The following is a 111,325-nucleotide window of genomic DNA, read 5'->3' as shown; positions in this document are numbered from 1 at the left end:
CGATGCCCAGCGCGGCCACGAGGTGGTTCTTGTGCGGGTGATCCTCGGCCTGCTCCGGCGTCAGCAGCCCGGCCTCGATCAGCATCTGCACCACGCTGTCGTCCTGCGTGATCGTGTCGATCTGGCCGTCGCGGAGGCGGTACAGGCGGGAGTCGCCCACGTGCGTCCAGAGCGCGAAGTTGCGCTGCGCATCCACGCACAGCGCCACCACCGTCGTGTGCATGCGGTCGCGGCCGGTGCCCTCGACGCCGCGACGCACGTCGTCGTGCGCGGCCAGCACCGCGCCGGTCAGCAGCTCCGGCCGCCAGGGCAGCGTGGCGTCGCCCAGGCTGGTCTGCATCCGGTGGACGGCGCGACGCGCGGCCTCCGCGCCATTGCGGTGGCCGCCGGCGCCGTCGGCCAGCACGGCATACCAGCCGGGGCCGTTCTCGTGCGCCACGATGGCGTCTTCATTGTTGGCGCGCGCGCCTTGTTCGCTGCAGGCGGCGACCCGGATCTTGAGCATGGTGTGAACGACGTGTAGGACGATCGGCGGGGCTCAGGCCCCGCTCTGCTGTGGTTGTGCGTGCGGCGCGACCGGCGCCGGGCCCTGGCCGTGCTGGCTCAGGCGCTCGAGCTGGTCTTCGTAGGCCTCCAGGAAGGCCTTGCCGAACAGGGTGTGGAAGTCCTCCTGCGCCTCGTCGCGGATGGATTCGAAATGCTGCAGGTAGAGCTCCCAGAGCTTGGCCTTGCGGTTCATCGCCAGCACGCTGTCCAGCACCGAGCGGCTGGTCAGCTTGGCCTCCAGCGCCGAGGGCTGGAAGCGCGTCAGCACGCCCTCCAGCGCGGCGCGGGTGCCGGCCATCGTGCCGATGGTGTGGCCGACCAGGTCGCGCATCGCGTCCTGCATCGCCGCCGGGCCGGGCAGGAAGCCGCGCACCGGCGGCTGCAGCAGCTGCTCGAGCGCCGACTGCGCGTCGGGCGAGAACTTCAGCGGGTTGTTGTCGCGCGAGCGGATCACCGTGACCTGCGCGCGCAGCTCGTGCTTCGTGGCCGCGCGCACCGCCATCATGCGCAGCGCGCCGTCGACCGAGGCATTCAGCAACTGGCCGATGACGCGCATCAGGTCGGCGTTCAGGCCTTGCGGCGGCGCGGCCATGCGCACGCCGGCGCCTTCGCAGAAGGCCTGCCAGAGCGCGGCGGTGTCGGCCGCTGGACCGGGCGCGGCGGTCGCCGACGCCGCCGGCTGCGGCCGGGCGAAGGTCGGCGGCGGCGCCACGGCCGGCGGCGGAGGCGGCTGCGTCACCGGGGGCGGCATCACTGGAGGCGGCATGACCGCGGCGGGCGGCATGACCGGCGGCGGCATCACGGCCACCGGTGGAACTGGCGGAGGCAGCGGCGCCGGCGCCGGCCCGCGGACCTCCGGCGGACGGAAGGACGAGTGCAGCGCCGGCGTGTGGTCCGGCAGCGCGGGCGTCTGCGGCTCGGTGTTGGCGGCCGGCGCCGCGGCGCCGAAGAGCGCCAGCGGATCCGACGGCAGGCCGTCGCGCGCGCCGGTGTCGGCACGCGGCGCCGCGCCAGCCATGAAGCCGGCCAGCGGATCCGCGCCCGGGGCCTGCAAGCCGAACAGGTCGTCCAGCGAGCGGTTGTTGTCGCCCGGGACCAGGTCGGCGAAGGCACCGCCGAAGCCCAGGTCGTTCGAGGCCGCCGGCGGCACGACGGGCGTGGGCGGCGGCGCCAGGTCCAGACCGCCGAAGGGGTCGAAGGCGGCCGGTCCGGCGGCGCTGGTGGCGCTCGTGGCGGACGCCTGGCGCGACGGCGGTGGCGCGGCGAAGGGATCGAAGTCGTCCGGCAGCAGCATCGGTCCGGCCGGCGCGGGCGTCGGCGCGGCTGGCGGGGCCGCGAACGGCGAGAGATGCGGCGCCGGGGCCGGCGTCGCGGCGAACAGGTCGGCCGGGGTCGGCGCGCCGCCGAACAGGTCGGCGAACGGGTTGGAACTGGACAGCGCGGCGGGCGCCGAGGTCGCGCCGCCCAGCGGGGTCGGCGGTGCCGGGATCGGCATGGGCTTCGGCATCGGCGCCGGCGTGACCGGGCGCGCCAGGTCCGGCGCCCGGCGGATCACGGTGGCGCCGTTGTCGTCGCCGGCCTCGTTTTGCACTTCCAGCAGGTAGCCGCCGATGCGGACCTGGTCCAGATGGCGCAATGGCACGGCCTGACCCTGGGCGACCGGCTGCCCGGCGACGGTGATCGGATTGGCGCTGCCGACGTTGCGGATCACGAAACCGCCGGCGTCGGCGCTGATCTCGGCCTGCTGGCGGGAGATGTGGCGCTCCGGGTCGGGCAGCGCCATGGTGTTGTGGTCGGCGCGACCGATGGTTCCCCCGGTGGCGTCGAAGCGCGCGGTGATGGGCTGCGTCAGGGGCAGGTCGTTGAGCGACACCGCGCGCAGGGTGAGGGTCATGATGCTGCCTTTGGGACCTCGAGAGACTGGCATCGGATGTTTGCGTGACAAAGGTCCTGCTTCAATGAACGAAAGTCACCTGCGGGGGGCTTGTCGCTGTTTCATACTCCACCCCGCTCGAATCCCGACGTGATGCCGATGTCGACCACTTTCCGTCCCGACGCCCCGACCGCCTCCCCCTCGATTGCCGCCGCGCTGCGAGGTGGTGCGCCATCCGCCCTGTCGGCCGTCTCGGTGCTGCTGCTGAGCCTGGCCCTGGCGGCCTGCCAGACGCCCGCGCCCGCGCCGCCGCCGCCCGAACCGGTGGTGACGGCGCCGCCTCCGCCGCCCCCGCCGCCGGAGCCGGTCCCGCCGACGCCCGCCGAGCAGGCCCTGGCGCAGAAGACCGCGATGCAGTCGATCGAATTGCTGGAAGCCGGCCAGGAAGACCAGGCCCGCGCCGAGTTGCATCGCGCGCTGCAGCTGGATCCCGGCAACAAGCTGGCCAACAGCCTCATGAAGCAGATCACCGCCGACCCGGTGGCGCTGCTGGGCCGCGAGTCCTTCGCGTACACGGTGCAGTCCAGCGACACCCTGTCGCGGATCGCCGGCCGCTTCATGGGCGACATCTACGCCTTCTACATCCTGGCCCGCTACAACGACATCCGCGTGCCGCGCCAGGTCGCCGGCGGCCAGGTGCTGCGCATCCCCGGCAAGCCGCCGGCGGGTCCGCTGTATCCGCGCCCCTCGGCGCGCCCCGATCCGAAGGCCGCCGCGCCGGCCGCGCCGCCCGCGACCGTGGCCGCCGCTCCGGCGCCCGCCGCCCCGCCCGCGCCGCCGCCCGTGGCCGAGCTGTCGCCCGGCGAGAAGGCCATGCGTGCCGGTGATGCGCACGAGCGCGCCGGCCGCATGGACAAGGCGCTGGAGGAGTTCCGCCGCGCCGAGGCCGCCGATCATCCCGGCGCCGCCGCCCGCATCGAGGCGCTGCGCAAGAAGCAGATCGCCCGGGCCACGCTGAACGCGCGCACCGCCTTCGCCAAGCAGGACCTGGCCGGCGCGATCCGCGGCTGGGACACGGTGCTGCAGCTCGACCCGGACAACGAGCTGGCCAAGCTGGAACGCCAGAAGGCCGTCACGCTGAAGGCCAAGGCCGACCAGCTGAAGTGACACCGCGCCGCTGCGACGGCGTCGGACACCCCAAGGAAGAGGCGCCGCGTGCGCCTCTTTTGCATGGGCGCTCGCCGGCGGAATCCCCTCGCAGGCGGCCGGTGAGGCGAGAGCTGGATGACTCAATTACTGTATATTCATACAGTTGTTTGTCATTCCCGCGCGCCCCATGGACCTCGACCGCAAGCTCGCCATCCTGGCCGACGCCGCCAAGTACGACGCCTCCTGCGCATCCAGCGGCACCGACCGGCGCGATTCCGTCGGCGGCGCCGGCATCGGCTCGACGGAAGGCATGGGCATCTGCCACAGCTACGCGCCCGACGGCCGCTGCATCTCGCTGCTCAAGATCCTGCTGACCAACCATTGCCAGTACGACTGCCTGTACTGCGTCAACCGGTCGTCGAGCAACGTGGCGCGGGCGCGCTTCAGCGTCGAGGAGGTCGTGCGGCTGACGCTGGACTTCTACCGCCGCAACACCATCGAGGGCCTGTTCCTCAGCAGCGGGATCATCAAGAGCCCCGACCACACCATGGAACAGGTGGTGCGGGTGGCGCAGACGCTGCGCGAGGTGCATGACTTCCGCGGCTACATCCACCTCAAGACCATCCCGGATGCCAGCGACGAGCTGCTGCGCCGGGCCGGCCGGTATGCCGACCGGCTCAGCATCAACGTCGAGATGCCCACCGAGGCTGGCCTGAAGCAGCTCGCGCCCGAGAAGGACACGAGCGCGATCCACCGCTCGATGGGCCGGCTGAGGCTGCACATCGACGAGGCCCGCGAGGCGCGGGCGTCAGCGGGGGGATCAACCGGCGGATCGACCGGTGGGTTGTCGGTCGGGTCAACCGTCGGGTCCACTGGCGCGACAACCGGCACGACAGCCGGCGAGGCGCCGATCCGCGTGATCCCGGGCGCCGCGCCGCGCCCCGCGCGGCCGCCCCGATTCGCCCCGGCGGGCCAGAGCACGCAGATGATCGTCGGCGCCGACGACAGCGACGACTGCAGCATTCTGCGCAGCAGCGCCGCGCTCTACGGGCGCTTTCGCATGCGGCGCGTCTATTACTCGGCGTTCAGCCCCATCCCCGATGCCGCGCGGGCCCTGCCGCTGAAGGCGCCGCCGCTGGTGCGCGAGCACCGCCTCTACCAGGCCGACTGGCTGATGCGCTTCTACGGCTTCGACCACGAGGAGATCGTCGACGACGGCACCGGGCTGCTGCGGCTGGACGTCGATCCCAAGCACGCCTGGGCGCTCGCGCATCCGGAGCGCTTCCCGGTCGACCTCAACCAGGCGCCGCGGGAACTGCTGCTGCGGGTGCCCGGCCTGGGCGTCGGATCGGTCGACCGGCTGATCGCCGCCCGTCGGCTGCGCCGGGTGCGGGCCGAGGACCTGCGTCACATGAAGCTGCCGGTGCGCCGCGTGTTGCCGTTCGTCATCGTCGACGGTCATCGTCCCGGCGCGGCGCTGCCGGCCGCCACACGCGCCAGTGGCGCAGCGCACGTCGACGCGGGCACGGGCGTGGTCGGGGGCGTTGTCGCGGCCGCTCCGGCACAGCTGGGGCTGTTCGGATGATCCGCGTGCGGCTCGATGGACCCGTCGACTTCGACGGCTTCCGACTCGCCGCCCGGCGCCTGGTGCTGGACGGCGTGGCGCCGGAGACCGTCGAGTGGACCACCGGCGAGGACGGCGGCGACCTCTGGTCGACCGCGGAGGACGGCGATGCGGATACTGCTGGCGCCGCCGGCGCCGCCAGCGCCGCCGAGTCCATCGACGACCGGTCGCGAAGGACCACGTCGGAGGCGCGCGCCGCGAGCGCCGCATTCACGGTGCCGGCCTCGTTCCTGTCGCTGTGCCATTCCGCCCTGCTGCATCGCGAGCCGCGCCGCTTCGAACTCCTGCATCGCCTGCTGTCGCGCCTGAGGACCGATCCCGCGCGCTGGCACGACCGTTTCGACGAGGACCGCCGCCACGCGGAGCGGCTCGCGCGCGAGGTGCGGCACGAGATCCACAAGACCCATGCCTTCGTGCGCTTCGTCCCGGTCGAGGACACCGACGGCGAACGCCTGGTCGCCTGGTTCGAGCCCGAGCACCACGTGCTCGAGGCCGCCTCGCCCTTCTTCGCGCGGCGCTTCGCCAACCTGCGCTGGACCATCCTGTCGCCGCGCGTCTCGATGCACTGGGACGGCGTCCGGCTGTGCGCCGGCCCGGGGGCGCGGCGGGAGACGGCGCCGCCGCCGGACGCCGGCGCGGCGCTGTGGCTGACCTACTACCGCAGCATCTTCAATCCGGCGCGGCTGAAGCTGGCCATGATGACCCGCGAGATGCCGCGCCGTTACTGGGCCAACCTGCCGGAGGCCGCGCTGATCGAGCCGCTGGTCGCGCAGGCCGACGGGCGGGTGCGCGACATGCTGGACGCCGGACCGACCACACCGCGCCGCATTCGTCCGATCGTGCTACCACCCCGCGGCTCGACGACGTAACGCCCGTCACTCCCATGAGCGGCCGCGCCGACGCCAGGCGCCGCTAACATCCGCGCCGCCATCCTTCTCGGCGGCCTGGTGCCGCTGCTCCGCATGACCGACACCACGCCGCGCAACTTCGCCATCGACTGCCTGCGTGGCGTGGCCATCCTGCTGGTGGTGGTCCACCACCTGGCCCTGCCCTTCCGCCTGCCGCTGGCGCCCAGCCTGGCCGGAGCCTGGCTGCCCAAGCGCCTGATCGACGCGATCAGCTTCAACGGCTACGAGGCGGTGTTCATCTTCTTCGTGATCTCGGGCTTCCTGATCACGACCCGCCTGCTGGCGCGCGATGGCGACCTGCGCCGGGTCGACCTGCGCGCCTTCTACCGCGCCCGCGCCACGCGCATCCTGCCGCTGCTGCTGGTGATGCTGGCGTTGCTGTCGACCCTGGCCCTGCTGGGCGTGCCGGGTTTCGCGCCGGGCGAGCGGCAGTCGCTGGCCGGCCTGCTGGGCTCGGCGCTGAGCTTCACCTTCAACTGGTATGAAGGCCGCACCGGCTGGGCGCCGGCGGCCTGGGACGTGCTGTGGTCGCTGTCGATCGAGGAGGTCTTCTACGTCGGCTTCCCGCTGCTGTGCCTGGCGCTGCCCCGGCCGCTGCTGGTGGCGGCGCTGGTGGCGCTGGCGCTCGCCCTGGTGCCGCTGAGGTCGCTGGTCCCGACGAGCGACGAGGTCTGGTGGGAGAAGGCCTACCTGCCCGGCATGTCGGCGATCGCCTGGGGCGTGCTGGCGGCGCTGCTCGCGCGGCACTGGCGGCCGGGCGCGCGCGAGGCTCGCCTGCTCGCGGTGCTGGGCGGCGTCGGCCTGCTGCTGGTGATCGGCTGGGGCGAGCTCGTCCACCGCCATCTCTTCAAGGGCGGCATGTACGTCCTGTGCGTCGGCACCGCCGCGCTGCTGATCGCCGCGGTCGCGCATCCACCGGAGCCCCGCCGTGGCGGGCGATGGCTCGCCCGCATGGGCGCGCTCAGCTATGAGCTCTACCTGAGCCACATGCTGGTCGTGCTCGGCACGGTGGCGCTGTATCGCGCCGTGATGGGCGCGTCGCAGGCCTGGACCTTCGTGGTCTACGCGCCGGCGGTGGCGGCCTGCGTGCTGCTGGCGGGGGTGCTGGAGAAGACCGTGTCCGGTCCCCTGCTCCGCCGCTGGCGCAGCAGCAGGAGCAGGCCGCCGAGCGTCAGCATCGCCCGGGTCGCGGGCTCCGGCGCCGGAACCGCCGACGGCGTGGCGGACCGGGCGTGATCTGAGCCGGACGCCGAGGTCCCTGGCAGGCGCATCGTCCTTGTCCCGCACTCCTGGGGCGCGGCCGGCCCTCGGCGCGAAAACGAATGGCACCGGTGCGTCGCGGGGATAAGAACGCGGTTTGCCCCGACCGGCTTGATGCCGACCCACTTCAAGGAGCCTCCATGGAAGTCCAGCAACTGCACCGCGGACGCCTGATCGACCACCTGCAGCTCGTCGTGCGCGACCTGGCCGCGAGCCGCCGCTTCTACGAGGCGGTCCTGCCGCCGCTGGGCGTGCCGATCGGCGGATCGGGCGACGACTATTTCTGGGCCGACGAGCTGTTCGTGTCGACCGCGAGCAGCGATGCGGCGCAGGGCCAGTTGACCGGGCGGCATCATCTGGCCTTCCAGGCCCGCGACCGCGCGGCGGTCGACGCCTTCCACAAGACCGCGCTGGCCAACGGCGGCACCGACAACGGCGCGCCCGGCGAGCGGCCCTATCACCCGGGCTACTACGCCGCCTTCGTGCTGGACCCGGACGGCAACAACATCGAGGCCGTTTTCCATGGCGAGGCGCAGCGCAGCGCGCCCTCGGTCACGGTGACGTTCTAGGCGTCGGGGCGCGGGCGACCATCTGCGGCGGCCTTCGGCGGCGGCCGTCGGCCAACGCCGATGCCCGCGACTAGCGCTTGTCGACCTTGTTCTTCGCCGCCGCGGCAGGTCCCGCCGCGGCGGGGGCCTTGGCGGCCGACTCGTCGATGAGCTGGCGCATCAGCGCGGTCGCGCGCGCATTCTTCGGATCCACGCGCAGGCACTTCTGCAGCAGCATCACCGCGCCGGACTTGTCGATCGTCGAGATCTTCTCGGCCTTGCGCACGTAGAGGTCGGCCAGCAGCCGCTTGGCCGAGGGATCGTTGCGGTCCTGCGGCGCGCGGCGCTCGAGCAGCCGGATCGGCTCGTCGAGCTCGCCCTGCGCGGCCAGCATCGCGATGTGCTCCAGTTCGTTGCGGTCCGGCCCGGCCGACGCCGCGGCCGGGGCCGCATCCTTGCCCGACGCGCCCGCCGCCTGCGCCTTGGCGGCCGGCTTGGCCGCCACCGGCGGGCTCGCCTTGCGCAGCGTCAGCCGCGTCGGCTTGCCCAGGTAGCTCTTCTGGTTGCGTTCCTTCTCCAGGCCGCGCAACGCGTCGGCGGCGGCCTCGTTGTCCGGCTGCAGCGCCAGCACGCCCAGGTAGGACGTGCTCGCGCCGTCCAGGTCGCCGCGCTTTTGCGCCGCCCTGGCTTTCTCGAGCCGCTCGCTCACGCCGCTGTCGATCAGTTGCCGCGTCGCGGCCAGGCTGTCGCGGTAGCTGGCGTTGTCGGGCCGCAGGACGGTCAGCGCTTCCCAGGTCCAGGCGGCCTCGGCCAGCTGGCCGTCCTTCACCTGCTCCTGCGCGCGCGACACCTGCGCCTGCTCGAAGGCCGTGGGGGGCGAGCCGGCCACGCCTTCTCCGCCGCGCAGCGCGCCGCTCGGGCCGCTGCTGCAGGCCGCCAGCGCGGCGGCGGCCAGGAGGACTGCGAGCGCGGCCCTCATGGCGTCTGTCCAATGCGGCGGCTGGTCTGCAGCCGGGCCTTGAAGGCCTCGAGGTCGTGGTCGCCGAAGATCATCGTGCGGCGCAGCATCAGCGGCTGCGCGTAGAAGGCGTTGCCGCCCGGGTTGACGGTCACCGCCAGCGTGTACTTCTGACGCGTCAGCGTCTCCAGCACCAGTTCGTTGGCGTCGCCGTAGGGGTAGGCGTAATGGCGCACCTGGTCCTTGGTGTTGAGCTTCTGCTCGATCAGGTCGCGCGGGCCGGCGGTCTCGCTGTCGAGGTTGCGCTTGTAGCGCTCGTCGTTCTCGCCGGCGGTGCGCTCGATCAGGTTGCGGTGCGACTTCGAATGGGCCTGGATGTCCATCAGCCCCGAGGCCTGCATCTCCGCCAGCTGCGGCCAGCTGACCGCGTCGCCGCCGGCGCCGACGAAATCGGTGTAGACGAACATCGTCGCGGGCAGGCCCAGCTTGCGCAGCACCGGGTAGGCGAACTTGTAGACCGACTCGTAGCCGTCGTCGAAGGTGACGACCACCGCCTTGGGCGGCAGCGGCTCCTTGCCCTCGAGGTAGCCGGTCAGCTGCGAGAGCTTGACGACGCGGTAGTCGTTCTTCGCCAGCCATTCCATCTGGGCGGCGAAGCTGGCCGGGGACACGGCCATCTTGCCGCCGGTCGTGCCCAGGCGGTGGTAGCAGAGGATGGGGACGGTCTGGAAGCTGCCGGCGCGCACGCCCACCGGGTTCATCGGCTTGAGCGGCACGATCAGCGGCTGGCCGGGATCGGCCTTGGTGGCGCCGGCGTTGGCCTCGCTGATCTGCCAGTCGCGGTCCTCGCTGCCCAGCAGCCGGGCGGCGATGCCGCGCAGGGATTCGCCGGCGACGGGGACGTAGATCAGCAGCCGGTCGTTGCGGGCGATGACCTCGCCGTGGGCCGCAGCCGCGGCGGGGGGCGGGGTCGGCGCCGGCTCGTTCAGCGGCGGCGTGCCGGTGGGAGTGGTGACGCAGGCGGTCAGGGCCAGCGCGGCGAGGACCGCGGCGATGGCGGACTGCATCGGCCGCCGGCCCTCACCCCTGCCCTCTCCCGCAAGCGGGAGAGGGGGAAAGAGAGGGGTCGAGCGACGCATCGGCGATGCGGCTTTCTCACTCGCTGGCGAGGGAGCGGCGATGGCGGACTGCATCGGCCGCTGGCCCTCACCCCTGCCCTCTCCCGCAAGCGGGAGAGGGGGAAAGAGAGGGGGAAAGAGGGAGGCCAAGCGAAACGCGGACGGTCCGGCCCCCTCTCCCGCTGGCGGGAGAGGGTTGGGGTGAGGGCCATTCATCGGGGGGAATCCTTTCACGCTCATCGGGCGACGCTCAGGGCTGCTTCGGCGCATCGGCAGCGTCCGGCCCGGCCGGCACCGGCGGCGCGGGCTGGGTCTGTTCGTCGGACGGCGCGGCGGCCTGGCCGGTCACGGGCGCGGCGGCCTGCACGGCCGCTGCCGCGGCGGGCGTCTCGGCCGCCGGCGCGATCGCGGCACCACGCAGCCCGGAACGCCGGCCGATCGTCGTCGGCGCCTCCGCCTTGGCGGCCGACGCCGCCAGCGCCTGCTTGTCCTGCAGCGCCTGCGCCATGCGGTCGAAGGCGGCGTAGAGCAGCCCGAACTCGTCCTTGCGCTGCTCGCGGATGCGGAAGTCGACGCGGCCGCGGCCGATCTCGTCCAGCGCCTCCACGACCAGCTTGATCGGCCGCGAGAACCAGTTGGCGACGAAGAACATCGCGATCGCCACCGCCAGCACCGTCGTCACCGCCAGCACCGCCATCAGCGTGCGCGACAGCCGCGCCACGCTCTCCAGCGGGCGCTCCGGCAGGCCCAGGGCGACGCGGCCCACGGTCTTGTCCTGGAAGGTGATCGGCGAGTCGAAGCCCAGCACCGCCGCGCCGCCCGCGGCGTGATACCGCGTGCGCTTGACGCCGCCCTGCTCGCCCAGCAGCTCGCCGGGCGGCGCCTGGTAGGGCTTGCCGACCGCGTCGGGCTGGCTGGACGCGGCCACCACGCCGGCGCGATCGATCACGGTGACGCTCTCGAAGTCGCGCGTCTTCATGATCTCCTGCAGCGACACGTCCACCGACACCCAGTCCTCGCCCAGCGCGGCGGTGGCGTTCTGCGCGGCGATGAAGCGCGACAGCGCGGTGCCGTAGTCGGCCACCTGCTGCATCAGCGCCGCGTTCTGGCGCTGGCTGATGATGGAGCCGCTGACCGCCATCACGATGGCGACGATGCCGGCCATCATCGCGGCCCACTTCACCCGCAGCGGGATCAGCTTGGAGCGGTTCTTGTTGCGCGCTTCCTCGTCGATCTCGTTGAGCACCTTGACCAGCGCGTCAGCGAGTTCGGCGCCGGTCTGGAAGCGGTTGTCGGGCGCCTTGGCCAGGCAGCGGTCGACGACCCGGCGCAGCGACGCGGGAATCTCCGGCCGCAGCTTGTTCAGCGGGGTCGGGTCGTCCTTGGCGATCTTGAGCGCCAGGTTGACCACGCTGTCGCCGGTGAACGGGCGCACGCCGGTGAGCATCTGGTACAGCACGATGCCGACCGAGAACAGGTCCGAGCGGCCGTCGATCTTCTCGCCGTTCATCTGCTCGGGCGCCATGTACTGCGGCGTGCCCAGCACGTCGCCGACGCGGGTGCGCTGCTCCCCTTTCGTCGACTCCATGTGGGCGATGCCGAAGTCCATCACCTTGATGTCCAGCGTGCCGCGCACCCGGGCGATGTTGCCCGGCTTGATGTCGCGGTGGACGATGCCGCGCTTGTGCGCGTAGTCCAGCGCGCGCGCCAGCTGGATGGCCATCACCACGGTGTCGCGGATGGCCAGCGGCTGGCCAGGCTCGAGCAGGTCGGCCAGCGGCTCGCCGTCGAGCAGCTCCATCGCCATGTAAGGGCGGCCGTCGACCTCGCCCACGTCGTGCACGGTGACGATGTTGGGATGCGACAGGCCGCCAGAGGCGCGCGCCTCGCGCAGGAAGCGGGCGCGGTACTCGTCGTCCTCGCACAGCGAGGCATGCAGGAACTTGATGGCCACGTCGCGGCCGATGCCCGGGTCGTGGGCCTTGAACACGCTGGCCATGCCGCCTCGGCCGATGCGGTCCAGCACCTGGAAGCGGCCGACCTGGCGCACCGGCGCGTCGGCGCTGGCCTTGGCGGCGGCCAGCGCGCCGCCGGGCAGCGTGCCGGTGGACGGACGCCCCACCGGCGTGGGTTCGGGCGGCAGCGCGCGCATGGCGGCCACCGCCGCGACGGCGTCCGGATCGAGCACGGTCTCGGCGAACTCGGATGCGTGGAACTCGGAATCGCCCGCCTCCTGTGCGGGCGGAACGGCGGGCGCGGCGGGCGTGGCCACCGGCGGCGCGGTGGGCGCCTTGGCGGCCGGGGCTCCGACGGCCGCCAGGCTGGCCGCCGGCGCGATCACCGTCTCGTTGCCGGTCGCGGCGATGGCTTCGACGGGCTTGGGCGCTGGGGTGGGCGCCGGCTTGGCCACGGGAGGCAGCGCCCCGGCGGGCACGATGACGGTTTCGTTGTCGTTCACGGAAATGGTGGCGGCTGGGGTGGCCGGGGCGGCGGGAGGATCGATCGGAGCGGCGGCGGGCGCGCTGGCAAGGGGCGCCGCGGGGGCGGTCGCCACGGGGGACGGGCTGGGCGCCACGGTGGGCGATGGATTGGGCGCCGACGTGGACGCGGAGGCGGCGGGCTCGGCCGACTCGCGCGGCATCAGCAGCGCCGCGGGCGCGATCACGGTGTGGTCGGTGTCGACGGGGATGTCCGCGGGCTTGCGGCCGGCGCGCATCGAGAAGGTGTCGGGGAAGGTCGGGTCGATGAAGCTGACGTCGCGCTCGTGCTGGACGGTCTCGGGACCGTCGTCATGGTGGGGCGGCTCGGCGGTGGGCGCGACGCGGTTGGCGGCAGTGTCCGGCGGCATGCGCTCCAGCGGCGCGGCACCGGCCGGCAGCGGCGCCGGCACGATGCGGGTCGCGTCAGGATCGAGCGTGGGATCGTCGGCGGGAGCCGCCGGCGCGCTGCCCGGCTTGGCCGAGCGGGGATTACCTTCTGATCGTGACATCGAACGCCTCGCCGCGGCGAGGATCGCCGCCCACCCCGCATCCTCCGTGTCACGGGGATCGGGGGCAATGAACGAAAGTCACGAGGACGCTGTGGCAGAGCCGCGCAGCCGCTGCAGGCCCTCTATCCGTCGACGTCCACGCGGAGCCAGGCCTGGGGCTCGATGAAACGCTGTAACCAGGCGTTCATGACGTCCTCGTCGGCCAACTGGCCGTACATCGGCGAGCAGTTGGCCAGTAGCGCCGGTTTCAGCGCCTGCGCCACGGTCACCAGCGGCGCCAGGGATTCGTCGGCATGGATGTCGCCGCGCAGCGGTGCCGCGCCAGCCGCCAGCATGGTGGCATCGCGTCCGCGATGGACGAACACCTCGGCACCGGCCAACCCGGCCAGGGCCGCCGGATCGATGCCATGCGCCGCCGCGAAGCCATCGCCGACCAGCGTCAGCCAGTTGACGCCGGGCAGCCCGCGCAGCGCATCCCACTGCAGGATCGCGGGCTCCAGGATCTGGATCGCCCAGCACCGGCGCGCCAGCGCCACGACGTGGCGCGCCGCCATGTAGGCCGAGCCCTCCACGACGTCGAAGCACCAGCCCGCCGTGCCCCACAGCACCGGCAGGTGCGACAGGCTCCAGCGTGCCACCTCGGCGATCTGCCGGTTGGACGCGTCGTCCGGGAATTCGAAGATCAGGTGACTGGCCCGCTCCATCCCCATCGCCGGCCCGAGGTCGGCGATCTGCAGGGACATCGCGGTCCGGCCATGCTTGCCGTCGCCCGCGAAGGCGACGCAAGCCGCCGGATCGACGCCCGCTCGGCGCGCCCAGATGCGGCCGGAGCCGCCGGCCGGAGGCAGCCGCCACTGCGTCTCACCGCCCCGCCGGAAACGGTTCAGGTGCGCGGCGAAGGGCTGCTCGCGCAGCAATTCCCACAGGGTGTCGGGATCCATGTCCTGCCGGCTCAGGGATCCACGCACGAACACCGCCAGCTTCAGCCGGACGTCGACCCGGGCCTGGGCCCGGGCCACTTCCATCAAGGTCTGCAGGGCGGCCAACATCGCTCAGAACTTGCTGCGGGTCCAGGGCGTCGCGGCATTGGCCGGGTCATGGACGATGAACTGCATGCGCGGCGCGGCCGGCTCGGTGAAGAACACCCGCCCGCGCCCCTCGAAGGCACCGGCGGTCTTGAAGTTGTCCTTCACGACCTGCACGTCGCGCCCGACCAGCTCGGCCACGCCGTTCCAGATCGCGAACAGCAGCCGGTCGCCCAGCACCGCCACGTCGTTGAGCGGCAGCGGGTAACGACCGAATTCGGTGAAACCCGCCGCGCTGCCATGCAGCAGGCGGCCGCCCTCGCCGGACGCGCAGAGCATGACGGCGCGCTCGGGCAGCAGCGCGATGCCGCCCAGCGTCTCGCCGGGGCCCGGCGTGCCGGGGATGGGCAGATTGCGCCATTGCTGGCCGTCGAAATGCAGCAGGGTGTCCACGGCGCCGACGGCGTACACATCGTCACCGGCGTGGCCGCGGATCGTGCGGATGGTCTGGTCGGCGGAGCCGTCGCCCGCCCGGGTCTGCGTCCACGCCTTCCCGTTCCAGTGATACAGGTGCCCGCCGCGCGTCCCCACGTGGACGTCCGAATCGCCGCTGCCCCAGATCGCGGTGATGTTGGGCACCAGCCCCTTCACGCTGTCGCGGGGCAGCGTCGAGACCGTCCAGGCGGGGCCGCCGTTCATCACCTCGTAGTCCAGGTCGCCGCCCGGCGCGGCCCAGCCGGTGGCGGCGGTGGTGGCCACATGGCCGTCGGCGCTGCCGACCCACAGCTGGCCCGCGGGCGAGGCCCACAGCACCCGCAGCGCGTCATTGGTGTTGAGGATGGGCACGGCCGGATCGCCGGCCTTGCTGCCCGGCGCCAGCCGGTACAGGCTGCCCACGGCCGCGCCGATGTCCTCCGGCGGATACGACAGGCCCATGAACACGAGGCCGTCGGCCGTGTCCACGACCTGGTTGATTTCTTTCTGCAAGAGGGACTCCTTCGAAAACGTCTAGTGTCGCCGTGCCATCCGAGGCGGTGTTACATGATGTCGACGTCCATGTTCACCGCCTCCGCCTCGGCCTTCTGGGCCTTGGTCGCGGCCCAGGGATTGCGCAGGGGGGTCTCCGGCTTGACCGGCGGATCGAGCTTGGCGAACGACTCCGCGGCGGCCAGCGCGATGCACTCCGCCGCGGCCGCGATCAGGTTGTCGCGGTCGAGGTCGGGCCGATTGATCGTGCGCGTCGGCTTGCCCCGGGACAACGCATCCTTGGCGCCCTGCTTGTACTGCTCCATCCACTCGCTCATCGGCGCGTTGCGATTGGCCAGGTCGTTCTGCTGGGAGAACTGGCGCATCTGGTCCGTCAGGATCTTGTGCTCCATGCCTTCGCTCTGGCCGTCGCCGGCCATGAAGGTCAACGCGCCGCCGGTGCTGTAGCCCTCGCAGCCGGGGAACTTCGCGCCGCCTCGACCCAGGTCGTGCATCGCCGAGGTCGGCAGGATATGTTCCGCCTGGTAGCCGTCCTTGGTCCCGACCATCTGCGAGTGGCTGCCGAATTCGATCGGCGGATCGAAGCACGCCAGGATCTCCGAGCACTTCATGTCCGCGATGGCGCCGGCACCACCGGCCTTCATCACCTTCAACTGAACCATCGCGGCGCTGGTACCCATGGCCTCACATCTGGTTGCCCATGCCGGAGCTGCCGGTGTAGACCACCGCCTTGCCCTCGAACTGGACGTTGGGACTGCCGTCGATGACGAAGGCGGTGGAGCCGATCTTCAGGCTGACCACTTCCTTCTGCGTGCCCGGCTGGTTGCCGATGCAGTCGTGCACGACCGCGTCGACGTGGAAGGTCGGCTTGCCGCCGATCTTGACGCCGCGCGTGTCGCCATCGAGCTTGCCCGAGCCCACCGGCGTGGTGATCGGATACGGGATCGGCACCGGGCTCGGCGCCGCGGGCGTGAGGCACACGCTCGGATTCATGTAGACGATCACGTGGTTCGTCGACTCGCCGGCCACCTCGCGGAAATTCGCGTTGACGCTCATGCGGTCACCTCCCGCGGCTCGGCCGCCCGCGGCCGTGCGCCGGCCGCCGCCGGATCGCCCGCCGCCAGCAGCAGCGCGCCGCGCGCGCCGTCGTCGGCGCCGGCGGCCAGCACCGCGAACTCGTCGCGCGCCACGCCGTGGGCCCAGTCCTGCAGCACCAGCGCCGCCATCAGCGGCAGCGCCGCCGCGCCGACGTCGCCCAGCTCCTTGAGCGGCAGGCGCAGGTCGGTGCCCGGATCGAGCACGTCGCCAAACCGAGCGATGACGTTCTGCACCTCGCGCGTCGCATGGCGTTCATGCGAGGCGTCCAGCGCCCACAGCGCGCAGCGCCGGCCCGTCGCCCGCAGCGGCGCCACCGCCGCCTCCAGCGCCTGCGCGAAACCGTCCGAGCGGCACGGCCCGTCGCTGCCCACCGGATGCGCCTCGCGCCCCAGCCCGAGCCCGGCGACCCAGCCGTCCTCGCGGCCTTCGTGCGTCACCATCGCGAAGGCCGCCGCCTCGCCCGGACGCACGCCGTCCACGTTCTCCATCGTGAGCAGCCGTTCCCGCTGCTGCAGCGCTTCCAGCGTCGGCCAGTGCAGCAGGCTGTCGACGCCGCCCCAGATCACCTCGCGCCGCGACTCGGCCAGCTGCAGCGCACGCGCCATCGCGATCGCGCCGGCGGCGCGTCCGAACGGGAAGGCCTCGATGTCCGCGCCGGCGAAGGGCGGCGGCAGCGCGGCCGAGAGCCGCTGCACGAAGTCGCGGCCGGCGACATTGAGCTCGTAGCTCTGCGGCTCCAGCGCGAAACGCGCCGGCAATCCGAGCAGCAGGATCGGCGGCCGGTCGGGCCGCGGGTGCGCCTGGGCCGCGCGGCGCCGGCTCACGCCGATGAGCGCATGCACCGCCAGCGCCAGCAGCCGCTCGCGGGCCGGCAGGTCCGGCGGCAGCGCCGGCGACGCGCAGCCCATCACCCGGCGCCCCTGACCGTCGACGAAGTCGGTCAGCCCGACCCCGGACACCCCGGCGCGCAGCAGCAGCGCGGTTTCTGACAGCGTCTCGCCCAGGCAGCTCACCGCCTCCGCATGGGCCAGGCCGGCGCGCCAGCCGGACGTTTTCTGGGAGGCGCTCATTCGATGTACTCCTTGGCTTGCACCGTGATCGAGGTGAAGTGGCCCCGCATCTTGGCCGGGCAACGGAACACCGCCCGCCAGACCATCTCCAGCATCAGCGCGTCGCTGTCGACCACCACCGTGTCCAGGTGCGGTCGTCGCGTGTCGGGCTGGCCGTCGACGATCGCGTCGATGCGCAGCAGCTGCCGGGGCAGCGCGAAATCGAGCAGCGCCTGGGCGTGCACGCCGGCGATGCGCACCGCCTCGCCGCCGCGCAGCGGCTCCTCGAAGACCAGGCCGGGTGCGGCGCAGTGTTCATGCTCGGGCCGGTAGTCCGACGGCCGGGCCGGATAACCGCCCGACAGCCAGGCCGCGTCATGGGTGCCGGCGTGCGCGCGGCGCGGCGCGAAGTGGCGGCCCAGCGGCGCGCAACCCGCGGGGGTGTGGCGGCCGCCGGCGCTCGTCACCGGCTCGCCCGAGGTCTCGATCTGCGGCGCGGGCCGTCCCACCAGCGCCTCCGGATGGCGGCTGATGCCACTGCCCACGGGGTTGCGGGCCTCTTCCACCGGTTTGGCCGGGTCGCTGAAATCGGCGCCGCCGTAGGCCCTCGACCAGGCCAGCGGCGTGCGCTCGAGCGGGCCGCTCTCACCCGGTCCGATGCCGCCGAACTGCCGCACCCAGACCCGCGGGCCGTGCACGCGCAGCAGCTTGACGCGGTCGCGCACCCGGATGCCGACGTCCATGGCCGTGGCGGCCTCGCCGCCCAGCGGCGGCACCGCATGGCCGCTGAGCACGAAGTCGGTCCCGGGCTTGGGCAGGCCGTAGTCGCCCGGCAGGCGCAGGTCGGCGATCGCCGGATCGCCCCAGGGCTCGTCGCCCAGGCGGATCTCGCGCGGCGCCTCCGCGGCGCGCAGCCCGCCGCCCGGCACGATGTCGTAGCTGGCCTTCACGAGCACGAGACGCGCCTCGGCGCCGTCGCGGTCGAGGATGGGCAGCACCTGGGCGTGGTGGCCGCTGTGGTTGTAGAAGGCGGGTTCGTCCATGGGCGCTCGACGACGATCAATGCGGCCCGTCGGCGCGTGCATCCCGCGGCACCATCGCGTCGGCGATGCGCTGCAGCGAGGCCTCCTGGGCCGCGACGAAATCGAAGGGGCTGAAACGCGGCGCCTGGCCGCGCGAGGCCGCGACCAGCTCCAGATACTGGTCCTGGCGCCCGGCGCGCGACCAGCCCGGTCCGCGCAGCCGGGCCAGCAGCACGCCGGCACCGAGCGGCCGGCCGCCGCGCACGCGCAGGTCCGCCGGCGCCTGCGCGATCCGCCGCCACCAGCCGGCGCTGTCGCCGTCCGGCGCCGGACCGGCGATCGTCGCCAGCGCCTGGGCCGCCAACTGGCGCTCCTCGTCGTTGCGCAGCGGGTCGTCGTGCAGCGCCAGCAGCTCGGGGATCAGCGCCGGCAGGCCCAGCACGCCGGCGGCGCGCGCGGCCTGCCAGCGGTCGGCATTGCGCAGCATCGCGCGCAGCAGCACGGCATCGCCGGGATGGCCGTGCATCGCCATGGCCGTCAGCGCGTCGGCCCAGCCGGGGTCGCGCGTGGCCATGCGCGTGGCCTGGCCGTGCAGCGCGGGCAGGCGCAAGGCCGCGCCCAGACGCAGCGCGGCCCGCGCGACCGGCTCGGCGGGCGAGTGCGCCGCCGCCAGCAGCAGCGGCTCGCAGCGACCGGGATCGAACTGATGCGCCGGCGCGCCGAGCGCGGCGGCGACCACCGCCGGCGCCGCGTCCCGCATCGCCGTCTCCCAGGCGCGCTCCGGCAGTTCCCAGCGGAAGGCCAGCACGCGCGCGGCCGCGGCGCGCAGCGCCGGCGATTCATGGCCCAGCCAGGGGCTCAGCAGCTCCGGCAGGTCGGTCCTCGGCGACAGCGACAGGGCCTCGACCGCATGGGCGCCCTCCTCCGGATGGCGGCTCACGGCGGTCTCGAAGATCCGCTGCATCGCCGGCCACCAGCGGTCGCCCGCCACGCAGCCCAGCACCAGCAGCGCCGCGAAGACCCGGCCGGGGTCCGGCAGGTCCGGGTCGATGGCCAGGTCCGCGACCTGGTCGAGCGCCTCGGCGCCCAGCCCGATGATCGCGTTGACCTGCGCCAGCAGCCGGCGCTCCGAGTCGATCGGCGTGCGCCAGTGTTCGTCCGGCTGCGGCACCCGGTAGGCGCGCAGCACCGCGACCAGGTCCAGGCATTCCTCCGCCGCGCGGCGCCGGAATGCCGCGGTGCCGCCGGCCTCGAAAGGCGACGACGGCGCCTCGCCACCGGACGGCCAGGCGCCGCGCCAGCCGGGCTGGGCCGGCACGCGCAGCGAGGGCGCCGGCGCGCCGACGGCGGCGAGGTCCAGCAGCCGGGGCTGGTCGATCATCAGGCGCCGGGACGCCGCGCCGGCGCCGACACGGGAGGCACCGGTCGGCGCGGCCGGTCCGGCCGCCGGCATCACGAGGGCGGAGTTCACGATCGCCGCGCTCAGTTCATCTTGATCATCGGCGCCAGCAGCCGCAGCAGCCGGCGGCTGCGCGTGGCGAAGCTGGCGCAGACGATCTCCACGTCGCCGTCGGCGCCCAGGCGCAGGCGGGACTGGCCGTTGCGCAGCACGATGTCGCCGCGCGCCTCGAGCACCAGCGTCTCGGGCCGATCGGCGAAGGCCTTGGGATCGGCCACCGGGCGCGATTCGGCCAGCTGGCGTCCGATGCGCCCGAGCACGATGCCGCCGCCGGCGCCGTCCTGCCAGACGAGCACCGCGTCGCCGCCGCTGCAGGCGGCTCCGGGCGCATCCGGCTGGAGCAGCTCGCAGCGCAGCAGTTCGCCGCCGGGCAGCCGCACGCGCAGGTGGCCCTCGTCGTCCACCTCGGCCACTTCGCCGCGACACAGCGCCTGCGGTTGGCCGATGAGCGGCGCAAGATCGAAGGGGTTGGACATCGCGCCTCCTTCAGCTGTTCTGGTTGATGTTGGGCGAGCCCTTCAAGTCGAGGTTGCCCCCGGCCTTGATGCCGATCTTGCCGCTGCCCTGGATGGTGATGCTGGTGCCCTTGAGCGTGATGTCGCCGCTGCTCTTGAGGATCAGCTGGGCGGAGCCGCACTTGAGCACCAGCTCGGACGCCGCCTCGACGCCGGCCTTGGCCTTGCTGTTGACGCTGTAGTCGCCGCCCGACTGGAAGCTCATCGTCGAGCCCGACTGCGCCGAATAGCTGGCGCCCGCCTTGTGGCTCATCTTCGCGCCGGCCTCGTGGTTCATGTGGGTGCCGGCGGACACGGCCTTGCTCAGGCCGACCTGCTCCGAGCTCAAGCCCCCCACGGCCACCACCTTCGCGGCGCCGACTTCCTGCATCAGCGCCGCGCCGATGGCCTGGTTCATCGCCGCGCCGACGGTGAGCGCGTAGGCCGCGCCGATGGTCTCCGCCTTGAGCAGCGCCACGGTGACGGTCTGCGTGCTGCCGAAGCTCTGCGTGTCCGCCGCGCCCACGGTCAGCGTGCGTGTGGCGCCGATGCTCTCGACCTGGTTGGCGCCGACCGTCAGCGTCTCGTCCACGCCCACGGTCTTGCTGCGGTTGCTGCCCACCGTCATCGTCTGGTTGGACCCGATCGAGATCGTCTGGTCCACCCCGACCGTCTGCGTCTGGTTGTTGCCCACCGTCTCCGCGTCGTCGACGTCGACGGTGTCGGTGCGGTTGTTGTGGATGGTCGAGCTCTGGTCGTGCTCGATCGTCGTGGCCATGTCGTACTGGCCGTGGATGGTGATCATCTCCTTGCCGGCGGTGTCGTCCATCGACAGCTCGTTGTAGCCGGCACCCTTGTGGGTCTTGGACTTGATGCCGCTGATGACGGCGGCGGCCGGCAGGCCGTAGGGCGGCATCTGCTCGGCGTTGTAGACGCGGCCGGTGATGAGCGGCTGGTCCGGGTCGCCCTCGACGAAGTCGACCACCACCTCCTGCCCGATGCGCGGGATGGACACGCCGCCCCAGCCCTTGCCGGCCCAGGGCTGCGAAACGCGGATCCAGCACGAGCTGCTCTCGTTGCGCTTGCCGCGGCGGTCCCAGTGGAATTGCACCTTCACCCGGCCGTACTTGTCGGTGAAGATCTCCTCGCCCGACGGGCCCGTGACGATCGCGGTCTGCGGGCCGGGCGCCATCGGCTTGGGCGTGCGGCGCTCGGGACGGAACTGCTGGTCGGCGGGAATGGCGCTGAAGCGGCAGCGCAGGTCCGACTCGCCGGAGGCCGATTCGTTGGCGGCCTGCCGCATCTGGAGGGTCGTGCCGGTGACCAGGTACTTGGCGTTCTGGTCGTCGCGCGGATGGCGCTCCAGCGACAGCAGGTGGCCGGTGCGCACGCCCTGCGCATTGGTGTCGCCGTCGAAGCGCGCGAAGGCGGTCTGGATCTCGTCGAGGCGGTCCTCCGCGTACTGCGCGCCGTCGCCGGCCTGCAGGTAGCCGCCGGGATAGTCGAAGACCTCGCCGTCGGAGAGGTCGTAGTCGCGGGTGCGGTCCTGCTGCTTCTCCAGCGAGCTGGAGGGCCGCTCGAAATCGAAGTCGGTGATGACGACCTTGCCGGGCTTCAGGCTCTCCTGCGTGATCCAGGCGTCGACGTACTCCAGCTCCGGCGGCACGTTGGCGGAGCTGCCGTAGAACGGCAGCGACTCGCAGCCGGGGGCGCAGTCGTGGGCGGAGGCGGCGTCGGTCAGCACCAGCGTGTGGCCGGCCTCGTCATGGGTGAAGTACCAGTAGATGCCCTCGTTCTCGAGCAGGCGGGCGACGAAGTTGAAGTCGGTCTCGCGGTACTGGACGCAGTAGGTCCAGGGGCGGTAGGCCCGCATCAGCTTGAACTCGTGGCGCGCGACGGGGTGGTCGTCGAAGACCGCCCGGACGATGTCGGGGACGGTCATCTCCTGGAAGATGCGGCAGTCCGCGGTGCGCGTGAGCAGCCACAGCCAGGGCCGCAGCGTCATCTGGTAGACGGTGTGCCGGCCCTCGAAGCCGGTCTGCGCGAAGCGCGTGACGTAGCCGGCCAGCTGGCGCGGCGCGTCGTCGCGCAGCGCCATCGTCAAGGTGGCGGCCTTGCCGAGCAGCTCGGAGGCGCGGATGTCCTTGCGCTCGCTCAGCAGCGTGAGCGTGGTCTCGCCGAGGTCGCTCAGCGCCTCGCGCGACGCGCAGGCGTGGACACGCAGGACGTCGTCGCCGAGCGCGGTCTTGAGGCGGAATGGACTGGCCATGGGCGGACCGGAGGGGACCCGGGGAGTGGTGCTTCACGGTAGGCCGGTGCGAGGAGCGCCGGAAGCGACCAAAGTCATTCGCGCGACGCGCCCTTGTAAAGGGGTGAATCAGCCGGCGACGGCGTGTCACCAGTGTGGGTGACGCCACAGACGCCGCCGGCGGCGCGCGCTACGGTGCCGGCCGGGCGACGCCGCCGCGCCCTCCCCGCCCGCTCGGTGGGTTCACCGGCAGACGTTGGTGTCCACGGCGGAGCCGTCCCACAGGCGCTTCAGGTTGTTGTACTTGTCGAGCGAGACGGACTGCCAGTCGTCCTGCAGGATGCCGCCGGTGTCGCCGGAATTCGGATTCCACGACCAGTAGAAGAAGTTGCGCACGCCCTTGCACTTCAGCCAGTCGACGAACTTGACCTGCCACTGGCGGTCCTTGTCGGTGAAGCGTCCGCCGAACTCGCCCAGCACCACGGCGTTCTTGCCCATGAAGCGGCCGAGCTGGTTCTGCCAGATGGCCGGCATGTTGTTGGGGAAACCGGTGCCGTCGCCGAAATAGGGCTGGCCGCTCACCGACGGGCCGTAGATGTGGGGCGACAGGACCAGGCGGTTGCGCGGGATCTTCGTCTCGTCGATCGGATAGCAGGCGGCCGGCTCGATGTTGCCGCCCCACCAGTGGGCATCGGGGTTCTCGCAGCGCCCGCCGTTGTCGGACACGCCTTCGACGAAGACCAGCAGCTTGGCATTGGTGGCGAGCACTGCGCTGCCGGCGCGCTCGGCGGCGAGCTTCCAGTCGTTGTTGATGTCGCCGGTGCCCCAGAAGGCGCCGCTGCCGCCCGTGCTGTGCGGCTCGTTCTTCAGGTCGACGGCGAAGACGTTGGGCACGTTGCGGTAACGATCGGCGACGAACTGCAGGTCGGCGACCCACTGGTCCAGCGTGTAGCCGGGAATCTGGGGCGTCGTGGAGATCGCGTTGCAGTCGGGCCGGTGATGGTCGAGCAGGACATAGAAGCCGCGCGTCGCGAACTCCGCGACGATGCGGTCCAGCACCTGCAGCGGCGTCTTGTTGGCCAGGTCGGGGTTGACGCTGGTGTTCAGCGCGCCGCTGGGGCGGCCGGTGGAGCGCAGCGTCGCCGGGCAGAACGGCAGCCGGACCGCGTTGAAGCCCAGGTCCTTCATCTGGCCGATCATGTCCTTGTAATTGCGCTGCCACAGGCCGTGGGCGACGAGGTCCGGCGTCTCGAAGCCAAACCAGTTGACGCCGCGGATCGACACCGCGACGCCCTGGCTGTCGAGGATGCGGCCATCGGTGGCGACGCTGAACGGCAGCTTGAACTGGCCCGTCGCGGGGATGGAGAGGTCGCTGGACGGCGCTGGCGCTGGCGCTGGTGCCGGAGCGGGAGCAGGCGCCGGGGCGGGAGCAGGCGCCGGAGCGGGAGCGGGAGCGGGAGCAGGCGCCGGAGCGGGTGCTGGTGCCGGTGCCGGCGCACCGGCCTCCGAGATGCGGAAGGACGCGCTATTCGGCGCGGTGCCGGTGCCGCAGAAGCCGACCTCGAAGCTCTGGCCCGGCGCGACCGGCGAGTTCCAGCTGGTGCCGGTGACGGCGAAGGTCGCGCCCGACTCGAGCTTGAAGGTGCCGTTCCAGGAGCCGTTCATCTGGCCGCTGGGCAGCTCGAAGCGCAGCGTCCAGGCGCCGCTGGGGGTGGCGCCGGGATTGCGGACGGTCGCCCGCGAGCAGAAGCCGCCCGACCAGACATCCTGGGCCACGTTCAGGCTCAGGGCCGCATAGGCGGGCGCGACGGCCCCGAAGGCCATCGCCACGAGGCTGGCACGCTGAACGAAGCGACGAGGAACTGGATGCATGACGTTGGCCCATGAAGTGGAGGGACAGGGAACGCCGGCAGTGTCGAAGCCTCGCCCGCAAGGGCTGGTGAGAATGGGTAACGCCGTATGACTACGTTGTCATCTTCGCCACAGCGGCGCGTTCCGGCGGCGAGTCCGGGCGGCGCGCGCGGCGGGTCAGAGCGACAGCGGCAACGCGACGGTGAGGGTCAGCACGGCGCCGTCGTCGGCGTAGTCGGCGGTCAGCTCGCGGTCCTCGAGCTGCCACTGCTCCCACTCGACGATGCCCTCCTCCTCTTCGCCATCGGACGGCGTGCCGTAGGCGGCGAGCGCCTGCTCGCGGGTCTCGACCGGTGCCGATGCGAAAGGCGCGTCGCCGGCATAGGGCTCGACTTCCTCGCTGCCCTCGGGGTAGTAGAAGAGCGCGCTGAGCACGTGGGTGCCGGGCCCCAGCGGCTCGCCGAAGTCCACGGCGTGGGTTTCACGCGGGGTGAAGGACATCACGACGCCGAGTTCCTTGAGCAGGACGAAGCCGGCACGGATCTCCTTCTTGCGCTTCTGTGAGAGCTCGGTCGGCGCTGGTGCGCCGGCGGGCGTGGTGTGCGCGAGGATCGCGGCGATCAGCGGCGCGTCGACCTCGGTGAGGCCGAGCAGGCGGGGGAGCTCGGGGAGCGACAGGGGGGCGGTGGCGTGGGTGTCGGTCATGGAGGCGAACGATAACGCGTCGCGGCGCTCACCAGGCGGGTCCGGCGATGAGGAGGGTGCTCCCCATGACAATCATCTCTCCTGTGGACTCAGCTTTCACACGGTCCAGCGTTGCGATTCAGCTCAGGGCCGAGAGTACATGTCCGAATCTCGGCTTCAGCATTCGTCGTGCACACTGCGCCAGGTGCCAGGCGACATCAGCTTGATCCGGATAAGCCGGTTGTCGACGTTGCTGTAGAGCACGTGCAGGGTGCAAGCAGATAGGTGCCAGACCGCGTGCCCTGTCAGTTCCGACGATTCCTGTTGTTCTGGTGGAACTCCAACCTTCGAGAAAAGCATGTCCGGACTGTCCTCGAACGATAGTCCGAAGGGCAACTCGCCTTGCCATCCCGTCGATTCCTGATCTCGATTCCTGTGAAGGGAAACGGAACGGATGATTCCACCCGACTGAGTTGCTGCAAGTCCGATGGACACTCCGGCATCTTGCAAGAGATCAATGGTCCCCGTTTCCTCGCCATCGGTGATGCGATCCTGACTGAGAAGCAAATCCCACTTGGCACGAAGCCCGGGATCAGCCAAGGGCTCCCCTAGCGATTCCACGACGGTCCTCAGTGAAATCTCATGTGGAGTCGCCGGGACGGGCAATGGCTGGGGAAGAACGCGGCACACCACGCGCGCCAGGCGCTTGCCATCGTCCGCGTAGACCGCAGTTAACCGATATCCGGGGACATCCCATGCGTCCGTGCCGCCCGAATGCCGACTCGAGTCGAAGTCAAACAACTTCTTTCGGACCTGCTGCCGGTCGTCACTCCACGCCAGACCAAACGGCAAGCGACCCGTGTACGCCTCGATGTCCTGAAGTCGCGAGTAGAAGTAGGCCTGCGTGAAGAGCAACTCTCCGTGCCCCCATCCGCGAGAAGACCCAACGCCCGATTGATACGCTGCTTCTGTGAATCCGAGTTCGATTCCCTTTCGGCGCACCAACACCCAGTCGTGGTAGGGCGATCCTCCGTCATCAGAGTCAGACAGCGAGGGTCGATTGAAGGTGTTCAATTTCTCGAACACCCCGGCATCCTGCAGTTCGTCGACAGTTCGTCCGAACCAATGAATCAATTCATCTGAGTTCAAGCGATCCTCAATCGATGCATCTTCGAGGTCGTGGCGCAGAGGCTGCCAAACTATTCAAACAGTTGAGACACGGAGACTTGTCGAATCCGCTGCTCGTCCGAAGTGAAGCTCAGAAGCATGCGTTTGTCTCCAAACACCCATCGATCGTTCTTCAAGCTGCCGCGACTGGTCCATTCCGGCTCCCCGAACTTCGCGCGGGCCTGTTCCCTCGTCATGGTCATGTCGAGATCGAAGGGAGTTCCGCCCACGGCACGTCCAGGCTCTGCAGGGTGAATGAAGAAAGTGCGAAGCACCAGTTCCCCTTCAGCGTACTTCTTTCCCTCAGGCAGTTCGCTACCCAACGTGAAGACGAGTTCGATTTGCTGACCGGCGATCTCCACGTTGGTTTCCTTCTCGCCGCGCGGAGGACGCTTCAGCGGCGTTGCAACACCCAGCGCCTTCAGGTACTCCACTACAGCAGGGTCGGCTTCCGACTTGCCCAGCAATGCCAACGCGCTTTTATAGATATCCATGCAACAACTCCAGTTCGAGGGGGTAATCAATCGCCGCTGATGAGCTTTTCCAGCCAGTCGTCGTAGTCCTTGTTGGACTTCTTCAGGATCGCATCAGAGGCCTTCTTGTACGCATCCTTGCAGCCACCGTCGGCATCATACTCATCGATCTTGTCAAGCATGGCCGCGACGTCTCTAGCAGCAGAACCCGCCAGGTCCTTTGCATCCTTCGCAGCTTCCGCTATGGACTGTCCGTGTGTAGGACTGTGGTCAATGTGCGCTTGTCGAGGAATGGCGATTGCGTCGGCACCATTGTCGATGGCCCGTTTTTCCGCAGCGCTGAGCGGCTCGCCTTTCAACTCGGCGGCCCGCTCCTTCAAAGCTGCTTTGGATGGAATATGGTCACGATCGAACTTGCCATCTCCGGTTTTCTTCTTCAAGTCGCCATAACTGCCGGACTCTCCGCATTTCATCTTCTTCTTGGGCTTGGATTTTGCGCCCTCGCCTTTTTCTCCCGTTGGCTTGGGCGCGGCTTCGGCCTCCTCCGCCTTCCGCGTCTTGCCCGCCAACTCATCAATCTTCTTTTCCGCCGCCTCTATTGCTTCCTTGATCGGCTTCTGCATGCTCTCCGGGAGATGCGGCACAACTTCGTCAGCGACCTTGCGCACGCCGGCGAGATAGCGTTCGGAGTTCTTGGCAATCTTCGCGGCGGTGGCTGCCTCGCCGGCAATCGGCACCACGCCGACCAGGGACAAGCCTGCGCCCCACCAGTCGCCCCGCATGGCGCTCACCAGGCCATTCAACAGGTCTGCCGGAGCGCCAAAGCCGGGCACGAGCCCGATGACGTCGAGCAGCATCTGCAGCGCGTCAAGCTTGGAGATTTCGCTCGGGTCGATCTTGACCCCGGCGTTCGCGTCTTCCGCCTTCCCTGCGCTGGCCGCCGGCTTCTGCAGGACGCCTGTCGTGTTGTAGCTTCCCATGCGATCAGCCGCCGTTCATCCAGAACTTGTCGCCGTGGCGCACCATCCACTTCTTCCCGGCGCGCACCGTCGAGCTCTTGTCCAACGGCTCGCACTTCTTGCCCACGGTGCCGCTCTTGATGCCGGTGCCGCTGCCCGGTGTATCCCCCGCGCTGCTGGGCGTCTTGCTCTGGTCGAAGACCACGACCGGATTGCCATTGATCTTCACGCTCTTCACCACACCCGTCGCATCGCTCAACTGCGACGTGATCGGATAAGGCACCGGCACCATCGAGCTGCCCATCGGCGTCTTGCAGACATCGGGCGGCATGCTGTAGACGACCCAGCCGCTTTCCTTGCGCGCCCCCAGGTTGCTAGCCATGAGCAGCCTCCTCCATCTTAAACAAGGGGGCCGAGAGTTCGGTCTCGAAGCGCAACTCGGCCGTCTTCACGCCCATCTCGGCCGACACGCTCGCGCGCCAGACGATCGCCAGCTCCATCGCATCGGTGTCGACATGCAAGGTGTCGATGGCGCACACGCCGCCGAGCATCAGGCCGCTGGCCAGATGGAACAGAACGGACACCCGGTGACCCGGCAAGGCGATGACGGCGTGACCGCTCGGGCACAGTTTGGGATCGATCAGATTGCCAAGCTCGATGTAGCAATCCGGCCGGGGAAAGGTGATCTGCTGGTCCTCCGGCGCGGCGTTCCAGTACGCCATGTCGAAGTCCTTCGGCAGATTCGGCCAACGCTCCTCCAGCCATCGATCGTCATAGGACCCCGCGCGTTGAATGCGCGGCGTCCAGGCGCGGCCCACCGGTCCGAATCCGGCGGGCCGGTGCGCATAGGCCTTGGCTTGCTCCAGCATCTGTGGCGGCTGCTGGCCGGCCGGCTGGGCGGTGATGTCCGGTCGATCGACCGACTGATCCGGCCACTCGATCTGCGGCGCGGGCCAACCTGACGGCATCGGAATCCGCGCCTCCCGGGATGCGCGTTCCAGATCGGCATGCATCCATCCCCGACCCAGCGGATTCAGGAAGCAGACCTCGTTGAGCAGCAGTTCCGGCGCGTCCTCCCGTTGCCCGAATTCGGGATTCGGCACCCGGCTGCCGCCGCCGTAGGCGAGTTCGTACAGGAGCGGCACGCTGGCTGCGAGGGTCGACCTCCGACGCGTCCAGGCACCCGTCGCGTCGCGCGAGAACTCGGATGGCGCGCGCAGATGAATCGCCTTGTCGAGCAACATCTCACGACTGCGATCACCGTTTGGGCCAGGAGCTCGCAACCAGGCATCGATGCCGACGCGCCGTCGTTCCTGCCACGCCAGGCGATCGCTGAAGCTGGCATCCGGGTCGGTCAAGGGAGGCACATAGCCCGCTGCCGGATCCGCCTGCGGATGCCGCGAGGGCTGGCTGACACGCAGCCTCGCGAGCCAACCCTCGCTGGCCCGCCCGCCCGGCGCGTGGCTGGTGCCGGTCACCAGCACATCGCATTTCGGCTTGAACGGCGCGAGGTCGCTTTCGGCGCGCACGCTGCTCCGGCCGATCTCACCGACGTATTGATCCTCGGTGACCAAGGGGGGCGCTCCCTCGTCGACCACCTGCGGCACGAGGCGCATCGGACCGGCGACAGGCGGCGATGCGCCCTCCAGTTGCCACGCCGGCACCAGCTTGTAGACCGTGCGCAGCACCACGACGTCGTGCTCGCGGTCCTGCGTGTCGATGCCGCGATAGCCCGCCGCGCCAAACGGCGTGAGGTTGACCAGTTCCATACGGCGCTCCGACCTCAGTTGAGGTCGATGTCCTTGCCGTTGATCTGCACCGGTCCGGACGCATCGAACAGGAACTCCGACCCGACGATGGTGACCTTGCCGTCCTTGGTCATGGTCAGGCTGGCCTTGCCAACGACGAAGCGGATCGCGTCACCTGCGACCAGCTCATAGGTCTTGCCCACGCGCGTGGTCTTGCTCAGCCCCACCTGCTCCGACTGCTGCAGGCCGACCGTCGTGTTCATCAGGCCGCCAACGGTGGTCTGATAAGCCGCGCCGATGGTCAGCGCCTTGCCCAGCCCGATCGTCTCCGCCTTGGCCAGCGCAACCGTCTCCGTCTTCATTCCCCCGATCGTCACCGACCGGTTGTCCCCGATCGAAATCGTCTCGTTGAGGTCCACCCGCTCCGTCCGGTTCTGATGCACCGTGATCGTCTCGTCCAGGTCGACCGTCTCCGTGCGGTTCCCCTTCACGAACACCGTCTCATGCCGGTCGATCGTCTTGGTGCGGTCCCGTCCGACCCAGTGCGTCTCGTCGTTCTCGACCTCGATGTCCTGGTTCTTCTCCGCGTGGATCCACAGCTGCTCGGCGCCCTGCTTGTCTTCGAAGCGGATCGCGTTGGCATTGCCGTAGCTGCCGCCCTTGGTCGAACGCGTCAGGAAGCCGCTCTGCGTCGCATTGGCCGGCAGGTCCCACGGCGGCAGGTTCTCGCCGTTGTAGGTGCGGCCGATGATGATCGGCGCGTCCGGATCGCCCTCGATGAAGCCGACGATCACCTCCTGCCCGATGCGCGGGATGTGGATGCCGCCGAAGTTGGACCCCGCCCACGGATGCGCCACGCTCACCCAGCACGAGCTGCGCTCGTCGCGCTTGCCCCGCCGGTCCCAGTGGAACTGCACCTTCACCCGCCCGAACTTGTCGGTGTGGATCTCCTCGCCCGCCGGCCCCGTCACGATGGCCGTCTGCGGCCCCGACACCAGTGGCTTGGGCGTGCGACGCCCCGGCCGGAACTGCTGCTGCGCCGGGATGCAGCTGAAGCTGCAGCGCAGCGAGGTCTCGCCCGAGCCCGATTCATTGGCCGCCTGGTGCAGCGCCAGCTGCGTGCCAGTCACCAGGTACTGCGCGTTCTCGCTGTCGCGCGGATGCCGCGTCAGCGCCAGCAGGTGGCCCGTCTGCACGCCCTGCGCATTGGTCGTGCCCTCATAGGTCTCATGACTGCTCTGCAGCTCGTCGAGCCGGTCCTCCACGTACTGCGAGCCGTCCCCGGTCTGGATGTAGCCGCCCGGGTAATCGAAGATCTCGCCGTCCGACAGGTCGTAGTCGCGCTTGACCATCTGGCTGGTCTCCAGCGCGCTGGACGGCTTCTGGAAGTCGTAGTCGGTGATGACCACCTTGCCGGGCCGCACGCACTGCGCGCCGCTCCAGCCCTGCACGTACTCCAGCTGCGGCGCGCCCTGCGATTCCGAGCCATAAAACGGCAGCGACTCACACCCCGGCTTGGCGTCATGCCCGCTGGCCGAGTCGCACAGCACCACCTTGTGGCCGCTCTCGTCGTGCTCCACGTACCAGTAGATGCCTTCGTGCTCCAGCAGCCGCGCCACGAAGTTGAAGTCGGTCTCGCGGTACTGCACGCAGTAGTTCCAGGTCCGGTACGGGCGCAGCAGCTTGAACTCGTACCGCGCCACCGGATGGTCCTCGAACACCTGCTTGACGATGTCCGGCACCGACATCTCCTGGAAGATGCGGCAGTCCGAGGTGCGCGACAGCAGCCACAGCCACGGCTTGAGCTGCATCTCGTAGACGCAGTGCTTGCCCTCGAAGCCCCGCTGCGCGAAGCGCGTCACATAGCCGCTGAGGTGGCGCGGCGCGTCCTCGCGCAGCGCGATCGTCAAGGTCGCCAGCTTGCCCAGCAGCTCGGAGGCCAGGATGTCCTTGCGCTCGCTCAGCAGCGTCAGCGTGGTGTCTCCTGCCTCGCTCAGGCCCTCGCGCGAACTGCAGGAATGCACGCGCAGGACGTCGTCGGGCAAGGCGGTTTTGAGGCGGAACGGTGAGGCCATAGGTCTTCCAGGATCTCCCTGGCCGACACGGTAGGGGGCGCCTATCGCGCGCAAAAGAGGCGAAAGTCACTTTGGCCGCCGCCCTGCGCCCGTTACCGTCCATCCTCCCCATCCGCATCAGGGGCAGGACTTGCGCTGCCCGCGGCCTCCGGGGTCGTATCCAGGAGATTTCCCATGCCTGCCTGCCGCATTCCCGGGCCGCTTGGCGCCGGCGCCAATTGCTTCGACATCGACGACGGCACCCTGGTGCGCGCCGCATCGCCGCTGCCGGCCCCGGTCGGCACCGCGCCGCGAGACAAGCCGCCGGCCATCGATGACGACACCCGCGCGCTGGCCGCCGTCGCTTATGGCGAGGGCTCGACCGGCAACGTCTACGAGGAGATGGCCGCCATCGCCAACGTGCTGGTGCGCCAGCAGAAGGCCCGCGGCTACAAGACGATCAGCGCCTTCATCAAGGCCGACAAGACTTTCGCCTTCGCCGCGCATGACGGCAACCAGCGCCACGGCAAGCTGATCAAGGCCAGCGCCGAGGAGATCGCCAAGGACGCCGGCATGAACGACGCCGTGCGCGGCGCGCGCAACGCGCTCGATCCCAGCGGCACGGACTACTCGAACGGCGCCTACTTCTGGGACGGCGCCGACATCAAGTCCAACTACGACAAGCATCCCAAGGTCAAGGCCGGCATCCACATCACCGACCCGAAGCACAACATCTACGACATCAAGGACAAGGACGTCCCCGGCGAGGAGTGGTGGCGCAACGCGCAGGGGCAGAAGACGAAGCTGCGCGGCAAATGGGATTACAAATACGAGTCCACCGCCGCGTATGGCGGCACGATCTTCTGGAAGTACAACGCGGACTTCGTGAAGGCCACCAACAACAAGGAATACGACTGATGCGCCCCCAGCGTCCCGTTGCCCTCGCCGCGATCGCCCTCGCCTGCTCGGCCTTCGCCGCCTGCGCCGCCCAGGCCGACGCCCTGGCGAAGAACGCCACCGAGCTGCGCGACCTGCTCCGCGGTCCAGCCACGGCGGCGACGCTGACCCCGATCAAGACCGAAGGCTGGTGCGGCCCCCAGGGCTGCTTCGTCGATGCCGGCGAGTTGCGCATCGACCGCGACAAGGGCGGGTTCGCGCGCGCCGAGGGCGGCCAGCGGCTGCAGGTCGTCGAGCACAAGGCGCCGGGCGGCGACGCCCTGCCCGACCTGGACTGGACGCCGACCGACGCGTACCGCGTGATGGCGGGCGGTCAGCGCTGGGGCAGTTGCCTGGAGTTCTCGCACGCGGGCGTGGGCAAGAGCGGCACCTTCCAGCGCTGGACCAGCGTCGTGCTGGTGCCCTTCAACGGCGCGGCGCCGGGCGCGATCGCGCATCGCTTCGTCGGGTACTGGACGGGCTGCGACTCGCTGGTGTCGGGCGCTACCGCGGGCACGCTCACGCTGCGCGTGGTCGAGCGCCCGGAGCCGAAGGCCGGCAAGCCGCTGCGGCTGGTCGCCTACCAATGCAGCGCGCGCGGCTGCGAGGGCCAGGTCGATCGCCGCACGGTCAGCGGGGAGCCGGGCAACGCCCAGGATGGGACCTTGACGATCGGCCAGCCCTGAGCGTCACGGCGCGGATCAGGCCGCCGGCCGGCGCCCCAGGATGATGATCGCCATTCCCACCAGGCTGACGGCCACGCCAATCCAGTCGGTGGGCGTGGGCTTGACCTTGTCGACGAGCATCAGCCAGACCATCGCCACGCCGATGTACACACCGCCATAGGCCGCGTAGACGCGGCCCGCGGCGGTCGGATGCAAGGTCAGCAACCAGGCGAAGAGCGCCAGGCTGCCGGCCGCGGGCACGAGCAGCCACGCGGACTTGTCCTGCTTGAGCCAGAGATACGGCAGATAGCACCCGACGATCTCGGCGACGGCGGTGACGACGAACAGCAGGAAGGTCTTGGCCAGTTCCATGGCTCAGCGCTCGCCGATCACTTCGTGGAAGTGGATGACGAGCCGCTGCGAGCTTGCGCCGCAGCGACTTCGGGTACTCGCCTCGCGGTCGCTGCCGAAAGTTTCGAAGATGTCTTCATACGAGCTCGATACCGCCGGTGCTCACGCGAGCAAGTTTCCGGCTTCAATCGAACCCGTACTCGAAGTCCCCGTCCTTCACGTTCAGCGCGACCTTGGTGATCGTCTGCCCGTTGGTCAGGCGCGTGAGGTACTCGCGGCTGATGCGCGGCAGCACCGTGTTCGTCAGGATCGCGTCCACCACCCGGCCGCCGCTCTCGACCTCGTTGCAGCGGCTGATGATCAGCTTCACCACGTCGTCGCCGAAGCTCAGCGGCACGCCCAGGTTCTCGCCCACGCGCTTCTGGATGCGGCCCAGCTGCAGACGCACGATCTGGCCCAGCATCTCCTCGCTCAGCGGGTAGTACGGGATCGTCACCAGCCGGCCCAGCAGCGCCGCCGGGAACACCTTCAGCAGCGGCTCGCGCAGCGCCTTGGCGATGCCCTCCGGCTCCGGCATCAGCTCCGGATCCGCGCACAGCTTCATGATCAGGTCGCTGCCCGCGTTGCTCGTCAGCAGGATGATCGTGTTCTTGAAGTCGATGTAGCGGCCCTCGCCATCCTCCATCCAGCCCTTGTCGAAGACCTGGAAGAACAGCTCGTGCACGTCCGGGTGGGCCTTCTCGACTTCATCGAGCAGCACCACGCTGTACGGCCGGCGGCGCACCGCCTCGGTCAGCACGCCGCCTTCGCCGTAGCCGACATACCCCGGCGGCGAGCCCTTGAGCGTCGAGACCGTGTGCGCCTCCTGGAACTCGCTCATGTTGATGGTGATGACGTTCTGCTCGCCACCGTAGAGCGCCTCGGCCAGCGCCAGCGCCGTCTCGGTCTTGCCCACGCCCGAGGTGCCCGCCAGCAGGAACACGCCGATCGGCTTGCTCGGGTTGTCCAGCCCGGCGCGCGAGACCTCGATGCGCTTGGCGATCATCTCCAGCGCATGCCGCTGGCCCACCACGCGCTGATTCAGCGTGTCGGCCAGTTGCAGCACCGCCTGCAGCTCGTTGCGCACCATGCGGCCGACCGGAATGCCGGTCCAGTCCTGCACCACCGCGGCCACCGCCTGCTCATCCACCTGCGGCAGGATCAGCGGCGCATCGCCCTGCAGCGTCGCCAGTTCGGCGCGCAGGCCGTGCAGCTCGCTCAGCAGCGGACCGCGCTCCTCTTCCGAAGGCGCGCCCTCGCCGTCCTTGCGCAGCAGCGCATGCAGCGCCAGCACGCGGTCGACCATGCCCTTCTCTTTCAGGTGGCGCGCCTCCAGCTCCGCCTTGCGCGTCTGCGATTCGTCCAGCGCCGCCGCCACGCGCTGCTGGCGCTCCGCAACGTCCATGCCGATCGCGCCCTCGCGCGCGATGATCTCGCGCTCGATCTCCAGCGCCTGGATGCGGCGCAGGCAGTCCTCCAGCTCCGCCGGCGTCGCGTGCTGGCTCACCGCCACGCGCGCGCAGGCCGTGTCCAGCAGGCTCACCGCCTTGTCGGGCAGCTGCCGCGCCGGGATGTAGCGGTGGCTCAGCCGCACCGCGGCCTCGATGCCCTCGTCCAGCAGCGCCACGCGGTGATGCTTCTCCAGGATGGAGGCCACGCCGCGCAGCATCAGCACCGCCTTGTGCTCATCGGGCTCGGGCACCTGCACGACCTGGAAACGCCGCGTCAGCGCCGGATCCTTCTCGATGTGCTTCTTGTACTCGGCCCAGGTCGTCGCCGCGATCGTGCGCAGCTTGCCCCGTGCCAGCGCCGGCTTGAGCAGGTTGGCCGCGTCACCCGTACCCGCCGCGCCGCCCGCGCCGATCAACGTGTGCGCCTCGTCGATGAACAGGATGATGGGCTTGGGCGAGGCCTGCACCTCGTCGATGACCTGGCGCAGCCGGTTCTCGAATTCGCCCTTCATGCTGGCGCCCGCCTGCAGCAGGCCGATGTCCAGCATGTACAGCGACACATCCTTCAACTGCGGCGGCACGTCGCCCTGCGCCAGGCGCAGCGCGAAGCCCTCCACCACCGCCGTCTTGCCCACGCCCGCCTCGCCCGTCAGGATCGGGTTGTTCTGGCGCCGGCGCATGAGGATGTCGACGATCTGGCGGATCTCCTCATCGCGGCCGGCGATCGGATCGATCTCGCCATTGCGCGCGCGCTCGGTCAGGTCCACCGCGAAGCGCTTGAGCGCCTCCTGCTTGCCCATCGCCGCCGGCGCGATCGCGCCGCTCGCGTCACCGGGTGCCGCGCCCGGCTCGGCCGCGCGCATCGCGCGCTCCGGCGAGCCCTCCAGGATCTGGTTGAAATGCTCGCTCAGGTCGTCGACCGGGATCTTCTCGAACTGCTTGGACACCGACAGCAGCACGTTGCGCATCGACGCCGTCTTCAGCAGCCCCAGCACCAGATGGCCGGTGCGCACCTGCTGGTCGCCGAACATCAGCGAGCCATAGACCCAGCCGCGCTCGACCGCGTTCTCGACCCAGCTCGACAGATCGGTGACCGAGGTCGCGCCGCGCGGCAGCCGGTCCAGCGAGGCCATCAGGTCCGCCGACAGCTGCGCCGCGTCCAGCCCGTAATGCTTGACGATGCGATGCAGGTCGGAGTCCGGCGTGTTGAGGATCTGGTACAGCCAGTGCTGCAGCTCCACGTACGGATTGCCGCGCAGCTTGCAGAACACGGTGGCGCCTTCGATCGCCTTGTAGGCCAGCGGATTGAGCTTGCCGAAGAGGCTGGTACGGGCGATTTCTGTCATGACGATGCTCCCTGTGATGCCGGTGGCGTGGCCCGTCCCTTCACCCGCTGTCGCGGATGCAAGTGCAGGTCGCCCCGGTCGTGACGATGCGGACGGCCGCCCGAGCGGCCGGTCCAGGATGTGAAGCCCAGGCGCGCGCGGCCGCTCAGCGCCGCGGCGGGCACCTCGTCGCGGCGCAGCACCGGCTGCAGCTCCCATTGCAGGTTGTGGCCGACGTACTGCCGGATCCAGTCGTTGAGCGGCTGCCACGCGTCGCCGTCGGGCAGGAAGCCCTCGTACTGGCGCAGCGTCAGCGGGCCCAGCACGACGCGGAAGCGGTACTGCCGGTCCCAGGCCTTGTTGCCGCAGGCGGTGTCGACGCCCAGCCGCGGCAGCTCGCGGCCGATGCGCTCCGGCCGCTGGCGCGCGAAGCCCAGCCGCGTGCGCTCGCCGTCCTCGACGGGCAGCCAGTGCGGCACGTGCTGCTCGATGCGCACCGGCACCCCGAAGTGCAGCGACAGGATCTTGGCCAGCCCCTCGGCATGCTGCGCCCGCCCGCCGTGCAGCCCGGCCTGGAACAGGCGCGCGGTCTGCGGCAGCGAGTCCGCCGGCCGCTGCGCGCCGTCCAGTCCGGTGGCGGCGCCCAGCCACGCGGCATAACGGTCCGTGGCCGGCCGGTCATGCTGCACCGCGGGCTGGGACTGGGCCCAGGCGCGGTAGAAGTGCAGCAGCAGCCGGTGATGGAAGACGTCGAGGAAGCGGCTCAGCGTCGGGTCGCCGCGCTGATGCAGCCGCTCGCGGGTGTACTCGGTCAGATGCAGCGGCATCGGCCCCTGCGGACCGAGCAGCCCGAAGAAGCGCACGCCCAGCCGCGGCGCGGGGTTCTGCCCGCGGGTCAGGCTGGCCAGCGCCGCCGGCGCGAAGTCCAGCTCGGGCTCCTGCCCCAGCCGGATCGCCTCCTGCGACGGCCGCAGGCCGCGCCCCAGCCGCGGCACATCGGGCGTCAGGCCCTCGATGCGGCGCAGCAGCGCGAAGAAGTCATGGGCCCAGGGCGTCGCCTCCACGCTCTCGAAGAGCGCGCGCAGCGCCGCGTCGTGCTCGCCGCGCCGCGCGGGACGACGCGCCAGCAGCGCGGCGGGCGATGGCTCCGCGCCCGCGTCCTCGGCGTCGCTGACCGCGGCGCTCGCGGCCGCCGCAGCGCCCGGCACCGCGCCTCCCGCGGCGGACGGCGCCTGGACGTCGTCCGACCCGCCGGCGTCGCGCACGTTCATGGACGGCTCCCCGGGGAGACGCGTCCGTCGCGTTCCGTGCGCTGCGCGCGGCCCTCGGCATCGCCGCCGATGCGTGGCGCCCAGCGCTTGACCTGGCCGCGCTGCGGCGTGCGCAGGCTCAGCTGCGTGAAGCTGTTGATCGCCGCGTGGCGGGTGAAGTAGCGCTCCAGCACGCTCGCGAACAGATAGGCGCTGTGGCCCTGGAAGGCCAGCTCGTCGAGTTCCAGCGTGATCTCGGTGCCCGCGCCGAAGCTCAGCGGCCCGGTGAACGGCAGGCGCCGCACGACCGGCTGGGCATCGACGCCCCGGACGCCCTCCACCTGGCGCAGCCAGGCCGGATCGCTCGGCGGGCCGTACAGCGCCAGCAGGCGGCGCAGCGTCGCCGCGGCCTGCGCGGGCGGCTCGTCGGCCCAGGGCAGTTGTTGCTGCGTCAGCAGGCCCACCAGGCTCCAGCCCGCCTCGCCCACCGGCTGGCGGTTGACCGGCCGCGTCGGGCCATGCACCGCCTCGACCTTGAGCACCGGCCCCGCCGCGTCCAGCCGCCAGGCGCCGGCGCCGTTGTGCGGCAGCAGCATCGGCAGGTCGCGGTTGGTCACCAGCGCCGAGACCGACAGCTGGCGGATGTCCTCGCGATAAGGCGCGTGGCGCGGGTCGACCAGCGACAGGAAGACCTCGTCGCCGATGTAGCCGGTGCGCGGCCCCTGCTCCTTCTGGCGCGTCGACAGCAGGCGCGGCTCGCGCCGCACCGTGTAGAAGCCGGGCGCATCGGGCGGTGCCTGGTGGTAGGTCGCGTACAGCGGCTCAAAGCCCTGCTGGCCCAGCGCCCCAGCCCCGTAGCCGGTCACCGACTGCAGGCTGTGGATCTCGTAGTCCATCGGTCGCGTGCGGTCCGGGACGACGTGGTATTCCCAGCTGCCGGTGCCCAGCTGGATGCGGTCCAGCCGCTTCGGGAACAGGTTGATCGCCGGCGTGCAGTGCAGCGAGACGCTGTCCACGTCGACCATCGCCTCCAGCGCCCCGTCGCCGCGGCTGAAGAACAGCACGATCTCGAAGCTCGTGCCCTCCACCCGCGCCAGGCGCTCGGCGAGCTGGTCGATCTCGAGGAACAGGAAGCGCCGCGGCATCGCGGCCAGCTCCTGCATCAGCCGGCAGCCGGAGAAGTTGCGATGCGTCTCCGGCAGCAGCGCCTCGTCCGGCGCGAAGCCCAGCGGGCGGATGCTGGCCGCGGACCGCCACTGCGCCGGCACCGCGGGGGCGTCGATCCCCTCGCCGGTGACGAAGCTGCCCAGCGGCGCGCCCAGCGCCAGCTCGTGCAGGCGATAGGCGACCTCGTCGGGCGCGCTCAGGTAGAGCGCGAGCCGGTCCAGCCCCAGCTGGCGCACCGGAATGCCGCCGCCGGTCTTGAGCCGCAGCCGCAGCCCGCCGCGGCTGCCGGCGGCATCGGGCAGGCGCGACATCGGCAGGTCGGGCGCGTGGCTGAAGTACTGGACGTCGTCCAGCGTCAGCGGCCACAGCGTCACGTCATGCGCGGTGCGGAACTCGCAGCGGGTGTCCTGGCCGCGCGGCACGCCGGACTGCAGCACGCTGCCCCGCGGCACCGGGTGGCCCTTGGAGAGGTTGGGGTCGGTCGGATCGACGCCGAAGCGCGCGATCATCATCGACGGCACCGGCGCCAGGAAGTTGGGGTAGATCGACTCCAGCAGGTGGGCGATCAGGCGCGGATGCTCGGCGTCGAGCTTGAGCTGCACCCGCGCCGACAGGAAGGCGAAGCCCTCCAGCAGCCGCTCGACATAGGGGTCGGCGACCTCCGCATCCTCCAGGCCCAGGCGCGCGGCGATCTTGGGGAAGTCGCGGGCGAACTCGGCGCCGACCTCGCGCAGATGGGCGAGCTCGTCGTTGTACAGGCGCAGCAGCCGGGGATCCATCGCGCGTCCTCAGCCCTCGCGCACCTCGACCTGCCCCGCCTCGAGGTCCATCTGCGTGCGCAGCAGGATCTCCAGCGGCACCGGCTGCGACCAGAGGTGGCCGCGGATGTCGAACTCGATCACGTTGTGGGTGTCCATGACGCTCTGCGTCTCGATCGCGCGGACCTCGAGCGTGTCGGGCAGGATGCGCGGCTCGAAGCGCAGGATGGCCTGGCGGATCTGCTTCTCCAGCAGATGCACGTCGATGCGCGAGGCCAGTTGCCCCGACAGCGCCGGCAGGCCGAAGTTCAGCACGCTGTCGCCGACCCGCGCGTAGGCCTCTGTCGCCTTGCCCAGCGGCTGGATGGCGTTGAACAGCCAGCCCAGGTCGCGCAGCACCGCCTGGCGCAGCTGCGACTTGGTCATGACGCGGCGCTCCTCCGCCTCGACGCGGTGGAAGGGATCGTCGTCGGTGAGGCGGTCCAGCAGGGCCGGCTGCAGGCGATCGCGGGTGATCTGGGTCATGGCTCGCGCGGCGCGGATCCGCTCACTTCGCGGCGCCGGTGTCCAGGCGCCAGAAGACGACCTCAGCGAACTTGCCGTCGTTGGCCCAGGGGTCCCAGATCGTCTTGTCGCCCTTGCTCTTGGCGCCGGCCCAGCCGCCCAGCGAGGTCGACATCGCCAGCGGATACATGCCGCGGGCGCGCATGGTCTGGGACTTGCCGCCCGAGGTGTAGGCATACCCGCCGGCCGGCTTGGCCGCGCCGGGATAGACGACGATCACATGGCCGTTGGGCTGCGTCACCAGGCCGCCGACGATCAGCTCGCCGCGACTGGCGCGCTCGGCCAGCTCGGACACCGGCGTCTCCTTCCAGCGCTTGTCGGCCTTCAGGAAGGCGACCAGCGAATTGGCGGTGCGGTACTCCTGGTCCGGGATGTAGCGCTTGATGACGTGCCACACGGCGTGGCTGCAGGAGCCGGGGTACTTCTCGTAGGCCTCGTCGGCGACCTGCTTGAGCTGGGCGGCGGTGACGGGTTCGGCGGCGGAGGGATTCAGGATGTCGGGCATGGGAAGTCCGCGGACGCCTTGGCGCCCGCTGCGCGGTAACGGTGTTCGGCCGCGTCCCAACGCAGCGCCGGCAGCGCGTAATCGCCGCCGACGGCCGGGTTGCTGACCTGGACGCGGATTTCCTGCGGCACGCCGTCACGCCACAGGCCGTGGCGCAGCGTCAATGTCCGCGGTTGATCGAAGGGGAACAGCTCGGGCAGCCCGCCGACGCAGCGGAACTCGCGGTCGACCAGCATCGGTTTGGGGAAGTCCTCCCACGGCGCGTCAGCGGCGCGGGTGGCGTAATAGGTCTCGGCGAAGACCGAGATCAGCGCCACGCGCGGCGTGCCGCCCGGCGCCGCCAGCTCGCAGCGGCGCGCCGCGTCGAGGTACTTGGCCCAACTGGCGGGCAGCTTGGCGCGGTCGGCGTCAGCCAGCGGCGTGCAGGCCTCGGGCGACAGCGCGCGCCAGGCCGCCTTCGCGGACGGCGCGGCCTTGGCCGCCGCGGTCTTCGCCGCCGGCGGCATCGATCCCGCGTCAGCCTGGACGGACGACGCGACGATCGCCCCGGCCACGGCCAGGACCGCCTTCATCGCGATCGAACGGAGCGGGAAAGCCGCGGCCGGCAACGTGGCCGGCACGCCAGCGGACAGGACGGACGGCGCCCGGGTGGCGCGGGACAGGAACGGACGGGACGGACGGCAGGGCATTCACTTCCTCAATTCGATGAGACGGACATCCAGCAATCCTGCCTCGCCTTGGTCGCTCATCAGCACGCGCTGGCCGATGCCGGCGTACTGGTCGTCCTCCGATCCCGGCAGCGGCTGCCATTCGGTGCGGCGCGACAGCCAGACGCGTTCGTCGTCGAAGGCCACGCTGCGCGGGTAGCGCGTCGGGATCAGCGCCACCGAGGCGCCGCCGTTGGGGAACTCCAGGTGCGCCGCGGCCCAGACCAGGTCGCGCAGGTCGGTCGGCGGCTCGATGTGGATTTCCTTGAGCGCGGAGAACGGCACCCAGCAGTAGCGGCCGTTGATCACCGCCTCCAGCACCGGGCCCAGGCGCGAGTCGCCGTCGCACAGCCACTCGAATGCCTGGCCGTCGATCGTGCCGGCGGTGGCCGGCGCGGCCTCCAGCGCCTGCGCGCGCAGCTGCCGCGCGCCGGCCACGTCGCCGTCGTGGTCGAGCTTGAGCGCATGCACCAGGTTCGCGACCCACTCGGCGGGTTCGCCCATCACCATGGGCGTGGTGCGGCCCTCGAAGACGGCCTCGCGCACCAGCTCGCACTTGAGCGCCTCGCGGTAGGTGTTGACCATCGCCAGCGTGCCGGCGTCCAGCTCGCCGCAGACCTCCAGCTGCGCCGCCGCCCGCGCCCACTGGCCGGTCACCGCCAGCAGCTGGAACAGCATCGTGCGCAGCTTGGCGTCCTGCGGATGCTGCCGGACCTCCGCCTGCGCCGCGGCCAGCGCCTCGGTCGGGCGGCCCGCCGCCAGCAGTTCCTGCACTGCGCTCATCGCATGCTCCGTGACATCTCGTCGTTGTTGGGGTGCAGACCCGCCCTCGCCCGCCGCGCGGGAACGGGCCGGTCAGGTCAGGTCGTCGTCGAAGGTGTGGGTGCCGCCCATCGCGCCCTTGGCGTTCTGGGTCCGGTACTCGATGGAGACCTTCTGGAAGCTCATCGCGATGCGCTCGACCGGCGCGCCGTCGGCATCGCAGTCGATGTCGTAGGAGGCGATGCGGGCCTTCTCCAGCGTCAGGCAGAAGTAGTCCTCCTGCGCGCCGCCCGCCTTGCGCAGGTAGAGCTTGGCGGACTTGACCTCGTCGTTGGTCGCCACCGCGCTCATCAGCGCGGTGCTGGCGCTGTCCAGGTCCTTGGTGATCGTGAGCTGGCGATAGCTGCGGCGGCCGGTCTGCTGGCCCGCCACCGCATCGCCGGCGGCGCCCACGCCCCAGCTGAAGCCGCGCACGACGACGTCGCCGGCGTGGCCCGCCGAGGTGGATTCGCCCTTGACCTTGCCCGCCCGCTTGAGCGACAGGTCCAGGTACATGTCGGCGCTGGTCGCGCCGCCGCTGGTCATCGGATTCATCTTTCGCTCCGGCATGGACAACGGATGACGGCGCGCGCGCCAGGCGACGCACCGTCATGCGTTGTCCGAGCGCGGCGNTCGCGCCGCGGGATCCGCGAACAGAAGGCGCCGGCTCGCACCGGCGCCCCGCCGATCAACGGGTTTCGGTCGTGGCCACGTTCCAGCCGAACTTGACCGCGCCGCCCAGGCCGCCCTTGGCGTCTTGGGCCTTGTACTCGAACTCGATGTCCGCGTACGACAGGGCCACGCTCTCGCTGATCTCGCCACCGGCGGAGGCCGACGGGGCGACGTTGGTCACCAGCACCTGCTTCAGCGTGACCTTCAGGAAGTCCTGCTGGCCTTCGCCGGCCTTGCGGCAGGTCAGGACGGCCTGGTCGAAGTGCTTGCCCGAGGCGCAGGCCTTGGCCAGCACCGGGGACGCCTTGTCGTAGTAGTGCGCGAACACGAACTGGCCAGGAATGCCCTTGCCCTTGCCGGAGCCGGTGCCGGCGGCGGCGGTGCTTTCCTGACGCACATCCCACGACCAGGCGAGCAGATCAATCTCGCCCTTGTGGTCCTTGTGGGTGGATTCGCCTTCGACTCCGGCGAACTTCAGATTGGCGTCGATCGTCATGGTCGGTTTCTCCTAGATGGACTCTTTGAAAACAGTCTCCGCATCAACGCTCACCGCATGCGGAAACCGGGATTTCGGGCCCGAGGGCCCGGTTGGCTCATCGCCTCGAAAATTTCAGAACGGCGCCTTCGACAGCGCTCCCTTGGACGCGTCGCGCGTCGTTGCGCGCGATTTCTTTGTTTCCTTCGCGCGGGCCGCCGGGGCGACCCGCCGCCTCACTTGCCCTTCTGCGACGGCAGCGTCGAGACCAGCCGCAGCGAGACCGTCAGGCCCTCGAGCTGGTAATGCGGACGCAGGAAGAATTTCGACGAGTAGTAGCCGGGATTGCCCGGGATCTCCTCGACCACCACCTCGGCCGAGGCCAGCGGCTTCTGCGACTTCGTCGTCTCCGAGGAGTTGGCGGGGTCGCCGTCGACGTAGTTCATGATCCACTTGTTCAGCCACTTCTCCATGTCGGCGCGTTCCTTGAACGAGCCCACCTTGTCGCGCACGATGCACTTCAGGTAATGGGCGAAGCGGTTGCAGGCGAACAGATACGGCAGCCGCGCGGCCAGGTTGGCATTGGCGGTGGCGTCCGGATCGTCGTACTCGGCGGGCTTCTGCAGCGACTGCGCACCGATGAAGGCGGCGAAGTCGGAGTTCTTGCGGTGCACCAGCGGCATGAAGCCGTTCTTGGCCAGCTCGGCCTCGCGGCGGTCGCTGATGGCGATCTCGGTGGGGCACTTCATGGCCACGCCGCCCTCGTCGGTCGGGAAGGTGTGGGCCGGCAGGCCCTCGACCGCGCCGCCCGCCTCGACGCCGCGGATGCGGGTGCACCAGCCGTAGGTCTTGAACGAGCGGTTGATGTTGGTCGCCATCGCGTAGGCCGAGTTGGCCCAGGTGTACCTGGCGTGCTCGCCACCACCGGTCTCTTCCTCGAAGTTGAACTCCTCGACCGGATTGGTCTTCGCGCCGTAGGGCAGGCGCGCCAGGAAGCGCGGCATGGCCAGGCCGATGTAGCGCGCGTCGTCGGACTCGCGCAGCGACTTCCAGGCGGCGTACTCGGGCGTGCTGAAGATCTTGGTCAGGTCGCGCGGGTTGGCGAGCTCCTGCCACGAGCCCATCTGCATCAGCGAGGGGTTCGCCGCGGCGATGAAGGGCGAGTGGGCGGCGGCCGAGACCTTGGCGATCTCGCCCAGCAGTTCGACGTCGGGCGGGCTGTGGTCGAAGTAGTAGTCGCCGACGATGCAGCCGAAGGGCTCGCCGCCGAACTGGCCGAATTCCTCTTCATAGACGCGCTTGAAGATCGGGCTCTGGTCCCAGGCCGTGCCCTTGTAGCGCTTGAGCGTCTTGCCCAGGTCGTTCTTCGAGATGCTCATCACGCGGATCTTGAGCTGCTCGTCGGTCTCGGTGTTGTTGACCAGGTAGTGCAGACCGCGCCAGGCCGATTCCAGCTGCTGGAACTCGGCGTGGTGCAGGATCGCGTTGACCTGCTCCGACAGCTTCTTGTCGATCTCCGCGATCATCGACTCGATCGAGACGATGACGTCGCTGCCGATCAGCTTGGTCTGCGACAGCGCCTGCTGCGCCAGCGTCAGCACCGCCTGCTCGACGGCGGACTTGGCCTCGTCGGTCTTGGGCTTGAATTCCTTGTTCAGCAGCGAGGCGAACTCGCCGCCTTCATATTCGATGCCCTGCAGCGAGGGCGAGGCTTGCGAGAGGATCTCTTCGGCCATGGTGCGTGCTCCGTGGGGTCCGGCTAGGGGTCTGAGGGCGCGCGGCGCTTATTGCGCGGCGGCGTCGTCGGCGGGTTTCTGGGCCGAGGCCAGGGACTTCAGCAGCGCCTCGTCCTTGACCACCTTGGCGATCAGCTGCTCGGCGCCGGCCTTGCCATCCATGTAGGTGATCAGGTTGGCCAGTTGCTGGCGCGCCTCGAGCAGCTGCTTGAGGCCGTCCACCTTGCGCGCGACCGCGGCCGGCGAGAAGTCGTCCATCGACTCGAAGGTCAGGTCGACCATCAGGTTGCCTTCGCCGGTCAGCGTGTTGGGCACGGCGAAGGAGACGCGCGGCTTCATCGCCTTCATGCGGGCATCGAAGTTGTCGACGTCGAAGTCCAGGAACTTGCGGTCCGACACCGGCGGCAGCGGCTCGGTGGGCTTGCCCGACAGGTCCGACAGCACGCCCATCACGAAGGGCAGCTGGACCTTCTTCTCGGCGCCGTAGAGCTCGACGTCGTACTCGATCTGCACGCGCGGGGCGCGATTCCTGGCGATGAACTTCTGGCTGCTGGTGGCCATGGGGTGCTCCTTGAAGCGTGGATCGGGTGAAGGGTGGAAACCGTGGAGGGAAGGAAGGCGATGCGGATCACTCGCTCGGCGTGCCGGCGAGCTTCTCGATCTCATGCACGCCGTCCGGATTCAGGTCGCGCATGATTTCCAGGAAGGACTTGCTCATCAGCCGCTGCGCGCGGCGGATCAGCAGCGGTGCGGGATTGCTGGGCTCGTGACGCTCGATCCATTCGCACACGCGCTGCAGCGCGCGGACCGCGTCGTCGCGGCTGGCGATGGTGCCGGGCGCGGCGACCGCGCCGGCCACCACGGCGCCGACCGCTAGGCCGGCCGGCGCGCTGGCGCCGTCCACGGGCGCCGCGACCGCCTCGCCGCCCTGCCCCTGCAGCTGTCCGGCGGCGGCGGCCAGCGGCTTGAACAGGCGCAGCAGCGGTGCGAAATCGGGGCCTTGGCCGGCGCCGAGCTGGGTTTCGATCGCCGCGACGATGCCTTGCGCGATCGGGAGCGATTCATGCAGCCGGGCGGCCAGCGCCGGATCGTTCGCGGCCTGCGCCGCCAGTCCGGCCATCAGGCCTTCGGGCGAGGGCACGGATTCATCGGCGATCGGATCGGCATTGCCGAGCGCCAGTTCCACGTCCCGCACCCGGGGGCCGCCGCGCTGGCCGGTCAGGCTGGCGGCGCGGAAATCGGCGATCGCCGCGGTGCCGCTGACCAGCGGCTGCAGCGCGTTCAGGCGCATCGTGGGGTCGTCGTTGTCCGAGGCGTCCAGCTGCGGATGGACGTGCGCCCAATGGCGCTCCAGCAGGCCGCGGATCAGCGACAGGCCGTCGAGCGCCGCGCCGAAGCCGTGCAGCCGGGCGCCGGCGCGGGCCAGCCACACGGCCACGCGCAGGTCGCGGGTGCGCCGGGCCAGGGCCAGGGCCTGTTCGTGCACGGCGGGCCAATCCGGCTCCTCGGCCGGGATGACGGTGTCGCCGTACTGCTGCTCCGGCTTGCCGGCGCCCGCCGCTTCCAGGGCGAGGAAGGCAGGGTCGTACTCCAGGTCGGCGCCACACGGGGCGTCGTCCTGCAGCGGGGCAAGCAGCGCGTCGAGATCGAAATCAGCCATCGCGTCGGAGGCAGCGGAACAGTTGCATGCCATGGACTCTATTGACAGCTGTAACCGCGCACAGTGGTCGAAAGTCACTTTGCCCCCCAGGGAGAGGCTCAGCCTAGGGATTGCACCGCCGCCCGCCCGCGGCGCGGCCGCCACGGAACGGGCAGCCGGCGACCCTTGCCTCTTTGGAGGTAGCGCTGTTAATGCAAACGCAAGGAAACCTTAACGAAGTGTGTCGGTGCGGGACAAGAACGCGGACGCCCCGCCATACTCCGCCCCCGCAAGACCTGTCCCTTCTGTCAGGGACAGGTCGATCCGGCGGCTCCGCCGGTCCGCGGGCGCACGAGGCCCGCGCGACGCGTTCTCCTCGGGAGGGAGAGCGGCGGGCCGCCTCCATCCAAGAAGAGGCCCGCCCCATGAAGCCAACCCCGATGCCTGCCGCCGCGAACGCGGTCGATCCCCTGAACGCGCTCGTCGCCCCGCCGCCGCCCGACGCCCAGCGCCGTCGCCTGCTCACGATGGCCGGCGCCGGCGTCCTCGGCGCCACGCTGACCGCGTGCGGCGGCGGCGGTGGTGGTGGTGGCGAACCGGCCGCACCTGCCGCGCCCACCCCACCCGCCGCGCCCACCCCGCCTCCGGCGCCGACCCCGCCCGCGCCACCGCCGGCGACCTCGACGGTCAAGCGCGGCCTGGCGTACGACCTGAAGGACGCCGCCGATTTCAGCGCGCTGTCCGGCGGCACCGTGGGCTGGTGGGTGAACTGGGCGCTCAAGCCCAATGCGGCGGTGCTCGCCCAGCCCGCCATCGCCGGCGCGATGGAACACGTGCCGATGCTGTGGAACTTCGACTTCGACACGGCCGAGGTGGTCGCCTACCTGAAGTCGCGTCCGGCCGTGAAGTCCCTGCTGGTGCTCAACGAGCCCAACCTGACCGACCAGGCCAACAAGACACCGGCGGAAGCCGCCGCCCAGTGGCCGCGGTACGAGGAAGTCGCGCGCCAGACCGGCGTCAAGCTCGTCGGTCCGGCGATCACCTGGGGCACGATGGCCGGCTACGCCGACCCGGCGGTCTGGATGGATGCCTTCATCGCCGCCTACCGCAATGCCAATGGCGGGCGCGATCCGCAGATCGACGCGCTCGCCTTCCACTGGTACGACTACGGGCTGGCCGACCAGCTCAAGCGGCTGGAGAAGTACGGCAAGCCGTTCTGGATCACCGAGATGGCCAACTGGCATGTCGGCGACGGAAGCGCGCAGATCGATTCCGCGGCCAAGCAGAAGGCGCAGATGGCGGACATGGTCAAGACCTGCGAGACCCGCGCCGACGTGCTCCGTTATGCGTGGTTCACCGGCCGCTGGTCGCCGGATCCGCATTTCACCAGCCTGTTCGGCGCCGCCGGCACGCTGACGGAGGTGGGTCAGCAGTACAAGGCGCTGCCGACGTCCTGACGCGCGATCGAGGCCGCCCGGCGGACGGCGGCGCGGGAACCGGGATTGCTGTCTCCCGGACATCACCACTTCATGGAGTGATCCCCATGACCGTCATCGCCTCCTCCCGCCCGCGCGCCCTGCCCGCGATCGCAGCGATCGCCCTCGCCCTGGGCGGCGCCCTGGCCGCCGGCACCGTCGCCGCCCAGACCGCCACGACGGCGGCCGCACCGGCCTCCGCGGCGCGTTCGCACGCGGACAGCAGCTTCATGAAGAACGCCGCCGAGTCCAACTTCGCCGAGATCGCGGCCGCCGACCTCGCTCTCAAGAAGGGCACCAGCGCCGACGTCAAGGCCTTCGCCCAGAAGATGATGGACGACCACAAGAAGGCGGATTCAGAACTGCAGACGCTGGCCGCGTCCAAGGGCGTGAAGCTCCCGACCGATGCCACGATGGTCCAGAAGGGCAAGGCCAAGATCCTGGAGCAGCGCGACGGGACCAGCTTCGACCACCATTACGCCGAAAACCAGGTCGGCGCCCACAAGGACGCCGTCAAGCTGTTCGAGAAGGCCTCCAAGGATGCCAAGGACGCCGACGTGAAGGCCTGGGCCGCCAAGATGCTGCCGGCCTTGCAGCATCATTTGCAGGAGGCGCAGGCCCTGGAGCAGGCCACCAAGGCGGCCGACAAGAAGAAGTAAGCGCGCTTCAGCGCAGCGCGGCCAGCAGCGCCGCCTGCGCGATCCACGGGCGCCGAGCGGCGCCCGTGCCGCGTCCGGACGCGGGCGCCAGCACCGCCCGCGCATCCAGCACCGGCACCGCCGCGGCCATCGCCAGGCCGCGCATGACGGCAGCGGGCACGCCCTCGCACGCCACCGCCGCGTAGAGATGCCCCAGCAGCCGGGCGATCTCGTCGAGCGCGGCGCCCTCCTCCAGCGCCCGCGCCGGGTCCAGCATCGTGACCTGCGCGCCCAGCGCCTGCGCGGCCTCGCGCAGGCAGCGGACCGTCTCGGACCGTTCGTCGCCGCAGAACAGCCCCAGTCGCATGCCGACCAGCGGCCGATGCGGCGCGCCGCGCTGCGTGGCCTGCGCGAGCTCATCCGCGGACCGGTCCAGCGCGGTCGCGGACAAGGGCAGGACGGAGGTCGGCATCGCAGACAGCGGCGGGGCGTGATGCGGCATGGTCGACAGGCGCGGAACGCAGGCTTGGGAAGGAGGACGCGTGAGGGGCGCGAGGGGCTGGAGGGGGCCCGGCCGACACGCGTCGGCGGCGAGGTTGGGGAGCGTAGTCAGCCCGCGCCGGGAAGCGTTGATGGATGTCAAACGACGGTGGTTGGCGCGCCTCGATGCGCAGGAACACTGCGACGTCTTGAGGGTCCGTTACTGAACCGTCACCGAGGGTTCACCAACTGTTGCCGAGCGATGTCAAGGATTGGCGCAGCCGTTGCGCGCGCTTCCTAGCATCCCTTCAACGCCACCAACCACGAGACCATCATGCACAGCGCCATCGCCACCCCCTCGAGCGACCTCTCCCGCGACCGTCTGCGCGATGCCCCGGCAGGTCGCCCGCGCATCCCCCTCGTCCCCGCCGCTTCCCGCCTCGCCGCCCTCGCGCTGCCCCCGGCCGCGACCGCCGTCTCCGAACTCCGTCCGCTGACGCGCCCCTTCGCGGTGGCCACCAGCGACACCCGCCCCTCCCCGCGCGATCCCCACCAGCGCATGCTCGAGGCGATGCGCATCATCCGCGACCTCGTCCAGCCCAGCGCCAAGGTCGTGCGCGCCGGCGACATGATCTTCCGCGCCGCGCAGCCCTTCAACACCGTGTACCTGATCAACGCCGGCGCCTTCAAGCTGGTGAGCCGCAGCCTGGATGGCCGCGAGCAGATCGTCAGCCTGAAGTTCCGGGGCGACTGGCTGGGCTTCAGCGGCATCGCGCAGGGCCGCCATCCGTGCGACGCCGTCGCGATGGACACCGGCAACATCTCCATCATTCCCTACGACACCCTCACCGAAGCCTGCGCGCGCCATCCGGAGATGATGGCCATCGTCCACGAGGGCATGAGCACCGAGATCACCCACGAGCGGCAGTCGCTGATGTCGGTCTGCACGCTGGCCTCGCTGGCGCGGGTGGCGGAATTCCTCTGCGCCTGGGCGCGCAGCATGCACCAGCGCGGCCTGCGCGCCGACGAACTGACGCTGCGCATGACCCGCGCCGACCTCGGCAACTACCTGGGCATGACGCTGGAGACCGTCAGCCGCTGCCTGTCCCGGCTCAGCCGCGAAGGCCTCATCCGCTTCGGCGAACGCGGCCGCCGGCAGATTTCGATCCCCAACCTGGAACGGCTGGAGCAGTTCGTCATCGGCGGCCTGCCGGACGCCGGCCCGGCCGCTGTCCAGTGACGGCAGCGGACACGCCGCCTCCTCAGCGGCTGAGCACCTTCGCGATCGCCCGCGCCAGCGCGGTGCGGTCATAGGGCTTGGGCAGCAGCTCCCAGCCCAGGGCGGCCTCCGGGCCCGACCCCAGCAACTCGGCGGAGAAGCCGGACACCAGCAGCACCGCGATGTCGGGCCACGCCTGCTGGACGGCCCCCGCCAGCTCCGTACCCCGCATGCCGGCGCCCAGCGCGATGTCGCTGACCAGCAGTTGCGGCCGCTCGCCGTCCCCGCCCCCGCCCCCACCACCGTCAACGCGGTCCGCGACCTCGCGCAGGTGCCGCAAGGCCTCCTCCCCGCTCGCGCAGGCCACGACCCGGCACCGCAGGTCGGTCAGGAAGCGCCGCGCCACCGCGCGCACTTCCGCGTCGTCCTCCACCAGCAGCACCCGCAGGCCCGCCGGCACCGTCTCCACGACGGCATCGCCGTCCAGCGCGCCCTCCGGCGCGTCCGGCGGTCGGGGCAGGATCAGCGTGAGCGTCGTGCCGCGGCCCGGCGTGCTGTCGATGGCCAGCGCCCCGCGGGACTGCCGCGCGAAGCCGTAGACCGTGCTCAGGCCGAGTCCCGTGCCGCGACCGGCCTGCTTGGTGGTGAAGAAGGGCTCGAAGGCCCGCTCCTTGACGTCCTCCGGCATGCCGACGCCGTTGTCGGTCACCGCGATGCGGACGTAGCGCGCCGGGCCGTCCGGATCGGGCGGCGCCCCGTCTTCCTCCAGCTCCCGCCGCAGCTCCGGCGGCACGGCGCCCAGCGGCGCGGCCTCGAAGACCAGCTCGCCGCCCTCGGGCATCGCATCGCGCGCGTTGATCGCGATGTTGAGCAGCGCCGACTCCAGCTGCGCCGGATCGGCCTGGACATCGGGGCAGTCGGGCGCCACCTCGATGCGGATACGGATGCGCTGGTCCAGCGTGCGCCGCAGCATGTCCGCCAGCGACCGCATCATCGCCGCGACGTCGACGCTGGCCGGCTGAAGCATCTGCCGGCGGGAGAACGCCAGCAGCTTGCCGGTCAGCTCCGCGCCGCGTCGCGAGGCCCGCGTCGCGGCCGCCACCAGCTGCGGCGCGAAGCCGTCGTCGGTCACCGCCGGCAGGTCGGCCAGCACCTGCAGGTTGCCCTGGATCACGGTCAGCAGGTTGTTGAAGTCGTGCGCAATGCCGCCGGTCAGTTGCCCGACCGCCTCCAGCCGCTGCGAGTGATGCAGCGCCTCCTCGGTCTGCGCGCGCTGCAGGCAGGTGCCCAGCAGGTTGGCGACGGACTCGAGGAAACGCAGCTCCGCGTCGCCAAAGCGCTTGGCCTGGCGCGAACGCACCGCCAGCGCGCCGACCGGCCGGCCGCGGTCCGAGAGCGGCACCGACAGCGCCGACACCAGGCCCTCGCGGCGATAGGCGGCCGGCACGGCGAAGCGCGTCTCGCGCCCGTAGTCCTCGACGACCACCGGCCGTCCCTCGGCCAGCACGAAGCCGGGCGGCGTGTCGGGCCGGTTCGGCACTACGGCGCCCAGGCCCTCCTCGGCCAGCAGGCCGATGCCGCCGGCCACGCGCAGCGTCGAGCGGCCGGGATCGAGCAGGAACACGATCGCCAGCTCGACCTCCAGCGCCTGGGCGGCGATCACCGGCGCCTGCTGCAGCACCTCCTGCGGATCCAGCGCGTCGACGGCGATCCGGCCGAGCTGGGCCAGATGCTCGCTGTAGCGGGCCCGCTGCAGCGCCTGGCGCACGCGCGGGTACTCGGCGACGCTGCGGATCGACGCCATCGTGTAGGGCAGCCCGAGCGGCTGCAGCGGACTGAGCGCGATCTCCACCATCACCTCGGAGCCGTCGCGCCGCCGCGCGACCAGCTCGGTGGCCGTGCCGCCCATCGGTCGCGCGCGGGGCGCGCTGCCGTAGGCTTGGCGATAGGCCGCGTGGCGCGGGCGGATGGCATCGGGCACCAGCATCTCGACCGGGGCGCCGACGAGTTCCTCGTTCGCGTAGCCCAGCAATTGCGACACCGTCGGATTGGCGAGGCAGATCCGCCCGCTGCCGTCGACCAGCATCAGCCCGTCCGGCGACGCGGCGAACAGCGCGCGGAAGACGGCGTGTTCCTCGACGCCAGGCGGCCAGGTTTCCATCGCCACCTCAGCCCGAGAGCGTCGAGGTCACCCTCGGCGCGAAGAGATAACCGGCGCCGCGCACCGACTTGATCCACTGGCCTTCGCCCGACTCGGCGCCGAGCTTGCGGCGCAGCCGCCCCACCTGCACGTCGATCGTGCGGTCGAAGGGGCCGGACTCCCGGCCGCGCGTCTGCTCCAGCAGGAAGTCCCGCGACAGCACCCGCCCCGGATGCAGCAGGAAGGTGTGCAGCAGGTCGAATTCGCCGGTGGTCAGCGCCACCTCGGCGCCGTCGGGTCCGGTGACCAGGCGCGCCGCGAGGTCGACGGTCCAGCCCTCGAAATGCAGGCGCTCCCGGCCGGCGGACAGGTCGTGGACGATCTCCCCGCCCGGCCAGCGCGCGCCTCCCGGGGCCGGCACGCTTGTCGCGCCGGAGGCCGGCGAGGCGGCACCCGATGTCGCCGACGCCCCCGCACCGGCGGCCGCATCGGGCCCCGGCGCCAGTCGTCTCAGCACGGCCTTCACCCGCGCGACCAGCTCGCGCAGGTCGAAGGGCTTGGTCACGTAATCGTCGGCGCCGACTTCGAGCCCGACGACCTTGTCCACCGCGTCGCCGCGCCCGGTCACGATCACCAGGCCGCAGCGCCAGTGCTCCCGCAGCTGCCGCGCGATGACGAACCCATCCTCGCCCGGCAGGCCCAGGTCGAGCAGCACCAGGTCGGGTGGATCGTCGGCCATCAGCGCCATCAGCGCGCGCCCGGTGTGCAGCTGCGTCGTGCGGAAACCGTGGGTGGCGAGGTAACCGGCCAGCAGCTGGGTGATGTCCACCTCGTCGTCGAGGATCGCCACGTGCGCGGGCGCCGGCGCGGGGGCGCTCGGCGAGGAGGACGGGGAGGTTCCGGGCGTGCTCATTGGGCAGGCATTCTAGGAGGGCGTCCCGCCCGCGGGCCGCCTGTCCGAGTGCGCCGCCCGGGCACGCCCCGAGACGCGCGTCGGCGCGGATCAGGCGCGGATCAGGCGCTCGAGCGTGCGCGTCAGCCGGTCCAGGTCGATCGGCTTGACCATGTGCTCGTCGAAGCCGCTGCTCAGGGCCTTGTCGCGGTCGGACGCCTGGCCGTAGCCGGTCAGCGCGATCAGCCGCGGCGCGCCCGCGCCCAGCTCGTCGTGGATCAGCATCGCGAGCTGGTAGCCGTCGATGACCGGCATGCCGATGTCGAGCACCGCCGCATCGAAGCGCGAGCCGCGCAGCCGGTCCAGCGCCTCCTGCGGCAGCGTGGTGGTGACCACGTCGTAGCCGGCATAGCGCAGCGCCAGCCCCAGCGTCTCGGCGGCGTCGCGGTTGTCGTCCACGACCAGCACCCGCCCCTGCACCGGCGGCAGCGTGTCCAGCGCCTCGGCCGCGGGGCCGGGTTCGGGCGGCGCCGCATGGATCTCGGCCGGAAGCGTGACCCGGAAGGTCGCGCCCTGCCCCGGCCCCTCGCTGTGCACCGCCACCTGGCCGTGATGCATCTCGACGAGCTGCTTCACGATCGCCAGCCCGATGCCGAGCCCGCCCTTGGAGCGGTCCAGCGTCGTCGAGCCCTGCTCGAACAGTTCGAACACGCGCGGCAGCATCTCGGCGTCGATGCCGGCGCCGTTGTCCTGCACCTCGATCACCAGCGCCTGCCCTTCGGCCCGCGCGGCGACGCGGATCTCGCCGTTCGTCGGCGTGTACTTGGCGGCGTTGCTGAGCAGATTGACCACCACCTGCCGCAGCCGCGCGCGATCACCGACCAGCCGCAGCTCCGGCCCGACCTCGCAGGCGACCCGCAACTGGTGGTTGCGTTCCTCGAGCAGCGGGCTGACGCCCTCGATCGCGTCGCTGAGCAGGAAGGGCACGTCCACCGGCTCGCGCGACAGCTCGATCTTGCCGCGCGTGATGCGGGTGATGTCGAGCAGGTCGTCCACCAGCTTGGACAGGTGGCCGACCTGGCGCTCGATGATCTCGTGCTCGCGCGAGAGCTGGCCCGTCTGCAGCCGGATCAGGTGCAGCGCCGTGGAGATCGGCGCCAGCGGATTGCGCAGTTCGTGGCCGAGCATCGCCAGGAACTCGTCCTTGGCGCTGGCGGCGCGCTCGCGTTCGTGATCCAGCCGGGCAGCGTGCAGGCCGGTGGAGGCCAGCGTCGCCGCCGCGCGCATGAAGGCGCTCTGGTGGGCGGAGGGGAAGTCCGGTCGCGACGATCCGAACCACAGGCTGCCCGCCCGGCCCGCCGGCCCGAGGTAGAGCCGCACGACGCGCAGCGTGCCCAGCGGCGATTCGAGCGCGGTGGCGGTGTCGGCGGCGTCGGGCATCTGCCGGCAGGCGGCGATGAAGTCGGTCCAGGCATCGTGCGCGACGCGCACCCCGCCCAGTTGCAGCAGCGTCGTCGGCGCGGCGTCGGGCACCAGCGGCGCGTGCACCAGGCAGACGGCGGTGCCGACGATGCGGTTGACCGCCTCGGTCGTCAGCTGCAGCACGGTGGCGGCGTCTCGGCCCACCCACAGCGCGGGCAGCGCCAGCAAACCCATCAGGTCTCGCAGCGCCCGGTCGGCGGCGGACGGTTCTCTTTCTCGGGACATCGTCGTCATTCGGCACGCCGGCCTGATGCCGGCACTGGAAGCGCCGCCGGTGCCGACCGTCCGCGGCGCCGGCCGGTGGCGCGACGCGCGAACAGCTCGCGCAGCATTTCGGCCGGCGGCGTGAAAAAGGGATTCTCGCGCAGCACGCCGCCGATCATCGTGAGCGGATGCGTCCGCAGCAAATCCATCATGGTGGCCCCGTCCAGCGGCGCGAGGTCATAGACGCAGATCGCCAGCTGCTGGTTGGTGTCCAGCACGCGGTTGAGCCGCGCCTCGTATTCCAGCAGGTCCAGCCGGTCGATGCCGGGGCGGACCGCCCAGCCCATCTGCGCCATGACCCGCAGCCCGTCGAAGGCGCCGGACGCCGCGCCGCGCTCCGCCGTGGCGCGGTCCATCGCCTCGAGCAGGCCTTCGACGTCGAAGGCGCCCGCCTCGTCCGGCCACGGTCGCAGGACCAACTGCCCGCGATGCTCGCAGCCCGGCACGTCGATGCCGGCGGCGGCCAGCCGCACGCGATGCTCGTCCAGCCCGTCCGGTTCGACCAGATGCAGGTTGCACTCGTTGCGCGCCTGCGCCTCGCGGTAGAACGGCGCCAGCACCTGGCCGGCCTCGTCGCGGCTGTCAAAGAACGCGCAGATGTGGAAATGGGTGGTGATCACTGCTCTCTCATTCCATCCGGGGGCGCTCGCGCCGCGGATGTCCTCCGACCCGAGGTGTGGCGGCCAGGTAGCTGGCTCTTGTGAGTTAGGCTGGTGATGTTAGCCTTGATGAGTATGTGCGACCCGCAACCGCGCAAGGAGTGTCCCCATGGAGCCTGTCGTCCACCCGTTCTCGGCGCTGTTCGAGCAACTGGGACTGCCCGCCGCCGAATCCGACATCCGCGCCTTCATCACCCGCCACCGTCCGCTGCCCGGTGACGTGAAAGTCCAGGACGCGCCGTTCTGGACGCCGGCCCAGGCCAAGGCGCTGCGCGACATGCTGCTGGAGGACGCCGACTGGGCGCCGGTGGTCGACCAGCTGAACCTGGCGCTCCACTGACTTGACGCCCGACACGCTGCCGGGGCCGCCAGCCCTGGACGACCGGCTCGCGCGATGGGTCGGCCTCGGCGCCGCGTGCGCGGTCCTCCTGCTGATCGTGCTGTTCGCCGGCTGGGCGGCCAGCCTGCCCGGCGGCTTGCTGGCCGCGGTGCCCGCAGTCAGCCGTTTCGAACTCCGCGAGGTCGTGCCCGGCGCCCCGGACGGCCGCGGCCCGGGCGGCCGGCTCGTCGAGGCCCGGGAGCGGCTCGCGCTGCCCGCGTTCATCCGCACCGACGGCGACCAGTCCCTGCACCGCGCCGTCTTCGAGATCGATCTCGACCCGTTCATCGGCCCGGAGGATGGCTTCGACCCCGCGCGCGACGGCGACGCGGCCACGGCGCACCGTCCGCCCGCCAAGAGCCTGGTGCTCTCGCAGGCGATCAACGGCGCGGACATCTACCTCAACGGCGTCTGGATCAACGGGCTGGCGCAATCCAGCGCGCGGGCCCGCTTCATGTGGTTCCGCCCGCTGGTGGTGGAACTGCCGCGCAAGCTGCTGCGCCGGGACGGCCCCAACCGGATCACCCTCGAAGTGAACAGCTGGGAGCCCTACTTCACGATCGCGCCCGTGCTGATCGGGCCGGCGGATCACGCCGCCTACGTCGCCGAGTCGATCCATTTCCTGTGCCGCACGCTGGCGAACGCGTCGCGGGGCTTCTGCCTGCTGGCCGGCCTGTTCATGGTGGGCGTGTGGCTGGCGAATCGAAGCGATCCCGCCTTCGGGCTGCTGGGCGCGGCGTCGCTGATCTGGGCGGCCGTCTACACGCTGTCGCTGTGGATCTACATGCCGGCCGGGTGGCGCCCCGCCTGGCTCTGGGCCTTCTACCTGTGCGCGGGCGCGCTCAACGTGCTGCTGATCCAGTTCATCCTGCGCTACATCGACCAGCCGCTGAGCCGCCGCGCGCTGACGACGCTGGTGGCCATCTCGGCCGGGGCGGCGACGGTCTGGCCCTTCCTGGGACAGGTGGTCGAGTGGGACCTGGACATGTTCTGGATCTGGGTGCTGGTGCCCTTCCAGGCCTGGGCGATCCTGCGGCTGGCGCGCCNACCCGCAGCAGCGACGCGGTGCTGCTGCTGGTCGTGGTGCTGGCGGCCGGCGCGCTCATCCTGCACGACTACAACGTGCTGATGCAGCTGGTGCGGCGCGCACCCCGCGAGGACGACGGGACGCTCATGCGCCTGCTCACCGCGCCGATCTACCTGACCCACCTCGCCCTGCCGCCGCTGCTGATCGTGATGGCCCGGGTGCATCTGGCGAAGTTCCGCGTCAGCGTCGAGCATGTGCGCGAGGCCAACCGCATCCTGGCCGAAGCGCTGCGCCGGCGCGAGATGGAACTGGCCGTCAGCCACGCCCGGCAGCGCGACCTCGAGCGCGGCGAGGCGGCGCAGGAGGAACGCGAGCGGATCTACAGCGAGCTGCACGACGGCATCGGGTCGAAGCTGGTGCGGACGATCTTCAGCGTCCGGGATGGCCGCCTCGACCGTGATCAGGTCGAGCGCGGCCTGCTGGACGTGCTGCAGGGCGTGCGCGAAGTCATCAGCGAGACCGACACCACCGAGCACCGGCCGATCCAGGACATCCTGTTCGACTACGGCGTGGACCTGGACGCGCTGCTGAGCGCGCCCGATTTCCAGGTCAGCTACGACATCGAGAACGACCGCGAATGCGTGCTGCTCGGCGGGCTGTCCAAGGAGGTGATGCGGATCGTCGAGGAGAGCGTGGCCAACACGCTGAAATATGCCCGCGCCTCGCGCCTGAACCTCTCGCTGCGGCTGGACGGCGACCTCCTCGTCGTGGTGGTCGAGGACGATGGCCAATCCGCCACCGGCCCCGCACCCGCGGTGCGGCCGGCGTTCGGCACCTCCACCGGGCAGGGGCTCATCAACATGCGCGAGCGGGCGCGCCGCGTGGGCGGCGAGTACCGCTTCGAGCGCGGCCCGGACGGGGCGCGTTCGACCCTGACCTTGCCGCTGGTGGCGGCCGTCGCGGCACCGCGCCACGAGGTGGTCGGTCCTCGCTGACGAGCGCAGCCTGCCGTGGCTGCTTCGCTTTTGCGAAACGTCAAATCAAAATCAATATTCGACGGCAAACCGGAGTCATAGCCCTTGACGCGAATATCTCCAGTTGATCCAGACCCACGAAATTCGCCTCCACGGAATATGTCAACAAAAACTCGATCGCGGCGATATAAACGCCAGCCGAGTGGGAAATTCACCATCGGCCAGATGAATAGCGGCGTCGCGCCAGGCAAGTACTGAACGCGGGCTGCGCCGCTCAATGGCCCGGCTGCAGCCGGTGCCGCTCGCCCGCATGCACGTCGCAGGCCTCGGCGCAGGCGCGGCAGGCTTGCGCGCAACGCTTGCAATGGGCATGGGAATGCCGCTCGCACTCCTCGGCGCAGGCCCGGCACAGGTGGGCGCACAACGCGCAGAAGTCACCGTGATGCTCGGACTCCCGGGAGAGCGCGCCCAGGGTGGCTTCGCAGACGGCGGCGCAATCCAGGTCCAGCAGGGCGCAGGCTTCCAGGGTGCGGTCGCCGGAACGGATACAGGCGTTCGCGCATTGGCGGGTCGCGAGCAGCGCCTCGGCGCAGGCCCGCATGCAGGGCTCCAGGTCTTCGGAAGGGGTGGTCATGACGACTCCTCGGGGAAGGGGTGAAGACGGGATGTCGGCAACCGACATTCCCCGCCGCCCTTCGTCGACTGGCACTACTCAAATTTGCTGGTCGCAATTCAGCACCTAGGGGAGGCAGATCGCAGAATGACAAAAGGCTAGCAAATGAATGCTATTGTTGGCCGGCGAGACGAGAAAGGAAACTGAGCACCGAAGCAAAACCACTCCACGGAGTTTCCGGTGCTGACTCAAAACCCCTGCCCAGCGACGACCTGGATCCATATTCCCGGTTCGAAAACCTGGCGATATATCGCGATCGCCGCGACCCTCTCCGCCACCGCCGCCCCCGCCATCGCCGACGACTCCGCCGCGGCGATCCCCGCGCCTGAAGCCGCGGCCTCGGCCCCCAGCCAGCCTGCCGTGACGCCTCCCGCGTCCCACTGGGGCGCCGCGATGGACGACTTCCTGCTGACCGCCCTGGCCGAGGATCCTTCGATCGAGCGCGCGCGGGCCTCGATCACCGCGGCCGAGGACGGCATCACCGCCGCGAAATGGCAGTTCGGCCCGTCGCCCAGCATCAGCCGGGAACTCGCGGGCGGCACCCATCGCTATGTGAACGTGGTGCGGGTGCAGCAGCCGCTGTTCAGCGGCGGCCTGCTGACCGCCAACCTCAGCGCCGCCCGGACCGCCCTGCACGGCAGCCAGCAGGAATTGCTCGCCGCGCAGCTGCAGCTCAAGCTCCGGATCGTCCAGACCTGGGCGGACTGGGCAAAGGCGCGCGGACGCGTCCAGGCGCTCGAGACACTCCAGGACAGCCACCGCCAACTCCTGGACATGATCCGGCGCCGCCACCAGGCCGGCGTCGCGACGAACGCCGATGCGGCGCTCGCGGCTTCCCGGGAGAGCGCCGTCCAGGCCGAACTGGCCCAGGCGCGGCTCGAGGAAGGCCTGCAGCGCGACCGCCTCGCCCGCCTGGCGCGCCGCCCGGTGGAGCCGTCGCTGGGCGCGGCGCTCGACGGCGCCCAGCCCGCCCCGCCCGAGCTGCACGAGGTGCTGGACCACATCCAGCTCTCGCCCGAGATCGCGCTGGCTCGCGCCAACGTCGACCTGGCGCGCGACGAACTGGCCAAGGCCAAGGCGGCGCTGCTGCCCACCATCAGCCTGCGCCTGGAGCACCAGAGCGGCGCCTACCGGGACCAGCGCGTCGGCCTGGTGTTCCAGGCCGGCCTGCAGGGCGGGCTGTCGGGACTCGCCGGCGTCAACGCCGCGCGGGCCCGCATCGCCGCCGCGGAGGCCGCGGTCGACGCGACCGAACAGGATCTCCTGGGCAACTACCAGCTGGAATACACGCGCTTCGCCGCCGCCGGCGCGTCGCTGCGCAACGCCGAGCTCACCGCCGCCACAGGCGAAGAAGTGCTGGCGTCCTACCGCCGGCAATTCGACGCCGGCAAACGCGCCTGGCTGGACCTGCTGAACATGGTCCGCGAAGCCCACGCCACCCGCCAGACCCAGCGCGACGCCGCGATCGACGAACGCGCCGGCCGTTACCGCCTGGGCCTGCTGCTGGGCGACGCCGCCGCTGGCGACTGACCGCTTGCAGCCTGCTTCCCCCTCGTCGCCCTCATTTCAGGATCCGCCATGACCGCCCTCCTCTCCTCGTCGTCCGACTCGACGACCGCGCCGCCGCTCGCCTCCGACGCGCTTGCCGCCGTCCTCACCCAATGGATGCGCATCACGGGCCGGCCCGTTCCGATCGAACGCGTCCGCCAGCACGCCGCGTCGTCGGCGCTCGCGGGGGACGGCCTGGACGCGGCGCGCGAACTTGCCGGGCGCGTGGACGAGCAGACCCGGTTCGTCGTCCTGCCCGAGCCCCAACGCGCCGCGTTGCCCCTGTTGTGTCATCACGCCGAACACGGCTGGCAAGTGGTGACCGCCCGCACCGCGCACGGCCTGTGGACCTGCGCCGGCGCCGATAGCGTCCATCGCGAGCTCGTCCTCGACGGCATTGCCTGCCTCCACGCCATCGCCGACGCGGACCGTGCGCCGTCGAGCGTCACCAGCGCGCGCCGCATGATGCTCTCGCAGGTCCGCGGGCAATGGCCGATCTTCATGGAGGCCGCCGGACTTTCCCTGGTGCTGGCCACGATCGGCATCGCGATCTCCTTCTTCTCCATGCAGGTCTACGACCGGGTCATTCCGAACCAGGGCGTCCAGACGCTGTGGGTGCTGACCGCCGGCGTCGGCCTGGCCGTGCTGATCGAGTTCCTGCTGAAGCTGGCCCGGGCCTCGCTGCTGGAGCCGCGACTCAAGCGCCTGGACGTCGGCATCTCCAAGGCGCTGATGGCCCGCCTGAACGCGGTGCGCCTGGATCAGCGCCCGGGCTCGGTCGGCACGCTCGCGTCGCAGGTCCAGAGCTTCGAGTCGATCCGCGGGATCCTGTCGACCAGCACGCTGTTCCTGCTCTTCGACATGCCGATGGCCCTGATCTTCGCCCTGGTGATCGCGGCGATCGGCGGCTTCTGGATGGCGCTGCCGGCGCTGGTGCTGTTCGGCGTCACCGTGCTGACCGGCCTGCTGCGCGCCCGGCGCATCGTCCGCCTGACCGCCAGCAACCAGTCCGGCGCGAACGCCAAGACCGGCCTGCTGGTGGAAACCATCGAAGGCACGGAGTCCATCAAGGGCCTGGGCGCCGCCTGGCGCTTCGAGGCGCGCTGGGCCGGCCTGTGCGAAGTGAATGCCACGCAGAGCCTGGCCCTCAAGCATGAAAGCGACACCACCTCCTACATCGCCGCGGCCCTGCAGCAGGCGAGCTACGTCTCGCTGATCTGCGTCGGCGCGGTCCTCGCGATCGAGGGACACCTGACGCAGGGCGCGATCGTCGCCTGCTCGATCCTCTCGGGCCGCGTGCTGTCGCCGCTGGCCTCCATCCCGCCGCTGCTGGTGCAACTGGGCAGCGCGCGGGCTTCGATGAAGGCGCTCGACGCGATCTTCAAGCTGCAGGTCGACAACGAGGCCATCGAGCGCCCCATCGTCCCCGAGGCCCTCCGCGGCGAGCTGCGATTCGACGACGTCGAGTTCGCCTACCCGGGCCAGAAGGACCCGCTGCGCATCGGTCACCTGCACGTCCGGCCGGGCGACAAGGTCGCGATCCTGGGCACCGTCGGCGCCGGCAAGACGACCCTGCTGTCGCTGGCCTGCGGCCTGTCCAAGCCGACGCGCGGCACGGTCTACCTGGACGGCGTGGACCAGCAGCAGATCCACGCCGGCTGGCGCGCGTCGCATCTGGCCTACGGACCGCAGCACGCCTGGCTGTTCGCCGGCACGCTGCGCGAGAACCTGCTGTTCGGGCTGCCCGACGTCAGCGACGACCTGCTGATGGCGGCCTGCCGCAAGACCGGCCTCTGGCCCATGGTGACGCAACACCCGCTGGGCCTGGACCGCAAGCTGTCCGAGGGCGGTCGAGGCCTGTCCGGCGGCCAGCGCCAACTGGTCGCGCTGACCCGGCTGGTCCTGGCCGACCGTCCCGTGTGGCTGCTCGACGAGCCGACCTCCGGGATGGACGACGCGCTGGAACAGTCGACGGTCCGCCTGATGAAGCAGCTCCTCAAACCCGAGGCGACCCTGCTGCTGGTGACGCACCGCCTCTCGATGCTGGCGCTGGTCGATCGCGTGATCGTGCTGACGCCGCAAGGCGTGGCGATGGACGGGCCGCGGGACGAGGTCATCGCCCGCTTGCAGGGCCGCGTCACCGCAACGGCCACCTCCCCCACGGCCGCCGCGCCCGCCGCGCCCGCCATCCGCGCCGTCGCGACGGCGCCATGACCCCCGTCTTCCGGAGATCCTCATGAAACACACGAATGCGCCGCACGACGGCCAGACCCGGGTCCGCTGGACCGTCATCGCCACCGTGGCGGCCCTCGGCGCCGGCCTCTGGTGGGCCTCCCAGGCCGAGATCGAACAGGTGACTCGCGCCGGCGGCAAGGTCATGGCATCCTCCCGCACACAAGTCATCCAGGCGCCCGATGGAGGCGTGGTGGAACGTCTGTTCGTGCATGAGGGAGAGGCCGTGCGCAAGGGCGACCTGCTGGTCCAGCTGGACAACACCAAGGCCAGCGCCGCGTTGGCGGATTCGAGCGAGAAGGCCGCGGCCTTGCAGGCCTCGCTGGCGCGACTGCGCGCCGAGACGCTCGGCACGCCCTACCGCCCCGCCGGCGCCGGGGCCTTCAACGACCTGCAGCGCCGCTTGTATGAACGCCGCCAGACCGCGCTCCAGGAAGAGCTGGCGGTGCTGTCCAAGTCCGCCGACCTTGCCCGGCGGGAAGTCGAACTGAACGAACCGCTGTTCAAGGCCGGCGACATCAGCGCGGCCGAGTTCCTGCGCCTGCAGCGCGCCGCGAACGAGGCGGCCGGCCAGGTCACCACCCGCCGCAACCGCTTCCTGCAGGACGCGCAGGCCGAACTGGCCAAGACCGAGGAGGAGCTCGCCAGCGTGCAGCAGATGCTGAACGATCGCCGCGGCAACCTCGAGCACACGGCGCTGCGCGCCCCGGTGGATGGCGTCGTCAACCTGATCACGCTGACCACGGTGGGCGCGGTGCTGCGCTCCGGCGACGAGATCATGCAGTTGCTGCCCACCGGCGACGACCTGATCATCGAAGCCCGGCTGCGCGCGGCCGACATCGGTTTCGTCCGTCCCGGCATGCCGGCGACGATCAAGCTCGACGCCTTCGACTACAGCATCTACGGCGCCCTCGACGGCGTCGTGACCTACGTCAGCCCCGACGCGCTGACGGAGCGCACGCCGCAAGGCGAGCAGCCGTATTACCGGACCCACATCCGCGTCAGCGGCAAGCGCTTCAAGGGCGCGAAGGCCGAGCGCATCGTGATGCAACCCGGCATGACGGCCACCGTGGAGGTCATCACCGGCCGCCATACGGTGCTGGACTACCTGCTCAAGCCCGTCAAGAAGACGATGTCGGAGTCCCTCGGCGAGCGCTGAGGACCGACCCACTCCGCGATTCCACAACAATCCGAACCATCAGGGGATTCACACATGATCACTGTCACCATCATCGAAGACGACGCGACGGTTCTTCAACGCCTGATCGACGTCGTGTCCGCCAGCAGCGCCTGCCAGATCGTGGGCATCGGCCGCAACCGCGGCGAATCGGTCTCCGCGATCCTGGCCAACCGCGCCGACATCTACCTGGTCGACCTGGGCCTGCCCGACGTGGACGGCATCGACCTGATCAAGCTGATCGCCGAGAAGTGCCCCGACGCGCGCAGCCTGGTGATCAGCACCTTCGGCGACGCCAAGCACGTGATGCGCAGCCTGCGCTCGGGGGCTTCGGGCTACCTGCTGAAGGAAGAGATCCAGCCCAGCCTGATCGACAAGATCATCGCCACCCACAACGGCCACGCGCCGCTGAGCCCGGCGGTGTCGCGCCTGGTGCTGGACAAGCTGGAAAGCCTGGAGACCGGCGTGAAGCCCAAGGTCGACCGCGTCCAGAAACTCAAGGAACTGGGCCTGGGCCAACGCGAATGGAGCGTGCTGAACCTGCTGATCGAAGGCCTGCCCATCGTGGACATCGGCAACCGCCTGTCGATCTCGCGCTTCACTGTGAACCAGCACCTGCGCTCGATCTATCGCAAGCTGAATGTGAATTCCCGCGCCATGGCGACCAGCGTCGCCCGCATGCATGGCCTGATCGACGACTGAGGCGGCTGCGGCCGGTCGCCGCACCCAAACGAAAAAGCCGCCCGAGGGCGGCTTTTTCATGCGGTGTCGCAATGCGGTGTCGAATGCGGCGCAAGGCCGCATCGACGGCCGCGGCGCTCACAGGGGAAGCGTCTCCAGCGGGCCGGCGCGCCGCACGACCGGCTTCGCGGCGGCCGATGGCCCGTTGCATCCACCTTGCCGCAGGCGCATGCGCAGCAGCTGCCGGCACATGTAGAACGACGCCCGGTCGGCGTCCGTCGGCGATCTCACCCGGCCCTGCTCCTTCAGGCGCCGCTGGCCTTGCGCAAGCTCCTCACGCAGGAGGGCGCTGAGCTGATGCTCCCGGCCTTGGATGGCGGCAAGGCCGAACACCGACAACCAGGCGACCAGGACGGGGCGAGGCAGCGAGGCCAGCAGTTCCGCCAGCGATTCGGAGGTGGCCACGCTCTGCGCGGCATGGATCTCCTGCACGCGCAGCAGCCGCGCGACCAGCGACGGATGCAGGCCCGCGACCATGGCAAGCGTCGCGGTGCAGGCGCCCGAGGCGGCCAGCTGCAGAAGCTGGGCCACCACGCGGGCATCGGTCTCCGGCAAGGCCGGCACGGCGACCGTCGCGGGGTGCGCGATGCCATAACCCTGGAAGAAGTCGGCACCGGCACGCAGCGCGCGCTGGTGGGCTTCATCGTTGTCGACCTTCTCCGCGATGACGGCCAGGCCAAGCTGATGGGCATGGCGGATCAGGGCGCGCAGCGCCAACGGGGCGAGGCCCAGCATGTCGATCTTGGCGAACTGGGCCCAGGGGGCCAGCGCCCACCGGGGATCGTCCAGGCTGACGATGTCGTCCAGCGCGAAGCGGTAGCCCCGGCCATGAAGGTCCTCGATGCGCCGCATCAGGGCCGTGTCCACCTCGACCGTCTCCAGCAGCTCGATGACGCCGACGTCGGGCGTCATCGCCTCGGCGATCGGGCCCATCAGCGTGCGACCGTCCATGTTGACCAGCAGGTCCCCCAGCGGATGCTCCGCGGCGGTCGCGCTGGTCAGGAGCGCGCCGTCGATCAGCGCGTTGGACAGCACGGCGGCGGTCGCGTGGGCACCGAGTTCCGGGCCGACCGGGCCATCATCGCCATTCCAGCGGAACAGCAATTCGGTCGCGACGACGCGGCCCGTGCGATCGATGATCGGCTGGCTGGCGTAACGGACGTGGGGAACGTGGGGAACGTGGGAGTTGGAGCGTTCGCGCGACGGGACGGGCGGCGAAGTCGATGACGCATCGCTGACGGGGATGCGGCCGGTGTCGGAGGGGCGGGACATGACTTTCCGCGGAGTGGAAGAACAAGGCTTCATGCTAGGAATCGCCCACTCGACACCAAATAGCAAACACCTGTCATCCCCGACCACCGACTAGCAGTTATAGGTGGGTTGCGCTGACTGGGATCAAGGCATTGCGCGGGCGCCGCGCTTGCCCCTGGCGATCACCGTCGGCCGCGCGCCCGCTGGAACTCCGGCGCGGCGCGCGCGCAACTCATCCGCCGGCCACGGACGGACCACCGCCGCGCGGGCGACATCCGCGCGGATCGGTGGGACCGGCTCCGCGGCCGTTGGGTTTTCTTATCCGGATCACAAGGAGAAACGACATGCAGATGCGACACCCTCGTCTGGCCGTGGCCGCCCTCGCGGCAGCCGTCCTGGCAGGCTGCGCCAACATGGATGAACGCCAGCGCGGCACCGCCGGCGGCGCCGCGATCGGCGCGGTCACCGGCGCGGTGATCAGCTCGGCCACCGGCGGCAAGGCCGGCACCGGCGCGCTGATCGGTGGCGCCGTCGGCGCGGTGGCCGGCAACGTCTGGTCGCGCCACATGGAGGACAAGCGCCGCGCGATGGAGCAGGCCACGCAAGGCACCGGCGTCGAGGTGACCCGGACCGCCGACAACCAGCTCAAGCTCGACGTCCCGAGCGACATCTCGTTCGCGACCAACAGCGCGACGCTGGAGCCGCGCCTGCGCCCGGTGCTGGACGCCTTCGCCAACGGGCTCAACAGCAACCCGTCGCCGACGGTGGTGCGCGTCGTCGGCCACACCGACAACACCGGCAGCGACGCCATCAACGATCCGCTGTCGCTGCGCCGGGCCGAGAGTGTGCGCGGCTACCTGGCCGACCGCGGCGTGCGGGCCGACCGGATCGAGGTCGCCGGCCGGGGCTCGCGTGAGCCGATGGTGTCGAACGACAGCGCCGAGAACCGCGCGAAGAACCGCCGCGTCGAGATCTTCCTGCGCGAGCCGCAACAAGGCTCCGGCGGCTGAACGGCGGCGCGCCCGGTGTCCGCCGGGCGCGCCTGCCGACGGTCCTCATGACGGGGTCCTCATGACGGCGCCCCGGCGGCGCCGCCCACGACACCGGCAACGAAGAATGGCCTGCCACCCCGGCACAGGGGTGGCAGGCCTTTTCGCATCGGGCCCGTTGGAACGCTCCGCGGCCCGGTGCGAGCGACGCGGGGCGCGTCAGTGCGCCGGCTTGGTGGGCTCGGGCCCCATGTGCGGGCCGGTGCGATGCAATGCGCCGCCCTCGCCCTCCCAGGTGGTCATTTCCTCGGGTTTCCCGTGCGAGGTCTTCAGGCGCTGCTCGGTGCGCCGCGCCTGCCATTGCCACAGCGCGTAGCCGGCCAGGCTGGACAGGGCCAGGGGGACGAGTCGTTTCATCAGCATGGTGTCGCTCCTCGGCGATCGATCAGCGCGCCGGCGCGCTGGCCTTGGGCTGGCGCGGCGGCGGCACATCGGGGCCCGGGCGCATCGGCGCGCTGGGCGGCGCCGACGGCGCACCGGCGGCGGTCGGGTTCTCCTGCACCAGGCGTTCGATGCGCGTCAGGATGCCACCGCTCTGCACGCTGCCGTCGCGGGTACCCTGGCCCATGACCATCATCCGGCAGTCCTCGCGGTCGGCCTCGGCGACGCGCTGGCAGCGCAGCATCGCGTTGTTGGCCAGCTCCTGCGTGCTGGCGGTGCGCAGGTTGCCGCGCATCGCCTCCTGACGGGCGGCGCCGGCCTCCTTGAGACAGGTCGCCTGGCTCTGGCCGGTCTTGCCGGCCAGGCAGTCCGCGCGCTCCTTCTCATAGGTGCGCTGGATCTCCGACTTGGAGGAACTGCCGGCGGCGAAGGCCGGCGCGGCCACCATCATCACGGCCGACAGCACCGCGCCAGCGGTCACCAGCGCGGCGGTGGACGGCGACGAGAGGGACTTGTTGAGCTTGATCATCTTGGATCCTTTCCGGCGCGGGGCGCCACGGAGTCGGACGTCGGGAAGGGAGGATGAAGCAAGGCTAGGCCGATGCGCGGGTCGCGTCTGTCGTACCGCGCCGGTGCCGTGTGTAGGACGAGTCCGGCAGCGCCGCGCTGGCGCCGCCGGGCACTTTCAAGGCGGTCCCGGCCGGGCGTGCGCTGCGGCGTGATGTCCTACATCCGGACGTGGACCCTGCTGATCCCCGCTCGCGCCGCGGGGCGCCAACATGCCCTGCAAGCGCCGCGCCGCGGCCGTTCACCTGAAAGGATTCGTCATGTTGAAGTGGGCCTTGATCTTCGCCGTGATCTCGCTGGTGGCGGGCGTGCTCGGCTTCACCGGCATCGCCGCCGGCGCCGCCGGCATCGCCAAGATCCTGTTCGGGATCTTCCTGGTCATCTTCCTGGTGCTGCTGGTGCTCGGCATCACCGGCGTGAACGCGCTGCGAAAGTGACCCTCCCCCGTTTTCCGCATCCAGAGGAGCCCGCCCATGAACGCCCCTGAACACAAGCACCTGCAGCTGGACGAGCAGGCCTTGCAACGCGCTCGCCAGCACCTGGACGAAGGCCCGGTCACGCCCAGCTACGGCCCGTGGCGCGACGACGTGATCCGCCTGCTCAACGACGCGTTGGCCACCGAGCTGGTCTGCGTGCTGCGCTACAAGCGCCACTACTTCACCGCGCACGGCCTGAACTCGCCCCGCATCGCCGAGGAGTTCCTCGAGCATGCGACGCAGGAAGCCGTGCATGCCGACCGCCTCGCCGAGCGCATCGTGCAGCTGGGCGGCGATCCCGACTTCAAGCCGGACTCGCTGACGAGCCGCAGCCACGCCGAGTACGACGAGAGCAAGGACCTCAAGGCCATGCTGCGGTCCAACCTGGTGGCCGAGCGCATCGCCGTCGAGGCCTATCGGCAGATGATCCAGCTGATCGGCGACAAGGACCCGACGACGCGCCGCATCCTCGAGGAAGTGCTCGCCGAGGAGGAAGAGCACGCCGACGACCTGGCCGACCTGCTGAGGGATTGAGCGATGCGCCGGCGCGTCGCGGCCCTGCTGCTGGTGCTCGGCGCGAGCTTCGGCCTCGTCGCCTGCAGCACGCCGCGTCCGCCGGTCAACGGCCGCGTCCCTGAACCGCCGGCGTCGGCGCCCGCGCTGACGCGGGTCGCCGCGCAGGTGGACGTCGTCGGTCCGCGCGGTCCGATGAACCAGGCCAGCCGCGAGCAGGCGCTGCGCGCGGCCGCCGCCCAGGGCAAGGCCGAGCTGCTCAAGCGGCAGATCGCCGCCATGTCCTCGTTCGGCGATGTCGACCTCTACGCGGGCAATGAAGCGTCGCTGCTGGTCGACGGGCCGGCCACCTTCGCCGCGATGTTCGCGGCCATCGGCCAGGCGCGCCGGCAGATCGTGCTGGAGAGCTACATCATCGAGGACGCCGACGTCTCGCAGCGCCTGGCCGACCTGCTGCTGCAGCGCCGGGCGCAGGGCGTCGAGGTCGCGCTGATGTACGACGCCATCGGCTCGATGGGCACGCAGGACGCCTACTTCGACCGCATGCGCCAGGGCGGCATCGCCGTCTGCGCCTTCAACCCGGTCAACCCGCTCAAGCGCGCCCGGTATCACAAGATCACCCACCGCGATCACCGCAAGATCCTGGTCGTCGACGGCGAGACCGGCTTCACCGGCGGCATCAACATCAGCGCGGTCTACTCCTCCGGCTCGGGCGGCTTCGGCAGCCGGGGCTCGTCGCGGCCTCCCCAGCCGGCGGCTGCCAGCGGCGCCGACGGCGAGGCCGGCAAGGAGGGCAAGGCCGGCGACAACGGCTGGCGCGACACCATGATCCAGGTGCGCGGCCCGGCGACGCGGGCGCTGCACACGATGTTCCGCGAGGTCTGGGCGCAGCAGCAATGCGAGGGCACGGTCGCCGCGATCGAGCCGCCGGCCGGTCCGCCGCCCGGCCGCCAGCTGATGCGGGTGATCCCGTCGACGCCGCAGGACACCGAGAACCGCATCTACACGCTGCTGCTGGGCAGCATCCGCGCGGCGCAGCGCAGCGTGTACCTGACGATGGCCTACTTCGCGCCCGGCCAGGACATGGTCGACGCGCTGTGCCAGGCCGCCGACCGCGGCGTCGACGTGCAGCTGATCCTGCCCTCGCGCAGCGACTTCTCGCCGGTCATGCACGCCGGCCGCAGCCATTACGAGCGGCTGCTGAAGTCCGGCGTCCGCATCCATGAATTGCAGGAGGCGGTGCTGCACGCCAAGACCGCGGTGATCGACGGCGTGGTCTCCACCGTCGGCTCCAGCAACATGGACTGGCGCAGCTTCGTCTACAACAACGAGGTCAACGCCGTCGTGCTGGGCGAAGACTTCGGCGACGCGATGACCCGCATGTTCGAGCGCGACCGCGCCGCGTCGCAGGCCATCGACCTGCGACGCTGGCAGGACCGCGGCGTCTGGCAGCGCGGCAAGGAATTCTTCTCGAGGATGTTTGAACAATGGTGGTGAAGGACGCGCCCGCGGGCGAACCGGGCGGCATGCCGCCGGGACCGGCCCCTCGACGACATCGGCACCGGCACGGGTGGGCGATGGGCCTGCTCACGCTGCTGGCGATGCTGCTGGTGGCCATCGGCGTCTGCGAATGGCTGGGCTGGCCCTTCCTGCGCCGTCCGGCGGAGCAATGGCTGAGCCAGAAGCTGGACCGCCAGGTGCGCTTCGACGGCGCCGAGGGCCAGGACTGGCAGCTGCGGCTGATCGGTCACCTGCGGCTGCGCGCGCACAGCGTCACCGTCGCCGGCCCGAGCTGGAGCACGCTGGGCGGCCCCACGCTGCAGGCGCAGGATGCGGCTCTCACGCTGCGCTACAGCGACCTGCTCGCCCTGCGCCACGAGGGCCAGGCCTTGCGCGTGAAGGCGCTGCGGGCCGGCGAGCTGGCGCTGCGGCTGGAACGCGATGTCGAAGGCCGCGCCAGCTGGCAGTTCGGCGATCAACCGCCGAGCGACACCCAGGTGCGAAAACGCCCCCGCGTCGACGGCATCCGCTTCGACCTGCTGGAGGTCCGCCAGGGCACGGCGCTGGTGGACGACAAGATCCAGCGGCTCTCGCTGCTCGCGCGTTTCGCGCTGCGCGAGACCTGGACCACCGCGGAGCAGGCCGCCAGCGCCGCGGGCGCCTGGGCCTCGGGCGCGACCGCCCGACGCGCGTCGCCGGACTCGCCGCCCGGCATGACCGCCCGCGCGGCCAGCGCCGCGGCGTCGGGCACGCGGCTGGCGGTCGACTTCGGCGAGCGCGTCGCGGGCAAACCCAAGGGAGCGTCCGCGCCCGCTGGCGAGCCGGGCCCCGGGGAAGGCGGCCGCTATGGGGTGACGGCCCATGCCGAGGGCCACTACCGCGACCTGCCGATCAAGGCCTCGCTGCAGACCGGCTCGGCCCTGCCCTGGCTCTCTTCCGATCCGAATGCGCCGGCCGTGCCGGTCACGCTGCGCGGCAACATCGGGCAGGCGCGGCTGAGCTTCGACGGCGAGGTGCGCGACCTGCTCGTCAGCCAGGGGCTGGCGGGCGACTACACCCTCGCCGGCCCGTCGCTGGCCGCCGTCGGCGAGCCGCTGGGCGTCACGCTGCCGACCACGCCGGCCTTCTCGATGCGCGGGCGCCTCACCCGCGACGGCACGCGCTGGACCACCGCGGTGCGGCAGGCCACGATCGGCAAAAGCCAGCTCAGCGGCGAATTCCAGTACGACAAGCCCGAGAACGCCGTGCCGACGCTGACCGGCGAGCTGCGCGGCCGCGAGCTCTGGCTGGCCGACCTGGGCCCGGCCGTCGGCGTGCCGGCCGAGCCGGGCGCCCCGCGGGCGAAGAAGACCGCGTCGCGCGTGCTGCCGGACAAGCAGTTCGACCTGCCCTCGCTGCGCGCGATGAACGCCAACGTGAATGTGAAGCTCGCGCGCTTCGAGTCCGGCTCGGCCCTGCTGCAGGCGGCCGAGCCGCTGAACGCCCGCATCGTGCTGCAGGACGGCGTGCTGGAGCTGCGCGACATCGACGCGCGCGTGGCGCGCGGCCAGGTCGCCGGCCTGATGCGCCTGGACGGCCGCGAGCCCAAGGCCCAGTGGCGGGCGCGGCTGCGCGTCAGCGGCGTGCACCTGGAGCAGTGGCTGAACCTGGAGCGCAAGAACGGCCAGCGCTGGGTGACCGGCGTGATGGGCGGACGCATCGCGCTGGATGGCGTCGGGCGCTCGACAGCGGAGCTGCTGGCCAGCGCCGACGGCCGCATGGTGCTGTACTGGACCGATGGCACGGTGTCGCACCTGATCGTCGAAGCCGCCGGCATCGACATCGCGCAGGGCCTGGGCCTGCTGGTACGCGGCGACGACGCCCTGCACGTGAACTGCGGCGTCGCCGATCTGCGGGTCAAGGACGGCATGGTGACGCCGCGGCCGATGGTCGTGGACACCAAGGACTCGGTGGTGCTGGTCGACGGCGACATGTCGCTGGCCACCGAGCGGCTGAACCTGGTCGCCAAGGTCGATCCGAAGGACCGCAGCCCGCTGACGCTGCGCACTCCCCTCAACATCCAGGGGACATTGGGCGATCCGCGGCTCAGCCTGCAGAAGGCCCCGCTGCTGCGCAAGCTGGTGCCGGCGGCGGTGCTGGGCGTGGCCGTGGCACCGCTGGCGGCGATCGTGCCGCTGATCGACCTGGGCGAGGACCCGGACGATGAGAGCCTGCGCGCGCTGTCCGAATGCAACGCCCGGCTGGCGCCCGTGTCGAAGCGGAGGCCGGGATCGTGATAATGGGCGCCTCCCATATGCCCACGCCCATGTCCACCGTTCCCGTCATCGATCCGACGCCCGGCACGCTGAACTGTTTCCTGGTCGAGGACAGCCCGCTCATCCGCGAGAACCTCGTGGCGACGCTGCAGGAGATGCTGGACCTGGCCGTCGTTGGCCAGGCCGAGGACGAGGCCGCCGCGCTGCGCTGGCTGCATGACGAGGCGGTCCCCTGCGACCTGCTGATCATCGACCTGTTCCTCAAGCGCGGCTCGGGCATGTCGCTGCTGCCCAAGGCCCGGCTGCTGCAGCCCGAGGCCAAGCTGATCGTGCTCACCAACTACGCCACCGCCGACATGCGCCAGCGCTGCGAGCAGCTCGGCGCCGACCGGGTCTTCGACAAGTCCAGCGAGCTCGACGAGCTCATCGCCTACTGCCTGGACCTGGCGTCGTCGAAGGCGTGAACCGCCACTGAAGTTCGCTGGTGGGCGTGAGGCCGCTGGCGCTCAGTGCGCCCCGCCCGCGTCCACCGGCGCGCCCATCTTCGGCGGGCGCTTGGTCAGCCAGACGAAGGCGATCAGCACCAGGAACAGGATCGCCGAGGCCAGGAAGATGTCGTCCGCCGCCCGGGTGAAGGCCTGCTGGTCGACCAGCCGGTTCAGGTAGGCCAGCGCCTGGTCATGGCTGAAGCCCTGGCGCTGCAAGGTCTCGATCGCCTGCGTCTCCGGCACGTCGCCCAGCGCCAGGCGCTCCGCCAGGTGATGGTGATGCAGCGTCGCGCGGTTCTCCCACAGGGTCGTGGAGATCGACGTCCCCATCGCCCCCGCCGTGATCCGGACGAAGTTGGACAGGCCCGCCGCCGCGGCGATCCGCTCCGGCGTGATGCCTGACAGCGTCAGCGTCGTCAGCGGGATGAAGAAGAAGGCCAGCGCCCCGCCCTGCAGGATGGTGGGCACCATGATGGCGGCCAGGTCGGTGTCGGTCGTGAACTTGGAGCGCATGAACAGCACGATCGCGAACACGACGAACGCGAAGCTCGCCATCGCGCGCGGATCCCACGTCGACACCTTGCGCCCCACCACCGGCGACAGCAGGATCGCCAGCACGCCCACCGGCGCCAGCGCGAAGCCCGCGGCCGTGGCGGTGTAGCCCATGTGCTGCTGCAGCCACAGCGGCAGCAGCACGACGTTGCCGAAGAACAGGCCGTAGGCGATCGACAGCACCGAGGCGCCGAACAGGAAGTTGCGCCGCGCGAAGAGCCGCAGGTCCACCACCGGATGGTCGTCGGTCAGCTCCCAGACGATGAACACCGCCAGGCCCACGACCGCGATCACGGCCAGCGCGACGATCTGGTTCGACGCGAACCAGTCGAGCTCCTTGCCCTTGTCCAGCATCACCTGCAGCGACCCCACCCACAGCACCAGCAGGGCCAGCCCGATGGTGTCGATCGGCAGCTTCTTCACCGGCGTCTCGCGGGTCCGGTAGATGCTCCAGGTCAGGCCGGCCGCGAACAGGCCGACCGGGACGTTGATGTAGAAGATCCACGGCCAGGTGACGTTGTCGGTGATCCAGCCGCCCAGCAGCGGCCCCACCACCGGCGCCACCAGCGTCGTCATCCCCCACAGCGCCAGCGCGGTGCCCGCCTTGTGCTTGGGATAACTCGCCAGCAGCAGCGTCTGCGACAGCGGGATCATCGGCCCGGCCACCAGCCCCTGGAACACCCGCGCCGCCACCAGCATCTCCAGCGAATGGGCGAAGCCGCACAGCCAGGACGCCAGCACGAACAGCAGCACGCTCATCGTGAACAGCCGCACCGCGCCGAAGCGCTGGGTCAGCCAGCCGGTCAGCGGCACCGAGATCGCGTTGGCCACGCCGAAGCTCGTGATCACCCAGGTGCCCTGCACCGGGCTCACGCCCAGATCGCCCGCGATGGCCGGCAGCGACACGTTCGCGATGGACGAGTCCAGCACATTCATGAAGGTCGCCAGCGACAGCGAGATCGTGCCCAGCACCAGGGCCGTGCCGGTCAGCGGCGGCGGCGCGGCCGGCGCGACCGGCGCGGCCGACGGCACGGGCGCCGGTGCCGCATCCATGGAAGTGGAATTGCTCATTGCACGCGCGTGGTGGTCGGGGCCGCGGTCCTGCCGGCGGCCGCCTTGCCGAGGTTGGCCGCGATGATGCGGTTCACCTGCTCGTCGGCGGCCTTCTCCTGCGCGTCGAAGATCGTCGTCTGCAGGCGCGGCGCGCTGGCGCCGGTCGCCGCGGCCAGCATCTGGCCGCCCTGCTCACGGACGTCGACCTGCACGTCCATCGACAGGCCCACGCGCAGCGGGTGCTCCTGCACTTCCTTCGGATCCAGCGCGATGCGCACCGGCACGCGCTGCACCACCTTGATCCAGTTGCCGGTGGCGTTCTGCGCCGGCAGCAGCGCGAAGGCCGCGCCCGTGCCGGCGCCCAGGCCCTGGACCGTGCCGTGGTACTCGGTCTTCTTGCCGTAGACGTCCGCCTCCAGCGTCGCCTTCTGGCCGATGCGCAGCTTGGCCAGCTGGCTCTCCTTGAAGTTGGCGTCGACCCAGACCTGCTGCAGGCCGACCACCGCCATCAGCGGCGCGCCGGCGGCCACGCGCTGGCCCAGCTGCACCGAGCGGCGCGCGACCCAGCCGTCCACCGGCGCGATCAGCTCGGCGCGCTGCAGCGCCAGGTAGCTCTCGCGCAGGCGAGCCGCGGCGCGCAGCACGTTGGGATGGTCCTCGACCTTGACGCCGTCCGTCAGCACCTGGTTGGAGGCCAGCTGGTCCTTCGCGGCCTGCAGCGCCGATTGCGCGGCGGCGGCCTGCGCGCGGGCGGCGGTGAGCTGCGACTGGGCATGCTCCAGCTCTTCCTTGCCGACCGCGCCGGTGGCGATCAGCGGCTGGCGGCGGGCGACGTCGGCCTGCAGACGCTCCATGTCGGAGGCGACGCGCTTGAGGTCGGCCTCGCGCACCTTGACCTGCGCTTCCAGGCCGCTGTTGTTGGCATACAGGGTGCGGACCTCGCGGACCGTCTGGGCCAGTTGCGCCTGCGCCTGCTCCAGCGCGACGCGGGCATCGACCGGGTCCAGGCTGACCAGCTTCTGGCCGGCCTTCACGAAGTCGGTGTCGTCGGCATAGACGGCGCGGACGGTGCCGCCCACCAGCGGCGTGATCTGCACGACATTGGCCTGGACGTAGGCGTTGTCGGTCGTCTCGTAGCGGCTGCCGACGATCCATTCATAACCGCTATAGATCAGGCCGGCGACGATGACGGCGGCGGCGATGACGGTCAGGCCCTTCTTGCGGGCGCCGTTCTTGGCGGGAGCTTGCGTGTTGTTCGGGGGCGTTGCGCTCATGGTGTGCTCTGCGGAATGTCGTTGCGCGAAGGGCGCGGAAGTCGGAGGGAGGCTGGCGGCGCGGGCTGCCGGCGTCCGGATGCGGGTTCGGTTGCTGCCTGCGGAAGCGTCCTGGCGGGACGGGGTCAGCCGCGCCCGGCCGGCGCGGTCGGCGCGGGCGCCTCGGCGCGGCGGGGTTCGCTGTAACCGCCGCCCAGCGCGCGCATCAGGTTGATCTGCGCGTCGACGGTCAACGCCTGCAGGTCGATGCGGCCGCGCTGCTGCAGCAGCTGGTTCTGCTGCGCGGTCAGCAGCGCCAGGCGACCGGTCAGGCCGGCGCGATGGCGTTGCTCGGCCAGCGCGGCCTGGCTGTCGGCGTTGGCCACCAGCGCGTCCTGCTGCGCGCCCTGCAGGCGCAGGGAATCCAGCGTCGTGACCTGGTCGCTGGCGTCGCGCACCGCGTCCAGCACGGCGGCGTTGTAGCTGGCGATGGCGGCGTCCTGTTCGGCGGCGCTGCCGCGCAGGTTGGCGCGCAGTCGGCCGCTGTCGAACAGCGGCAGGTGCAGCGCCGGGCCGGCGCCGTACTGGCGGCTGCCGCTCTTGAAGAGATCGTCCAGCCCGATCGAGTTCAGGCCGACGAAGGCCGTGAGGCTGACGCTCGGATAGAACTGCGCGCGTGCGACGCGGATGTCCTGGGCGGTGGCCTCGACCCGGGCGCGCGCGGCGGCCAGGTCCGGGCGACGGCCCAGCAGGTCCAGGTGGGGCGCCTGGCGCCAGTCCAGCGCGGCCGGCAGCGCCGCATCCAGCGACGCGGTGGCCGTCGGCCCTTGCCCCGTCAGCGCGGCGATCTGGTGGCGCAGCAGCGCCTGCTGCTCGCGCAGCACGACCTGCTGGCGCTGGATGTCGGGCAGCGGCGCCTCGGCCACGCGCAGGTCCTGGCCGTTGTCCAGGCCGGCGGCGCTGCGCTGGCGCACCAGGTCCAGGCTCTGGTCGCGCAAGGCCTTCTGCTGCTCCAGCAGGCGGCCCTGCGCCTGGCTGCGGGCCAGCGCGACATAGGCCTTGGCGACGGCGTTGGACACGCTCAGCCGCGCGGCGGCCGCGTCCGCCTCGGCGGCGCGCTGCTGGCCCAGCGCCGCCTGCAGCGCGGCGTCGTGCTTGCCGAAGAAGTCGAATTCGTAGCTCAGGCCGGCCTGGATGTTGGCCAGCGTCTGCACGCTGCCCGCCAGCGGCGGCGGGTAGATGCCGTGCTCGCTGAAGCGCTGGCGCGTCGCGTCGGCCTCGAGCTCCGCCGCCGGCCGCCGGGCCGCCTCGGCGTTCTCGGTCAGCGCCGCGGCGCGGGCGATGCGGGCCCGCGCCAGCGCCAGCGTCGGCGAGTTCGCAATCGCCTGCTCGACCAGCGCGTCCAGCTGCGGATCGCGGAAGGCCTTCCACCATTGCGCGTCGAGCGCCTCGGCCGGGCCGGCCTCGAGGCCCAGGCGCGCGGCGGCCTCGTCGCCGTCGATCGGCCGGCCCGGCTCGGCCAGCTTGGGGATGGGCGCGCAGGCGGCGAGCACCATCAGCAGCGCCGCGCCCATGGCCAGCGCCAGCGTCGTGCGATGAAGGGATCGGGAGGTCATCGGAGGTTCCTCGGGACTGTTGTTCTTGTGAAGGGGGAGAGAGCAGCGGGACATCGCCATCGGCGAGTGCGGGTCAATCGTCCTTGTCCAGGGTCGAGGTCTCGGAGCTCAGGCCCGCGTCGCGGATCGCATGGCCGTTGGCGACGACGCGCTGCAGCAGGCCGATCAGCGTGCGGAACTCGTGGTCGGTGAAGCCGGCCAGGTGATCGTTGAACACCTTGGACAGCACGCCCGGCGCGGCCGCCATCGCGTTCACGCCGACCTCGGTCAGCGACACCATCACCACGCGCCGGTCCTCGACCGAGCGCTCGCGGCGCACCAGGCTCTTCGCCTCGAGCCGGTCCAGCAGCCGGGTCATCGCGCCGCCATCCATCGCCAGTTCACGGGCGAGCGCCGCGCTGGACATCGGGCCGTTGAAGCGCAGGCGCAGCATCGGCGCCCACTGCGCATGCGTCAGGTCGTGCGCGCCCAGCATCTTGTCGGCCTGCAGCACCATCGACTGCTTGATCTGCCGCAGCAGCCAGCCCAGGCTGGGCTCGGAGGTGAAGCTGTCGGCGCTGTAGAAATCGGCGGGAGGCGGCAAGTTGGGGCTCATGGATGGGCTTTCTGACTTCGGCTTTCCGGGAAGCAACATACGGAAAGACTTGATGACAATTATTGCTTAGGCAATGATTGCCTCGCCAATCACTGCCTGGGATGGGCTTTCTACCGGTGGGGACTTTTCCGCCACACCGGCCCCCTAAACTGATCCGATGTCCGCCATGTCCCCCTCCTCGGCGCGCCCGGGCGCCTCGACCACCCCCGCTTCGACGCCGGGCACCGGCCCTTCGGCTGAGGCTCAGGCAAACGCCGTGCGCGACCCGCCCCCCTTGCGGGCGATGGCGCCGGCGCTGTGGCCCTTCCTGCGTCCGTATCGGGGGCGGATCGCCGCGGCGATCGTCTTCCTGGTGCTGGCGGCGGCGGCGACGCTGGTCTTCCCGATCGCGCTGCGCCAGCTGATCGACCAGGGTCTGGTCGCCGCCGACCCGGGCGAGCGGCTGATGGCGCTGCGGGAGCACTTCCTCTGGCTGTTCGCCACCGGCGCGGCGCTGGGCGTGTTCTCGGCGCTGCGCTTCTATGCGGTGAGCTGGCTGGGCGAACGCGTCAGCGCGGACCTGCGCACCGCCGTCTACAGCCATGTGCTGCGGCAGAGCCCCGAATTCTTCGAGACCACTCAGACCGGCGAGGTCATCAGCCGCATCACCACCGACACCACGGTGATCCAGAGCATCGTCGGCTCCAGCCTGTCGATGGGGCTGCGCAACCTGATCATGGGCGTGGGCGCGGTGGCGCTGCTGATCGCCAGCAACCCGTGGGTGATGACGCAGGTGCTGGGCATCCTGGTGCTGGTGGTGGCCCCGGCGATGTTCTTCGGGCGACGGGTGCGCCGCCTGTCGCGGGCGAGCCAGGACCGCGTCGCCGACACCAGCGCGATCGCGGCGGAGATGCTCAATGCGATCACCGTCGTGCAGTCGCACGCGCAGGAGGCGCGGGAGACCGCCCGTTTCGACGCCGCCAGCGAGGCCGCCTTCGACACCGCCCGCAAGCGCACCCGGGTGCGGTCCTTCCTGGTCGCCTTCATCATCACCGCCACCTTCGGCGCGCTGCTGTGGGGCCTGTACCAGGGCACGCAGGCGGTGATGGCCGGCCGGATCAGCGCGGGGCACCTCGGGCAGACGGTGGTCTACGTGATCCTGCTGGTGTCGTCGGTGGCGGTGCTGGCCGAGGTCTGGGGCGACCTGCTGCGCGCCGCGGGCGCGACGGAGCGGCTGATGGAGCTGCTCGCCGCGCAGTCGCCGGTGGCGGATCCGGCCGCGCCGGTGGCGCTGCCAGCGTCGACCGGCCCGGCGCGCGTCGCCTTCGAGCAGGTGCGTTTCCACTACCCGTCGCGGCCGGACCGCGCCGCGCTGGACGACTTCAGCCTGCGCATCGAACCCGGCGAGACCGTCGCGCTGGTCGGCCCCAGCGGTGCCGGCAAGAGCACCGTGCTGCAGCTGCTGCAGCGCTTCTTCGACGTCCAGTCGGGGGCGCTGCTGCTGGACGGCGTGCCGGTGGACCGGCTGCGGCTGGCGGACTTGCGCGCGCGCATGGCGCTGGTCCCGCAGCAGAGCGTGATCTTCTCGGCCAGCGCGCTGGACAACATCCGGTATGGCCGCCCGGACGCGAGCCGGGAGGCGGTCATCGCCGCGGCGCGGGCCGCGCATGCCGACGAGTTCATCCGCCAGTTGCCCCAGGGCTACGACAGCTTCCTCGGCGAGCGCGGCGTGCGCCTGTCCGGCGGCCAGCGCCAGCGCATCGCGATCGCGCGGGCGATGCTGCAGGACGCGCCGCTGCTGCTGCTCGACGAGGCCACCAGCGCACTGGACGCCGAGAGCGAGCGGCTGGTCCAGCAGGCGCTGGACGAGGCGATGCGCGACCGCACGACGCTGGTGATCGCGCACCGCCTGGCGACGGTGCAGCGCGCCGACCGCATCGTGGTGATGGACCACGGCCGCATCGTCGAGCAAGGCACGCATGCCGAGCTGGTGGCGCGCGGCGGGCTCTACGCCCGCCTGGCGGCGCTGCAGTTCAATGCCTGACGCCCGGCGGGGCTCCCCGGCTTCTCTAGAATCGCGCCCCATGACCGCAGACACCACCGCCGCACGCCCGGTGCGCAGCCAGTACGAAGACTTCATGCGCCACGTGTACGAGCACGGCGTCGCCAAGGGCGACCGCACGGGCACGGGCACGCGCAGCGTCTTCGGGCATCAGATGCGCTTCGACCTGAACGAGGGTTTCCCGCTCGTGACGACGAAGAAGGTGCACCTGAAGTCGATCATCCTGGAGCTGCTGTGGTTCCTGCGCGGCGACTCCAACGTCAAGTGGCTGCAGGAGCGCGGCTGCACGATCTGGGACGAGTGGGCGCGCGAGGACGGCGACCTGGGGCCGGTCTACGGCGTGCAGTGGCGCAGCTGGCCCAAGGCGGGCGGCGGCCATGTGGACCAGATCGCCGAGGTGGTGAGGCAGCTCAAGACCAACCCCGATTCGCGCCGGATCATCGTTTCGGCCTGGAACGTGGCGGAGCTGGACCAGATGGCGCTGATGCCGTGCCACGCCTTCTTCCAGTTCTACGTGGCCGACGGCAGGCTGTCCTGCCAGCTGTACCAGCGCAGCGCCGACATCTTCCTGGGGGTGCCCTTCAACATCGCCAGCTACGCGCTGCTGACGCAGATGCTGGCGCAGCAATGCGGGCTGGGCCTGGGCGATTTCATCTGGACCGGCGGCGACTGCCACATCTACGCGAATCACTTCGAGCAGGTGCGGACGCAGCTGGAACGCGCGCCCTTCCCCTACCCGACGATGCACATCAAGCGCCAGCCGGCCTCGATCTTCGATTACGAGTTCGACGACTTCGAGCTGCGCGACTACCAGCACCACGCGGCGATCAAGGCTCCGGTGGCGGTGTGACACCCAGGGCGCACTCCCGGTCGACCTGATGCGGTCGGCGAACTCGCAATCAAGCGCGAACTCAGGGCGTGGGGAATGGACGCCATGCGGATCGACAACCGATTCGCATGGCAAGCGGGCGCCCGGCGATCGCCGGGCCATTGCTCATCAATACGAGTAGCTCACATACACCGCCCCCACCGGCGAAGTCGCGCGGCGCGTCAGGGGGCTCTTGCGCGCATCGCCGAGCAGGCGCTGCGCGCCGACCATGCCGGTGATGCTCCAGTCCGATGAGAGCTTGTGCTGCCAGCTCACGCCGCCTTCGGCCATGTGGGCGCCGGCCTTGGGCGTGAACACCGCATAACCCGAGCGCGCCGACTGCGCGGCGGTCACGCCGTGATAGGTCTGCATGTACTTCTTGTCCGCCGCGTTGGCCGACACCGACAGCACCACCGTGTTCCTGCCGCCCGACAGCACCGTGGCCGCCGCGCCGAGGCTGTAGAGCGCGCCGTTGGTCCGCGTCGTGATCGGCTGCTCGGTGGCGATCTGCAGTTCGAGCCAGTCAGTCACCGCATAGCCCAGCGTCAGGTGCGCCGTGGCGCTGCCCTTCACCTCGCCCATGCCGCGCAGGTACTTGCTGCCGCTGCTGCCGCCCAGTCCCTTCGTCTCCTTCTCTTCGCGCTTGCCGCGGTAGCCCAGCGCCGCGCTGTAGCTCAGGCCGCCGGTCGATCCCGCATAACCCAGGCCACGCTGCGTGCTCAGGAAGAAGCCGCTCGCATGCGCGTACTCCACCCCCAGCAGCGGCGCGACGAGGTGCTCGTCCGAACCGGCATAGCGCGTGGCGACGGCCACGCCGCCCTGGACGACGACGGTGGACGTCGGCGTGGATGCGGATGCCGATGCGGGTCCGGTCTGCGCCTGGGCCGCGGCGCACAGCGGCAGCAGCAGGAGGGCGGTGGTGATGGGGGTGAGGGGGAAACACTTCATGGATGTGGTCATGTCGATCATGGGAAAGAAAACCGCCGCCCGAGCACTGGAGCGCCAGACGGGGCCTGGAACGCGTCGGCAGTGTCAAAGCGGTCCATGAAGCCGACCTTTTCCACGCATGAAGAAAGCATGAAGCGCCGCGCGGCGCGGCGCGTGCCGGGCCGCGGTGCTGGTCCAATGGCCGGCATGAAGATGCAGCTCATTGGGGCCTCACGCTTACGCGACTTCACGCGCGCCCTCACGCAACCCAGCCTGGTGCGGCGGCTGCTGATCGCGCAGATGCTGCTGCTGACGCTGCTGTGGTCGGCGGGCGCGGGCTACCTGCTGAGCCAAGGCGCCCGGCCGCTGCTCGACACCCGCAAGCTCTACGAGACGATCAATGCGATCGCCGACGAACTGGCCGACGACCCCGACCGCCGCCAGCGCGTGCTCGACCGCGCCCACGAGGCGATCGTCGAGGACTACGACGCCATCAACGACCCGCTGCCGGGCTTCGTCGTCCAGCAGCACGGGCGCATCGTGTACCGCAGTCCGAAGGCGCCGGACTTCGTGCCCGAAGGGCCGCTGGACACCCAGTTCCCGCTGCGCCTGGGCGGTGTCGCCTACGTCGCCAAGACCATGCAGGCGCCCTCGGGGACGCGCACGACCATGTTCGCGCGCAACCAGGGGTGGAACGTCTTCATCACGATCTACTCCAAGGGCTTTTACCTGCTGCCCCTGCTGATCAGCCTGCCCATCCTCGTGGTGCCGGCCTGGCTGTCGATCCGCCTGGCGATGCGTCCCTGGAGCGCGGTGGCGCGCGAGATGGCCAGGCGCGGCCCGCAGGACCTGACCCCGCTCGCCTATCGCGAGGGCCATCGCGAACTGGCGGTGATGGTGGAGGCGATCAACGGCTGGATGCGACGCGTGTCCGACAGCAGCGAGCGCGAGCGCGTCTTCGTGGCCGACGCGGCGCACGAGCTGCGCACGCCCCTGGCGGCGATGCTGGTCAACGTCGAGGCGCTGCGCGCCGATGCGCATGACGAGCGGGAGCGCCAGCTCATGGCCGGCGTGCTGAGCAGCGGCCATCGCGCGTCGCGCATGGTCAACCAGCTGCTCCGGTTGATGCGCAGCGAGGCGCCCGGCGCGGAGCGGCGCGAGCGCATCCGCCTCGACCGCCTGCTGCAGGACCGGCTGGCGGCCCTATCGCCGCTGGCATCGGCGCGCTCGGTCGAGCTGGAGCTGGCCGCGGCGCCCGACCTGTGCGTCGAGGGCCAGCGCGGCGCGCTGGAGTCGCTGGTCGACAACCTGGTCGAGAACGCCGTCAAGTACGGACCGGCGGGCGGTACGGTGCGCGTCGGGCTCCGGCAGGCGGCCGGCGAGGCGCTCGTCACCGTCGCCGACGAGGGTCCGGGCATCCCGACCGCGTTGCGCATGCGGGTGTTCGACCGCTTCTTCCGGGACCCCGCGCAGCGCGAGCCCGGCAGCGGCCTGGGACTGTCGATCGCCCGCGCGGTGGTGGAGGGCCTGGGCGGGCGCATCGCGCTGCACGACGCGCCGGGCGGCGGGCTGCTGGTGCGGGTCGCGCTGCCAATGACCCGGGAAGAGCGCGGACCGCGCTGATCCCGGCGCCCTCGGAACTTCCGCTTGTCCTACACGCGCGCGCACTCCTCTCCGGCAGAGACGCGTGCGAAGCCTGGGTACCGTTCACGGCAACGTTTCAGAGGGATGCCATGACCACCAACCCGCCGATCACCGCCGCCGACCGTCTGCTCAGCCGCCCCTTCGAGCGCCCGCTCGACCCCTCGCTTGATCGCGCCACCCCGGCGCCTCGAGCGGCGCATCAAGCGGCGCCTCACGCCGACGAGGTCGAGCGGCAATGCTCCGCGCGGCGCCTCAGCGACGCGGCGCTGGACGCGATCGCCGAGCTGGCCGTGCTGACCGACAACACCGACGAAGCCACCCTCGAATCGGCCTGCCGCCAGGCCATCGCGCAGGATCCCTGCCACGTCGAGTCCTTCGCCCGGCTGACCACGCTGCTGAGCCGCCAGGGCCGCCATGACGAGGCGCTCGAGCTCATCGACCAGGCCGTCGGCTGGTGTGGCGACATCGCCGCGCTGTACCACTTTGCCGGCTGCGTGCTCGAGAGCGCGGGCCGCCTGCCGCAAGCGATCGCCTCGTTCGAGCAGGCCCTGGACCTCAACCCGGCGCTGGCCGAATCGCATTACCGCCTCGGCGCGCTGTGCGAGCGGCTCGGCGAGCCACGCGCGTCGGCGGCGCACTTCCGCGTCTATCGCCGCCTGGTCGACGAGAACCGCTCGAACCAGCGCCTGAGCTGAAGGCCGGTCGAGATCGATGCTGAGTTGGGCGGGCCGCGCGAGACCCGCGCCGCGACCGGCGCCCAGCGAGAGCAGGCCGCCCGTTAGCATCCGCGCATGACCGCTTCCGCTTTCCTGCCCGCCGCGGGCCCGCTGCACATCGGCATCGTCGGCTGTTCCGCCGAAGGCGCCGCCCTCTGCTACCGCACGATCTGCGCCGAAGGCGCGGAGCTGCTCGGGCCGCACGCGCATCCCGAGCTCAGCCTGCACACGCCCTCGCTGCACCGCTACGTCGAGGCGCTGGATCGGGGTGACCGCGAGGCGGTCGCGGCGCTGATGCTCGACTCCGCACATCGTCTGCAGGCCGCCGGCGCGCAGCTGCTCATCTGCCCGGACAACACCATCCACCAGGCTTTCGACCTGGTCGAGCCGCGCTCGCCGCTGCCCTGGCTGCACATCGCGCGCGTCGTCGCGGACGAGGCGCGCCAGCGTGGTTTCCGCCGTGTCGGCGTGCTGGGCACGCAGTGGCTGGTGCGCAGCGAGGTCTATCCCGAAGCGCTGGCCGCCGCCGGCATCGAGGCGGTCCGGCCCAGCGACGCGTGGCGCGACGAACTCGGCGCGCGAATCATGGACGAGCTGGTCCCGGGCCGCGTGCAACCAGGCACCGTCGAGCGCTTCCAGCGCGCGATCGATGCGCTGCGCGAGCGCGGCTGCGACGCCGTCGTGCTGGGCTGCACCGAGATCCCGCTGATCATCGGCGACGCCAACGCGTCGCTGCCCACGCTCGATTCGACGCGCCTGCTGGCGCGCGCCGCCTTGCGGCGGGCCGTCGCTCAATAGCGCTCGGGCACGAACATCTGCGGCGGCACCGGCTGGCGCGCGTAGTCGTCATGCCGCTCGCGCTCGGGCAGGCGGACCTCGGCGCGCTCCACCTCGTGGTACGGGAAGTGGTCCAGCAGATGCTGGATGCAGTTGAGCCGCGCACGCTTCTTGTCGTCCGCGGCCACCACCCACCAGGGCGCCTCGGGGATGTGGGTGCGTTCCAGCATCACCTCCTTGGCGCGGGTGTAGTCCTCCCAGCGCCGGCGCGACTCCAGGTCCATCGGCGAGAGCTTCCACTGCTTGAGCGGATCGTGGATGCGGCCCAGGAAGCGCAGGTGCTGTTCCTCGTCGCTGATGGAGAACCAGTACTTGATCAGCGTGATGCCGGAGCGCACCAGCATGCGCTCGAACTCCGGCACCGAGCGGAAGAACTCCTCGACGTCGGCCTCCGAGCAGAAGCCCATCACCCGCTCCACGCCGGCGCGGTTGTACCAGCTGCGGTCGAACAGCACGATCTCCCCCGCCGCCGGCAGGTGCGGCACGTAGCGCTGGAAGTACCACTGCGTGCGCTCGCGGTCATTGGGCGCCGGCAGCGCGACGACGCGGCACACGCGCGGATTCAGGCGCTGGGTGATGCGCTTGATCGCGCCGCCCTTGCCCGCCGCGTCGCGGCCTTCGAAAAGGATCACCACCTTCTGGCGGGTGTGCTGCACCCAGTCCTGCAGCTTCACCAGCTCGCGCTGCAGCCGGAACAGCTGCCGGAAGTAGGCGATGCGCTCGCTATGCGCGCTGTCGCCGTCGCCCTCGTCGAGCGCGCGCAGCGCCTCGTCCACGTGGCGGTCCTCGATCTCGAGTTCCAGCTCCTCGTCGTAGCCGTCCTGCAGGTCGCGGCGGATGCGCTCGACAAGCGCGTCGTGATCGGAGGCAGGGCTCATGGTGCGGCAAGGGCGAAGCTGGGGACCGGCCATCATTCGCGGCGCGGGTGACGGCTTCGTGACGGACCGGAGCGCGCCCACCTTCACCGCCTTCACCGCCTTCACCGCCTCCACCGTCCCCATGCCGCGAAGCCGCAAGGCCTACCTTCGTACAGGTCGCGCAGACGAGGGTCGGATGGGCGCGCGCCGCCGCCTTTGATGTGATCGCCTCCGCATTCACAGCCTCATGCGGAGACCTGATGTTCAAGAAATCCCTTCCTCCCGCCGTCACCGACGCGGCCTCCACCCCGGCCCTGCCGGGCGCGTCGACCCAGTCGACCCCGACGCCGGACGCGTCCGCGACCGCCGCCCGCGACGCGGCGGGCCGGCGGCGCTTCCTCGCCACGTCCGCTGCCGCCGGCGCGACCGGCCTGGGTCTGCTGTCCGCGGCCGGTGCCGCGCGCGCCGCCGGTGCCGCCCCGACCGGCGCCGTCACCTTCTCCGGCGGCGACACCACCGCCCTCACCACCGCCGTCCCGATCGGCGATTTCTCCGTCCGGCGCTTCCGCATCGACATCCCCGATGCCGCGCTGGCGGACCTGCGCCGCCGCATCGCCGACACCCGCTGGCCCGACCCGGAGCTGGTGCCCGATGGCTCGCAGGGCATCCAGCTCGCGCGGCTGCGCGCGCTGTGCGACTACTGGAGCCGCAGCTACGACTGGCGCCAGGTGGAGCGCCGCCTCAACGCCCTGCCCCAGTTCATCACGCAGATCGACGGCCTGGACATCCACTTCCTCCACATCCGATCCAAGCACGCCAACGCGCTGCCGCTGGTCATCACCCATGGCTGGCCGGGCTCGATCCTGGAGATGCTCAAGACCATCGGCCCGCTGACCGATCCGACCGCGCACGGCGGCCGCGCCGAGGACGCCTTCCACCTCGTCATCCCGTCCATCCCCGGCTACGGCTTTTCCGGCAAGCCGCGCGAACTGGGCTGGGGTCCGGAGCGCGTCGGCCGCGCCTGGAACGTGCTGATGAAGCGCCTGGGCTACAGCCGCTACGTCTCGCAGGGCGGCGACCACGGCTCGGTGATCTCCGATGCGATGGCGCGGCTCAAGCTCGACGGCCTGCTCGGCATCCACGTCAACATGCCGCCCACGGTGCCGCCCGAACTGGTCAAGCCCATCAACGCCGGCGATCCGCCGCCGCCGGGGCTGTCCGACGCCGAGCGCACCGCCTACCTGACGCTGAGCCGCTTCTTCGGCCGCAACGCCGCCTACGGCGCGCTGATGGTCACCCGGCCGCAGACCATCGGTTATGCGCTGTGCGACTCGCCGGCGGCGCTGGCCGGCTTCATGGTCGAGAAGATCATCGAGTGGACCGACAGCGGCGGCGAGCCCGAGCGCGTCCTGACCAAGGACGAGATCCTGGACGACGTCAGCCTCTACTGGCTGACCAACACCGGCGCCTCGGCCTCGCGCTTCTACTGGGAGAACAACAACAACAATTTCAGCGCCGCGCACCAGCGCACCACCGAGATCACGATCCCGGTCGCCGTCACCGTCTTCCCGGGCGAGATCTACCGCGCGCCGCGCTCGTGGACCGAGCGCGCCTATCCGTCGCTGGCCTACTTCAACGAAGTGGACAAGGGCGGCCACTTCGCGGCCTGGGAACAGCCCGAGCTCTTCGCCCGGGAACTGCGCGCCGCCTTCCGCCGGCTGCGCTGAACGCCGAGCGCTGAACGTCCGGGCGGCGACGGGCGGCGACAAGTGGTGACAGGCGGAGCCGGACTCTCCGCGCAAGGCACCTCGTCGCCCGTAAACTCGCGACCCGGGCCCACCTCGCCTTCGCGTCGCGGGCGCCTCCCCGACGTTTCCGCCCCGCTTCGCCGCCGTTCCAAATGCCTCATCTCACCCTCATCGCCGCGCTCGATCGCGCGCGCGGCATCGGCCGCGACAACGGCCTGCTGGTCCGCCTGCCCGAGGACATGGCGCGCTTCAAGGCGCTGACGCTGGGCCACACGGTGATCATGGGCCGCAAGACCTGGGACTCCATCCCCGCCAGGTTCCGCCCGCTGGTGCAGCGGCGCAACCTGGTGCTGTCGCGCCAGCCGGGACTGCGGCTCGAGGGCGCCGAGGTCTTCGCCACGTTGGACGCGGCGCTCGATGCCTGCGGCGCCGACGAGGCCGTCTTCGTCATGGGCGGCGCGCAGGTCTATGCGCTCAGCCTGCCGCGCGCCGACGCGCTGGAGCTGACCGAGATCGACGCCCGCTTCGACGCCGACGCCTTCTTCCCGGCCGTCGACCCGCAGGTCTTCGCGCCGGTCTCGCGCGAGCGCCACCACAGCCCCGCCGACCGCGGCCACGACTGGGACTACGACTTCGTCCGCTACGAGCGCCGCCGCTGAGCGGGCGTCCCGGCCCGCGACCTCGGGCCGGTCGCGACCGCGGCCCGGCAACCTTCACGCCTCCTTTCCGTCTTCCGACTCCACGTTCTCCCACTCCCATGTCCGGCAATCACTTCCACGTCCACGGCCCGCACGACCACGAGCTCGAACACGCCGCGCACCATGAACCCAAGGGCCTGGCCGGCCAGCTGGCCGTGATCACCGCGGTGCTGGCGACGCTGGGCGCCTTCTTCTCCTACATGGGCGGCGCCACGCAGGCCAATGCGGGGCTCTTCAAGAACAACGCCGCGATCACCAAGACCGAGGCCGCCAACCGCTGGAACTACTTCCAGGCCAAGAGCAGCAAGCAGAACCTGGCCGAGTTCGCGCTGGACCTGACCGCCAGCGAAGAGCAGAAAGCCAAGTACCGCGAGAAGATCGCCCGCTACGAGACCGAGAAGAACGAGATCAAGGCGCAGGCCGAGAAGCTCGAGGCCGAGTCCACCGAATGGGACCGCCGCAGCGACGACCAGTTGCACCTCCATCACCGCTGGGCGCAGGCAACGACCGCGCTGCAGGTGGGCATCGCGCTGGCCGCGATCGCGCTGCTGACCAAGCGGCGCTGGATGGAGTACGCGACGCTGGGCGCCGGCGCGATCGGCATCGGCCTGGGCATCGCGGCCTGGCTGCACGTCTGAGCGCCGCGGCCCGGCACGACGACGCGCCGCCCGGCCCCTCAAGTTCTGCCGCGGGCGGCCGATAGCGAAGGGATCACCGTCGCCGCCACCAGAGCGACGGGACACCGCCGCCAGGGAGGCGCTTCGCATGAACTTCATCGCCTCGGCGGGCCCCGGCCTGCTGGACCGGCTCGCCGCCAGCCGCGCGGCCGCCTCGTTCCGCCCCGCGGGCGTGTCCTCGCGCGCCGCCGACGCGGCCTCCCCGGCGGCTTCAACCGCGGGCACGCGCGTGACGCTGGACGCCGCGACCACCGATGCCGCCGTGTATGCGCGGCCCTCGGCGCCCGGCGCCGGACCGCGGCGCGTCTGGGCCAAGGCCGGTGACGACGGCCTGAGCGAGCTGATGTCGCGCAACAGCGGCAAGGAAGCCCGCACGCTGTCCGACCGCTGGCGCGGACTCGGCGGCGCGCTGCTCAAGCAGTTGGCCGACACCGGCGAGCGCTACCGCCAGACGCTGGCGGACGTCGTGCCGGCGCTCCCGGACGCCGGCGCGACCGATCCGGCCGCGAGCGCCGCAAACGCAGAAGGCACCGGAAGCGCCGACCCCGCCGCCGCGGCCGCTGCCCTGCAACAACAGGCGCTGTCCGGCGTCGCGACCAACGCCACGACGGTGAGCCTGAAGGTGCAGACCCGTTCCGGACAAACCGTCGAGCTCAAGATCGGCGTGAACAGTGGCGAATCGGGCGGCACGCGCGGCCTGCAGGTCGAGGTTTCGAGCTCCGGGCCGCTGAGCGGCGCCGAGCGCGACGCGCTCGCCCTGCTGTCCGACGGCCTGGACCGTGCCCTGGAGGGCCTGGGCGACGGCGTTCCGACGCTGGACCTGTCCGGCCTGACGGGCTTCGACGCCGACGGCGTGCTGACCGGCCTGGACCTGCGCATCGACCACCCCGACGCCTCGGCCGACCGGCCCGGCGAGTTGCGTTCGTTCTCGCTGCAACTGGGCGCCGAGAAGAAGTCGCTGTCGCTGCGCACCACCAGCGGCGAGATGGCGCTCGAGGTGGACGCCGCCGCCACGTCCCGCACGACCACCGGCGCGCCGGCGAGCGGCAGGCGCTGGTCGGCCATCGACCAGTTGCTCCAGCAGGTCGATGCCGCGGCCGAACGCAGCCACGCGGACGCGGCGATGACGAAGTCCTTCAAGGACGCCTTCCGGCAGCTGCAGGCTCCGCCCGCGGATCCAGACGAGACGCGACGCGTCGATGACACCCGGCGTCCCGATGCCGGCGAAGGGCGCGGGCGTCCGCAGGATGCGGCCTCGCTGCTGGCGGTCCGCCACGCGGCGAATACCGGGAGTTCAAGCGGCGCCGGCACTGCCGCCAAGGCCACGACCGCCGCGAAGGGCGGCGCCGTGGACGCCCTCGACCCCAGCGCGATGGCACCGATGAGCGACGGTTTGCGCGCGCAGACGCAATCGCTGCAGAGCGGCCTGGCGGACTTCCAGGCCAGCTTCAGCGCCGATTCGCAGCGGACCAGCCGCATCGGCAGCGTCCAGGAGGCCGGCCATGCCGAGTACCGGATCGGCCAGACGACCAGCGAGCGGCCCAACGCGGCGACCGGCGGCCGCTCGATCACGCAGACACAGACCGAGACGCTGAGCGCCAGCTTCCAGAAGTCGCGCACCTACACGCTGGACCGCGCCGGCGGCAACTACGACGCCACCACCGTCGAGGACAGCAAGACCGTCACCACGCTGATCGACACGACGCGCGACTCGATCGCGCGCGCGATGCGCAAGACCGACGAGCAGCGGCGCAAGACCTTCACCGAGGTGGAGAACCACCGCGCCGCCTCGCACCAGGAATGGCCGGATCGGCGCAGCGTGATGGAGCGCCTGCGGTAGACGGCCGCGCGTCGCGTTGATCCAAGGCGTCGCGATCGCCGTATATCGACGCGGAACAACGAAGAGACGCTTCCCGTGGGCGGGCGCCTGAAGGCGCCTGGACACCGCACCGCCGCCATGCCTGCCAAGCCGTCATCGCCATGAAGGGCGCCGTGCGCTCGCTGGTCATCGTGCTGGGAGACCAGCTGGACCTGCACAGCTCCGCCTTCGACGACTTCGATCCCGAACGCGATCTCGTCTGGATGGCGGAGGTGCGCGAGGAATCCGAGCATGTCTGGTCGAGCCGGATCCGCATCGCCCTCTTCCTCTCCGCGATGCGGCACCATGCCCGGGCGCTGCAGGACTTGGGCCGACCGGTGGATTACGTGCGGCTCGACGACGCAGGCAACACCGGCAGCCTCGCCGGTGAACTCAGGCGCGCGCTGGCGCGCTGGCAGCCGCGACGCGTGGTCCTGACGGCGCCCGGCGACTGGCGCGTGCTCAAGGCGCTGCGCGGTGCGGCGGCGGCCGCCGGGCATGCGATCGAACTGCGCGACGACCGGCATTTCTTCTGCACCGTGCGGGAGTTCGCCGCCTTCTCCCAGGGGCGACGGACCTTGCGCATGGAGGTGTTCTACCGGCACATGCGCCGCCATCACGGCCTGCTGATGAACGGCGACGAGCCTGTCGGCGACCGCTGGAACTTCGACGCGGAGAACCAGCGCCCCTTCCCGCCGGGCGGGCCGGCTTTCGTGCCCGATCGCGCCCGCGTGCCTCCCGACGACATCACCCGCGAGGTGCTGGCGCTCGTCGAGCAGGCCTTTCCCCAGCATCCGGGGTCGCTGCGGGACTTCGATTGGCCGGTGACCCGGGAGCAGGCCCTGCACGCCCTGGAGCGCTTCATCGCGGAGCGGCTGCCCGAGTTCGGCCTCTGGCAGGACGCGATGTGGCCGGGCGAGCCGTGGCTCTGGCACGCGCAGCTGGCCGCGGCGATGAACCTCAAGTTGATCGGCCCGCGCGAGGTGGTGGCACGCGCCGAGCAGGCATGGCGCGCGGGCGCCGCACCGCTGGCCAGCGTCGAGGGCTTCATCCGTCAGGTGCTCGGATGGCGCGAGTACGTGCGGGGCATCTATTGGACCCAGATGCCGGCGCTCGCCACGGCCAATGCCCTGGAGGCGGACCAGCCACTGCCCGCCTTCTACTGGAGCGGCGAGACCGAGCTGGCCTGCCTGGCGGACGCGCTGCGGCAGACGCTGCGCCTGGGTTATGCCCATCACATCCAGCGGCTCATGGTGACCGGGCTGTTCTCTCTGCTGCTGGGCGTACGGCCCGCGCAGATCCACGAGTGGTACCTGGCGGTCTACGTCGATGCGGTCGAATGGGTCGAGCTGCCCAACACGCTGGGCATGAGCCAGTTCGCCGATGGCGGCCGGATGACGAGCAAGCCTTATGTCGCCAGCGGCGCCTACATCGAGCGCATGAGCGGCGGCCAGCATTGCGCCCTCTGTCCCTACCAGCCCGCCGTCAAGCTCGGTCCCCAAGCCTGTCCGTACACGACGCTGTATTGGGATTTCCTGCTGCGCCACCGCACGCGCTTCGCGCGTCATCCCCGACTGGGCGCGCAGGTCCGCCACCTCGATCGGCTGTCGGCGCAGGAGACGCGTGCGATCCAAACCCAGGCGCAGGCGCTGCGCGAGCGCCTCGCCCGCTGAGCCATCAGGCCGGATCGGCCCGGATCGCCCTGGCCATCGGCAATGTGGGGCGCCGCACCCAGCGTAACGGTCCGCCTCATCGTTGATCCATGACGGCGCGGTCGCCGTAAGACGGTCGCGTCCCCGGGCCGGTCGCGCCGACCAGGTCCGCCACAAGGTCAACCCAGGAGATCCCCATGCTGCGTCTCTTCAAATGGCTGCTCGCGGCCGCGACGGTGTCGACGATGCTCACCGCCTGCGGCGGCGACGACGACGATCCCGCGCCGATGCCGACCCTCGCCCAGGCCGCCCAGAACGGCGGCTTCACCGCGCTCACGGCGGCCGCCACGAAGGCGGGGCTGGCGTCGACGCTCGCGGACGGCTCGGTGTCCCTGACGGTCTTCGCGCCGACCAACGAGGCGTTCACGAAACTGGCGACGCAGCTGGGCTTCGCCAGTGCCGATGCGATGGTCACCGCCCTGCCCGCATCGACGCTGGCCGGCATCCTCCAGTACCACGTGCTGGGCACGCGCAAGGCCGCCGCCGACCTGGCCGCGGGCGGCGCCACGCAGGCGACGCTGTACAAGTTCAACGGCAACGCCACGACGCTCAGCCTGAGCTTCACCGGCGGCGTCACGATCCAGGATGCGGCCCTCACCACCGCCCGCGTGACGACCGCCGACGTGATGGCCAGCAACGGCGTCATCCACGCGGTCGACAGGGTGCTCGTGCCTCCGGGGCTGCTGAACATCGTCCAGATGGCGCAGGTGAACCCGACCTTCGACACGCTCGTCGCCGCGGTGGTCAAGGCCAATCTGCAGGGGACGCTCAGCGGCGCCGGTCCCTTCACCATCTTCGCGCCGACCCATGACGCCTTCGCGGCCATCGCTTCGACGGTGAACGGGCTGAGCACGCAGCAGCTCACCAACGTGCTGACCTATCACGTGCTGGGCAGCGAGGTGCTGTCGGCCAACATTCCCTTCGGCACGCCGGTCACCACGGTGCTGGGCCAGTCCCTCGTGATCAACGCCGGCACGCCGCCCACCATCACCGACTCCACCGCGACGCCGGCCAGGATCGTCGCGGTCGACGTGCGGGCCAGCAACGGCGTGATTCACGTCGTCGACAAGGTGCTGATCCCCAACCCGCTGTGAAGCGGCAGCGCGCGGCGCGCCGCGATGGAAGGAGCGCCGCCATGCAGGCAGGCAGTGCATCGAGGAGGCGGCTGATGATCGGCCTCGTCCAGTTCTGCCTGTTCCAGGCCGCCTGGTTCGCGTGCGTGCTCGGCGCGGCGCATGGTCAGGTCGCGGCGGGCGTGATGGCGGTGGCCGCAGTCGTGCTGCTGCACCTGGCCATGAGTCCCGCCCGCGCCGCGGATCTGGCGCTGACGGTACTGGCCATGCTGATGGGCCTCGCGTGGGACAGCGCGATGGTCCGGCAAGGCTGGGTGCAGTACGCATCGCCCGGCCCGCTGCCCCAGCTGGCGCCGATCTGGATCCTGGCGCTCTGGGCGCTGTTCGCGACCTTGCTCCGGGGGCCGCTGGCGTGGCTGCACGGGCGGCCGCTGCTGGCGGCGGTGCTCGGCGCCATCGGGGGACCGCTGTCCTACCTGGCCGCCGTGCGCCTGGGTGCCGGCAGCTTTCCTGACCCGGCGGTCGCACTGGCCGTGCTGGGGGCGGGTTGGGCGGTCATGACCCCGGCGCTGATCGAATCGGCCCGGCGCCTGGGCAGGCGGCGCCCGCCGGCACCCACCGGGCCCACCTGAGCCTCTCCGGTTGGCGTCTGCAGGGCGATGGCGCGTCGGCGCCGAAGGACTGGGTACGATGCGGCGTTGCCTGCCTCATCACCTACGAGCACCATGAAATTCGCCACCTGGAACGTCAACTCCCTGGCCGTGCGCCTGCCGCAGCTGCTCGACTGGCTGGCCGCCAATCCGGTCGATGCGCTCGTGCTGCAGGAGACCAAGCTCACCGACGACAAGTTCCCGACCCTGGAGATCGGCGAGGCCGGCTACCAGGTCCAGTGGTTCGGGCAGAAGACCTACAACGGCGTGGCGCTGCTGTCCCGCGAGCCCGCCCGGGACGTCGTCAAGAACATCACCGGCTATGCCGACGAACAGGCGCGGCTGATCGCCGGCACCGTCGGCGACGTGCGCGTGATCGGCGCCTACTTCCCCAACGGCCAGGCGCTGGACAGCGACAAGTTCGTCTACAAGATGGCCTGGCTGGACGGCCTGCGCGCCTGGCTCGCCAGTGAACTCCAGCAGCACAAGCAACTCGTGCTGATGGGCGACTTCAACATCGCCCCGGAAGACCGCGACTGCTACGACCCCGCCGCCTTCGTCGGCCAGACGCACACCTCGCCGCAGGAGCGCGCGCACTTCCAGGCCTTGCTCGACCTGGGCCTCACCGACGCCTACCGGCTGTTCGAGCAGCCGCCCAAGAGCTACAGCTGGTGGGACTACCGCATGCTCGGCTTCCAGAAGAACAAGGGCCTGCGCATCGACCACATCCTCGTCAGCGAGGCGCTCAAGCCCCGCGTCACCGCCTGCACGATCGACCGGCAGATGCGCAAGCTGCCCAAGCCCAGCGACCACGCACCGGTGATCGTCACGCTCGACTGACGGCCGGCGCGCCGGCACTCCTTCACGGCGCGCCAACCCTCTCCCGGGTCAACCCGCAATGGCTTGATCTTGCTCAAGTGACGCCCTGACCAACTCATCGATGCTGTGTCTTGATCCAAGTCAAGACTTACCGTACAGGGAACGCATCGATGAGAACGAATCTGCCGGTCACGCAACGGGAATTCCCGTTCCCCGAAGGCCGCGCGCTGGTGTCCACCACTGACCTGAAGGGCCGGATCCTGCACTGCAACGACGTGTTCGTCGCGGTCAGCGGCTTCAGCCGCGAGGAGCTGATCGGCCGGCCGCACAACCTGATCCGCCATCCCGACATGCCGGCCGAGGCCTTCCGCGACCTCTGGGCGACGGTGCGGGCCGGACGGCCCTGGTCGGGCCTGGTGAAGAACCGCCGCAAGGATGGCGACCATTACTGGGTGATGGCCAACGTGACGCCACTGCTGCGCGACGGCCAGCCGGCGGGCTACCTGTCGGTGCGTAGCCAGCCCACGCGCGAACAGGTGCGCGCGGCCGAGACGCTGTATGCGCGGATGAACGCCGAGGGCCGGCCGGGTCGGTCGGGTCGGAGCGAACTCGCGCTGCACCACGGCCGTCTTCGCGCGCCGCTCTGGCGGCGGCTCGCGGTCGGGGTCGTCTCGGCGCTGCGCGTGGGCCAGCGACGCGCCGCCCTGCGCGCAAGCCTGCGGGTGGCGGAGCGCCTCGCGGCCGGCGACCTGGGCGCACCACGCCCTCATGCCACCGAGGCGGCCGCGCCGCCGGGACTGCTGGATCGCGCGCTGACGCAACTGCGGGTGAACCTGCGCGCGCTGGTGTCGGACACGCAGCATGAACTCGGCGAGATGCGGGCGGTGTCGGACGCGATCGCGCAAGGCAACCATGACCTCGCCCGGCGCACTGAAGCCCAGGCGTCCAGCCTGGAGCAGACCGCCGCGAGCATGCGCCAGATCACCGACGAGGTGCGCGGCAACCGCGACGCGGCCCACCGGGCGCGCGAGGTCGCCGCGGAGCTCGGCCAGGCGGCGCGGCGCAGCGACGGCAACGTGCGCTCGGTCAACGACACGATGACCGCGATCGCCGAGGCCTCGGCCCGCATCGGCGAGATCACGCAGTTGATCGAGGGCATCGCCTTCCAGACCAACATCCTGGCGTTGAACGCGGCGGTCGAGGCCGCGCGGGCCGGCGAGCATGGCAAGGGCTTCGCGGTGGTGGCGTCGGAGGTGCGCGCGCTGGCGCAGCGCAGCACGGTGGCGGCGCGAGAGATCAAGCAGCTGATCGCCGCGTCCGGCGAGAAGGTCGAGGCGGGCACGCGCCAGACCGGCGAGGCGCGCCGCAGCATGGCGGACACGCTCTCGGCGGTGGAGCGCTTCGGCGGCGTCATCGAGGACATCGAACGCAGCGCGCAGGCGCAGCTCGACGACATCTCGCAGGTGACCGACGCCGTGCGTCAACTCGAGCAGATCACGCAGCAGAACGTGGCGATGGTCGAGGACTTGGCGCGGTCCTCGGACCGGCTGCGCGGCCAGGCCGGCGAGGTGGCCGCGGCGCTCGACCTGTTCCAGATGGGGCGTTGAGCCACGCGAGCTTCAGGGCGCTCAGGGCGTTGGGGTCCGGAGCGTTCAGGCGCTCACGGCGAGTCGCCATCGAGCTCGTCCGGATCGACTTCGCCGCGCATCAGCGCCGCACATTCGTCGAGCAACGCATGCAGGCGCTGCACGCGCTCGTCGCCCAGGCGCTCGTTGAGCGAGAGCTGCGCGCGCTTCCAGGTCGCCTTCATCTGTTTGCGGCGCGCGTGGCCCTCCTCGGTCGCCTGCAGTTGGCGGCTGCGCGCGTCAGGCCCGGGCAGGGTCTCCACCAGTCCCATCGCGAGCAGGGGCTGGATGTTGCGCGACAGCGTCGACAGATCCAGGTCCATGCGGCGCGCGAGTTCGCTCGGCTGGATCGGACCGAGCACCACGATGTGCGACAGCAGCGCGTACTGCGTGGTCTTCAGGCCGGTCTCGGCGAAATGGGCCTCGCAGTGGTTGGAGACCAGCCGCGTCACCTGGCGAAGCTTGAAATTGGTACAGCCCTTGGGCGAGATGGGCTCCGCCTGGGCGGTGCTCGCCGCGGCGGACGTCTTCGTGGCGGTGACGGACGCGTTCATGGGTCCCCTCACGTGGAAGCCTGCGGCTGTCGCAGGGATGCTTGACAGCGGAAGATTGTAGCTGCAACCATTGCAGCCACAAGTTTCCGGATGGTCTTCATTCACCCGACAGGAATGCACGATGAGCGCAGCTTTGACTCCCTCGCACGACGAAGCGCTGGCCCAGTGGCTGGACGAAGAAAAGGCGGTCCGCGCGATGCTGCGGCCCGAGCATGGCGTGGCCACGATGGCGGAGATCGCCGGCCTGAACGGCCTGCAGCAGATGCAGGCGATGCTCGACGGCAAGCTGCCGCCGCCGCCGATCGCGCAGACCCTCGATTTCACGCTGCTGCGCGTGACCAAGGGCGAGGTGATCTTCCAGGGCTCGCCCAAGTTCCGGCACTACAACCCGATGGGCACGGTGCACGGCGGCTGGTATGCGACGCTGCTGGATTCGGCGCTGGGCTGCGCGGTGCACACGACGCTGGATCCCGGCCGCGGCTATACGACGCTGGAGCTCAAGATCAACCTGGTGCGGGCGCTCAACGAGCGCGTGCCGGTCGTGCGCGCCATCGGCCGCGTGCGGCATGTCGGCCGCCAGATGGCGACGGCGGAGGCGGACCTGATCGGCCATGACGGCAAGCTGTATGCGCATGGGAGCACGACTTGCTTGATCTTCGATCCTGTGAAGCGGTGAACCAGGCAACCGGCGGCCACGGCTCTGGAAGCCCTTTTCATCGTTTCGCTCCCACCCCATCCCCGCCCTCCGAGCGGGCGGGGCAGCAGTTACCCCACCCCGGCCCGCCCCCAAGGGGCGGGTGAGCGGCGAGGGGTCAGCGCAGCGCGCTCGCTTCCTTGGCCAGTTGGGTGATGCGGGCCCAGTCGCCCGCCTTCACCGCGTCGGCCGGGGTGAGCCACGACCCACCGCAGACCTTGACGTTCGGCAGCGCCAGGAAATCGGGCGCGGTCTGCACCGTGATGCCGCCGGTGGGGCAGAACGCCACGTCGGGGAACGGGCCGGCCAGCGCCTTCAGCAGCCCGACGCCGCCCACCGCGGTCGCAGGGAACAGCTTCAGGAACTTGTAGCCGGCGTCGCTGGCCATCATCACCTCGCTGGCCGTCGACACGCCCGGCAGCAGGGGCAGGAAATGCGCGTCGCAGGCGCTCGCCACGTCCTGCGTGAAGCCGGGGCTGACCGCGAAGCAGGCACCGGCCTGCTTGGCCGCCACCGCGTCCGCCGAGGTCCGCAGCGTGCCCGCGCCCACCAGCGCCTGCGGCACCTCGCGCGCGATCGCGGCGATCGCCTCCAGCGCCACCGGCGTGCGCAGCGTCACCTCCAGCACCTTCACGCCACCGGCGACCAGCGCGCGCGCCAGCGGCACCGCGTCCTCGACGCGGTCGATGACGATGACCGGGATCACCGGACCGTGTTCGGCCAGGCTCAGGGTGTCCTTGATGGAACTCATGGGGTTCTCCTCGTAATCGAATCCGAATCCGCCGACGCGTCGACCCTCCGGCCTCACAGCCAGGTGACCGCGCCCTCCTCCGCCGACGTCACATTGCGCCGCATGCCGGCGAACAGCTCGCGGCCCAGTCCGGCGCCGTTGTCCATCACCGCGTCCGCGGTGATCTGCGCCAGCTCACGCCGGTCCCACTCCGCCGCCGGCACCAGCGCCGTCAGCTCGCCGCTGTTGGCGCACACCCGCACCAGGTCGCCGTCGCGCAGCTTGGCCAGCGGTCCGCCCGAGAGCGCCTCCGGGCTCACATGGATCGCCGCCGGCACCTTGCCCGACGCGCCGCTCATGCGCCCGTCGGTCACCAGCGCCACCTTGAAGCCCTTGCCCTGCAGCACCGCCAGCGGCGGCGTCAGCTTGTGCAGCTCCGGCATGCCGTTGGCCTGCGGCCCCTGGAAGCGCACGACGACCACGACGTCGCGCTCCAGTTCGCCGGCCTTGAACGCGGCCTGCATCGCCTCCTGGCTGTCGAAGATGCGCGCCGGCGCCTCCACCGTGTGCCGATCCTCGGGCACCGCCGACACCTTGATCACCGCGCGCCCCAGATTGCCCGCCAGCAGCTTCAGCCCGCCCGTCGGCGAGAACGGCGCGGCGGCGGTGCGCACCACCGCCTCGTCGCCGCTCCGGGCCGGCAGGTCGCTCCAGCTCACCGACCCATCTTCGGCGCGGCGCGGCAGCCGCGCGAAGGCATTCAGATCCTGCCCCGCCACCGAGGTCAGCACGTCCCCGTGCATCAGCCCGGCGCCGATCAGTTCCTTGATCACGAAGCCCGGGCCGCCCGCGGCCTGGAACTGGTTCACGTCGGCGCTGCCGTTCGGATACACGCGCGCTAGCAGCGGCACGACCGACGACAACTCGGAGAAATCGCTCCAGTCGATCAGGATGCCGGCCGAGCGCGCCACCGCGACCCAGTGGATCAGGTGGTTGGTCGAGCCGCCCGTCGCCAGCAGCGCCGCCATCGCGTTGACGATGCTGCGCTCGTCCACCATGCGGCCGATCGGCGTGTAGTCGCGCTGCGGAATGATCTTCAGCGCCTGGCGCACCGCCTCGCGGGTCAGCGCCTCGCGCAGGCCGTCATGCGGATGGACGAAGGCCGCGCCCGGCACATGCAGGCCCATCGCCTCGAGCAGCATCTGGTTGCTGTTGGCCGTGCCGTAGAAGGTGCAGGTGCCGGCGCCGTGATAGGCCTGGGACTCGGCCTGCAGCAGCTCGTCGCGGCCGACCTTGCCCTGCGCGTAGAGCTCGCGCACCTTGGCCTTGTCGTTGTTGGACAGCCCCGAGCTCATCGGCCCGGCCGGCACGAACACGCAGGGCAGATGGCCGAAGTGCAGCGCGCCGATCAGCAGCCCCGGCACGATCTTGTCGCAGATGCCCAGCAGCAGCGCGGCATCGAAAACATCGTGGGACAGCGCCACCGCCGTTCCCATCGCGATCGTGTCCCGCGAGAACAGGCTGAGCTCCATGCCCGGCGTGCCCTGCGTCACGCCGTCGCACATCGCCGGCACCCCGCCGGCGACCTGCGCCGTCGCGCCCTGGCGATGCACCTCGTCGCGGATGATCGCGGGGTAGTTCTCGTAGGGCTGATGGGCCGACAGCATGTCGTTGTAGGCCGTCACGATGCCCAGGTGCGGCGCCTTCTCGGCGACGATGCGCAGCTTGTCGTTGGCCGGCATCGCGGCCACCGCATGGGCGACGTTCGCGCAACCGAGGCGCTGCACGCCGCGCTGGCGGCCCGCCATGCGCTCGATCAGGTCCAGATAGCGCTCGCGCGAAGCGGCGCTGCGCGCCTTGATGCGCGCGGTGACGTCCAGAAGCGTCTTGTTCATGCCGACTGCCGATGTAACTCGGCCAGGGTTAGATTGGTAACCATATTACACGCCGACGGGGTCCCGCGGCCCTCCGCAAGCGCTTTCCCAGGTACAAGAGAGTTACGAAAACGCTCACCCACTGCGCGGCAGTCCACGTTCCCGAAGCGCGCCCGCCGCACGACGCCTTCCGCGCTCCGCGCTCCGCTCTCCGCTCTCCGCCTCCGTTCTACGCCCTGCCACCGCTTCGTTGCAGTCAGCCCTGCTGCCGGGACGGGAGGGCATGGGGTTTTGGCGCTGGCCGCCAAGGCCCCATGCCCTCGCGGCCAACGCACCGCCGGTTGCAGTGGGAGTACCCCCCTATGGCAGCATTCCCCCATGATTCACGACCCTTTGGCCGAAGCCCGGCTCGAAGACCTTCCTGCCCACAGTCAAGCGCTGCTGCAAGTGGCGGAGCGTCAATGGGACCGCGAGCACGGCCTGATGATGTTCGCCTATGGCTCGCTGATGTGGAACCCTGGTTTCGAGCCCGCGCAGACGCTGGTGGCGAAGGTCCAGGGTTATCACCGCGCGCTGCGCCTGCGTTCGCTGGTGAACCGGGGCAGCGCGGAGCAGCCGGGGCTGGTGATGACGTTGTTGTCGGGTGGCAGTTGCCGGGGTTTGCTTTACCGCGTGGCGCCGCAGGACAGCGAGGCCACGCTGCATCGTCTGTGGTTGCGGGAGATGGTGGTCGGCACCTACGTGCCGCGGTGGCTGGACTGCCATTGCGCCGATGGCCTGGGCACGCGCAAGGCGCTGGCCTTCACGCTGTCGCGGCGCAGTCCGGGCTGGGTGGGTGACCTCGCCGACGACCGATTGCTGCACATCCTGCGCCACGCGCGCGGGCGCTATGGCACGACCTTGGATTACCTGACGCGCGCCGTGACCTGCCTACGGGAGCACGGCATCCACGACCGCGCGCTGGAGCGCCAACTGGCGCTGGCTCGCGCGCACGGGTTGTGAGGCAACCGGCCGCGTCGGCTTGAGCGTCGGCTTGAGCCGCGGCTCGCCACCGCGAGCCGGCAGGTCTGAGCCGGAGCCGGCCTCGGCCCGTTTCAGCCGCCGAAGCTGCGCATGCCCAGGTCGCTCGGGCGCGGCATCGACGGATCCACCTTGAGCCGCTGCAGGTCCTCGACGGTATCAACGTCGATCAGCACGCCCGGATCGTCGACGTCCACGGCCTGCGCCGGATAACGCGCCAGCAGGCGGCGCGCGCCCTCATCGCCCTGCAGGCTGGTGAGTTCGGAGAAGAGTTCGGCGTTGAAGCCCACCGGATGCCCCCGGCGCCCGCGGTGCTGGGCGTAGGCGATCGGATCGCGTTCGATCGCATCGGCCACCGCGGCCAGGGTGCCGGGTCGCACCATCGGCATGTCGGCCGGCAGGATCAGCCAGCCCGGCGCGTCCCCGGTCGCGGCGACACCCGCCGCGATCGAATGGCCCATGCCCAGCGGCGCCGGACGTCCCAGGCGGTCCTGGTCGGGCAGCACCAGCATGTCGCGCGAGGCCACATGGCGTCGGACCAAAGGCGCCAACGCGGTCGAGGTCACCACGAGCATCGGCAGGCCGGAAGCCATCGTCTGGCGCAGCGTCAGCGCCAGCACGGTGTCCCCGTTCAAGACCTGTTCCAGCTTGTGGCCCTCGCCGCGAAAGCGCTGGCCGCGCCCTGCCGCGAGCACGACGACGGCGGGTCGTCGCTGATTCATGCAAACTTCCTTCTGGTTTGGTCCCGAGTCCCCCCGGCCGCCGCTCTGTGGCACGGCTCCATGCCGGGAAGCATGCCTGCCGGAAGATGGGGCTCGCACCCGGAGTTTCACGAGTGGGAGCTTTACTTAAGGATTCGCCCGATACTCCAAAGGATGGACAAACTCTCCGACCTTCGAAAGAGCTACGAGCGTGACGAGCTCGACGAGCAACTGGCCTCGCCCGAACCGCTGCGCCAGTTCCGCGAATGGCTCCAGCAGGCGCTGGACGCCGGCATCCCCGAACCCAATGCGATGACCCTGGCCACGGTGGGCCCGGACGGCCGGCCGTCCACCCGGATCGTGCTCATCAAGGACATCGAGGAGCGCGGGCTGGTCTGGTACACCAACTACGACAGCCGCAAGGGTCGCGAGCTGGCGGCGCATCCGTTCGCGGCGCTGCAGTTCCATTGGGTCGAGATGGAGCGGGTGGTGCGCATCGAAGGACGGGTCGAGAAGGTCGAGGCCGCGCAGTCGGATGCCTACTTCGCGTCGCGGCCGCTGGACTCGCGGCTGGGCGCCTGGGCGTCGCCGCAGAGCCAGGTGATCTCGTCGCGCGCGGTGCTGGTCGCCAACGCGGCGAAGGCCGCGGCTCAGCATGGGCTGAATCCGGCGCGACCGCCGCACTGGGGCGGGTACCGGCTGGTGCCCGAGCGCTGGGAGTTCTGGCAGGGGCGCAAGTCACGGTTGCATGACCGGCTCGTGTATCGGCTCGAGGACGGCATCTGGGTCCGGGAGCGACTGGCGCCCTGATCCTCTCCTTCCACGTCCGCTGGCCCTCACCCCTGCCCTCTCCCGCAAGCGGGAGAGGGAGTGCGCAACGATGGCCCACCTTCCCCACAAGTGGGAGGAAGTGCGAAGCGCGCCGGTGAAGCTCCCTCTCCCGCTTGCGGGAGAGGGTGGGGGTGAGGGTCGGCGCCCGCGTCAGAACTTGACCTGCAACCCCGCGAACACGCTGCGCCCCGGCAGCGGCGTCAGCTCGCGGATGGTCTGCACGCTGCCGGCGTTGTAGGCCAGCTTGTTGGCCAGGTTGTCCAGCTTCAGGTACCACATCGCGTCCAGGTTGCCGATGTCGAAGTGGCGCGCGATGTTCAAGCGCAGGATCCCGTAACCGGCCGTGGGCGTGTCCAGCGCCGGCACGCGGTCCTGGCGCCTGGCGCCGCGCAATTCCGCCTGGATCAGCCACGGGCCGCGCTCCGCCTGGATCGACAGGCTGGCGCGCACTGGTGCCAGGCGCGGCAGCGGCTCGCCGGTATCGCGGTTGGTGCCGCGCACCAGGTCCAGCGTCGTGCCCAGCGTCAGGCCCCAGCCGGCCACCGCCGGCAGCGGCTGGCGGCCTTCGAGCTCGATGCCATGCATCCGCGCCCGCACGCCGCGGTACAGGTATTCGGGCACGGTCTCGGTGCCGCCGTCCTCCCCGACCAGCTCGACGCTGCGCCCGCTCGCGTCCAGCGCGATGTAGTTCGAGAAGCGCGTCTGGTAGACCTGCAGACTCCATTTGGCCTCGCCCTGCTTCCAGTGCAGCCCCAGGTCGACCGCCTTCGCGCGCTCCAGCCCGAGGTTGACGTCGCCGACCTCGAACGCGCCCGAGGCCACGTGCACGCCGTTGGCGAAGAGCTCATAGAAGGTCGGCGCGCGCTGGCTGCTGCTCAGGTTGCTCGACAGGCTGAAGCCCTGCCCCAGCTCATAGGCGCCGCTCAGCGACAGGCTCTTCGGGCTGAAGCGGCGCGTCACGGGATCGCCGAAGCGCTCCTCGTCACCGCCGGTCGAAGCCACGCTGACGCGCTCGGCGCGCGCGCCCGCCTGCAGGCTCCACGGGCCGGACTTGAACTGCTCGATCAGGAACAGCGCGTTGCTCCGCGTCTTGGTGCCGGGCACCAGCGCCTCCTCGCCGAGCGCGGAGAAGTCGCTCTGGTCCCACTGCCAGCCCAGCACGCCCTGCACCGAGCCCCAGCCGCCCTGGAAGGCCGCATGCGTGGCCTCGACGCGGCTGTCCTTGCCGTCGGATTCGAAGACGGTGCCGATCTCGCCACTGCCCTCCACTTCCTGATGCTTGTAGCGGCTGCTCGCGAACTGCCAGGTCACGCGAGCCAGGCCCGGCAGCGGATCGCGCCACTCGCCGGCGGTGGCCAGGCGCTGGCGTTGCATCTGGATGCGCACGTCGGGCTCGACGGTCACGCCGTATTCGTTGTGGTAGTCCTCGACCGACACGCCGGCATAGCCCTGCGAGAACAGCAGCGAGCCGCCCACCGCGCCGCTGCGGCCGTGGGCGTCGGAGTTGCGCACCCGCGTGCTGGTGCCGTCTTCGCTGGTGAAGCGCGGCACGCGCTGGTCGTCGGCGCGACGGTCGGCGGCATCGACGTGCCAGGCGAACGCGTTGCTGCCGCCGTCGAGCACCACTGCCCCGCCGCGCTCATCGGACGCGCCGCCCAGGCGCAGCTCGGCCACGCCGTTCAGGCCCGGCTGGGCCAGGCGCGGGATGCGATTGTCGATCGCGTTGACGACGCCGCCGATCGCGTTGCCGCCGTACTGCAGCGCCGCCGCGCCGCGCAGCACCTCGACCCGCGTCAGCACCAGGGGATCGACCGGCAGCGCATGGTCGAAGCTCAGGCTGGAGGCGTCGACCGAGGCGCCGGAGTTGCTCAGCATGCGGACGCGGTCACCGTCCAGGCCCCGCATCGTCGGGCGGTTGCTGTTGGGACCGAAGTAGGTCGAGCCCACGCCGGCCAGGCCGTCCAGCGTGTCGCCCAGGCTCGCGCCGCGCTTGAGGGTCAGCGCGTCGCCGCTCAGCGCCTGCACCGGCGCGGCGAGCTCGCGCTGGCTCAGCGGGTTGCCGGTCACGACGACGACGTCGAGCTTGTGCTTGTGCGCGCGAGCCGCGCCGCCGGCGGCGGTGTCGGCGTTGGCGGCGTCACCTGTGGGAGCGGCGGCATCGGCGGTCGACGCGACGGGGGCCTGCTGGGCCCAGGCGGTGCCGGCGCCCAGCGCGAGGGCCAGGGAAATGGGAGACAGGAGGAACGGGAAACGGAGCTTGTTGGCCATGAGGACACTCTCGAGCGCCGGCGGTCGAGCACCGCGGCGCGATCAGATGCTGGTGGGGATCCCGCGGGCGCGAACGCCAGCGCCGAGGCGAAGGCCGGGCGCGCCGGCGTGCGGCGCACGGCCCCGTCGAGGGGGCGTGGCGCGCAGCGCGGAACGGCGCGAGCACGGCGCAAAGCGGCGCAAGAACGTCGAGGAACGACGCCGAAGCGACGCTGAAAGGACGCGGGAAAGATCGACGGAGGTGTCAGGCGCGCGGCGGACCGCGCGCGCCCTTGCGCCACAGCTGGGCCAGCGCCGCGTCATGCGGCGCGTCCACTTCGACCGGGAGGTCCGGCGACGGTGCGGTCCAGGCGAAGGCCTGGGCGACCGGCCCCAGCGCATGGCTGAGCTGGTCGAGCAACTGGCAGTCCGGCGTGCCGGCCGCATGGCCGAAGCTGGGCGCGGGCGTGTCCTCGCCCGCCGCCTGCGCGATCGCGATGGCGATGCGCGAGGGATGGCCGGCCGCCCCGTGCAGGCTGCGGTGCACCAGGCCGAGCGCCTGGAAGCCGAGCACCGCCGCCACGCACAGCCAGATCCACCAGCGCTGCTGGCGGGTCCGGAGGGTCGCGGTGGGGCGATGCATCGGCATGGGGTCCGTCGTGGGCGCGTTCAGCGCGCCGCGGGCACGGCCTGCGTGACGCGGTAGAACATGCCGTAGGGGTCGTCGTTGACGACCGCCATCTGGCCTTCGACGGTCACGACCTCCAGCGTGTAGCGCACCGGCGTCTTGCTGCGCACTTCCACCAGGCCTTCGGGGCCGGCGGGCACGCAGAAGGAGCAGCTCGTCGGCACCGACGACAGCAGGAAGTGGCTCTGCTTGTCGCCCGGCTCGAGCGGCATCATGAAGCCCTGGATCTTCACGGTGCGCTTGTCCAGCGCGAGCACGCCGGAGGGAAAGGTCGGGATGACCTTGCTCTTGTCGGCCTTGACCGTGACCGAGGACAGCAGCTTCCAGCTGACGACGCCCTCAACTTCCTGCAGCGGCTTGAAGGGGCTGCGGGGATCGTGGTAGCCGGGGCCCGAGCCCATCGGGATCGCGGTGCCCGGCGAGGACGCCTGGGCCTGGGCGGGATCGGCGGCGACGAAGGTGGCCGCCGCCATGCCGATCGCCACGCAGGCGAGCGCGCTTGCCGGAAGGCGCGGCATGGCGATGGCGATGACGGTTCGTGAGGACATCGGGCGTCGGGGCGTCGGGGCGTCGGCGTGAACGCGGCGTCGGCGCCGCGTGAAACGCGACATTGTGCCTCGCCTGGCCCCCTCTACTCGCCTCGCCGATTCGCGACGCGCTGCGCCGAGCCGATCGCGTGGGGGCGCAGCGCTCGCCCCACTGCCCGCCGCTTGCGGTCCGTCGGTCAACGCGGCGTCTGCAGCAGCTCCGTCACGTCGAGCCGGTAACCGCGCCAGGCCGGCCAGGCCGCCGCGATCAGCGCCAGGCCCAGCGCGAGCGCCGGTACCAGCGCCTCCCAGGCCGAGACCCAGGCGCCGGAGATCCGCACCGACTGCTGCTGCGCGAGCACCGCGCCGAGCACGGCCGCGAAGCCATGGGCGAGTCCGAGCGCCAGCAGCGTCGCGAGGGACGCCAGCATCAGCGCCTCCAGCGCGATCAGGCCGGCGACCCGCGCCGGCGTCGCACCGAGCATCCGCAGCATCGCGAGGTCGCCCTGGCGCTCGCGCACCGCGTGCAGCAGCGCCACCAGCACCGACAGCGCCGCCGCCAGCAGCAGCACGCCGCCGAAGCTCCGCAGCACGTCCACGCCCACCCCGACCATGCTCAGCAGCCGCGCGGTCTCCAGCGCCGGCACCGAGGCCTGCAGCCCCGCCTGCGCGTTGACCCAGCGCGGCAGCATCACCGCGGCCAGCGGACTGCGGTAGCGCACCAGCACCATGCTGACCTCGAGCGCGGCGTCCGCATGGCCCCCGGTGTGCTCGTGCTCGTGCTCGTGCTCGTGGTCCGCGGCGTGGTCGTGATCCTCCGCGCGGTCGCTGGCGTGGTCGCGGTCGCTGGCGCGGTCGTCGTGGCCCCTACCCTTCGAGTCGTGGGCCGACTTCACCGCGTGGCCATGCGCCGCATGGGCCTCCCAGACCGAGGCCAGGTCCGTCAGCACCAGCCGGTCGACCACACCGCCCGTCGGGGCCAGGACGCCGGTCACTTCATAGGGCTGCTCGTGTTCCTCGCCGCCACCGGCCAGGCCGTGCGTGCCGTGGAACCGGTCGCCCGGCTTCAGCCCGGACTGGCGCGCCGCCTCGGCGCCCAGCACCGCCTGCATGGGCCCGGTCCAGCGCCGGCCCTGCGCGAGCTCCAACTGGTAGAGCGCCAGGTAGTCCGCGGTGGTACCGACGATGCGATGGCCGCGGAAGCTGTCGCCCAGCGAGATCGGCACCGCCTGCGCCACCAGCGGTTGCGCCTTCAACTGCGAGACAGTGGCCAGCGGGATGTTGCCCGTCGACTGGTCCAGGTGGAACACACCCGCCAGCAGGATCTGCATCGGACTGCCCTTGGCACCGACGACCAGGTCGATGCCGCCGAGATCGCGCCGAAGGCCTTGCTCCAGCTGCTCGCTGACCAGCACGACGAAACCGATCGCGGCCAGGCCCAGGCTCAGCAGCATCAGGTTGAGCGCCGTCAGCATCGGGCGCGCCCAGAGGTATCGCCACGCCAGGCGCGGCAGGCTCAGCGGGGACCGGCTCATGGGGTGGCGCACGACGTCGGCGGCGGCATCGTCGCGCCCATGCGCGTGAGCCTCAACCGTTGCAGCGCCGGCCACTCGCTCCAGGCGGCCTCGATCCGGGCGTCATGCGAGGCGATCACCAGGCTGGCGCCGTGTTCCGCCGCCACGCGACGCAGCAGCGCCAGCGTGGCGTTGCAGGCCTCGTCGTCGAGGTTGGCGGTGGGCTCGTCGGCGAGCACGAAACGCGGTGCCCGCAGCAACGCCCGCGCCAATGCCACGCGCTGCGCCTGGCCCTGGCTGAGCGCATGCGGACGTCGGTCCAGCAGTGGCGCGATGCCCAGCTCGGCCAGCAGCGCCGCGATCCGGGCCTCGTCCGGCTTGAGCCCGGCGGCGACGTAAGGCAGCGCGAGGTTGTCGCGCACGCTCAGCGATGCGCTCAGGTGCAGGCGCTGCGGCACGAAGCCCAGATGGGTGCCGCGCCAGGCGTCCCGCGCGGCCGGCGCGAGCGCGCCGACCTCCACCCCGTCCATCGCCAGGCGTCCCGCCGTCGGCGTCAGCAGTCCGGCCATCAAGGCGAGCAGCGTGCTCTTGCCGCTGCCCGACGCGCCGCGCAGCAGCAGGTGAGCGCCGCGCGGCAACTCGAAGTCGGGAAAGTGCAGGTCGGCCGCGGCGGACGCCCCGTAGCGGAAGCGCAGCCCGTGGCTCGCGATCAGCGCGGCGGCGTCCGTCGACGCCATCAGCCGGCCGCCTCGTCCTTCAGCAGCTCCTTGAACTTCTTCGCGAACTTGTCGACCTTGGGCGCGACGACGAACGCGCAGTAGCCCTGCTCCGGGTGATTGGCGAAGTAGTCCTGGTGATAGGCCTCGGCGGGCCAGTAGTTCTGCTCGGGCTGGACCTCGGTGACGACCTTGCCGCCATGGGCGCGCTGCGCCTCGTCCAGCACCTGCCGGATCACGCCGAGCTGCTCGGGCCGCGTGTAGTAGATGCCGGAGCGGTACTGCGTGCCGACGTCCGCGCCCTGGCGGTTCAGCGTCGTCGGGTCGTGGATGGTGAAGAACACTTGCAGCAGGTCCTCGAGGTTGACGACGCGGGTGTCGAAACGCACCCGCACGACCTCGGCATGACCGGTGTTGCCGGAGCAGACCTGCTCATAGTTGGGCTGCGTCACCTGGCCGTTGGTGTAGCCGGACTCGACGCCCAGCACGCCCTTGACGCGCAGGAACACCGCCTCGGTACACCAGAAGCAGCCGCCTCCGAGGGTGATCAGGTCCTCGCCGGCCGGCAGGGAAACGGGATTCGGAGTGGTCGTCATGGCAGGTCCTCAAGGCTGGCGGGAAGTCGTCCCGCGACAGGCGGATTCAGATCGGGCGCGCGCCCCGGAAATCAAGCCCGCCAGCATAGGCGAGCGACGCCCGCTCACTGTGCGCTGAGCGCCAGATCCACGCGCGGCTGCCAGGGCTTGTCCTTGTCGGCGCCGCGCTCGTCGTCCTTCGCGTGCAGCTTCGGCGAGGCCAGGAACATGCGCGCGTTCGGCACGCCGCGCTCGATCAGCGCATCCCGCACCGCGACCGCCCGCTGCAGCGCCAGCTCCCGCAGCTGCTCGTCGGTAACGGTGTAGCTGTCCATCAGCAGCTCGCGCATCTGCTCGGCCGGGATGTCCTTGGTCAGGCCGACGAAGTTCCGCGGCTTGTTGGGCAGCTTGGCGTTGTCGTAGACGACCTTGAGCAGGCGCGCGCGCTGGGTTTCGTCCAGCGTCACCGGCGCGTCGGTCGCGGCGGAAGCCGCCGGCGCCGGGCCCGCTGCCTGTGTCACCGCCGCCCGCCGCAATTCGCGACGCCGCTCCGCGAGCAGCGCGTCCTCGAGCCGCGCCGCCTGGGCCGCGCGGCGCTCGCCGGCCGGATCCACCCAGCCGGTGATGCTCAGCTGCAGCGCCGGGCGGTCCGCCAGCACCCGGGTCAGAGGCTCGAGCTTCTTCGCCGCGTCCGGCTGCAGCGCGGCCGTGCCGGGCTGGAATTCGAGCTGGCTCATCTCCGCCCCACCGCCGCCGGACAGCAGCGAGAACGGCGACATCAGCGCCTTGGTCAGCAGGTTGACGATGAGCTTGACGACCAGCCCGCCGACGCTGAACTCCGGATCGTTGAGCGAGCCGCTGACCGGCAGGTTGACGTCGATCACGCCGTCCCGGTCCTTGAGCAGCGCCACCGCCAGCTTGACCGGCAGCTTGGTCGCGGTCGGGCTGTCGATGCGGTCGCCGAAGGTCAGCTGGTTGAGCACGATCTTGTTGTCGGCCTGCAGCCGGCCGCCCGGCTCGATCTCGTAATGCACGCGCGTCGAGAGCTTGCCGCGCTCGATCGCATAACCGGCGTACTTGCCGGCATAGGGCGACAGCGGCGCGAGCTCGATGTCGGTGGCGCTGGCGGTGATGTCCAGCGCCAGCGGCGCCCCGCTCGGGTTCAGGCGGCCGCTGATGTCCAGCAGCCCGGTGCCCTCGACCTTGCCCTTGAGCTGCAGCGGCGCCATCTCCGCCGAGCCCGCCGAGAACGCGCCCAGCGTGCCGGTCAGTTCGCTGAGGTTGGCGCTGTAGTTGGGCTTGATGAACCGGTCGTTGAAATCGACCTTGCCGCCGTTGAGCCGGGTCTCGGCGATGCTGAGCCGCAGCGGCGGCTGCCCGGCGGCGGACGAGGCGCCGGTCGCCGGCGCGGGCGCCGAGGTGGCCTGCGCCACGGTCGCCGCCACCGGGGCCGAGGCCGCCGCCGTGCCGGCCACGGCGGCCACCGCCTGCCCCTGCTCGGTCTGGTTCAGGTCGCGCAGGTTGAGGCGCCCCTGCTCGTTGACGATCAGCCGGGCGTAGAACTCGTCGAGCACCGCCTGCTGGATCTTCAGGTCCGGCGTGCCGCCCGCCGCGAGCGCCAGGCGCAAACCACCCAGCTTCAGCCCCTGCCAGCTCAGCAGTTCCTCGGCCGAGCGCCGCCGGCCGTCCTGCAGCCGGGCCTGGCGCAGACGCAGGTCGGCGATCAGCAGGTCGCCGCCAGCCGTGACCGACGGCCCCTTGGGCGTCTCGGCCAGTTCGAAGCTGCCGCGCATCGAGCCCTCGGCCCGCTGCAGGTGGATGCCGATCGACGGATCGAGGTAGGGATCGGCCCAGTGCAGCGGCAGGTGCTCGGCGCTGAGCTTGCCGGACAGCTTCAGCGGCGCCAACGCCAGTTGGCCGTCCCAGCGGAACTTCGGGACCTCGCGCTGGTTGCGCCGCGTGGCGTCGGGCCGGCGCAGGGTGGCGCTCAGCTGGACCGGCATGGGCTTGCGCAACTGCCGCC

General features: G+C 70.9%; 100 protein-coding genes (2 of these 100 running past the window's edge). 39 read left to right on the top strand and 61 right to left on the bottom strand.

From position 1 onward, the window contains the following. Both ACTJKJ_RS08215 and tagH read right to left on the bottom strand, forming a co-directional pair. A protein-coding gene (locus tag ACTJKJ_RS08215; protein WP_440820114.1) for a PP2C family protein-serine/threonine phosphatase crosses the window boundary here: on the bottom strand, positions 1-505 show its 5' portion. 365 nt of this gene lie to the left of the window's left edge; 505 of the gene's 870 nt are visible here — the first part of the coding sequence; it begins with the start codon at positions 503-505; the stop codon falls past the left edge of the window. Between the two features lie 33 nt (positions 506-538). Further along, on the bottom strand, positions 539-2,440 hold the full coding sequence (gene tagH / locus ACTJKJ_RS08210; protein WP_440820113.1) for a type VI secretion system-associated FHA domain protein TagH: 1,902 nt from the start codon (positions 2,438-2,440) through the stop codon (positions 539-541). Positions 2,441-2,578: 138 nt separating this feature from the next. Here tagH and ACTJKJ_RS08205 point away from each other — a divergent pair, with 138 nt between their 5' ends. From ACTJKJ_RS08205 to ACTJKJ_RS08185, 5 genes are all read left to right on the top strand, one after another. Beyond that, on the top strand, positions 2,579-3,586 hold the full coding sequence (locus tag ACTJKJ_RS08205) for a LysM peptidoglycan-binding domain-containing protein (RefSeq protein ID WP_440820112.1): 1,008 nt from the start codon (positions 2,579-2,581) through the stop codon (positions 3,584-3,586). Between the two features lie 169 nt (positions 3,587-3,755). Next, complete coding sequence (locus tag ACTJKJ_RS08200; RefSeq protein ID WP_440820111.1) at positions 3,756-5,153, top strand: putative DNA modification/repair radical SAM protein; 1,398 nt, start codon at positions 3,756-3,758, stop codon at positions 5,151-5,153. Beyond that, positions 5,150-6,061: a TIGR03915 family putative DNA repair protein gene (locus ACTJKJ_RS08195; protein WP_440820110.1), complete on the top strand. Its 912-nt coding sequence runs from the start codon at positions 5,150-5,152 to the stop codon at positions 6,059-6,061. Before ACTJKJ_RS08200 ends, ACTJKJ_RS08195 begins: the two co-directional genes overlap by 4 nt. A gap of 93 nt (positions 6,062-6,154) precedes the next feature. Next, entirely contained in the window at positions 6,155-7,336 is a 1,182-nt protein-coding gene (locus ACTJKJ_RS08190) for an acyltransferase family protein (protein WP_440820109.1), read from the top strand. Between the two features lie 164 nt (positions 7,337-7,500). Next, positions 7,501-7,929: a VOC family protein gene (locus ACTJKJ_RS08185; protein ID WP_091724473.1), complete on the top strand. Its 429-nt coding sequence runs from the start codon at positions 7,501-7,503 to the stop codon at positions 7,927-7,929. A 70-nt stretch (positions 7,930-7,999) separates the two neighbouring features. On the opposite strand, the gene ACTJKJ_RS08180 is transcribed toward ACTJKJ_RS08185, so the two are convergent. The 20 genes from ACTJKJ_RS08180 to ACTJKJ_RS08085 form a co-directional block, all read right to left on the bottom strand. After that, the gene (locus ACTJKJ_RS08180; protein WP_440820108.1) at positions 8,000-8,887 is read right to left on the bottom strand and encodes a hypothetical protein; all 888 of its coding nucleotides are present in this window, start codon (positions 8,885-8,887) and stop codon (positions 8,000-8,002) included. Continuing rightward, positions 8,884-9,933: a polysaccharide deacetylase family protein gene (locus ACTJKJ_RS08175; protein ID WP_343607787.1), complete on the bottom strand. Its 1,050-nt coding sequence runs from the start codon at positions 9,931-9,933 to the stop codon at positions 8,884-8,886. Before ACTJKJ_RS08175 ends, ACTJKJ_RS08180 begins: the two co-directional genes overlap by 4 nt. 301 nt (positions 9,934-10,234) lie before the next feature. Next, positions 10,235-12,973, bottom strand: a complete 2,739-nt coding sequence (locus ACTJKJ_RS08170; RefSeq protein WP_440820107.1) for a protein kinase domain-containing protein — start codon at positions 12,971-12,973, stop codon at positions 10,235-10,237. Positions 12,974-13,095: 122 nt separating this feature from the next. Then, entirely contained in the window at positions 13,096-14,022 is a 927-nt protein-coding gene (locus tag ACTJKJ_RS08165) for a type VI immunity family protein (protein WP_091724469.1), read from the bottom strand. Between the two features lie 3 nt (positions 14,023-14,025). After that, on the bottom strand, positions 14,026-14,985 hold the full coding sequence (locus ACTJKJ_RS08160; RefSeq protein WP_091724468.1) for a hypothetical protein: 960 nt from the start codon (positions 14,983-14,985) through the stop codon (positions 14,026-14,028). Positions 14,986-15,035: 50 nt separating this feature from the next. Further along, complete coding sequence (locus tag ACTJKJ_RS08155; protein WP_183479329.1) at positions 15,036-15,647, bottom strand: hypothetical protein; 612 nt, start codon at positions 15,645-15,647, stop codon at positions 15,036-15,038. A gap of 22 nt (positions 15,648-15,669) precedes the next feature. After that, complete coding sequence (locus ACTJKJ_RS08150) at positions 15,670-16,041, bottom strand: PAAR-like domain-containing protein (RefSeq protein ID WP_297382668.1); 372 nt, start codon at positions 16,039-16,041, stop codon at positions 15,670-15,672. Next, positions 16,038-17,153: a hypothetical protein gene (locus ACTJKJ_RS08145; RefSeq protein WP_440820106.1), complete on the bottom strand. Its 1,116-nt coding sequence runs from the start codon at positions 17,151-17,153 to the stop codon at positions 16,038-16,040. The genes ACTJKJ_RS08150 and ACTJKJ_RS08145 overlap by 4 nt, the downstream gene beginning before the upstream one ends. Further along, the gene (locus tag ACTJKJ_RS08140; RefSeq protein ID WP_175538243.1) at positions 17,150-18,175 is read right to left on the bottom strand and encodes a DUF2169 family type VI secretion system accessory protein; all 1,026 of its coding nucleotides are present in this window, start codon (positions 18,173-18,175) and stop codon (positions 17,150-17,152) included. Before ACTJKJ_RS08140 ends, ACTJKJ_RS08145 begins: the two co-directional genes overlap by 4 nt. Positions 18,176-18,191: 16 nt before the next feature. After that, positions 18,192-19,625: a hypothetical protein gene (locus ACTJKJ_RS08135; protein ID WP_440820105.1), complete on the bottom strand. Its 1,434-nt coding sequence runs from the start codon at positions 19,623-19,625 to the stop codon at positions 18,192-18,194. Positions 19,626-19,636: 11 nt separating this feature from the next. Next, a complete protein-coding gene (locus ACTJKJ_RS08130) occupies positions 19,637-20,089 on the bottom strand; it encodes a hypothetical protein (RefSeq protein WP_091724462.1) in 453 nt (150 codons plus the stop codon). A 10-nt stretch (positions 20,090-20,099) separates the two neighbouring features. Then, on the bottom strand, positions 20,100-22,376 hold the full coding sequence (locus ACTJKJ_RS08125; protein WP_440820104.1) for a type VI secretion system Vgr family protein: 2,277 nt from the start codon (positions 22,374-22,376) through the stop codon (positions 20,100-20,102). 222 nt (positions 22,377-22,598) lie between these two features. Further along, positions 22,599-24,227: a cellulase family glycosylhydrolase gene (locus tag ACTJKJ_RS08120; RefSeq protein WP_440820103.1), complete on the bottom strand. Its 1,629-nt coding sequence runs from the start codon at positions 24,225-24,227 to the stop codon at positions 22,599-22,601. Positions 24,228-24,383: 156 nt separating this feature from the next. Further along, a complete protein-coding gene (locus ACTJKJ_RS08115) occupies positions 24,384-24,911 on the bottom strand; it encodes a hypothetical protein (RefSeq protein ID WP_147241385.1) in 528 nt (175 codons plus the stop codon). Positions 24,912-25,067: 156 nt separating this feature from the next. Continuing rightward, a complete protein-coding gene (locus ACTJKJ_RS08110; RefSeq protein WP_440820102.1) occupies positions 25,068-26,039 on the bottom strand; it encodes a hypothetical protein in 972 nt (323 codons plus the stop codon). A gap of 50 nt (positions 26,040-26,089) precedes the next feature. Next, the gene (locus tag ACTJKJ_RS08105) at positions 26,090-26,551 is read right to left on the bottom strand and encodes a hypothetical protein (protein WP_440820101.1); all 462 of its coding nucleotides are present in this window, start codon (positions 26,549-26,551) and stop codon (positions 26,090-26,092) included. A gap of 26 nt (positions 26,552-26,577) precedes the next feature. Further along, the gene (locus tag ACTJKJ_RS08100) at positions 26,578-27,510 is read right to left on the bottom strand and encodes a hypothetical protein (protein WP_440820100.1); all 933 of its coding nucleotides are present in this window, start codon (positions 27,508-27,510) and stop codon (positions 26,578-26,580) included. A gap of 4 nt (positions 27,511-27,514) precedes the next feature. Continuing rightward, positions 27,515-27,871: a DUF4150 domain-containing protein gene (locus ACTJKJ_RS08095; protein ID WP_440820099.1), complete on the bottom strand. Its 357-nt coding sequence runs from the start codon at positions 27,869-27,871 to the stop codon at positions 27,515-27,517. Beyond that, on the bottom strand, positions 27,864-29,258 hold the full coding sequence (locus ACTJKJ_RS08090) for a DUF2169 family type VI secretion system accessory protein (RefSeq protein ID WP_440820098.1): 1,395 nt from the start codon (positions 29,256-29,258) through the stop codon (positions 27,864-27,866). Before ACTJKJ_RS08090 ends, ACTJKJ_RS08095 begins: the two co-directional genes overlap by 8 nt. A gap of 14 nt (positions 29,259-29,272) precedes the next feature. Next, entirely contained in the window at positions 29,273-31,312 is a 2,040-nt protein-coding gene (locus tag ACTJKJ_RS08085) for a type VI secretion system Vgr family protein (protein WP_440820097.1), read from the bottom strand. Between the two features lie 174 nt (positions 31,313-31,486). Between ACTJKJ_RS08085 and ACTJKJ_RS08080 the strand changes: the two genes are divergently transcribed. Then, positions 31,487-32,209: a hypothetical protein gene (locus ACTJKJ_RS08080; protein WP_254783294.1), complete on the top strand. Its 723-nt coding sequence runs from the start codon at positions 31,487-31,489 to the stop codon at positions 32,207-32,209. After that, the gene (locus ACTJKJ_RS08075; RefSeq protein WP_440820096.1) at positions 32,209-32,913 is read left to right on the top strand and encodes a hypothetical protein; all 705 of its coding nucleotides are present in this window, start codon (positions 32,209-32,211) and stop codon (positions 32,911-32,913) included. Before ACTJKJ_RS08080 ends, ACTJKJ_RS08075 begins: the two co-directional genes overlap by 1 nt. 15 nt (positions 32,914-32,928) lie before the next feature. Here ACTJKJ_RS08075 and ACTJKJ_RS08070 read toward each other — a convergent pair whose 3' ends face one another. From ACTJKJ_RS08070 to tssA, 13 genes are all read right to left on the bottom strand, one after another. Then, the gene (locus ACTJKJ_RS08070; RefSeq protein ID WP_183479305.1) at positions 32,929-33,264 is read right to left on the bottom strand and encodes a YnfA family protein; all 336 of its coding nucleotides are present in this window, start codon (positions 33,262-33,264) and stop codon (positions 32,929-32,931) included. A 163-nt stretch (positions 33,265-33,427) separates the two neighbouring features. Continuing rightward, positions 33,428-36,079: a type VI secretion system ATPase TssH gene (gene tssH / locus ACTJKJ_RS08065; RefSeq protein WP_183491391.1), complete on the bottom strand. Its 2,652-nt coding sequence runs from the start codon at positions 36,077-36,079 to the stop codon at positions 33,428-33,430. Beyond that, complete coding sequence (gene tssG, locus ACTJKJ_RS08060) at positions 36,076-37,329, bottom strand: type VI secretion system baseplate subunit TssG (RefSeq protein ID WP_440820095.1); 1,254 nt, start codon at positions 37,327-37,329, stop codon at positions 36,076-36,078. The genes tssH and tssG overlap by 4 nt, the downstream gene beginning before the upstream one ends. Then, complete coding sequence (gene tssF, locus ACTJKJ_RS08055) at positions 37,326-39,254, bottom strand: type VI secretion system baseplate subunit TssF (RefSeq protein WP_440820094.1); 1,929 nt, start codon at positions 39,252-39,254, stop codon at positions 37,326-37,328. The genes tssG and tssF overlap by 4 nt, the downstream gene beginning before the upstream one ends. A 9-nt stretch (positions 39,255-39,263) precedes the next feature. Continuing rightward, positions 39,264-39,758, bottom strand: coding sequence for a type VI secretion system baseplate subunit TssE (gene tssE / locus ACTJKJ_RS08050; RefSeq protein WP_440820093.1), 495 nt, complete (start codon positions 39,756-39,758; stop codon positions 39,264-39,266). 22 nt (positions 39,759-39,780) lie between these two features. Beyond that, on the bottom strand, positions 39,781-40,302 hold the full coding sequence (locus tag ACTJKJ_RS08045) for a hypothetical protein (protein ID WP_440820092.1): 522 nt from the start codon (positions 40,300-40,302) through the stop codon (positions 39,781-39,783). Next, complete coding sequence (locus tag ACTJKJ_RS08040; RefSeq protein ID WP_440820091.1) at positions 40,287-40,991, bottom strand: hypothetical protein; 705 nt, start codon at positions 40,989-40,991, stop codon at positions 40,287-40,289. The genes ACTJKJ_RS08045 and ACTJKJ_RS08040 overlap by 16 nt, the downstream gene beginning before the upstream one ends. Continuing rightward, positions 40,992-41,792 (bottom strand): type VI secretion system accessory protein TagJ, encoded by an 801-nt coding sequence (locus ACTJKJ_RS08035; protein ID WP_440820090.1) that lies wholly within the window; start codon positions 41,790-41,792, stop codon positions 40,992-40,994. A gap of 72 nt (positions 41,793-41,864) precedes the next feature. Continuing rightward, complete coding sequence (locus tag ACTJKJ_RS08030) at positions 41,865-42,365, bottom strand: Hcp family type VI secretion system effector (RefSeq protein WP_175538241.1); 501 nt, start codon at positions 42,363-42,365, stop codon at positions 41,865-41,867. A 133-nt stretch (positions 42,366-42,498) separates the two neighbouring features. Beyond that, the gene (locus ACTJKJ_RS08025) at positions 42,499-42,978 is read right to left on the bottom strand and encodes an Hcp family type VI secretion system effector (RefSeq protein WP_091724440.1); all 480 of its coding nucleotides are present in this window, start codon (positions 42,976-42,978) and stop codon (positions 42,499-42,501) included. A gap of 215 nt (positions 42,979-43,193) precedes the next feature. Further along, on the bottom strand, positions 43,194-44,693 hold the full coding sequence (tssC, locus tag ACTJKJ_RS08020; protein ID WP_440820089.1) for a type VI secretion system contractile sheath large subunit: 1,500 nt from the start codon (positions 44,691-44,693) through the stop codon (positions 43,194-43,196). Between the two features lie 48 nt (positions 44,694-44,741). Then, positions 44,742-45,254: a type VI secretion system contractile sheath small subunit gene (tssB, locus tag ACTJKJ_RS08015; RefSeq protein ID WP_091724438.1), complete on the bottom strand. Its 513-nt coding sequence runs from the start codon at positions 45,252-45,254 to the stop codon at positions 44,742-44,744. Between the two features lie 67 nt (positions 45,255-45,321). Continuing rightward, entirely contained in the window at positions 45,322-46,353 is a 1,032-nt protein-coding gene (gene tssA, locus ACTJKJ_RS08010; RefSeq protein WP_440820088.1) for a type VI secretion system protein TssA, read from the bottom strand. Between the two features lie 404 nt (positions 46,354-46,757). Here tssA and ACTJKJ_RS08005 point away from each other — a divergent pair, with 404 nt between their 5' ends. Further along, positions 46,758-47,789: a glycosyl hydrolase gene (locus tag ACTJKJ_RS08005; RefSeq protein WP_440820087.1), complete on the top strand. Its 1,032-nt coding sequence runs from the start codon at positions 46,758-46,760 to the stop codon at positions 47,787-47,789. Between the two features lie 86 nt (positions 47,790-47,875). Next, positions 47,876-48,466 carry a DUF4142 domain-containing protein gene (locus ACTJKJ_RS08000; RefSeq protein WP_440820086.1) on the top strand — a complete coding sequence of 197 codons (591 nt, stop codon included), beginning with the start codon at positions 47,876-47,878 and terminating at the stop codon, positions 48,464-48,466. Positions 48,467-48,473: 7 nt separating this feature from the next. Here the strand turns inward: ACTJKJ_RS08000 and ACTJKJ_RS07995 are convergent, their stop codons facing one another. After that, complete coding sequence (locus tag ACTJKJ_RS07995; protein ID WP_440820085.1) at positions 48,474-48,917, bottom strand: hypothetical protein; 444 nt, start codon at positions 48,915-48,917, stop codon at positions 48,474-48,476. Positions 48,918-49,259: 342 nt separating this feature from the next. Between ACTJKJ_RS07995 and ACTJKJ_RS07990 the strand changes: the two genes are divergently transcribed. Next, on the top strand, positions 49,260-50,165 hold the full coding sequence (locus ACTJKJ_RS07990; protein WP_255511831.1) for a Crp/Fnr family transcriptional regulator: 906 nt from the start codon (positions 49,260-49,262) through the stop codon (positions 50,163-50,165). A gap of 22 nt (positions 50,166-50,187) precedes the next feature. On the opposite strand, the gene ACTJKJ_RS07985 is transcribed toward ACTJKJ_RS07990, so the two are convergent. The 4 genes from ACTJKJ_RS07985 to ACTJKJ_RS07970 form a co-directional block, all read right to left on the bottom strand. Continuing rightward, on the bottom strand, positions 50,188-52,305 hold the full coding sequence (locus ACTJKJ_RS07985) for an ATP-binding protein (protein WP_440820084.1): 2,118 nt from the start codon (positions 52,303-52,305) through the stop codon (positions 50,188-50,190). Positions 52,306-52,312: 7 nt separating this feature from the next. Next, a complete protein-coding gene (locus ACTJKJ_RS07980) occupies positions 52,313-53,197 on the bottom strand; it encodes a response regulator (RefSeq protein WP_440820083.1) in 885 nt (294 codons plus the stop codon). A gap of 90 nt (positions 53,198-53,287) precedes the next feature. Further along, the gene (locus tag ACTJKJ_RS07975) at positions 53,288-54,883 is read right to left on the bottom strand and encodes an ATP-binding response regulator (protein ID WP_186830812.1); all 1,596 of its coding nucleotides are present in this window, start codon (positions 54,881-54,883) and stop codon (positions 53,288-53,290) included. 5 nt (positions 54,884-54,888) lie between these two features. Next, positions 54,889-55,542 (bottom strand): MEDS domain-containing protein, encoded by a 654-nt coding sequence (locus ACTJKJ_RS07970; RefSeq protein WP_297382700.1) that lies wholly within the window; start codon positions 55,540-55,542, stop codon positions 54,889-54,891. 148 nt (positions 55,543-55,690) lie between these two features. On the opposite strand from ACTJKJ_RS07970, the gene ACTJKJ_RS07965 reads away from it, so the two are divergent. Both ACTJKJ_RS07965 and ACTJKJ_RS07960 read left to right on the top strand, forming a co-directional pair. Then, on the top strand, positions 55,691-55,921 hold the full coding sequence (locus ACTJKJ_RS07965; RefSeq protein ID WP_091724430.1) for a DUF2789 domain-containing protein: 231 nt from the start codon (positions 55,691-55,693) through the stop codon (positions 55,919-55,921). A gap of 1,104 nt (positions 55,922-57,025) precedes the next feature. Continuing rightward, positions 57,026-57,982: a sensor histidine kinase gene (locus tag ACTJKJ_RS07960; protein ID WP_440820082.1), complete on the top strand. Its 957-nt coding sequence runs from the start codon at positions 57,026-57,028 to the stop codon at positions 57,980-57,982. A gap of 253 nt (positions 57,983-58,235) precedes the next feature. Here the strand turns inward: ACTJKJ_RS07960 and ACTJKJ_RS07955 are convergent, their stop codons facing one another. After that, entirely contained in the window at positions 58,236-58,595 is a 360-nt protein-coding gene (locus tag ACTJKJ_RS07955) for a four-helix bundle copper-binding protein (RefSeq protein WP_440820081.1), read from the bottom strand. A gap of 219 nt (positions 58,596-58,814) precedes the next feature. Between ACTJKJ_RS07955 and ACTJKJ_RS07950 the strand changes: the two genes are divergently transcribed. The 4 genes from ACTJKJ_RS07950 to ACTJKJ_RS07935 are packed head-to-tail and all read left to right on the top strand — an operon-like array spanning position 58,815 to position 64,293. Further along, positions 58,815-60,164: a TolC family protein gene (locus ACTJKJ_RS07950; protein ID WP_440820080.1), complete on the top strand. Its 1,350-nt coding sequence runs from the start codon at positions 58,815-58,817 to the stop codon at positions 60,162-60,164. A gap of 48 nt (positions 60,165-60,212) precedes the next feature. Then, the gene (locus ACTJKJ_RS07945; RefSeq protein ID WP_440820079.1) at positions 60,213-62,396 is read left to right on the top strand and encodes an ATP-binding cassette domain-containing protein; all 2,184 of its coding nucleotides are present in this window, start codon (positions 60,213-60,215) and stop codon (positions 62,394-62,396) included. Between the two features lie 22 nt (positions 62,397-62,418). Then, positions 62,419-63,573: an HlyD family type I secretion periplasmic adaptor subunit gene (locus ACTJKJ_RS07940; RefSeq protein ID WP_440820078.1), complete on the top strand. Its 1,155-nt coding sequence runs from the start codon at positions 62,419-62,421 to the stop codon at positions 63,571-63,573. Between the two features lie 54 nt (positions 63,574-63,627). After that, entirely contained in the window at positions 63,628-64,293 is a 666-nt protein-coding gene (locus ACTJKJ_RS07935; protein WP_091724424.1) for a response regulator, read from the top strand. A gap of 117 nt (positions 64,294-64,410) precedes the next feature. Here the strand turns inward: ACTJKJ_RS07935 and ACTJKJ_RS07930 are convergent, their stop codons facing one another. After that, positions 64,411-65,604, bottom strand: coding sequence for an EAL and HDOD domain-containing protein (locus ACTJKJ_RS07930; protein ID WP_440820077.1), 1,194 nt, complete (start codon positions 65,602-65,604; stop codon positions 64,411-64,413). A 329-nt stretch (positions 65,605-65,933) separates the two neighbouring features. Between ACTJKJ_RS07930 and ACTJKJ_RS07925 the strand changes: the two genes are divergently transcribed. Beyond that, complete coding sequence (locus ACTJKJ_RS07925; protein ID WP_099862411.1) at positions 65,934-66,593, top strand: OmpA family protein; 660 nt, start codon at positions 65,934-65,936, stop codon at positions 66,591-66,593. A 198-nt stretch (positions 66,594-66,791) separates the two neighbouring features. On the opposite strand, the gene ACTJKJ_RS07920 is transcribed toward ACTJKJ_RS07925, so the two are convergent. After that, a complete protein-coding gene (locus ACTJKJ_RS07920) occupies positions 66,792-66,995 on the bottom strand; it encodes a hypothetical protein (RefSeq protein ID WP_091724422.1) in 204 nt (67 codons plus the stop codon). A gap of 22 nt (positions 66,996-67,017) precedes the next feature. Then, positions 67,018-67,542 (bottom strand): hypothetical protein, encoded by a 525-nt coding sequence (locus tag ACTJKJ_RS07915; protein ID WP_343608174.1) that lies wholly within the window; start codon positions 67,540-67,542, stop codon positions 67,018-67,020. A 298-nt stretch (positions 67,543-67,840) separates the two neighbouring features. Here ACTJKJ_RS07915 and ACTJKJ_RS07910 point away from each other — a divergent pair, with 298 nt between their 5' ends. Genes ACTJKJ_RS07910 through ACTJKJ_RS07890 form a run of 5 tightly spaced genes read left to right on the top strand, consistent with a single transcriptional unit; the run spans position 67,841 to position 72,788 of the window. Next, positions 67,841-68,017, top strand: coding sequence for a DUF1328 family protein (locus ACTJKJ_RS07910; protein WP_084452206.1), 177 nt, complete (start codon positions 67,841-67,843; stop codon positions 68,015-68,017). Between the two features lie 36 nt (positions 68,018-68,053). Then, on the top strand, positions 68,054-68,590 hold the full coding sequence (locus ACTJKJ_RS07905) for a ferritin-like domain-containing protein (RefSeq protein ID WP_091724420.1): 537 nt from the start codon (positions 68,054-68,056) through the stop codon (positions 68,588-68,590). Positions 68,591-68,593: 3 nt separating this feature from the next. Further along, positions 68,594-70,066, top strand: coding sequence for a phospholipase D-like domain-containing protein (locus ACTJKJ_RS07900; protein WP_297382708.1), 1,473 nt, complete (start codon positions 68,594-68,596; stop codon positions 70,064-70,066). Further along, positions 70,057-72,345, top strand: coding sequence for an AsmA family protein (locus tag ACTJKJ_RS07895; RefSeq protein ID WP_440820076.1), 2,289 nt, complete (start codon positions 70,057-70,059; stop codon positions 72,343-72,345). Before ACTJKJ_RS07900 ends, ACTJKJ_RS07895 begins: the two co-directional genes overlap by 10 nt. 29 nt (positions 72,346-72,374) lie before the next feature. Beyond that, positions 72,375-72,788, top strand: a complete 414-nt coding sequence (locus ACTJKJ_RS07890) for a response regulator (RefSeq protein ID WP_343608165.1) — start codon at positions 72,375-72,377, stop codon at positions 72,786-72,788. Between the two features lie 42 nt (positions 72,789-72,830). Here the strand turns inward: ACTJKJ_RS07890 and ACTJKJ_RS07885 are convergent, their stop codons facing one another. From ACTJKJ_RS07885 to ACTJKJ_RS07870, 4 genes are all read right to left on the bottom strand, one after another. After that, entirely contained in the window at positions 72,831-74,435 is a 1,605-nt protein-coding gene (locus tag ACTJKJ_RS07885) for a DHA2 family efflux MFS transporter permease subunit (protein ID WP_091724417.1), read from the bottom strand. Further along, on the bottom strand, positions 74,432-75,691 hold the full coding sequence (locus ACTJKJ_RS07880; RefSeq protein WP_440820075.1) for an efflux RND transporter periplasmic adaptor subunit: 1,260 nt from the start codon (positions 75,689-75,691) through the stop codon (positions 74,432-74,434). Before ACTJKJ_RS07880 ends, ACTJKJ_RS07885 begins: the two co-directional genes overlap by 4 nt. A 125-nt stretch (positions 75,692-75,816) precedes the next feature. Beyond that, positions 75,817-77,286 (bottom strand): efflux transporter outer membrane subunit, encoded by a 1,470-nt coding sequence (locus tag ACTJKJ_RS07875; RefSeq protein ID WP_440820074.1) that lies wholly within the window; start codon positions 77,284-77,286, stop codon positions 75,817-75,819. 73 nt (positions 77,287-77,359) lie between these two features. Further along, positions 77,360-77,881: a MarR family winged helix-turn-helix transcriptional regulator gene (locus ACTJKJ_RS07870; RefSeq protein WP_440820073.1), complete on the bottom strand. Its 522-nt coding sequence runs from the start codon at positions 77,879-77,881 to the stop codon at positions 77,360-77,362. 166 nt (positions 77,882-78,047) lie between these two features. Between ACTJKJ_RS07870 and ACTJKJ_RS07865 the strand changes: the two genes are divergently transcribed. Next, positions 78,048-79,904, top strand: a complete 1,857-nt coding sequence (locus ACTJKJ_RS07865) for an ABC transporter transmembrane domain-containing protein (protein WP_440820072.1) — start codon at positions 78,048-78,050, stop codon at positions 79,902-79,904. A gap of 40 nt (positions 79,905-79,944) precedes the next feature. Next, positions 79,945-80,772 carry a thymidylate synthase gene (locus tag ACTJKJ_RS07860; RefSeq protein WP_440820071.1) on the top strand — a complete coding sequence of 276 codons (828 nt, stop codon included), beginning with the start codon at positions 79,945-79,947 and terminating at the stop codon, positions 80,770-80,772. A 147-nt stretch (positions 80,773-80,919) separates the two neighbouring features. Here ACTJKJ_RS07860 and ACTJKJ_RS07855 read toward each other — a convergent pair whose 3' ends face one another. Further along, positions 80,920-81,738 carry a MipA/OmpV family protein gene (locus ACTJKJ_RS07855; protein WP_440820070.1) on the bottom strand — a complete coding sequence of 273 codons (819 nt, stop codon included), beginning with the start codon at positions 81,736-81,738 and terminating at the stop codon, positions 80,920-80,922. A 129-nt stretch (positions 81,739-81,867) separates the two neighbouring features. Here ACTJKJ_RS07855 and ACTJKJ_RS07850 point away from each other — a divergent pair, with 129 nt between their 5' ends. The 3 genes from ACTJKJ_RS07850 to ACTJKJ_RS07840 all read left to right on the top strand — a co-directional run bounded on the left by ACTJKJ_RS07850 (position 81,868) and on the right by ACTJKJ_RS07840 (position 84,875). Beyond that, the gene (locus ACTJKJ_RS07850; protein ID WP_440820069.1) at positions 81,868-83,340 is read left to right on the top strand and encodes a sensor histidine kinase; all 1,473 of its coding nucleotides are present in this window, start codon (positions 81,868-81,870) and stop codon (positions 83,338-83,340) included. 110 nt (positions 83,341-83,450) lie between these two features. Further along, positions 83,451-84,056, top strand: a complete 606-nt coding sequence (locus ACTJKJ_RS07845) for a tetratricopeptide repeat protein (RefSeq protein WP_440820068.1) — start codon at positions 83,451-83,453, stop codon at positions 84,054-84,056. A 96-nt stretch (positions 84,057-84,152) separates the two neighbouring features. Further along, positions 84,153-84,875 carry an aspartate/glutamate racemase family protein gene (locus ACTJKJ_RS07840; protein WP_440820067.1) on the top strand — a complete coding sequence of 241 codons (723 nt, stop codon included), beginning with the start codon at positions 84,153-84,155 and terminating at the stop codon, positions 84,873-84,875. Here the strand turns inward: ACTJKJ_RS07840 and ppk2 are convergent. Continuing rightward, the gene (ppk2, locus tag ACTJKJ_RS07835; protein WP_183491349.1) at positions 84,869-85,792 is read right to left on the bottom strand and encodes a polyphosphate kinase 2; all 924 of its coding nucleotides are present in this window, start codon (positions 85,790-85,792) and stop codon (positions 84,869-84,871) included. The two genes, ACTJKJ_RS07840 and ppk2, sit on opposite strands and share 7 nt — an antisense overlap. Positions 85,793-86,031: 239 nt before the next feature. On the opposite strand from ppk2, the gene ACTJKJ_RS07830 reads away from it, so the two are divergent. The 9 genes from ACTJKJ_RS07830 (at position 86,032) to ACTJKJ_RS07790 (ending at position 96,613) form a co-directional block, all read left to right on the top strand. Then, entirely contained in the window at positions 86,032-87,498 is a 1,467-nt protein-coding gene (locus ACTJKJ_RS07830) for an epoxide hydrolase family protein (RefSeq protein WP_440820066.1), read from the top strand. A 173-nt stretch (positions 87,499-87,671) separates the two neighbouring features. Then, positions 87,672-88,178: a dihydrofolate reductase gene (locus ACTJKJ_RS07825; RefSeq protein WP_183491345.1), complete on the top strand. Its 507-nt coding sequence runs from the start codon at positions 87,672-87,674 to the stop codon at positions 88,176-88,178. A 98-nt stretch (positions 88,179-88,276) separates the two neighbouring features. Then, a complete protein-coding gene (locus ACTJKJ_RS07820; RefSeq protein WP_183491343.1) occupies positions 88,277-88,855 on the top strand; it encodes a DUF4337 domain-containing protein in 579 nt (192 codons plus the stop codon). A gap of 127 nt (positions 88,856-88,982) precedes the next feature. Next, positions 88,983-90,734: a hypothetical protein gene (locus ACTJKJ_RS07815; RefSeq protein ID WP_440820065.1), complete on the top strand. Its 1,752-nt coding sequence runs from the start codon at positions 88,983-88,985 to the stop codon at positions 90,732-90,734. Between the two features lie 140 nt (positions 90,735-90,874). Beyond that, positions 90,875-92,425, top strand: a complete 1,551-nt coding sequence (locus ACTJKJ_RS07810; protein ID WP_440820064.1) for a cryptochrome/photolyase family protein — start codon at positions 90,875-90,877, stop codon at positions 92,423-92,425. A gap of 176 nt (positions 92,426-92,601) precedes the next feature. Next, the gene (locus ACTJKJ_RS07805; protein WP_255511937.1) at positions 92,602-93,558 is read left to right on the top strand and encodes a fasciclin domain-containing protein; all 957 of its coding nucleotides are present in this window, start codon (positions 92,602-92,604) and stop codon (positions 93,556-93,558) included. A gap of 74 nt (positions 93,559-93,632) precedes the next feature. Continuing rightward, on the top strand, positions 93,633-94,169 hold the full coding sequence (locus ACTJKJ_RS07800) for a DUF2878 domain-containing protein (RefSeq protein WP_440820063.1): 537 nt from the start codon (positions 93,633-93,635) through the stop codon (positions 94,167-94,169). 93 nt (positions 94,170-94,262) lie between these two features. Then, positions 94,263-95,027: an exodeoxyribonuclease III gene (locus ACTJKJ_RS07795; RefSeq protein WP_091724401.1), complete on the top strand. Its 765-nt coding sequence runs from the start codon at positions 94,263-94,265 to the stop codon at positions 95,025-95,027. Between the two features lie 149 nt (positions 95,028-95,176). Continuing rightward, positions 95,177-96,613: a methyl-accepting chemotaxis protein gene (locus ACTJKJ_RS07790; RefSeq protein ID WP_440820062.1), complete on the top strand. Its 1,437-nt coding sequence runs from the start codon at positions 95,177-95,179 to the stop codon at positions 96,611-96,613. 53 nt (positions 96,614-96,666) lie between these two features. Here the strand turns inward: ACTJKJ_RS07790 and ACTJKJ_RS07785 are convergent, their stop codons facing one another. Next, positions 96,667-97,185, bottom strand: a complete 519-nt coding sequence (locus tag ACTJKJ_RS07785; protein ID WP_343603506.1) for a MarR family winged helix-turn-helix transcriptional regulator — start codon at positions 97,183-97,185, stop codon at positions 96,667-96,669. A gap of 121 nt (positions 97,186-97,306) precedes the next feature. On the opposite strand from ACTJKJ_RS07785, the gene ACTJKJ_RS07780 reads away from it, so the two are divergent. Beyond that, positions 97,307-97,861 (top strand): PaaI family thioesterase, encoded by a 555-nt coding sequence (locus ACTJKJ_RS07780; RefSeq protein WP_091724398.1) that lies wholly within the window; start codon positions 97,307-97,309, stop codon positions 97,859-97,861. Between the two features lie 136 nt (positions 97,862-97,997). On the opposite strand, the gene ACTJKJ_RS07775 is transcribed toward ACTJKJ_RS07780, so the two are convergent. Together ACTJKJ_RS07775 and edd are read right to left on the bottom strand one after the other, a co-directional pair. Next, positions 97,998-98,630 (bottom strand): bifunctional 4-hydroxy-2-oxoglutarate aldolase/2-dehydro-3-deoxy-phosphogluconate aldolase, encoded by a 633-nt coding sequence (locus tag ACTJKJ_RS07775; RefSeq protein WP_440820061.1) that lies wholly within the window; start codon positions 98,628-98,630, stop codon positions 97,998-98,000. A 53-nt stretch (positions 98,631-98,683) separates the two neighbouring features. Beyond that, positions 98,684-100,504 carry a phosphogluconate dehydratase gene (gene edd, locus ACTJKJ_RS07770; RefSeq protein ID WP_297382726.1) on the bottom strand — a complete coding sequence of 607 codons (1,821 nt, stop codon included), beginning with the start codon at positions 100,502-100,504 and terminating at the stop codon, positions 98,684-98,686. Positions 100,505-100,861: 357 nt separating this feature from the next. On the opposite strand from edd, the gene ACTJKJ_RS07765 reads away from it, so the two are divergent. Next, positions 100,862-101,485: a gamma-glutamylcyclotransferase gene (locus ACTJKJ_RS07765; RefSeq protein ID WP_183491327.1), complete on the top strand. Its 624-nt coding sequence runs from the start codon at positions 100,862-100,864 to the stop codon at positions 101,483-101,485. Positions 101,486-101,577: 92 nt separating this feature from the next. On the opposite strand, the gene ACTJKJ_RS07760 is transcribed toward ACTJKJ_RS07765, so the two are convergent. Then, the gene (locus tag ACTJKJ_RS07760) at positions 101,578-102,225 is read right to left on the bottom strand and encodes a nucleotidyltransferase family protein (RefSeq protein ID WP_091724394.1); all 648 of its coding nucleotides are present in this window, start codon (positions 102,223-102,225) and stop codon (positions 101,578-101,580) included. Positions 102,226-102,378: 153 nt separating this feature from the next. On the opposite strand from ACTJKJ_RS07760, the gene pdxH reads away from it, so the two are divergent. Then, positions 102,379-103,014, top strand: coding sequence for a pyridoxamine 5'-phosphate oxidase (gene pdxH / locus ACTJKJ_RS07755; protein ID WP_091724393.1), 636 nt, complete (start codon positions 102,379-102,381; stop codon positions 103,012-103,014). Positions 103,015-103,185: 171 nt separating this feature from the next. Here the strand turns inward: pdxH and ACTJKJ_RS07750 are convergent, their stop codons facing one another. The 7 genes from ACTJKJ_RS07750 to ACTJKJ_RS07720 all read right to left on the bottom strand — a co-directional run. Next, positions 103,186-105,303 (bottom strand): TonB-dependent receptor, encoded by a 2,118-nt coding sequence (locus ACTJKJ_RS07750; RefSeq protein WP_440820060.1) that lies wholly within the window; start codon positions 105,301-105,303, stop codon positions 103,186-103,188. A gap of 244 nt (positions 105,304-105,547) precedes the next feature. Then, positions 105,548-105,931: a hypothetical protein gene (locus ACTJKJ_RS07745; RefSeq protein ID WP_440820059.1), complete on the bottom strand. Its 384-nt coding sequence runs from the start codon at positions 105,929-105,931 to the stop codon at positions 105,548-105,550. 20 nt (positions 105,932-105,951) lie between these two features. Then, positions 105,952-106,518: a DUF3299 domain-containing protein gene (locus ACTJKJ_RS07740; RefSeq protein WP_440820058.1), complete on the bottom strand. Its 567-nt coding sequence runs from the start codon at positions 106,516-106,518 to the stop codon at positions 105,952-105,954. Positions 106,519-106,694: 176 nt separating this feature from the next. Beyond that, entirely contained in the window at positions 106,695-108,032 is a 1,338-nt protein-coding gene (locus tag ACTJKJ_RS07735; protein WP_440820057.1) for an ABC transporter permease, read from the bottom strand. After that, the gene (locus tag ACTJKJ_RS07730) at positions 108,029-108,748 is read right to left on the bottom strand and encodes an ABC transporter ATP-binding protein (protein WP_440820056.1); all 720 of its coding nucleotides are present in this window, start codon (positions 108,746-108,748) and stop codon (positions 108,029-108,031) included. Before ACTJKJ_RS07730 ends, ACTJKJ_RS07735 begins: the two co-directional genes overlap by 4 nt. Next, positions 108,748-109,323, bottom strand: a complete 576-nt coding sequence (gene msrA, locus ACTJKJ_RS07725) for a peptide-methionine (S)-S-oxide reductase MsrA (RefSeq protein ID WP_440820055.1) — start codon at positions 109,321-109,323, stop codon at positions 108,748-108,750. Before msrA ends, ACTJKJ_RS07730 begins: the two co-directional genes overlap by 1 nt. Before the next feature lie 104 nt (positions 109,324-109,427). Next, positions 109,428-111,325: the end of a DUF748 domain-containing protein gene (locus ACTJKJ_RS07720; RefSeq protein WP_440820054.1), read on the bottom strand. The gene runs 2,008 nt beyond the window's last position; only the last 1,898 of its 3,906 coding nucleotides appear in the window; the start codon falls outside the window, past its right edge — the gene reads right to left on this strand; its stop codon occupies positions 109,428-109,430.

It is taken from the genome of Roseateles sp. 22389 (genome assembly GCF_052044995.1).
Classification (GTDB): Bacteria; Pseudomonadota; Gammaproteobacteria; order Burkholderiales; family Burkholderiaceae_C; genus Roseateles.
This window is presented reverse-complemented; position numbering and strand designations above follow the sequence as displayed.

What these genes read in the sequence shown, in the direction of transcription:
- tssE (WP_440820093.1), bottom strand. Translation starts at nt 39,758, where the DNA reads ATGACCCAGATCACCCGCGATCGCCTGCAGCCGGCCCTGCTGGACCGC.
- ACTJKJ_RS08120 (WP_440820103.1), bottom strand. Translation starts at nt 24,227, where the DNA reads ATGCATCCAGTTCCTCGTCGCTTCGTTCAGCGTGCCAGCCTCGTGGCG.
- ACTJKJ_RS07785 (WP_343603506.1), bottom strand. Translation starts at nt 97,185, where the DNA reads ATGAACGCGTCCGTCACCGCCACGAAGACGTCCGCCGCGGCGAGCACC.
- ACTJKJ_RS08165 (WP_091724469.1), bottom strand. Translation starts at nt 14,022, where the DNA reads ATGTTGGCCGCCCTGCAGACCTTGATGGAAGTGGCCCGGGCCCAGGCC.
- ACTJKJ_RS07905 (WP_091724420.1), top strand. Translation starts at nt 68,054, where the DNA reads ATGAACGCCCCTGAACACAAGCACCTGCAGCTGGACGAGCAGGCCTTG.
- ACTJKJ_RS08025 (WP_091724440.1), bottom strand. Translation starts at nt 42,978, where the DNA reads ATGACGATCGACGCCAATCTGAAGTTCGCCGGAGTCGAAGGCGAATCC.
- ACTJKJ_RS07890 (WP_343608165.1), top strand. Translation starts at nt 72,375, where the DNA reads ATGTCCACCGTTCCCGTCATCGATCCGACGCCCGGCACGCTGAACTGT.
- ACTJKJ_RS08190 (WP_440820109.1), top strand. Translation starts at nt 6,155, where the DNA reads ATGACCGACACCACGCCGCGCAACTTCGCCATCGACTGCCTGCGTGGC.
- ACTJKJ_RS08140 (WP_175538243.1), bottom strand. Translation starts at nt 18,175, where the DNA reads ATGGACGAACCCGCCTTCTACAACCACAGCGGCCACCACGCCCAGGTG.
- ACTJKJ_RS07925 (WP_099862411.1), top strand. Translation starts at nt 65,934, where the DNA reads ATGCGACACCCTCGTCTGGCCGTGGCCGCCCTCGCGGCAGCCGTCCTG.
- ACTJKJ_RS07825 (WP_183491345.1), top strand. Translation starts at nt 87,672, where the DNA reads ATGCCTCATCTCACCCTCATCGCCGCGCTCGATCGCGCGCGCGGCATC.
- ACTJKJ_RS08085 (WP_440820097.1), bottom strand. Translation starts at nt 31,312, where the DNA reads ATGGCCTCACCGTTCCGCCTCAAAACCGCCTTGCCCGACGACGTCCTG.
- ppk2 (WP_183491349.1), bottom strand. Translation starts at nt 85,792, where the DNA reads ATGAGCCCTGCCTCCGATCACGACGCGCTTGTCGAGCGCATCCGCCGC.
- ACTJKJ_RS07920 (WP_091724422.1), bottom strand. Translation starts at nt 66,995, where the DNA reads ATGCTGATGAAACGACTCGTCCCCCTGGCCCTGTCCAGCCTGGCCGGC.
- ACTJKJ_RS07865 (WP_440820072.1), top strand. Translation starts at nt 78,048, where the DNA reads ATGTCCCCCTCCTCGGCGCGCCCGGGCGCCTCGACCACCCCCGCTTCG.
- ACTJKJ_RS07995 (WP_440820085.1), bottom strand. Translation starts at nt 48,917, where the DNA reads ATGCCGACCTCCGTCCTGCCCTTGTCCGCGACCGCGCTGGACCGGTCC.
- ACTJKJ_RS08145 (WP_440820106.1), bottom strand. Translation starts at nt 17,153, where the DNA reads ATGAGCGCCTCCCAGAAAACGTCCGGCTGGCGCGCCGGCCTGGCCCAT.
- ACTJKJ_RS07730 (WP_440820056.1), bottom strand. Translation starts at nt 108,748, where the DNA reads ATGGCGTCGACGGACGCCGCCGCGCTGATCGCGAGCCACGGGCTGCGC.
- ACTJKJ_RS07760 (WP_091724394.1), bottom strand. Translation starts at nt 102,225, where the DNA reads ATGAATCAGCGACGACCCGCCGTCGTCGTGCTCGCGGCAGGGCGCGGC.
- ACTJKJ_RS07815 (WP_440820065.1), top strand. Translation starts at nt 88,983, where the DNA reads ATGAACTTCATCGCCTCGGCGGGCCCCGGCCTGCTGGACCGGCTCGCC.
- ACTJKJ_RS07780 (WP_091724398.1), top strand. Translation starts at nt 97,307, where the DNA reads ATGAGCGCAGCTTTGACTCCCTCGCACGACGAAGCGCTGGCCCAGTGG.
- tssH (WP_183491391.1), bottom strand. Translation starts at nt 36,079, where the DNA reads ATGACAGAAATCGCCCGTACCAGCCTCTTCGGCAAGCTCAATCCGCTG.
- ACTJKJ_RS08180 (WP_440820108.1), bottom strand. Translation starts at nt 8,887, where the DNA reads ATGAGGGCCGCGCTCGCAGTCCTCCTGGCCGCCGCCGCGCTGGCGGCC.
- ACTJKJ_RS07735 (WP_440820057.1), bottom strand. Translation starts at nt 108,032, where the DNA reads ATGAGCCGGTCCCCGCTGAGCCTGCCGCGCCTGGCGTGGCGATACCTC.
- ACTJKJ_RS07985 (WP_440820084.1), bottom strand. Translation starts at nt 52,305, where the DNA reads ATGGAAACCTGGCCGCCTGGCGTCGAGGAACACGCCGTCTTCCGCGCG.
- ACTJKJ_RS07895 (WP_440820076.1), top strand. Translation starts at nt 70,057, where the DNA reads ATGGTGGTGAAGGACGCGCCCGCGGGCGAACCGGGCGGCATGCCGCCG.
- ACTJKJ_RS07775 (WP_440820061.1), bottom strand. Translation starts at nt 98,630, where the DNA reads ATGAGTTCCATCAAGGACACCCTGAGCCTGGCCGAACACGGTCCGGTG.
- pdxH (WP_091724393.1), top strand. Translation starts at nt 102,379, where the DNA reads ATGGACAAACTCTCCGACCTTCGAAAGAGCTACGAGCGTGACGAGCTC.
- ACTJKJ_RS07935 (WP_091724424.1), top strand. Translation starts at nt 63,628, where the DNA reads ATGATCACTGTCACCATCATCGAAGACGACGCGACGGTTCTTCAACGC.
- msrA (WP_440820055.1), bottom strand. Translation starts at nt 109,323, where the DNA reads ATGACGACCACTCCGAATCCCGTTTCCCTGCCGGCCGGCGAGGACCTG.
- ACTJKJ_RS08095 (WP_440820099.1), bottom strand. Translation starts at nt 27,871, where the DNA reads ATGGCTAGCAACCTGGGGGCGCGCAAGGAAAGCGGCTGGGTCGTCTAC.
- tssF (WP_440820094.1), bottom strand. Translation starts at nt 39,254, where the DNA reads ATGGATCCCCGGCTGCTGCGCCTGTACAACGACGAGCTCGCCCATCTG.
- ACTJKJ_RS08105 (WP_440820101.1), bottom strand. Translation starts at nt 26,551, where the DNA reads ATGGATATCTATAAAAGCGCGTTGGCATTGCTGGGCAAGTCGGAAGCC.
- ACTJKJ_RS07955 (WP_440820081.1), bottom strand. Translation starts at nt 58,595, where the DNA reads ATGACCACCCCTTCCGAAGACCTGGAGCCCTGCATGCGGGCCTGCGCC.
- ACTJKJ_RS07745 (WP_440820059.1), bottom strand. Translation starts at nt 105,931, where the DNA reads ATGCCGATGCATCGCCCCACCGCGACCCTCCGGACCCGCCAGCAGCGC.
- ACTJKJ_RS07740 (WP_440820058.1), bottom strand. Translation starts at nt 106,518, where the DNA reads ATGTCCTCACGAACCGTCATCGCCATCGCCATGCCGCGCCTTCCGGCA.
- tssA (WP_440820088.1), bottom strand. Translation starts at nt 46,353, where the DNA reads ATGGCTGATTTCGATCTCGACGCGCTGCTTGCCCCGCTGCAGGACGAC.
- ACTJKJ_RS07975 (WP_186830812.1), bottom strand. Translation starts at nt 54,883, where the DNA reads ATGTCCCGAGAAAGAGAACCGTCCGCCGCCGACCGGGCGCTGCGAGAC.
- ACTJKJ_RS08175 (WP_343607787.1), bottom strand. Translation starts at nt 9,933, where the DNA reads ATGCAGTCCGCCATCGCCGCGGTCCTCGCCGCGCTGGCCCTGACCGCC.
- tssB (WP_091724438.1), bottom strand. Translation starts at nt 45,254, where the DNA reads ATGGCCACCAGCAGCCAGAAGTTCATCGCCAGGAATCGCGCCCCGCGC.
- ACTJKJ_RS08045 (WP_440820092.1), bottom strand. Translation starts at nt 40,302, where the DNA reads ATGCCCGACATCCTGAATCCCTCCGCCGCCGAACCCGTCACCGCCGCC.
- ACTJKJ_RS08170 (WP_440820107.1), bottom strand. Translation starts at nt 12,973, where the DNA reads ATGTCACGATCAGAAGGTAATCCCCGCTCGGCCAAGCCGGGCAGCGCG.
- ACTJKJ_RS07750 (WP_440820060.1), bottom strand. Translation starts at nt 105,303, where the DNA reads ATGGCCAACAAGCTCCGTTTCCCGTTCCTCCTGTCTCCCATTTCCCTG.
- ACTJKJ_RS08205 (WP_440820112.1), top strand. Translation starts at nt 2,579, where the DNA reads ATGTCGACCACTTTCCGTCCCGACGCCCCGACCGCCTCCCCCTCGATT.
- ACTJKJ_RS08035 (WP_440820090.1), bottom strand. Translation starts at nt 41,792, where the DNA reads ATGAGCGCAGTGCAGGAACTGCTGGCGGCGGGCCGCCCGACCGAGGCG.
- ACTJKJ_RS07910 (WP_084452206.1), top strand. Translation starts at nt 67,841, where the DNA reads ATGTTGAAGTGGGCCTTGATCTTCGCCGTGATCTCGCTGGTGGCGGGC.
- ACTJKJ_RS07980 (WP_440820083.1), bottom strand. Translation starts at nt 53,197, where the DNA reads ATGAGCACGCCCGGAACCTCCCCGTCCTCCTCGCCGAGCGCCCCCGCG.
- ACTJKJ_RS07875 (WP_440820074.1), bottom strand. Translation starts at nt 77,286, where the DNA reads ATGACCTCCCGATCCCTTCATCGCACGACGCTGGCGCTGGCCATGGGC.
- ACTJKJ_RS07855 (WP_440820070.1), bottom strand. Translation starts at nt 81,738, where the DNA reads ATGAAGTGTTTCCCCCTCACCCCCATCACCACCGCCCTCCTGCTGCTG.
- ACTJKJ_RS08080 (WP_254783294.1), top strand. Translation starts at nt 31,487, where the DNA reads ATGCCTGCCTGCCGCATTCCCGGGCCGCTTGGCGCCGGCGCCAATTGC.
- ACTJKJ_RS07805 (WP_255511937.1), top strand. Translation starts at nt 92,602, where the DNA reads ATGCTGCGTCTCTTCAAATGGCTGCTCGCGGCCGCGACGGTGTCGACG.
- ACTJKJ_RS08185 (WP_091724473.1), top strand. Translation starts at nt 7,501, where the DNA reads ATGGAAGTCCAGCAACTGCACCGCGGACGCCTGATCGACCACCTGCAG.
- ACTJKJ_RS07940 (WP_440820078.1), top strand. Translation starts at nt 62,419, where the DNA reads ATGAAACACACGAATGCGCCGCACGACGGCCAGACCCGGGTCCGCTGG.
- ACTJKJ_RS07880 (WP_440820075.1), bottom strand. Translation starts at nt 75,691, where the DNA reads ATGAGCGCAACGCCCCCGAACAACACGCAAGCTCCCGCCAAGAACGGC.
- ACTJKJ_RS07800 (WP_440820063.1), top strand. Translation starts at nt 93,633, where the DNA reads ATGATCGGCCTCGTCCAGTTCTGCCTGTTCCAGGCCGCCTGGTTCGCG.
- ACTJKJ_RS08130 (WP_091724462.1), bottom strand. Translation starts at nt 20,089, where the DNA reads ATGTCCAACCCCTTCGATCTTGCGCCGCTCATCGGCCAACCGCAGGCG.
- ACTJKJ_RS07915 (WP_343608174.1), bottom strand. Translation starts at nt 67,542, where the DNA reads ATGATCAAGCTCAACAAGTCCCTCTCGTCGCCGTCCACCGCCGCGCTG.
- ACTJKJ_RS08070 (WP_183479305.1), bottom strand. Translation starts at nt 33,264, where the DNA reads ATGGAACTGGCCAAGACCTTCCTGCTGTTCGTCGTCACCGCCGTCGCC.
- ACTJKJ_RS07945 (WP_440820079.1), top strand. Translation starts at nt 60,213, where the DNA reads ATGACCGCCCTCCTCTCCTCGTCGTCCGACTCGACGACCGCGCCGCCG.
- ACTJKJ_RS07965 (WP_091724430.1), top strand. Translation starts at nt 55,691, where the DNA reads ATGGAGCCTGTCGTCCACCCGTTCTCGGCGCTGTTCGAGCAACTGGGA.
- ACTJKJ_RS08075 (WP_440820096.1), top strand. Translation starts at nt 32,209, where the DNA reads ATGCGCCCCCAGCGTCCCGTTGCCCTCGCCGCGATCGCCCTCGCCTGC.
- ACTJKJ_RS07840 (WP_440820067.1), top strand. Translation starts at nt 84,153, where the DNA reads ATGACCGCTTCCGCTTTCCTGCCCGCCGCGGGCCCGCTGCACATCGGC.
- edd (WP_297382726.1), bottom strand. Translation starts at nt 100,504, where the DNA reads ATGAACAAGACGCTTCTGGACGTCACCGCGCGCATCAAGGCGCGCAGC.
- ACTJKJ_RS08040 (WP_440820091.1), bottom strand. Translation starts at nt 40,991, where the DNA reads ATGCCCTGCCGTCCGTCCCGTCCGTTCCTGTCCCGCGCCACCCGGGCG.
- ACTJKJ_RS07790 (WP_440820062.1), top strand. Translation starts at nt 95,177, where the DNA reads ATGAGAACGAATCTGCCGGTCACGCAACGGGAATTCCCGTTCCCCGAA.
- ACTJKJ_RS07870 (WP_440820073.1), bottom strand. Translation starts at nt 77,881, where the DNA reads ATGAGCCCCAACTTGCCGCCTCCCGCCGATTTCTACAGCGCCGACAGC.
- ACTJKJ_RS08005 (WP_440820087.1), top strand. Translation starts at nt 46,758, where the DNA reads ATGAAGCCAACCCCGATGCCTGCCGCCGCGAACGCGGTCGATCCCCTG.
- ACTJKJ_RS08125 (WP_440820104.1), bottom strand. Translation starts at nt 22,376, where the DNA reads ATGGCCAGTCCATTCCGCCTCAAGACCGCGCTCGGCGACGACGTCCTG.
- ACTJKJ_RS08155 (WP_183479329.1), bottom strand. Translation starts at nt 15,647, where the DNA reads ATGGTTCAGTTGAAGGTGATGAAGGCCGGTGGTGCCGGCGCCATCGCG.
- ACTJKJ_RS07810 (WP_440820064.1), top strand. Translation starts at nt 90,875, where the DNA reads ATGAAGGGCGCCGTGCGCTCGCTGGTCATCGTGCTGGGAGACCAGCTG.
- ACTJKJ_RS07765 (WP_183491327.1), top strand. Translation starts at nt 100,862, where the DNA reads ATGATTCACGACCCTTTGGCCGAAGCCCGGCTCGAAGACCTTCCTGCC.
- ACTJKJ_RS08000 (WP_440820086.1), top strand. Translation starts at nt 47,876, where the DNA reads ATGACCGTCATCGCCTCCTCCCGCCCGCGCGCCCTGCCCGCGATCGCA.
- tssC (WP_440820089.1), bottom strand. Translation starts at nt 44,693, where the DNA reads ATGGCCGAAGAGATCCTCTCGCAAGCCTCGCCCTCGCTGCAGGGCATC.
- ACTJKJ_RS07900 (WP_297382708.1), top strand. Translation starts at nt 68,594, where the DNA reads ATGCGCCGGCGCGTCGCGGCCCTGCTGCTGGTGCTCGGCGCGAGCTTC.
- ACTJKJ_RS07885 (WP_091724417.1), bottom strand. Translation starts at nt 74,435, where the DNA reads ATGAGCAATTCCACTTCCATGGATGCGGCACCGGCGCCCGTGCCGTCG.
- ACTJKJ_RS08150 (WP_297382668.1), bottom strand. Translation starts at nt 16,041, where the DNA reads ATGAGCGTCAACGCGAATTTCCGCGAGGTGGCCGGCGAGTCGACGAAC.
- ACTJKJ_RS07990 (WP_255511831.1), top strand. Translation starts at nt 49,260, where the DNA reads ATGCACAGCGCCATCGCCACCCCCTCGAGCGACCTCTCCCGCGACCGT.
- ACTJKJ_RS07930 (WP_440820077.1), bottom strand. Translation starts at nt 65,604, where the DNA reads ATGTCCCGCCCCTCCGACACCGGCCGCATCCCCGTCAGCGATGCGTCA.
- ACTJKJ_RS08195 (WP_440820110.1), top strand. Translation starts at nt 5,150, where the DNA reads ATGATCCGCGTGCGGCTCGATGGACCCGTCGACTTCGACGGCTTCCGA.
- ACTJKJ_RS08090 (WP_440820098.1), bottom strand. Translation starts at nt 29,258, where the DNA reads ATGGAACTGGTCAACCTCACGCCGTTTGGCGCGGCGGGCTATCGCGGC.
- ACTJKJ_RS08200 (WP_440820111.1), top strand. Translation starts at nt 3,756, where the DNA reads ATGGACCTCGACCGCAAGCTCGCCATCCTGGCCGACGCCGCCAAGTAC.
- ACTJKJ_RS07830 (WP_440820066.1), top strand. Translation starts at nt 86,032, where the DNA reads ATGTTCAAGAAATCCCTTCCTCCCGCCGTCACCGACGCGGCCTCCACC.
- ACTJKJ_RS08030 (WP_175538241.1), bottom strand. Translation starts at nt 42,365, where the DNA reads ATGAATCCGATGACCAGCGGCGGCGCGACCAGCGCCGACATGTACCTG.
- tssG (WP_440820095.1), bottom strand. Translation starts at nt 37,329, where the DNA reads ATGAACGTGCGCGACGCCGGCGGGTCGGACGACGTCCAGGCGCCGTCC.
- ACTJKJ_RS08115 (WP_147241385.1), bottom strand. Translation starts at nt 24,911, where the DNA reads ATGACCGACACCCACGCCACCGCCCCCCTGTCGCTCCCCGAGCTCCCC.
- ACTJKJ_RS07850 (WP_440820069.1), top strand. Translation starts at nt 81,868, where the DNA reads ATGAAGCGCCGCGCGGCGCGGCGCGTGCCGGGCCGCGGTGCTGGTCCA.
- ACTJKJ_RS07820 (WP_183491343.1), top strand. Translation starts at nt 88,277, where the DNA reads ATGTCCGGCAATCACTTCCACGTCCACGGCCCGCACGACCACGAGCTC.
- ACTJKJ_RS07795 (WP_091724401.1), top strand. Translation starts at nt 94,263, where the DNA reads ATGAAATTCGCCACCTGGAACGTCAACTCCCTGGCCGTGCGCCTGCCG.
- tagH (WP_440820113.1), bottom strand. Translation starts at nt 2,440, where the DNA reads ATGACCCTCACCCTGCGCGCGGTGTCGCTCAACGACCTGCCCCTGACG.
- ACTJKJ_RS08100 (WP_440820100.1), bottom strand. Translation starts at nt 27,510, where the DNA reads ATGGGAAGCTACAACACGACAGGCGTCCTGCAGAAGCCGGCGGCCAGC.
- ACTJKJ_RS07845 (WP_440820068.1), top strand. Translation starts at nt 83,451, where the DNA reads ATGACCACCAACCCGCCGATCACCGCCGCCGACCGTCTGCTCAGCCGC.
- ACTJKJ_RS07860 (WP_440820071.1), top strand. Translation starts at nt 79,945, where the DNA reads ATGACCGCAGACACCACCGCCGCACGCCCGGTGCGCAGCCAGTACGAA.